Origin of the sequence: Terrabacter sp. NPDC000476 (genome assembly GCF_040300125.1) — a bacterium.
GTDB lineage: Bacteria > Actinomycetota > Actinomycetes > Actinomycetales > Dermatophilaceae > Terrabacter.
The window spans coordinates 282679-398021 of record NZ_JBEPDF010000004.1 but is presented as its reverse complement, the minus strand read 5'-3'; the positions used below and the strand labels follow the sequence as shown (position 1 = coordinate 398021).

The 115343-nt window shown below is 73.0% G+C and carries 93 protein-coding genes and 1 riboswitch (2 of these 94 only partly in view); of the genes, 27 read left to right on the top strand and 66 right to left on the bottom strand.

The features are described 5' to 3' along the window. The 3 genes from ABT295_RS20675 to ABT295_RS20665 form a co-directional block, all read right to left on the bottom strand. A protein-coding gene (locus ABT295_RS20675; RefSeq protein WP_352396285.1) for a hypothetical protein crosses the window boundary here: on the bottom strand, window positions 1-906 show its 5' portion. The gene continues 132 nt to the left of window position 1, outside the view; only the first 906 of its 1038 coding nucleotides appear in the window; it begins with the start codon at window positions 904-906; its stop codon lies beyond the left edge, outside the window. 461 nt (window positions 907-1367) lie between these two features. After that, the gene (locus ABT295_RS20670) at window positions 1368-2369 is read right to left on the bottom strand and encodes an NADP-dependent oxidoreductase (protein WP_352396284.1); all 1002 of its coding nucleotides are present in this window, start codon (window positions 2367-2369) and stop codon (window positions 1368-1370) included. A 101-nt stretch (window positions 2370-2470) separates the two neighbouring features. Beyond that, window positions 2471-2899 (bottom strand): organic hydroperoxide resistance protein, encoded by a 429-nt coding sequence (locus ABT295_RS20665; protein WP_352396283.1) that lies wholly within the window; start codon window positions 2897-2899, stop codon window positions 2471-2473. A gap of 80 nt (window positions 2900-2979) precedes the next feature. Between ABT295_RS20665 and ABT295_RS20660 the strand changes: the two genes are divergently transcribed. After that, on the top strand, window positions 2980-3438 hold the full coding sequence (locus ABT295_RS20660) for a MarR family winged helix-turn-helix transcriptional regulator (RefSeq protein WP_352396282.1): 459 nt from the start codon (window positions 2980-2982) through the stop codon (window positions 3436-3438). Window positions 3439-3450: 12 nt separating this feature from the next. Here the strand turns inward: ABT295_RS20660 and ABT295_RS20655 are convergent, their stop codons facing one another. The 3 genes from ABT295_RS20655 to priA are packed head-to-tail and all read right to left on the bottom strand — an operon-like array spanning window position 3451 to window position 6439. Beyond that, window positions 3451-4869, bottom strand: coding sequence for a DUF445 domain-containing protein (locus ABT295_RS20655; protein ID WP_352396281.1), 1419 nt, complete (start codon window positions 4867-4869; stop codon window positions 3451-3453). Window positions 4870-4892: 23 nt separating this feature from the next. Next, entirely contained in the window at window positions 4893-5699 is an 807-nt protein-coding gene (locus ABT295_RS20650) for an SseB family protein (protein ID WP_352396280.1), read from the bottom strand. Next, window positions 5696-6439, bottom strand: a complete 744-nt coding sequence (priA, locus tag ABT295_RS20645) for a bifunctional 1-(5-phosphoribosyl)-5-((5-phosphoribosylamino)methylideneamino)imidazole-4-carboxamide isomerase/phosphoribosylanthranilate isomerase PriA (protein WP_352396279.1) — start codon at window positions 6437-6439, stop codon at window positions 5696-5698. The genes ABT295_RS20650 and priA overlap by 4 nt, the downstream gene beginning before the upstream one ends. 173 nt (window positions 6440-6612) lie before the next feature. Between priA and ABT295_RS20640 the strand changes: the two genes are divergently transcribed. After that, window positions 6613-7512, top strand: a complete 900-nt coding sequence (locus ABT295_RS20640) for a homocysteine S-methyltransferase family protein (protein ID WP_352396278.1) — start codon at window positions 6613-6615, stop codon at window positions 7510-7512. 48 nt (window positions 7513-7560) lie between these two features. Here the strand turns inward: ABT295_RS20640 and hisH are convergent, their stop codons facing one another. Genes hisH through hisD form a run of 4 tightly spaced genes read right to left on the bottom strand, consistent with a single transcriptional unit; the run spans window position 7561 to window position 11336 of the window. Then, window positions 7561-8199 (bottom strand): imidazole glycerol phosphate synthase subunit HisH, encoded by a 639-nt coding sequence (gene hisH, locus ABT295_RS20635; protein ID WP_352396277.1) that lies wholly within the window; start codon window positions 8197-8199, stop codon window positions 7561-7563. A 16-nt stretch (window positions 8200-8215) separates the two neighbouring features. Further along, on the bottom strand, window positions 8216-8815 hold the full coding sequence (hisB, locus tag ABT295_RS20630; protein WP_352396276.1) for an imidazoleglycerol-phosphate dehydratase HisB: 600 nt from the start codon (window positions 8813-8815) through the stop codon (window positions 8216-8218). Continuing rightward, the gene (locus tag ABT295_RS20625; RefSeq protein WP_352396275.1) at window positions 8812-9972 is read right to left on the bottom strand and encodes a histidinol-phosphate transaminase; all 1161 of its coding nucleotides are present in this window, start codon (window positions 9970-9972) and stop codon (window positions 8812-8814) included. The genes hisB and ABT295_RS20625 overlap by 4 nt, the downstream gene beginning before the upstream one ends. Then, the gene (hisD, locus tag ABT295_RS20620; RefSeq protein ID WP_352396274.1) at window positions 9969-11336 is read right to left on the bottom strand and encodes a histidinol dehydrogenase; all 1368 of its coding nucleotides are present in this window, start codon (window positions 11334-11336) and stop codon (window positions 9969-9971) included. Before hisD ends, ABT295_RS20625 begins: the two co-directional genes overlap by 4 nt. 207 nt (window positions 11337-11543) lie before the next feature. Between hisD and ABT295_RS20615 the strand changes: the two genes are divergently transcribed. Next, window positions 11544-12806, top strand: a complete 1263-nt coding sequence (locus ABT295_RS20615) for an endonuclease (RefSeq protein WP_352396273.1) — start codon at window positions 11544-11546, stop codon at window positions 12804-12806. Window positions 12807-12837: 31 nt separating this feature from the next. On the opposite strand, the gene ABT295_RS20610 is transcribed toward ABT295_RS20615, so the two are convergent. The 8 genes from ABT295_RS20610 to ABT295_RS20575 all read right to left on the bottom strand — a co-directional run bounded on the left by ABT295_RS20610 (window position 12838) and on the right by ABT295_RS20575 (window position 26469). Beyond that, the gene (locus tag ABT295_RS20610) at window positions 12838-14937 is read right to left on the bottom strand and encodes a S9 family peptidase (RefSeq protein WP_352396272.1); all 2100 of its coding nucleotides are present in this window, start codon (window positions 14935-14937) and stop codon (window positions 12838-12840) included. Between the two features lie 103 nt (window positions 14938-15040). Then, window positions 15041-18469 carry an ExeM/NucH family extracellular endonuclease gene (locus tag ABT295_RS20605; protein ID WP_352396271.1) on the bottom strand — a complete coding sequence of 1143 codons (3429 nt, stop codon included), beginning with the start codon at window positions 18467-18469 and terminating at the stop codon, window positions 15041-15043. Between the two features lie 134 nt (window positions 18470-18603). Further along, complete coding sequence (locus ABT295_RS20600) at window positions 18604-19548, bottom strand: pseudouridine synthase (protein ID WP_352396270.1); 945 nt, start codon at window positions 19546-19548, stop codon at window positions 18604-18606. A 1-nt stretch (window position 19549) separates the two neighbouring features. Continuing rightward, window positions 19550-20668, bottom strand: coding sequence for a winged helix DNA-binding domain-containing protein (locus ABT295_RS20595; protein ID WP_352396269.1), 1119 nt, complete (start codon window positions 20666-20668; stop codon window positions 19550-19552). Continuing rightward, a complete protein-coding gene (dnaE, locus tag ABT295_RS20590) occupies window positions 20668-24264 on the bottom strand; it encodes a DNA polymerase III subunit alpha (protein ID WP_352396268.1) in 3597 nt (1198 codons plus the stop codon). The genes ABT295_RS20595 and dnaE overlap by 1 nt, the downstream gene beginning before the upstream one ends. Window positions 24265-24408: 144 nt before the next feature. Further along, window positions 24409-25341: an RluA family pseudouridine synthase gene (locus ABT295_RS20585; RefSeq protein ID WP_352396267.1), complete on the bottom strand. Its 933-nt coding sequence runs from the start codon at window positions 25339-25341 to the stop codon at window positions 24409-24411. Further along, window positions 25334-25939, bottom strand: coding sequence for a signal peptidase II (gene lspA, locus ABT295_RS20580; RefSeq protein ID WP_352396266.1), 606 nt, complete (start codon window positions 25937-25939; stop codon window positions 25334-25336). Before lspA ends, ABT295_RS20585 begins: the two co-directional genes overlap by 8 nt. A gap of 44 nt (window positions 25940-25983) precedes the next feature. Then, entirely contained in the window at window positions 25984-26469 is a 486-nt protein-coding gene (locus ABT295_RS20575) for a TraR/DksA family transcriptional regulator (RefSeq protein WP_352396265.1), read from the bottom strand. Between ABT295_RS20575 and ABT295_RS20570 the strand changes: the two genes are divergently transcribed. Further along, window positions 26453-27076: a hypothetical protein gene (locus ABT295_RS20570; protein WP_352396264.1), complete on the top strand. Its 624-nt coding sequence runs from the start codon at window positions 26453-26455 to the stop codon at window positions 27074-27076. The two genes, ABT295_RS20575 and ABT295_RS20570, sit on opposite strands and share 17 nt — an antisense overlap. A gap of 150 nt (window positions 27077-27226) precedes the next feature. Here the strand turns inward: ABT295_RS20570 and ABT295_RS20565 are convergent, their stop codons facing one another. The 18 genes from ABT295_RS20565 to mraZ all read right to left on the bottom strand — a co-directional run bounded on the left by ABT295_RS20565 (window position 27227) and on the right by mraZ (window position 47609). Then, window positions 27227-28549 (bottom strand): DivIVA domain-containing protein, encoded by a 1323-nt coding sequence (locus ABT295_RS20565; protein ID WP_352396263.1) that lies wholly within the window; start codon window positions 28547-28549, stop codon window positions 27227-27229. 144 nt (window positions 28550-28693) lie between these two features. Next, a complete protein-coding gene (locus ABT295_RS20560) occupies window positions 28694-28978 on the bottom strand; it encodes a YggT family protein (RefSeq protein ID WP_352396262.1) in 285 nt (94 codons plus the stop codon). Window positions 28979-29095: 117 nt separating this feature from the next. Next, on the bottom strand, window positions 29096-29578 hold the full coding sequence (locus ABT295_RS20555) for a cell division protein SepF (RefSeq protein ID WP_352396261.1): 483 nt from the start codon (window positions 29576-29578) through the stop codon (window positions 29096-29098). Window positions 29579-29618: 40 nt separating this feature from the next. Continuing rightward, window positions 29619-30314, bottom strand: coding sequence for a YggS family pyridoxal phosphate-dependent enzyme (locus ABT295_RS20550; protein ID WP_352396312.1), 696 nt, complete (start codon window positions 30312-30314; stop codon window positions 29619-29621). A gap of 89 nt (window positions 30315-30403) precedes the next feature. Beyond that, the gene (pgeF, locus tag ABT295_RS20545) at window positions 30404-31144 is read right to left on the bottom strand and encodes a peptidoglycan editing factor PgeF (RefSeq protein WP_352396260.1); all 741 of its coding nucleotides are present in this window, start codon (window positions 31142-31144) and stop codon (window positions 30404-30406) included. An 80-nt stretch (window positions 31145-31224) separates the two neighbouring features. Further along, window positions 31225-32508, bottom strand: a complete 1284-nt coding sequence (gene ftsZ / locus ABT295_RS20540; RefSeq protein WP_352396259.1) for a cell division protein FtsZ — start codon at window positions 32506-32508, stop codon at window positions 31225-31227. A 327-nt stretch (window positions 32509-32835) separates the two neighbouring features. Beyond that, window positions 32836-33612, bottom strand: a complete 777-nt coding sequence (locus ABT295_RS20535; protein WP_352396258.1) for a cell division protein FtsQ/DivIB — start codon at window positions 33610-33612, stop codon at window positions 32836-32838. Further along, the gene (gene murC / locus ABT295_RS20530; RefSeq protein WP_352396257.1) at window positions 33609-35084 is read right to left on the bottom strand and encodes a UDP-N-acetylmuramate--L-alanine ligase; all 1476 of its coding nucleotides are present in this window, start codon (window positions 35082-35084) and stop codon (window positions 33609-33611) included. Before murC ends, ABT295_RS20535 begins: the two co-directional genes overlap by 4 nt. Next, window positions 35081-36196 (bottom strand): undecaprenyldiphospho-muramoylpentapeptide beta-N-acetylglucosaminyltransferase, encoded by a 1116-nt coding sequence (murG, locus tag ABT295_RS20525; RefSeq protein ID WP_352396256.1) that lies wholly within the window; start codon window positions 36194-36196, stop codon window positions 35081-35083. Before murG ends, murC begins: the two co-directional genes overlap by 4 nt. Further along, window positions 36193-37464, bottom strand: a complete 1272-nt coding sequence (gene ftsW, locus ABT295_RS20520) for a putative lipid II flippase FtsW (RefSeq protein WP_352396255.1) — start codon at window positions 37462-37464, stop codon at window positions 36193-36195. Before ftsW ends, murG begins: the two co-directional genes overlap by 4 nt. A 30-nt stretch (window positions 37465-37494) precedes the next feature. After that, window positions 37495-38985 carry a UDP-N-acetylmuramoyl-L-alanine--D-glutamate ligase gene (murD, locus tag ABT295_RS20515; RefSeq protein WP_352396254.1) on the bottom strand — a complete coding sequence of 497 codons (1491 nt, stop codon included), beginning with the start codon at window positions 38983-38985 and terminating at the stop codon, window positions 37495-37497. After that, window positions 38982-40067 (bottom strand): phospho-N-acetylmuramoyl-pentapeptide-transferase, encoded by a 1086-nt coding sequence (gene mraY / locus ABT295_RS20510; RefSeq protein WP_352396253.1) that lies wholly within the window; start codon window positions 40065-40067, stop codon window positions 38982-38984. The genes murD and mraY overlap by 4 nt, the downstream gene beginning before the upstream one ends. Beyond that, a complete protein-coding gene (locus ABT295_RS20505) occupies window positions 40064-41503 on the bottom strand; it encodes a UDP-N-acetylmuramoyl-tripeptide--D-alanyl-D-alanine ligase (protein ID WP_352396252.1) in 1440 nt (479 codons plus the stop codon). The genes mraY and ABT295_RS20505 overlap by 4 nt, the downstream gene beginning before the upstream one ends. After that, window positions 41500-43098, bottom strand: coding sequence for a UDP-N-acetylmuramoyl-L-alanyl-D-glutamate--2,6-diaminopimelate ligase (locus tag ABT295_RS20500; RefSeq protein ID WP_352396251.1), 1599 nt, complete (start codon window positions 43096-43098; stop codon window positions 41500-41502). The genes ABT295_RS20505 and ABT295_RS20500 overlap by 4 nt, the downstream gene beginning before the upstream one ends. Window positions 43099-43145: 47 nt before the next feature. Further along, the gene (locus ABT295_RS20495) at window positions 43146-45407 is read right to left on the bottom strand and encodes a peptidoglycan D,D-transpeptidase FtsI family protein (RefSeq protein ID WP_352396250.1); all 2262 of its coding nucleotides are present in this window, start codon (window positions 45405-45407) and stop codon (window positions 43146-43148) included. 4 nt (window positions 45408-45411) lie between these two features. Further along, window positions 45412-45999 (bottom strand): cell division protein FtsL, encoded by a 588-nt coding sequence (gene ftsL / locus ABT295_RS20490; protein WP_352396249.1) that lies wholly within the window; start codon window positions 45997-45999, stop codon window positions 45412-45414. Further along, window positions 45996-47003 (bottom strand): 16S rRNA (cytosine(1402)-N(4))-methyltransferase RsmH, encoded by a 1008-nt coding sequence (gene rsmH / locus ABT295_RS20485; protein WP_352396248.1) that lies wholly within the window; start codon window positions 47001-47003, stop codon window positions 45996-45998. Before rsmH ends, ftsL begins: the two co-directional genes overlap by 4 nt. 174 nt (window positions 47004-47177) lie before the next feature. Continuing rightward, window positions 47178-47609, bottom strand: a complete 432-nt coding sequence (mraZ, locus tag ABT295_RS20480) for a division/cell wall cluster transcriptional repressor MraZ (RefSeq protein ID WP_345508557.1) — start codon at window positions 47607-47609, stop codon at window positions 47178-47180. A 452-nt stretch (window positions 47610-48061) separates the two neighbouring features. On the opposite strand from mraZ, the gene ABT295_RS20475 reads away from it, so the two are divergent. Genes ABT295_RS20475 through ABT295_RS20465 form a run of 3 tightly spaced genes read left to right on the top strand, consistent with a single transcriptional unit; the run spans window position 48062 to window position 52623 of the window. Then, entirely contained in the window at window positions 48062-49060 is a 999-nt protein-coding gene (locus ABT295_RS20475) for an AAA family ATPase (protein WP_352396247.1), read from the top strand. A 12-nt stretch (window positions 49061-49072) separates the two neighbouring features. Next, complete coding sequence (locus tag ABT295_RS20470) at window positions 49073-50317, top strand: DUF58 domain-containing protein (protein WP_352396246.1); 1245 nt, start codon at window positions 49073-49075, stop codon at window positions 50315-50317. Then, window positions 50314-52623 carry a transglutaminase TgpA family protein gene (locus ABT295_RS20465; protein WP_352396245.1) on the top strand — a complete coding sequence of 770 codons (2310 nt, stop codon included), beginning with the start codon at window positions 50314-50316 and terminating at the stop codon, window positions 52621-52623. The genes ABT295_RS20470 and ABT295_RS20465 overlap by 4 nt, the downstream gene beginning before the upstream one ends. Window positions 52624-52629: 6 nt before the next feature. Here the strand turns inward: ABT295_RS20465 and ABT295_RS20460 are convergent, their stop codons facing one another. The 4 genes from ABT295_RS20460 to ABT295_RS20445 are packed head-to-tail and all read right to left on the bottom strand — an operon-like array spanning window position 52630 to window position 56975. Then, complete coding sequence (locus tag ABT295_RS20460; protein WP_352396244.1) at window positions 52630-53970, bottom strand: NAD-dependent succinate-semialdehyde dehydrogenase; 1341 nt, start codon at window positions 53968-53970, stop codon at window positions 52630-52632. 16 nt (window positions 53971-53986) lie between these two features. Continuing rightward, window positions 53987-54385, bottom strand: coding sequence for a YybH family protein (locus ABT295_RS20455; protein ID WP_352396243.1), 399 nt, complete (start codon window positions 54383-54385; stop codon window positions 53987-53989). Further along, entirely contained in the window at window positions 54382-55383 is a 1002-nt protein-coding gene (gene speB, locus ABT295_RS20450; protein WP_352396242.1) for an agmatinase, read from the bottom strand. The genes ABT295_RS20455 and speB overlap by 4 nt, the downstream gene beginning before the upstream one ends. A gap of 20 nt (window positions 55384-55403) precedes the next feature. After that, window positions 55404-56975, bottom strand: a complete 1572-nt coding sequence (locus tag ABT295_RS20445) for a purine-cytosine permease family protein (RefSeq protein ID WP_352396241.1) — start codon at window positions 56973-56975, stop codon at window positions 55404-55406. Window positions 56976-57064: 89 nt separating this feature from the next. On the opposite strand from ABT295_RS20445, the gene ABT295_RS20440 reads away from it, so the two are divergent. After that, window positions 57065-57748, top strand: a complete 684-nt coding sequence (locus ABT295_RS20440; protein WP_352396240.1) for a cyclase family protein — start codon at window positions 57065-57067, stop codon at window positions 57746-57748. 43 nt (window positions 57749-57791) lie between these two features. Continuing rightward, window positions 57792-58379 carry a helix-turn-helix domain-containing protein gene (locus tag ABT295_RS20435; protein ID WP_352396239.1) on the top strand — a complete coding sequence of 196 codons (588 nt, stop codon included), beginning with the start codon at window positions 57792-57794 and terminating at the stop codon, window positions 58377-58379. A 103-nt stretch (window positions 58380-58482) separates the two neighbouring features. Here the strand turns inward: ABT295_RS20435 and ABT295_RS20430 are convergent, their stop codons facing one another. The 6 genes from ABT295_RS20430 to ABT295_RS20405 form a co-directional block, all read right to left on the bottom strand. After that, a complete protein-coding gene (locus tag ABT295_RS20430) occupies window positions 58483-60111 on the bottom strand; it encodes an RNA polymerase sigma factor (RefSeq protein ID WP_502991238.1) in 1629 nt (542 codons plus the stop codon). Window positions 60112-60479: 368 nt separating this feature from the next. Then, complete coding sequence (locus ABT295_RS20425) at window positions 60480-60878, bottom strand: universal stress protein (protein WP_352396238.1); 399 nt, start codon at window positions 60876-60878, stop codon at window positions 60480-60482. A gap of 98 nt (window positions 60879-60976) precedes the next feature. Beyond that, window positions 60977-62242: a homoserine O-acetyltransferase MetX gene (gene metX / locus ABT295_RS20420; RefSeq protein ID WP_352396237.1), complete on the bottom strand. Its 1266-nt coding sequence runs from the start codon at window positions 62240-62242 to the stop codon at window positions 60977-60979. A 16-nt stretch (window positions 62243-62258) separates the two neighbouring features. Further along, window positions 62259-62374: riboswitch (SAM riboswitch) on the bottom strand. Window positions 62375-62452: 78 nt separating this feature from the next. Beyond that, the gene (locus ABT295_RS20415) at window positions 62453-64009 is read right to left on the bottom strand and encodes a DUF4192 family protein (protein WP_352396236.1); all 1557 of its coding nucleotides are present in this window, start codon (window positions 64007-64009) and stop codon (window positions 62453-62455) included. 89 nt (window positions 64010-64098) lie between these two features. Continuing rightward, the gene (locus tag ABT295_RS20410) at window positions 64099-64605 is read right to left on the bottom strand and encodes a DUF1232 domain-containing protein (protein ID WP_352396235.1); all 507 of its coding nucleotides are present in this window, start codon (window positions 64603-64605) and stop codon (window positions 64099-64101) included. A gap of 10 nt (window positions 64606-64615) precedes the next feature. Further along, window positions 64616-65284: an EcsC family protein gene (locus ABT295_RS20405; protein ID WP_352396234.1), complete on the bottom strand. Its 669-nt coding sequence runs from the start codon at window positions 65282-65284 to the stop codon at window positions 64616-64618. Between the two features lie 170 nt (window positions 65285-65454). Between ABT295_RS20405 and ABT295_RS20400 the strand changes: the two genes are divergently transcribed. Both ABT295_RS20400 and ABT295_RS20395 read left to right on the top strand, forming a co-directional pair. Next, window positions 65455-66618 carry a MalY/PatB family protein gene (locus tag ABT295_RS20400; protein ID WP_352396233.1) on the top strand — a complete coding sequence of 388 codons (1164 nt, stop codon included), beginning with the start codon at window positions 65455-65457 and terminating at the stop codon, window positions 66616-66618. Continuing rightward, the gene (locus ABT295_RS20395) at window positions 66611-68362 is read left to right on the top strand and encodes a DNA polymerase (protein ID WP_352396232.1); all 1752 of its coding nucleotides are present in this window, start codon (window positions 66611-66613) and stop codon (window positions 68360-68362) included. The genes ABT295_RS20400 and ABT295_RS20395 overlap by 8 nt, the downstream gene beginning before the upstream one ends. Before the next feature lie 137 nt (window positions 68363-68499). On the opposite strand, the gene ABT295_RS20390 is transcribed toward ABT295_RS20395, so the two are convergent. After that, window positions 68500-69426 carry a PAC2 family protein gene (locus tag ABT295_RS20390; protein ID WP_352396231.1) on the bottom strand — a complete coding sequence of 309 codons (927 nt, stop codon included), beginning with the start codon at window positions 69424-69426 and terminating at the stop codon, window positions 68500-68502. A gap of 110 nt (window positions 69427-69536) precedes the next feature. Continuing rightward, window positions 69537-73553, bottom strand: coding sequence for an ATP-dependent RNA helicase HrpA (gene hrpA / locus ABT295_RS20385; RefSeq protein ID WP_352396230.1), 4017 nt, complete (start codon window positions 73551-73553; stop codon window positions 69537-69539). 159 nt (window positions 73554-73712) lie between these two features. On the opposite strand from hrpA, the gene ABT295_RS20380 reads away from it, so the two are divergent. The 3 genes from ABT295_RS20380 to ABT295_RS20370 all read left to right on the top strand — a co-directional run bounded on the left by ABT295_RS20380 (window position 73713) and on the right by ABT295_RS20370 (window position 79808). Beyond that, window positions 73713-74609, top strand: coding sequence for a hypothetical protein (locus ABT295_RS20380; protein WP_352396229.1), 897 nt, complete (start codon window positions 73713-73715; stop codon window positions 74607-74609). 65 nt (window positions 74610-74674) lie between these two features. After that, window positions 74675-75688 (top strand): hypothetical protein, encoded by a 1014-nt coding sequence (locus tag ABT295_RS20375; RefSeq protein ID WP_352396228.1) that lies wholly within the window; start codon window positions 74675-74677, stop codon window positions 75686-75688. Window positions 75689-75797: 109 nt separating this feature from the next. After that, the gene (locus ABT295_RS20370; RefSeq protein ID WP_352396227.1) at window positions 75798-79808 is read left to right on the top strand and encodes a hypothetical protein; all 4011 of its coding nucleotides are present in this window, start codon (window positions 75798-75800) and stop codon (window positions 79806-79808) included. A 90-nt stretch (window positions 79809-79898) separates the two neighbouring features. On the opposite strand, the gene ABT295_RS20365 is transcribed toward ABT295_RS20370, so the two are convergent. From ABT295_RS20365 to ABT295_RS20355, 3 genes are all read right to left on the bottom strand, one after another. Beyond that, a complete protein-coding gene (locus ABT295_RS20365) occupies window positions 79899-81143 on the bottom strand; it encodes a lipid II:glycine glycyltransferase FemX (protein WP_352396226.1) in 1245 nt (414 codons plus the stop codon). 113 nt (window positions 81144-81256) lie between these two features. Next, window positions 81257-81703 (bottom strand): hypothetical protein, encoded by a 447-nt coding sequence (locus tag ABT295_RS20360; protein WP_352396225.1) that lies wholly within the window; start codon window positions 81701-81703, stop codon window positions 81257-81259. After that, window positions 81696-82058 carry a hypothetical protein gene (locus ABT295_RS20355; protein ID WP_352396224.1) on the bottom strand — a complete coding sequence of 121 codons (363 nt, stop codon included), beginning with the start codon at window positions 82056-82058 and terminating at the stop codon, window positions 81696-81698. Before ABT295_RS20355 ends, ABT295_RS20360 begins: the two co-directional genes overlap by 8 nt. A gap of 155 nt (window positions 82059-82213) precedes the next feature. Here ABT295_RS20355 and ABT295_RS20350 point away from each other — a divergent pair, with 155 nt between their 5' ends. Beyond that, the gene (locus tag ABT295_RS20350) at window positions 82214-83653 is read left to right on the top strand and encodes an ADP-ribosylglycohydrolase family protein (protein ID WP_352396310.1); all 1440 of its coding nucleotides are present in this window, start codon (window positions 82214-82216) and stop codon (window positions 83651-83653) included. Window positions 83654-83694: 41 nt separating this feature from the next. Beyond that, window positions 83695-84150, top strand: a complete 456-nt coding sequence (locus ABT295_RS20345) for a hypothetical protein (protein ID WP_352396223.1) — start codon at window positions 83695-83697, stop codon at window positions 84148-84150. Window positions 84151-84189: 39 nt separating this feature from the next. Here ABT295_RS20345 and ABT295_RS20340 read toward each other — a convergent pair whose 3' ends face one another. Next, entirely contained in the window at window positions 84190-87531 is a 3342-nt protein-coding gene (locus ABT295_RS20340; protein ID WP_352396222.1) for a TM0106 family RecB-like putative nuclease, read from the bottom strand. Window positions 87532-88017: 486 nt separating this feature from the next. On the opposite strand from ABT295_RS20340, the gene ABT295_RS20335 reads away from it, so the two are divergent. Beyond that, on the top strand, window positions 88018-91866 hold the full coding sequence (locus ABT295_RS20335) for a S8 family serine peptidase (RefSeq protein ID WP_352396221.1): 3849 nt from the start codon (window positions 88018-88020) through the stop codon (window positions 91864-91866). Window positions 91867-92063: 197 nt separating this feature from the next. Here ABT295_RS20335 and ABT295_RS20330 read toward each other — a convergent pair whose 3' ends face one another. Continuing rightward, window positions 92064-92651, bottom strand: coding sequence for a DoxX family protein (locus ABT295_RS20330; RefSeq protein ID WP_352396220.1), 588 nt, complete (start codon window positions 92649-92651; stop codon window positions 92064-92066). A 234-nt stretch (window positions 92652-92885) separates the two neighbouring features. On the opposite strand from ABT295_RS20330, the gene ABT295_RS21200 reads away from it, so the two are divergent. Together ABT295_RS21200 and ABT295_RS20320 are read left to right on the top strand one after the other, a co-directional pair. Beyond that, window positions 92886-93530 (top strand): DUF6318 family protein, encoded by a 645-nt coding sequence (locus ABT295_RS21200; protein WP_502991237.1) that lies wholly within the window; start codon window positions 92886-92888, stop codon window positions 93528-93530. 446 nt (window positions 93531-93976) lie between these two features. Further along, the gene (locus ABT295_RS20320) at window positions 93977-94429 is read left to right on the top strand and encodes a hypothetical protein (protein ID WP_352396218.1); all 453 of its coding nucleotides are present in this window, start codon (window positions 93977-93979) and stop codon (window positions 94427-94429) included. A 22-nt stretch (window positions 94430-94451) separates the two neighbouring features. Here the strand turns inward: ABT295_RS20320 and ABT295_RS20315 are convergent, their stop codons facing one another. Both ABT295_RS20315 and ABT295_RS20310 read right to left on the bottom strand, forming a co-directional pair. Continuing rightward, window positions 94452-94601, bottom strand: a complete 150-nt coding sequence (locus ABT295_RS20315) for a hypothetical protein (RefSeq protein ID WP_352396217.1) — start codon at window positions 94599-94601, stop codon at window positions 94452-94454. Between the two features lie 201 nt (window positions 94602-94802). Beyond that, on the bottom strand, window positions 94803-95234 hold the full coding sequence (locus tag ABT295_RS20310) for a hypothetical protein (protein ID WP_352396216.1): 432 nt from the start codon (window positions 95232-95234) through the stop codon (window positions 94803-94805). A gap of 127 nt (window positions 95235-95361) precedes the next feature. Here ABT295_RS20310 and ABT295_RS20305 point away from each other — a divergent pair, with 127 nt between their 5' ends. The 3 genes from ABT295_RS20305 (at window position 95362) to ABT295_RS20295 (ending at window position 99688) form a co-directional block, all read left to right on the top strand. Beyond that, window positions 95362-96768: an amidase gene (locus ABT295_RS20305; RefSeq protein WP_352396215.1), complete on the top strand. Its 1407-nt coding sequence runs from the start codon at window positions 95362-95364 to the stop codon at window positions 96766-96768. Between the two features lie 140 nt (window positions 96769-96908). After that, window positions 96909-99341: a Tex family protein gene (locus ABT295_RS20300; protein WP_352396309.1), complete on the top strand. Its 2433-nt coding sequence runs from the start codon at window positions 96909-96911 to the stop codon at window positions 99339-99341. Next, on the top strand, window positions 99338-99688 hold the full coding sequence (locus ABT295_RS20295) for an HIT domain-containing protein (protein ID WP_352396214.1): 351 nt from the start codon (window positions 99338-99340) through the stop codon (window positions 99686-99688). The genes ABT295_RS20300 and ABT295_RS20295 overlap by 4 nt, the downstream gene beginning before the upstream one ends. Before the next feature lie 26 nt (window positions 99689-99714). Here the strand turns inward: ABT295_RS20295 and ABT295_RS20290 are convergent, their stop codons facing one another. After that, on the bottom strand, window positions 99715-100101 hold the full coding sequence (locus ABT295_RS20290; protein ID WP_352396213.1) for a VOC family protein: 387 nt from the start codon (window positions 100099-100101) through the stop codon (window positions 99715-99717). A gap of 136 nt (window positions 100102-100237) precedes the next feature. Here ABT295_RS20290 and ABT295_RS20285 point away from each other — a divergent pair, with 136 nt between their 5' ends. Beyond that, entirely contained in the window at window positions 100238-100684 is a 447-nt protein-coding gene (locus tag ABT295_RS20285; RefSeq protein ID WP_352396212.1) for an SRPBCC family protein, read from the top strand. A 48-nt stretch (window positions 100685-100732) separates the two neighbouring features. Here the strand turns inward: ABT295_RS20285 and ABT295_RS20280 are convergent, their stop codons facing one another. Further along, the gene (locus tag ABT295_RS20280) at window positions 100733-101656 is read right to left on the bottom strand and encodes a universal stress protein (RefSeq protein ID WP_352396211.1); all 924 of its coding nucleotides are present in this window, start codon (window positions 101654-101656) and stop codon (window positions 100733-100735) included. Between the two features lie 145 nt (window positions 101657-101801). Next, a complete protein-coding gene (locus ABT295_RS20275) occupies window positions 101802-102260 on the bottom strand; it encodes a ChaB family protein (RefSeq protein WP_352396210.1) in 459 nt (152 codons plus the stop codon). A 259-nt stretch (window positions 102261-102519) separates the two neighbouring features. Between ABT295_RS20275 and ABT295_RS20270 the strand changes: the two genes are divergently transcribed. Next, the gene (locus ABT295_RS20270) at window positions 102520-103923 is read left to right on the top strand and encodes an MFS transporter (protein WP_352396209.1); all 1404 of its coding nucleotides are present in this window, start codon (window positions 102520-102522) and stop codon (window positions 103921-103923) included. Continuing rightward, complete coding sequence (locus ABT295_RS20265; protein ID WP_352396208.1) at window positions 103920-104363, top strand: universal stress protein; 444 nt, start codon at window positions 103920-103922, stop codon at window positions 104361-104363. The genes ABT295_RS20270 and ABT295_RS20265 overlap by 4 nt, the downstream gene beginning before the upstream one ends. Before the next feature lie 40 nt (window positions 104364-104403). Here ABT295_RS20265 and ABT295_RS20260 read toward each other — a convergent pair whose 3' ends face one another. After that, the gene (locus ABT295_RS20260) at window positions 104404-105312 is read right to left on the bottom strand and encodes a universal stress protein (RefSeq protein ID WP_352396207.1); all 909 of its coding nucleotides are present in this window, start codon (window positions 105310-105312) and stop codon (window positions 104404-104406) included. A 205-nt stretch (window positions 105313-105517) separates the two neighbouring features. Here ABT295_RS20260 and ABT295_RS20255 point away from each other — a divergent pair, with 205 nt between their 5' ends. Then, window positions 105518-107452, top strand: a complete 1935-nt coding sequence (locus ABT295_RS20255; protein WP_352396206.1) for an HNH endonuclease signature motif containing protein — start codon at window positions 105518-105520, stop codon at window positions 107450-107452. Window positions 107453-107479: 27 nt separating this feature from the next. On the opposite strand, the gene ABT295_RS20250 is transcribed toward ABT295_RS20255, so the two are convergent. The 3 genes from ABT295_RS20250 to ABT295_RS20240 all read right to left on the bottom strand — a co-directional run bounded on the left by ABT295_RS20250 (window position 107480) and on the right by ABT295_RS20240 (window position 111110). After that, a complete protein-coding gene (locus tag ABT295_RS20250) occupies window positions 107480-108019 on the bottom strand; it encodes a hypothetical protein (protein WP_352396205.1) in 540 nt (179 codons plus the stop codon). Between the two features lie 55 nt (window positions 108020-108074). Next, entirely contained in the window at window positions 108075-109829 is a 1755-nt protein-coding gene (locus ABT295_RS20245) for an FG-GAP-like repeat-containing protein (protein ID WP_352396204.1), read from the bottom strand. Window positions 109830-110099: 270 nt separating this feature from the next. Next, window positions 110100-111110, bottom strand: a complete 1011-nt coding sequence (locus tag ABT295_RS20240; protein ID WP_352396203.1) for an aldo/keto reductase family protein — start codon at window positions 111108-111110, stop codon at window positions 110100-110102. Between the two features lie 211 nt (window positions 111111-111321). Between ABT295_RS20240 and ABT295_RS20235 the strand changes: the two genes are divergently transcribed. Continuing rightward, the gene (locus tag ABT295_RS20235) at window positions 111322-111729 is read left to right on the top strand and encodes a transferase (protein ID WP_352396202.1); all 408 of its coding nucleotides are present in this window, start codon (window positions 111322-111324) and stop codon (window positions 111727-111729) included. 287 nt (window positions 111730-112016) lie between these two features. Here ABT295_RS20235 and ABT295_RS20230 read toward each other — a convergent pair whose 3' ends face one another. From ABT295_RS20230 to ABT295_RS20215, 4 genes are all read right to left on the bottom strand, one after another. Further along, window positions 112017-113444, bottom strand: coding sequence for an NAD-dependent malic enzyme (locus tag ABT295_RS20230; RefSeq protein WP_352396201.1), 1428 nt, complete (start codon window positions 113442-113444; stop codon window positions 112017-112019). A 232-nt stretch (window positions 113445-113676) separates the two neighbouring features. After that, window positions 113677-114492 carry a sulfite exporter TauE/SafE family protein gene (locus tag ABT295_RS20225; RefSeq protein WP_352396200.1) on the bottom strand — a complete coding sequence of 272 codons (816 nt, stop codon included), beginning with the start codon at window positions 114490-114492 and terminating at the stop codon, window positions 113677-113679. A 48-nt stretch (window positions 114493-114540) separates the two neighbouring features. Beyond that, the gene (locus ABT295_RS20220) at window positions 114541-114708 is read right to left on the bottom strand and encodes a DUF8730 family Cys-rich protein (RefSeq protein WP_352396199.1); all 168 of its coding nucleotides are present in this window, start codon (window positions 114706-114708) and stop codon (window positions 114541-114543) included. A 91-nt stretch (window positions 114709-114799) separates the two neighbouring features. Beyond that, window positions 114800-115343 carry the final stretch of a rhodanese-like domain-containing protein gene (locus ABT295_RS20215; protein WP_352396198.1) on the bottom strand. It continues 878 nt past the right edge of the window, so 544 of the gene's 1422 nt are visible here — the last part of the coding sequence; its start codon lies off the right edge, out of view; it ends in the stop codon at window positions 114800-114802.

Below are 115343 nucleotides of genomic sequence, written 5' to 3'. Positions count from 1 at the left end.
GCCGACGGCGCGGTTGCCGCCGTTGAACACGGCGCCCTGGGTCATGTAGTTGCGGTAGTAGCCGGGGTCGGTCGTGCTGAACGAGATGTCGTTCTTGTCGCAGTCGGCGAAGGTGCCGCCGGCCGAGACGCCGTAGGCGCTGACGCCGATGTTGTAGCTGCCCTTGCAGTTGCCCGTGAAGTCCTGCTGGGGAGCCTGGTCGATGCGGTCGACCGCGTTGGCCCGGGTGGCGTCCGTGGAGTGCACCGAGATGTAGAGGCCGGTCACGGAGTAGTTGAGGCCCCCGATCTCGTAGGGCTGGCCGAGCCCGGTGCGGCGCATGGCGACGTAGTCGTACTTGCTCGACCCGTCACCACCGGTCAGCTTGCGCTTGAGCCACTTCGACTCCATGAAGCCGGCGCCGCTGATCTTGATGACGTAGGTGCCGGACGTCAGCGTCGTCCAGCTCGCCATGCCCTGGCCCTGGCGGGCGGAGGCCGTCGTCGACGTGTCCTCCGACACGACGTCGGCCACGACCTTGCCCCCCTCCGTGCGGACGGAGACCGACGAGACGTCGAGCCCCTTCGGCACGGCCATCGACACCCCGTCGGACAGCACGAACGACTCCGTGTCGCCGTCGAGGTAGGTCTGGCCGTTGCCCGCGGCGCGGCGGGCGAGCTCCTGGCGCAGGGCCTTGAGGTCGGCCTTCTCGCGGGCCCCGGCCCGGGCCTGCTTCGCCCCGAGACGGGCCTTGGCGATCGTCGACGCACCGACCTCGAGCGAGATCGCGGCACCACCTCGCGTCGCGGACGCCTTGACCGGCGACGTGGCCTGCGGTGTCGCCGCCGGCGCGGCGTGCGCCGCGGGGCTGAGTGCCAGCACCAGCCCGGCCGCGACCGCGGCCCCTCCCAACAACCTTCGCTTCATTCCCTGTTTCCCTTCATCGTAGGGTCCCGGGCACTGTCGTCCCGAGCACGAGGGGACGCCGAAGGCCTGCACCACGGATGGCGAGTTCGCCACTGCCGCAAGATGCCTCGTCGGGCATGGAATCGGCCCGGGGTGGTCGTCGCGTCGCGAGGAGCTCGGCCTGCAGCGGACGCGCAGGGGCGGGGAGCCGGTCGCTCGACGCCGGGCGCGCGCTCGGCGCCACCCCGCTCGACCGGTCGCTCAGCCGCACCACGTCACCCCTGACCCAGGCCCCTGTTCCTGCGCGAAGACTAGCCACCCCCGGGCGTGCTGCAGGGGGAAACGGCGCAACCCTCTCGCGGCCCCGGCCGACGCCCCCGGTCGGAGTCCTGCCCCACCGACGACGAAGGCCTGCGCCGCGGAGGTCGTCCGTGGCGCAGGCCTTCTCGGTGCGCACCCGCAGGGCGGGCGCGGTCTCGTCGTCAGAGGCGCACGAGCATCTTGCCGACGTTCTCGCCGCGGAGGACGCCGAGGAAGGCGTCGACCGCGTGGTCGATGCCGTCGACGAACGTCTCGCGCGAGGCGAGGGAGCCGTCGGCGATCCAGCCGGCCGCCCGCTCGGCGTACTCGCCGGAGAGGTCCCAGTGGTCGCCCACGAGGAAGCCGGTGATCGTGCCCCGGGTCTGGATGAGGCGGGCGAGGTTGCGCGGGCCCGGGGCCGCCTCGGTGTTGTTGTAGACCGAGATGGCGCCGCAGATCGCGATGCGACCGCCCTGGCGCAGCGAGCCGATGGCCGCCTCGAGGTGGTCACCGCCGACGTTGTCGAAGTAGACGTCGATGCCGTCCGGGGCCGCCTCGCGCAGCAGGTCGGAGACGCGACCCTCCTTGTAGTTGAACGCGGCGTCGAAGCCGAGGTCGTCGAGCAGGTGGCGGACCTTCTCGTCCGAGCCCGCGCTGCCGATGACACGGCTCGCGCCGAGCGCCTTGGCGACCTGGCCGACGACGCTGCCGACGGCCCCCGCGGCGCCGGAGACGAAGACGACGTCGCCCTTCTTCAGCCCCGCGACGCGCGTCAGTCCGGCGTAGGCGGTCAGGCCGGTCATGCCGAGCACGCCGAGGTAGGCGGAGGCCGGGGCGACCGCGGTGTCGACGACCCGCACGGCGGAACCGTCGACGACGGCCTCCTCGCGCCAGCCGAGACCGTGGAGCACGTGGTCGCCCACGGCCACGGCGTCCGAGCGCGACTCGGTCACGACACCGACCGCGCCGCCGTGCATGGCCTCGCCCAGCGCATACGGCTCGGCGTAGGACTTGGCGTCGCTCATGCGGCCGCGCATGTAGGGGTCGACCGACATGACCTCGTTGCGCACGCGCACCTGGCCCTCCTCGAGGGGGACGGGAGCGGTCTCGACGAGCTCGAAGTCGTCGTGGGTGGGCCAGCCGACGGGGCGGCTCTTGAGCTGGACTTCACGGGCGGCGGTCATGGGGTCTCCTTCGGTGACGGGCCACGCAGGGACGGGCGCTCGTCGGTGTGGGGGTGGTCGGTGGGATGAGCGATGGAGGGCGCGACGGTGCGCGCGGGCACTCAGTCGACGTGGATCTCGACCGGGATGTTGCCGCGCGTCGCGTTCGAGTAGGGGCACACCTGGTGCGCGGTGTCGACGAGCTCACGACCGAGCTGGGCGTCGATGCCCTCGGGCAGCTCGACGTGGAGGACGACGGCCAGGCCGAAGCCCGTCGTCGACGAGCCGGAGAGGCTGACGTCCGCGGTCACCGCCACGTCGAAGTCCGCGACCCGGCGCTGGCGCGCGACCACGCCGAGGGCGCTCGCGAAGCACGCGGCGTAGCCGGCGGCGAAGAGCTGCTCGGGGTTCGTGCCCTCGCCGCTCCCACCGAGCTCGCGCGGCGGGGCCAGGGTCACGTCGAGGCGGCCGTCGGAGGTGACGGCGCGGCCCTCGCGGCCCGAGGCGGTGGCCGACGCGACGTACGAGGCGGTCTGGGTGGCGCTGCTCATGTGGTTCTCCTCAGGTTCCTTGCGAGCGATCTTCATTGCGACCAATTATGTTGTGCGCAATTTGATAGTACGCTTGAGTCATGAGCCCGTCCAATCCCGCAGCCGCCCCGAGCCCGCTCAGCCTCGAGCAGCAGATCTGCTACGCGATGCACACGACCGTGCGCGCGTTCGACGGCGTCTACCGCGAGCTGCTGGCCGAGCACGGCCTGTCCTACCCGCAGTACATCGCGCTCATGGCCGTCGCCGAGCACGGTCCGCTCACCGTCAGCCGTCTCGGCGAGCTGATGCGTCTCGACTCCGGCACCCTCTCGCCCCTGCTCAAGCGGATGGAGGCCGCCGGCCTCGTCGGACGGGCCCGCGACCCCGAGGACGAGCGGCGCGTGCTCGTCTCGGCCACGACGGCCGGGCGCGACCGCATCGAGGCCCTGCGCGACCTGCCGCTGCAGATCGCCGCGCGCAGCGGCCTCTCGCGCTCGGAGATGCTCGCGCTGCACGACACGCTCCGCACCGTCACCGAGCGGCTCGACGCCCGTTCCTGACCCGACCGCCGCTCAGGTGGGCAGCACGACCGAGACGGCGTGGATGAGCATGCCGATGAGGCCGCCGACCAGGGTGCCGTTGATCCGGATGAACTGGAGGTCGCGGCCGACCTGCAGCTCGACGCGCTCGGCGGTCTCCTTGCCGTCCCAGCGGTCGACGGTGTCGCCGATGATCCGGGTCAGCTCGGTGCCGTAGCGGTCGACGGCGTAGACCGTCGCGTCGCAGATGCGGGCGTCGATCCGGTCGCGCAGCTCGGCGTCGGCGAGCAGCCGGTCGGCGAGCGCCGTCACCTCCTTGACGGCGCGGGCGCGCACCGGGCCGGACTCGTCCTCGAGGGCGGCGACGACGACCGCGCGCAGCGAGACCCACAGCGACATGGCCGTGTCGGCGACCTGCGGGTGCGCGAGCACCCGCTCCTTGAGCCGCTCCGCCTTGGCCTGCGTGACGGGGTCGTGCTGGAGGTCGTCGGCGAGGTCGATGAGCAGCTTGTCGAGGGCGACGCGCACGTCGTGGCGCGAGTCGCCGCGGATGTCGGCCAGCCACTTGAGCGCCTCGACGTGGATCTTGCGTGCGACGAGGTCGTTGACCGCGGTCGGCACCCAGGACGGCGCCCGCTGGGTGATGAGCGACTCGAAGAGGTCCTCGTTGTCGACGAGCCAGCCGCGCACCTCGTCGAGGGCGAGGTCGACGAGGCCCACGTGCGCCTCGTCGCGCACGACCTGGTCGAGCAGGCCGCCGAGCAGCGAGCTGACCGGCTCCTGCGAGAGTCGGGGCAGCACCGCCTGCTCGATGACCGCGCGCACGTCGTCGTCGGGGATGCGGTGCAGGGCGTGCACGGTGACGGTGGCGACCTCGTCGACGAGCCGCTTGGCGTGGCCGGGGGCGAGCGCCCACTCGGCGGCCCGCCGGGTCGGCTCGGCGTCGAGCACCCGCTCGCGGATGATGTCCTCGCGCATGAAGTTCTCGCCGACGAACTCCTCGAGGCTCTTGCCGATCATCTCCTTCTTGCGCGGGATGAGGGCGGTGTGCGGGATCGGCAGCCCGAGCGGGTGGCGGAAGAGCGCGGTCACGGCGAACCAGTCGGCGCAGGCACCCACCATCGAGGCCTCGGCCCCGGCGTTGACGAAACCGAGCAGACCGTCGTCGTGGCCGCGCGTCAGGACGTAGACGATGGCCGCGAGCACGAGCAGGCCCGTCGCGACGAGCCGCATCCGGCGCAGGTCGCTCCGGCGCTGGGCGTCGAGGGTCGGGTCACCGATGAAGCCGAGCGGGCCACCGCCGCCCCGCCGGCCCGCCCGCGCGCTGCCGGGGGCGGCAGCGGAGTCGGCGGCGACGGGGGGGCCGCCTTCTGGCCCGCCCGTGCCCGGCCCGGACGGACCCGTGGGGGGCTCGGGGTCGCGCTCCCGGGTCGCCTGGGGTGTGGGGTCCACGTGCGCCACCTCCGCGGGTGTGCTCAGCGCGCCGCTTCCAGCGCGAACGTCAGGGCATCGATCCTCGCACGGGTCTCCCCGTCGGTCGCGATGCGCTCGCCGATCCGGGTGGCGAGCGCGCCCACGTGGTCGGCGTCGAGACCGGGGCGCAGGCCCAGCACGACCCGCAGCACGCCGGCTCCGGCGGGCTCCCCCGCCTCGAGCCGGTGGCCCGTGACGTCCGGCTCGGACCGGACGGCGGTCTCCACGGCCGCAGCGACGTGTGCGTCGAGGTGGCTCGGCGTCCAGTCCCGCTCCTGCGCGAGCGCCCACAGCATGCTCGGCCGCAGCACGGCGGCGTGCGGCGAGGCCACGTCGACGACGAGCACCTGGCACTCCTCGCTGATCGCGGCCTGCGCCGCGGCGGCCGCGCGCACCGGCACGGGCCGGGCGCCGGGGTCCCAGTCGGCGAGCGCGGCGAGCGAGGTGAAGACCGGCAGGGCCCGTGAGCCGTCCGGCCCGGTCAGCGTCACGGCCGCCATGTCGCTGCGGGTGTCGACGGCGTGCGCGCCGGAGTCGTCGACCTCGGCCGCCACCGCGACGACGGGTACGAGCCAGCGGGCCCGGGCGACGGCGGCGAGCAGGTGCGTCTCGGCGTCCGGCCCCGGTGTCGCGCCGGCCGACGCGAGGGCGGCGAGCAGGGCCGGGTCGGCCTCACCCGTGTCGCCCGAGAAGCCGTGCGACGGGATCGACTTGCCCTCCCAGGCCTGCCCCGCCGAGTCCGCAGGGCGACCGTGGTCGTCGTGGTGCCCGTGGTCGTGGTCGCCCGGGCGGTGCGAGGCCCCGCTCACGAGGTCGGACGGCCGGCGACGTCGAGCGCCTCGGGCAGGGTGAACGCGCCGCGGTAGAGGGCCGAGCCGACGATGGCGCCCTCGACGCCCTCGCCGACGAGCCCCCGGATCGTCGCGATGTCCTCGAGGTTCGACACCCCGCCGCTCGCCACGACCGGGCGGTCGGTGCGGGCGCACACGTCGCGGAGGAGCTCGACGTTGGCGCCCTGGAGCATGCCGTCCTTGTTGACGTCGGTGACGACGTAGCGCGCGCAGCCCTCGGCGTCGAGGCGCGCGAGCGTCTCCCACAGGTCGCCGCCCTCGCGGGTCCAGCCGCGGGCGGCGAGGGTCGTGCCGCGCACGTCGAGGCCGATGGCGACGCGGTCGCCGTGCGCCGCGATGATCGAGGCGGTCCACTCGGGGTCCTCGAGGGCCGCGGTGCCGATGTTGACGCGCCGGCAGCCGGTGGCGAGCGCCGCCTCGAGCGAGTCGGTGTCGCGGATGCCGCCGGAGAGCTCGACCTGCAGGTCGAGGCGCCCGACGATGGAGGAGATGAGCTCGCGGTTGCTGCCGCGCCCGAAGGCGGCGTCGAGGTCGACGAGGTGGATCCACTCCGCGCCCTGCTCCTGCCACCGCAGCGCCGCCTCCCACGGGTCCCCGAACTCGCCGCCGCTCCCGGCGACGCCCTGGACGAGCTGGACGGCGCGGCCCCCCGCGATGTCGACGGCGGGCAACAGCTCCAGGCGCGGCTGGTCGGTCATGACGAACGGGCTCCTCTTGGGGTGGACGGTGACGCCACCCGAGTATGCCGTGTCGCGCGGATCCGCCGATCAGACGTATCGCGCGGGCGGGTCTGCTACACCGGTAGGAGTCCGACCCGACTCGCCGACGGGAGCCCGACGTGAACCCCCTGCCCCAGCAGTCCGGTCGCCCCATGGTGACCGACGGAGGCCTCGAGACCGACCTCATCTTCAACCACGGCGTCGACCTGCCCGAGTTCGCCGCCTACCCCCTGCTCGCCGACGCCACCGGTCGCGCGCTGCTCACGGCCTACTACGACGCGTACGCGCGGATCGCCGACCGGGCGGGGGCCGGCCTGCTCCTCGAGGCCCCGACGTGGCGGGCCAACCCCGACTGGGGCGCCCGCCTCGGCCACTCGGCCGACGACCTGAGGCGGGCGAACGCCGACGCCGTCGGCCTGCTGCGCTCCCTCTCGAGCCGGTACGCCGCCGAGCTGGGGCTGCCCGATGTCGTCGTGAGCGGCATGGTCGGGCCCCGTGGCGACGGCTACGCGAGCGCCGGTGCGCCCTCGCCCGACGAGGCGGCCGCCTACCACGACGCCCAGGTCGCGGCGTTCGCCGAGGCCGGCGCCGACCTCGTCGCCGCCTACACGCTGACGACGCCCGGGGAGGCGGTCGGCGTGGTGCGCGCGGCCCGCGAGCACGGCATCCCCGTGGCCGTCTCCTTCACCGTCGAGGTCGACGGCCGTCTCCCCGACGGCACGAGCCTGGCCGCCGCCGTCGAGCAGGTCGACGCCCAGGCCGCGCCCGACCACTACCTCGTCAACTGCGCCCACCCCGAGCACGTGCTCGAGGGGCTGCCGGGGCCCGGCGAGGACGCCGACTGGCGCAGCCGGGTGCTCGGCGTGCGCTACAACGCCTCGACGCGCAGCCACGCCGAGCTCGACCAGGCCGACGACCTCGACGCCGGCGACCTCGACCGGATCGCCGACGGGCACACCCGCGTGGCGTCCCGGCTGCCGGGCCTCACGGTCGTCGGTGGCTGCTGCGGCACCGACGCGTCGCACGTGGCGCGCCTCTGGGGCGTCGGCTGACCCACGGCCGACGCACGTGGCTGACGCCCCACGTCCCCGGGCGATGCGTCAGAGGCTGCGGACCCAGTTCTGGAGCAGGTGCAGCCCGGCCTCGCCGGACTTCTCCGGGTGGAACTGCGTGGCGGCGAGCGGGCCGTTCTCGACCGCGGCGACGAAGCGGGCGCCGTGATCCGCCCACGTGACGCGGGGCGCGACCCGCTCGAAGGCCCCGGTCGCCTCGAGCGTCCAGTCCTGCACGGCATACGAGTGCACGAAGTAGAAGCGCTCGTGCTCGACCCCGGCGAAGAGCGTCGAGCCGGACGGCACCTCGACCTCCGACCACCCCATGTGCGGCACGACGCTGGCCGGGAGGCGCTCGACGGTGCCGGGCCACTCGGCGAGCCCCTCGAGCGGCGCGTCGGAGGGCTCGGCGGAGCCGTCGAAGAGCACCTGCATGCCGACGCACACGCCGAGCACGGCCCGCCCGCCGCTGATCCGACGGCCGATGATGCGGGGGCCGTGCGCGGCAGCGAGACCGGCCATGCAGGCGTGGAAGTTGCCGACGCCGGGCACGAAGAGCCCGTCGCACTCGAGCGCGCGGTGCGGGTCGGCGGTCAGGGTGACCTGCGCCCCCACGCGCTCGAGGGCGCGCACGGCGGAGCGGACGTTGCCGCTGCCGTAGTCGAGGACGACGACGTCGGCGCTCACCGGGGGCCCACCATCGTCAGAGCGCCCCCTTGGCGCTGGGGATGCCGACCACCCGCGCGTCCGGGGCGATCGCGGAGCGGAGCGCCCGCGCGACGGCCTTGAACTGGGCCTCGACGATGTGGTGCGGGTCGCGGCCCGCGAGCACGCGCACGTGCAGGCAGAGCCCGGCGTTGTAGGCGAAGGACTCGAGGACGTGGCGCGTCATGGAGCCGGTGAAGTGGCCGCCGATGAGGGCGTACTGCTGCCCCTCCGGCTCCCCCTCGTGCACGACGTAGGGACGGCCGGCCACGTCGACGACCGCGTGGCACAGGGCCTCGTCGAGCGGCACGGTCGCGTCGCCGAAGCGCGAGATGCCGCTCTTGTCGCCGAGCGCCTCGCGCAGGGCCTGGCCGAGCACGATCGCGGTGTCCTCGACGGTGTGGTGCACGTCGACGTCGACGTCGCCCGTGGCCCGCACCGTGAGGTCGACGAGCGAGTGCTTGGCGAGCGAGGTGAGCATGTGGTCGTAGAACGGGACGCCCGTCGAGACGTCGGCGGCGCCGCTGCCGTCGAGGTCGAGCCAGAGCTCGACGGACGACTCCGACGTCGCGCGGGTGATCTTCGCGGTGCGGCTCATGCGACGGTCTCCTGCTGGTGGGTGGTGGCCAGGTGGGTGGGGGCGATCGCGGCCATGGCCTCGAGGAAGGCGGTCGTCTCCTCGGGGTCGCCGGCGGTGACGCGCAGGTGGTGGGCGATGCCGACGTCGCGCACGAGCACGCCGCGGTCGAGCAGCGCCTGCCACGTCGCCTTCTCGTCCGCGAGCCCACCGAAGAGCACGAAGTTGCTGTCGCTCGCCACCGGTGTGGCGCCGAGGGCCGCCAGCCGCTCGACGATCCGGTCGCGCTGGGCCTTGATGACCTCGACCGTGCCGAGCATCAGCTCGGCGTGCTCGAGGGCGACGCGCGCGATCGTCTGGGTCGGCGTGCTCAGGTGGTAGGGCAGCCGCACGAGGCGCAGCGCGTCGACGACCTCCGGTGCGGCGACGAGGTAGCCCAGGCGCCCACCTGCGAACGCGAACGCCTTGCTCATCGTCCGCGTCACGACGAGGCGAGGATTGTCGGCGACCAGCGTCAGCGCGGATCGCGTTCCCGCGCGGGCGAACTCGGCATACGCCTCGTCGACGACGACGATCGCGTCGGGCGCGGCCTCGAGCACCGCCGCGATGACCTCGAAGGGCAGCGCGGTGCCCGTCGGGTTGTTCGGCGAGCAGAGGAAGACGACGGACGGGTGGTGCGTGCGGGCCTGCTCGGCTGCGGCCTCGGCCGTGAGGTCGAAGGCGCCGGGGCGCCCCGCCCCGCGCAGGCCGTCGACCCACGTCGCGCCCAGCGTCTCGCTGATGATCGGGTGCATCGAGTAGCTCGGCGTGAAGCCGAGCGCCACGCGCCCTGGGCCGCCGAACGCCTGCACGACGTGCGAGAGCACCTCGTTCGAGCCGTTGCCCGCCCACACCTGCTCGGGCGTGACCGGCACGCCCGAGTGGCGCACGACGTATGCCGTCAGGGCCGCGCGCAGGTCGGCGAAGTCGCGGTCGGGGTAGCGGTTGAGCGACGCGACGTCGTCCGCGAGGGCCTCGAGGATCGCGTCGACGACGACCTGCGGCACGGGGTAGCTGTTCTCGTTCGTGTTGAGGCGCACCGGGACGTCGAGCTGCGGGGCGCCGTATGCCGTGCGCCCGCGCAGGTCGGGACGCAGCAGCCGCTGCACCTCGGCCGCGGCTCCCGCCGGCTCGGTCACTGCGGCACCTCGTCGCCGAACCGCGCGGTCACGGCCTCGCCGTGGGCCGGGAGGTCCTCCGACTGGGCGAGCGTGACGACGTGCCGGGCGATCTCGCGCAGGGCGGCCTCGTCGTACTCCACGACGTGGATGCCCCGGAGGAACGACTGCACCGACAGCCCGCTCGAGTGGCTGGCGCAGCCGGCGGTCGGCAGCACGTGGTTCGAGCCCGCCGCGTAGTCGCCGAGGCTGACCGGTGCGTGCGGACCGACGAACACCGCGCCCGCGTTGCGCACCCGCGCCGCCACGGCGGCCGCGTCGGAGGTCTGGATCTCGAGGTGCTCGGCGGCATACGCGTTGACGACCGCGAGACCGGCCTCCACGTCGTCGACGAGCACGACGCGCGACTGGGTGCCCTCGAGCGCCTCGGTGACGCGGGCCGAGTGCTTCGTCGCCGCGACCCGTCGGGCGAGCGCCTCGCGCGTGCGCTCGGCGAGCTCCTCGCTGTCGGTGACGAGGACCGACGCGGCGAGCGGGTCGTGCTCGGCCTGGCTGACGAGGTCGGCCGCCACGTGCTCGGGGTCGGCCGTGCCGTCGGCGAGGATCGCGATCTCGGTCGGGCCGGCCTCGGCGTCGATGCCGATGAGGCCCTTGAGGAGGCGCTTGGCCGCGACGACCCAGATGTTGCCGGGGCCGGTGACGAGCGAGACGGGGTCGCAGACGACCCGCGCGCCATCGACGACGCCGTGCGCGGCGTCGTCGTCGACGAAGCCGTGCGCGAACATCGCGACGGCCTGGGCGCCGCCGACGGCATACACCTCGTCGACGCCGAGCAGCTCGCAGGCCGCGAGGATCGTCGGGTTCGGGTAGCCGGCGAACTCGCCGGTGTTCTCGCGCTGCGGGGGCGAGGCGACCGCGAGCGAGCCGACCTCGGCGAGCTGGGCGGGAACGACGTTCATGATGACGCTGCTGGGGTAGACGGCGAGGCCGCCGGGGACGTAGAGACCGACGCGGTCGACCGCGACCCAGCGCTCGGTGACGACGCCACCGGGCACGACCTCGGTGCGCGTGTCGGTGCGCCGCTGGTCGGCGTGCACGACGCGGGCCCGGCGGATCGACTCCTCGAGGGCGGCGCGCAGGTCGGGGTCGAGGCGCTCGAGCGCCGAGCGCAGCACGGCGCGCGGGACCCGCAGGTGGGTGGGTCGCACGCCGTCGAAGCGCTCCCCCAGGTCGCGCAGCGCCGCGGCACCGCGATGTTCGACGTCCTCGCAGATCGGCCGCACCTGCTCGAGGGCAGCCGTGACGTCGAACTCGGCTCGGGGCAGTTCCCGGCGCAGGAAGCGCACGTCGAGCGTGCGGCCGCGCAGGTCGAGGGAGGACATCATGGGTCACCAGTCTAGGAGGCGCGCTGCCATGCTCCGACCCGGTCCCAGAGTGCGGAGCCGGGCGGGACCGCACCTGCCGAATCCTGACCTGCCCTGACGAAGGGCTGACCCGCGGCTGACCCGGTGGCGGGTCTCGCTCGGCCACGCTCGTGACGCCGCCCACCCGGGTGGCCCGAACCCCCTCCCTCCACCCCGCAGGAGCCCTCCGTGCCCGTCGTCATCTCCCGGCGCCGCCTGGCCGCCGTCGTCACCGGCATCGCCGTCGCCCTCGTCCCACCGAGCCTCGCCCTCTCCGCGGCCGCGGGCGCACCGGCCGCCACGCTGCCGGTGCCCGCAGCGGCCCCGGCCGCCCTGACCTCGGCGGCCGCCACCCCGCTGACCGTCGCCCAGGCCGTGGCCGCGCAGACGGGGGCGAGCGCCACGGTGCGCGGCTACGTCGTGGGTCAGCCCACCGCGACCTCGACGGTCGTGCGCTCGAACTTCCCCAGCGACTACGCCCTGGCCGTCGCCGACTCCGCCGCCGAGACCTCCACGAGCCGGATGCTCTACGTTCAGGTCCCGGCTGCGTCACGCTCGGCGTGGGGCCTGCAGACCAACCCCTCGCTCCTCGGCCGTCAGATCGACGTCACGGGCGCGCTCTCGGCGTACTTCTCGCACCCGGGCATGACCTCGACGTCGGCCTTCGCGTTCAGCGGCACGGCCACGAGCACCCCGCCCCCGACGACGAGCACCACCAGCACGACCAGCCCCGCACCGACCGGCACCTCGGGCCCGTACGACTCGACGTACTACGCGTCGGCGATGGGCAAGACGGGCACGGCCCTGCACACCGAGCTGCACCGGATCGTCTCGAGCGGCGTGACGACCCTGACCTACGACCAGGTGTGGACCGCGCTCAAGGACACCGACCAGGACCCGGCGAACGCGAACAACGTCGTCGAGATCTACTCCGGCCGCTCGATCGCCAAGTCCGACAACGGCGGCGGCGTCGACCAGTGGAACCGCGAGCACGTGTGGGCCAAGAGCCACGGCGACTTCGGCACGGTCAACGGGCCCGGCACCGACGTGCATCACCTGCGCCCCGAGGACGTCACGGTCAACAGCACCCGCGGCAACCTCGACTTCGACAACGGCGGCTCGGCCGTCGCCCAGTGCACCGGGTGCCTCAGCGACGCCGACTCCTTCCAGCCGCGCGACGCCGTCAAGGGTGACGTCGCCCGGATGATCTTCTACATGGCCGTGCGCTGGGACGGCGGCGACGGCTTCGCCGACCTCGAGCCGAACAACCAGGTCGGGAACGGCTCGGCGCCGGCCATCGGCAAGATCTCGGTGCTCAAGCAGTGGAACCTCCAGGACCCGCCGGACGCCTTCGAGAAGCGCCGCAACCAGGTCATCTTCGACACCTGGCAGCACAACCGGAACCCGTTCGTCGACCACCCGGAGTGGGTCACCGCGATCTACGGCTCCTGAGGCGTCCCACACCGACCGGGGACGGCTGTGCTCACGACGTCTGGTCGATGAGCACGGCCGTCTCCCAGGCCCATTCGCGCCACAGGTCGTAGCGGCCGGAGCGGCCGCCGTGGCCGGCGGCGAGCTCGGTGCGGAAGAGGATCTGGGCGGGGTCGACGACCTCGAGGTCGGCGTGGCGCAGCGCAGCCACCCACTTGGCCGGCTCGGTCACGTAGACGCGCGTGTCGTCGAGGCCGGCCGTCACGAGCAGGCTCGGGTGGCGCGACGGCACGACGTTCTCGTAGGGCGAGTACGACTTCATCAGGGCGTAGGCCGTGGGGTCCTCGAGCGGGTTGCCCCACTCCTCCCACTCCACGACGGTGAGCGGCAGGCTCGGGTCGAGCACGGTCGTCAGGGCGTCGACGAAGGGCACCTGCGCGTGCACGAAGCGGAACCGCTCCGGCGCGAGGTTCACCACGGCGCCCATCAGCAGACCTCCGGCTGAACCGCCCTCTGCCGCAAGCCGATCGGGAGCGACGATCCCAGCCTCGACGAGGTGGTCGGCGCAGGCCACGAAGTCGGTGAACGTGTTGGGCTTCGACTCGAGCTTGCCGTCGTCGTACCACGAACGGCCCATCTCCGAGCCGCCGCGCACGTGGGCGATGGCGAACACCCAGCCGCGGTCGAGGAGCGAGAGGCGCACCACGGAGAACCACGGGTCGCTCGAGATGCCGTAGGCACCGTAGGCGTTGAGCAGGCCGGGCGCCGTGCCGTCGTCGACGTGGTCGTCACGGTGCACGACGGAGACGGGGATGCGCGTGCCGTCGGGCGCGGTGGCCCACTCGCGACGCTGGCGGTACCGCCCGAGGTCGACGCCGCCACGGACGTGCTGGCGCTTGAGCAGCGTGAAGGTGCGGGCGCGCACGTCGTAGTCCTCGACGGTGCGCGGCGTGACGAGCGACTCGTGCACGACCTGGAGGGTCGGCGTCGCCGCCTCGGGGTTGACGCCGACGTGTAGCGTGCCGATCGGCTCACCGACGGCGATGTCGTGCGCCTCCCCCAGTCCGTTCGGGGCCTCCGGGTCGCGCAGCACGACGCGCACCCCGGTGCCGCCCTCGCGCCGCAGCGACACGGCGATGAAGTCGTCGAATCCCTCGGCGCCCGTGACGTACTCGTCCTCCGTGGTGACGTCGAGCGGCACCCAGTCGTCGGCCGAGGTGCTCGTCACCGGGGCCGTCGCCAGCTCGAAGTTGACGCGGTTCGCGTTGTGCGTGACGAGCAGCTGGTCGCCGAACGGCTCGATGTCGTACTCGACGCCCTGTCGGCGCGGTGCGACGACCCGCGGCGTGCCGAGCGGGTCGGCGGCGTCGAGGAGGCGGAACTCGCTCGTCGTCTTGGAGCCGACGGCGATGATGACGAGGCGGTCGTCGCGGGAGCTGCCGACGCCGACGAAGAACCGCTCGTCGGTCTCCTCGTGCACGAGCACGTCGGCCTCGCCCGGCGTGCCCACCTCGTGGCGCCACACCTGGTGCGGGCGCCAGGCGTCGTCGACGCGGGTGTAGAAGAGGTGCCGCGCGTCGAGCGACCACGCCAGCGACCCGCCGGTCTGCCGGACGACGTCGTCGAGCACGAGGCCGTCGTCGATCCGGCGCACGCGCACGTCGTAGCGTTCGTCGCCGACGACGTCGACGGCATACGCGATGAGGTCGCCGGAGGGCGACACCTCGCTCGCACCGACGGCGAAGAACTCGTGGTCGCGGCCCTCGGCGTTCTGGTCGAGCAGCACCTGCTCCCCCGCCGGCGGGCGCCCGGCGTCGAGGGTGGGGCGGGTCGGGTGCTCGGCGACGAGCACCCGGGCCTCCACGGCGTACTGCTCCCCCTCGACGGTGCGCGAGTAGTACCACCAGCGGTCGTGGCGCACCGGCACGGAGAGGTCCGTCTCCTCGATGCGCGACCGGAACTCCTCGAAGACCTGCTCGGCGAGCGGGCGCAGGTGCTCGGTGCGCTCGGTGGCGTGGGCGTTCTCGGCGAGGAGCAGCGAGCGCAGCTCCTCGGAGTCGCGGTCGGCCATCCACGCGTACGGGTCCTCGAAGCGGTCGCCGTGGTGGACGCGGACGACGGGGTCACGGCGGGCGGCGTGCGGGTGCTGCATCCGCGCAGTCTAGGTCGGGACGCGACGACGGCCCGGAGCAGGTGCTCCGGGCCGTCGCTCGGGTGGCCGTCTGGTGGCCGTCAGGTGGCCGAGGGTCGCGGTGTCAGCGACCCACGGTCACGGCACCGGTGACCGGCCGGCTGCCCGAGTCGTGCACGACCGTCCCGGCCGCGTCGGTGACGACGATCCGGAAGGTGTCCACGCGCCCGCGGTCGGTCACGGTGACGGCGGCCCGGTAGCCGGACCGGCCGTTGACCGTGACGGGCCCGCTCGTGCGCGCCGTGTCACCCGAGACGACGAGCCAGTCGTACGCCGCGGACGCCACGACGAAGCGGGGCCCGGACGCGGTGTAGGCGAGCACGCCGGCGGGAGTGGCCCCGGTGCGGCCGTAGCCGGCTGCGAGGACGAACGCGCCGCTGCCCGTGCGGCCCGGGTCGGCCGGGAAGGCGCCCGCCGACAGCGTCACGGTGCCCGCGCCGGCGGCGACGCCGGCCGCCCGGTCGTAGACGACGACGGTCGTCGTGCCGGAGTCCGCGTGACCCCACTGGTCGGTGACGGTGACGGTGACGGTGTAGACGCCGGCCGCGCGGTAGACGTGGCTGCCGCTGACGGCCTGGCCCTCGACCGTGGCGGCGCTCGACTCCCCGTCGCCCCAGGCGATGCTCGCCGTGTGGGTGTCGAGCGGATCGGCGTCCGAGAACGTCGAGCCGACCGTCACGGGCGCACCCACCGACGTGGCGGTGGCCGGGCCGGTGACCGCCCCGACGACCGGCGCCGCGTTGGCCAGGTCGAGTCCGACGACGACCGGGTCGTGGTCGGAGATGCGGAACTCGTCGGGCGCGTAGAGGCTCGAGACCTGTGCGGCCGTCTTGAACTCGGTGTTGTAGTCGAGGATCGACGGCTCGTCGGCGTTGACGTGCCAGTCACCGACCCCCGTCACCTGACGGGCGATCGATGCCGAGCCGAGCGCGTGGTCGAGGTAGCCCCACTGCCCGTCGAAGGCGTACGAGTACGCCTCGCGACCGTTGCGCGCCTCGATGAGGTTGGCGTAGCCGGCCTGCTCGAGCGTCGTGATCGGGTCCTCCTTGGCGTAGGAGTTCATGTCGCCGAGGATGAGGACGTCGGGGTCGCCGGTGCCCGTCGGGTCACCCGCGAGCCAGCCGGCCAGCAGCTGCGCCGACCGGACGCGGACCGCGGTGCAGTTGCCCTGGCCGTCACCGGCGTCCGGCACGCTGCACGCGCTGCCCTTGCTCTTCAGGTGGTTCGCGACGGCGACGAAGGTGCCGCCGGTCGTGGTGTCGCGGAACGCCTGTGCGAGTGACGGGCGGTTGCGCGGCTCGGGGTCGCCACCGGTGACGAACTCGGTCGTGTTGAGCGCGGCGGTCGTGCCGACGGGCTCGACCGCGGCCGGCTTGTAGAGCATCCCGACCTTGATCGCGTCGTTGCCGAGGGCATCGTTCTGGCCGGTGCGCGCGTCGGCGTCGACGAACGCCCACGTGCCGGCCCCGTCCGCGTCGTTGAGCCGGTCGACGAGGAACTGCTCCGCGCTGTCGGCGCCGTAGCCGTCGTTCTCCATCTCCATGAAGGCCACGACGTCGGCGCCGGTGCCCGAGACCGCGGCGACGGTCTTGCGCCACTGCCGGTCGAACTCGGCGGCCGTGTTCGCCCCGCGACAGTCCATGACCGCGCCGGTGAGCCCGCCCCGGCAGTTGTTGCCGGTCGTGTCGAGCGTCGTGAAGAAGTTGAGCAGGTTCATCCCGACGACGCGGGTGGTGCCACCGACGGCCGGGGGGCCCGACGGGCGCGGGTTGGTCGGCTCGAAGTCCACCGTGGCAGCAGGCGTGACGGGACGGATGCGGTAGGCGTTGCCGCTCGCCGCGTTGCCGGCCCACGTGTAGGTGAGCACCCCCGTGAGGCCGGTGACGGTGTCACCGCCGCGGAGGGTGTTCTCCGCGGTGAGGGGCCGACCGCCGCGCCCGAAGACGATCGGGTCGACGTTCTGGGCCTGGGTGGTGTCGTCGAGGATGACCTTGCGCAGGTTGTTCGCGGCCTGCAGGGCCTTCGCCTCGGCGCCGGGGGCGACGACGTTGGTCGGCTGCTCGAGGCGGCCGCCCTGCGCGAGCGTGACCTGGCCGAAGCGGCCGAGCTGGAAGTGCTCGGTCACCGACATCTGCTGCGGGAGGGTGACGAGCATGCCCTCGTAGCGCTCGAGGCCGGTGCTGCTCGCGACGGGGAAGCGCACCTCGGTCGGGGTGACCGTGCCGGTGCCGCACACCGTGACCGAACCGGCGCTGACCTGGGTCTGGCCCTGGTTCTCACCGGCGGTGCCGGTCACCGTGACGAGGTCGCCGACCTCGACGGCGTCCGCGTTGCTGCCCTCGAAGACGAAGATCGCGTCGGAGGTGGTCGGGTCGCCGTCACCCGTCGGGTCCTGCAGGTAGAAGCCGCGCAGCGCCGGTGAGGCACCCTCGTAGTCGCCGACGACGACGCCGCGGGTCGTGACCGTGCCGGTGACGGCGGCCGTGTCGCCGCTGCCCTGGATCGCGGGGATCCGCGTCGTCGTGGTCTCGCAGGGACCGACGCTCGGCACCGTGAAGCGGATCGTGGTGTCGGCCTCGGGCGAGTCCGGCGGGTCGACGTCGTCCGTGTCGGTCACGGCGGACGCCGTGACGGTCAGGGCGCACGAGTCGCCGCGGGCGAAGTCGGCCGACGGGTCGAGCGTGAAGGTCGTCGGACCGCCGCTCACGGCCAGGGACTTCGTGCCGGAGACCGAGCAGGTCAGGGAGAAGGCGCCGGCGCCGGCCACCACGGGCTCGGAGAAGGTCACCGTCGGGCTGGCGTCAGGAACCACGGTCGTCGCGCCGTCGGCGGGCACCGAGGACACCAGCGCCGGGGCGGCGTCGGTGACGGGACCGCCGTCGGTCGTGTGGCTGCCGAGCCCGTCGAAGGTGTCGGCCGGGTAGGAGTCCCACTCGGTGGCCGGGTCGAAGGCGTCGGTGCTCACCCGGTCGCTGACGGTGATCGACGCCTTGCGCCGCAGCGTGTGGTTGGCCGTCGTGACGGGCGAGGTGCCCCACTCCGTGCCGGGGTCGACCCCGACCTGACCGATGGAGTCGACGACGGCGGAACCCTTGCGCAGCTCGATCGCGTCGTCGCCGTTGAAGGTGAGCGAGCCGCTCAGCTGGTCGGCTGCCAGGATGGCGGGGTCGTTCGCGGTGTTGTTGTTGCCGACGACGAAGACGTCGCCCGGCGCCACGGTGCCCAGAAGGGCGATCGACGAGCTCGACGAGCCACCGTTGACCGACGTGAACAGGCTGTAGGCGCCCGTGAGCGTCACCGGTGCCGACGTCGGGTTGTAGATCTCGATGGCCTTGTTGTTGCCCGTGGCCGGTTCGACGTACTCGCTGATGAACAGCTCGGTCGGGGTCGCCGCCGAGGCCGGGGCGGCCAGGGCGACGGGGGTGAGGCCGACGGCGAGCGCTGCGGTGGTGACCGCTGCGACCCGACGTGCGGCAGGACGAGATTGACGCATGGATTTCCTCCCTGGGACCAGCTCCTCAGCGCGGTCTGCGGGTCACCCTAGACGGGGCCGCGGCGTCTCGCGCGTCGAGACGACCACCGCCGGCTGAACGGGCGGTGACATCGAGTCGCCCGGCCCGGCGCACCTCAGAGGGCCGGCCAGGCGCCCGTCCACCGGGCGAGCCGGCGTCGACTGACGAACCGGCGCGGCGTGCCGTCGACGGGGTCGTCGAAGGCCAGCACGGCCGCGAGCAGCTGCAGCGGCCGGGTGAAGTCGTCGAGCGGGACGTCGCGCTCCTCGGGGTAGAGCGGGTCGTCGGCGATGGGCACGCCGAGGCCCTCGAGCTGGCAGCGCAGCTGGTGGGTGCGACCGGTGCGCGGGGTCAGCCGGTAGAGCCCGAGCTGCTGCGGTCCGGTGGCGAGCAGCTCGACGAGCGTCTCGGCGTTGGGCTCGGCGCCCTCGACCTCGTGGGCCTGGTGGGTGCCGTGCTCCTTGACGAGGTGGGTGCGCCGCACGAGCGGCAGCTCGAGGCCCGCGCGCACCGGGGCCACGGCGAGGTACTCCTTGGTCGCCAGCCCCTCGGCGAAGACGCGCTGGTACGCCCCGCGCCACCGCTGCTCGGTCGTGAACATCAGCACCCCGGCCGTGGGCCGGTCGAGCCGGTGCGCGGGTGCCAGCCGGTCGAGGCCCGTGAGCACCCGGGTGCGCGCGAGGGCGCTCTGCACGACGTGCCGGCCCCGGGGCATGGAGGCCATGTCGTGCGGCTTGTCGACGACGACGATGCGCTCGTCGCGGTACAGCACGACGGGCTCCTCCGGGTGCGCGACCTCGTCGGGCAGGTCGCGGTGCGCCCACACCGCCGCCTGCGGCACGAACGGGGCGTCGGCGGGCACGGGCGAGCCTGCGGCGTCGACGAACTCGCCCGCCTCGAGCATCCGGTCGACGTCGTCGGCGGTGAGTCCCGGCGTCAGCCGCTCGACGAGGTGGTCGCGCAGCGACGCCCACGCTCCGGCCTGCGGCATCCGGAACCGCTGGGCGTCGACCCCGTGGCGGGGCGGCAGCGGTGACGGCGGGATCGGTCCGCGCGCCACGTCAGGGGGTCCCCACGGCGCTGTCGACACGGACGACCTCGGTGTCGGTGCCGAGGAACCTGCCGTGGTCGGCCGCCGCGACCTCGACCTCACGCCACCGTCGGGCCGACAGCCCGGCGAAGGGCGCCACCTCGAGGATCACGCGGTCGCGCCGGGACACGCGTCGCCACGTGCCGGCCACCTCGCCGTCGAATACGAGGGTGGGCTTGAAGACCATGTTGCGACCGGGCACGACCGCGGCGAAGTGCTCCGGCGGCAGCGAGACGTCACGGGACTTGAAGCCGAGCAGGAGCTCGTCCCACTGCGGCAGCAGGTGGACGCCGCCGGGGCCGTCGGGCACCTCCCGGGCGTCGGCGTGCGTCAGCCACGTCTGCCCGTCGAGCTCCTCGCGCACCAGCCGGTCGCCGACGAGCGCCAGCGCCTCACGCGTCAGCCCGAGCGGCTTGAGGAGCCACCCGGCGAGGTCCTTCTCGGTGACCGGGCCGTGGCTGCGCACGTAACGCTCGGCCACCGTGGCCAGGCCCTCCTCGCGGGAGACCTTGCGCGAGTAGGGAACCCACGAGTCGATGAGGACGAAGCTGGGCTGCTTGCCGATGAGCGGGCCCTGGCAGATGAGGCCGCTCATGCAGTGGTGGCCGATGAGGTGGTAGTTGCGCTGGCCGGTCGGGTCGATGCCGTGCTCGACGAGCAGGGCGGCGACGTCGGGCCGGCTCACCGGGGTGCGCAGGTGCTCCTCGAAGAGCATGCCGGAGAGCTCGACGTCGGCCTCGGTGAGCCCGAGCTGGGCAAAGCGCGTGGCGAGGGTCGTGCTGCGCGGCGCGGCGAGCAGCTCGCACATCCAGCGGGCGTCCTCCGCGGGCACCCAGTGGATCGTGCCGCGCATCGGCCAGGTGCGCACGACCTCGCGGTCGCGCACGGACTGCTCCACCTGCTCGAGGGTGAGGCCCGAGCGCACGCCGAGGGACCACGCGCCGCTGCCGTAGTCCTGCGCCTGCAGCGCGCCGAGCTCGCGGGCCACGGCCCCGGCCGACACCGGTGCGTCCGGCACCCCGAGCCGCGGGTGCAGCCCGAGGGCGGCCATCCGCGCCCGGCGCAGGCGCCGACGGTCGGCCGGGAGCATCAGCTGAGGCAGGCGGGGCCGAGGAGGGCCTTGAGGTCGCCGAAGAGCGCCGACGTCGCGTTGACCCGGAGCGAGTCGTCGAGCGACATGAGCACCGAGCGGCCCGGCTGGGTCAGCTTGACCTGCACCTCCGTCGCGCCCGGGTGCTCCCCGAGCACCCGCTTGAGGCTCTCGGCCACGGCGGGGGTCGCCCGCCCGAGCGGCATGGTCAGCACGACCGGGCCGCGCGGACCCTCCTTGATGTCGGGGATCGTCAGCTCCTGGGCGAAGATCGAGATCGAGTCGTCGCGCGCGCTGACCCGGCCCTTGACGGCGCACACGGTGTCCTGGGCGAGCATCGTCGAGTACGACATGTAGGCCGACGGGAAGAACAGGCACTCGACGGCGCCGTCGAGGTCCTCCACCGTGGCGATGGCCCAGAGGTCGCCCTTCTTCGTCCGCTTGAGCTGCAGGCTCGTGATGAGTCCCGCGACCGTGACGGGCGTGCCGTCCGGCTTCGGGTCGTCGCCCATCAGCGCGGCGATCGAGGTGTCGGCGTGCGTGGCGAGGATGTGCTCGATGCCGAAGAGCGGGTGGTCGCTGACGTAGAGGCCGAGCATCTCGCGCTCGAAGGAGAGCAGGCTCGCCTTGTCCCACTCCAGCGTCGGCACGGGCGGCAGGCCGTCGAAGGCGCCCGCGCCCTGCTGGCCGTCGCCGCCGTCGGCGTCGTCGCCGAAGCTGCCGAAGAGGCTGTCCTGGCCGATCGCCTCCTGCTTCTTGACCTCGATGAGGGCGTCGATGTAGCGCTCGTGCACCTCGACCATGCCGCGGCGCGCCTCGCCGAGGGAGTCGAACGCCCCACCCTTGATGAGCGACTCGATGGTCCGCTTGTTGCAGACGACGGCCGGCACCTTGGAGAGGAAGTCCTTGAACGAGGCGAAGGCGCCCTTCTCCTCGCGGGCCTTGATGATGGCCTGCACCACGGGCAGGCCGACGTTGCGGATGGCGGCGAGGCCGAAGCGGATGTCGGTGCCGACGGCGGCGAAGTTGGCGATCGACTCGTTGACGTCGGGCGGCAGCACCTTGATGCCCATGTGCCGGCACTCGTTGAGGTAGAGCGCCGACTTGTCCTTGTCGTCGCGCACGCTCGTCAGCAGCGCCGCCATGTACTCGGCGGGGTAGTTGGCCTTGAGGTAGGCCGTCCAGTACGACACGAGGCCGTATGCCGCGGTGTGCGCCTTGTTGAACGCGTAGTCCGAGAACGGCACGAGCACGCCCCAGAGGGCGGCGATCGAGCCCTCGTTGAAGCCCTGCGACTTCATGCCCTCCGAGAAGGGGACGTACTCGGCGTCGAGCACCTCCTTCTTCTTCTTGCCCATGGCGCGGCGCAGCAGGTCGGCGTTGCCGAGCGTGTAGCCGGCGAGCTTCTGGGCGATCTCCATGACCTGCTCCTGGTAGATGACCAGGCCGTAGGTCATCCCGAGGATCGGGTCGAGGGCGTCGATCATCTCCTGCTGGAGCTTGCCCTTCAGCTGCGGGTCGAGCGGGATGAGCTCCTGCTTGCCGTTCTTGCGCAGCGCGAAGTTGGTGTGCGCGTTGACGCCCATCGGGCCCGGGCGGTAGAGCGCGAGGGCGGCCGAGATGTCCTCGAAGTTGTCGGGCTGCATGAGCCGCAGCAGCGCCCGCATGCCGCCACCGTCGAGCTGGAAGACGCCGAGGGTGTCGCCGCGCCCCAGCAGGGCGTACGTGGCCGGGTCGCTCATGTCCTTCGACAGGGCGTCGAGGTCGATGTCCTCGTCGCGGTTGAGCTTGATGTTCTCGATGGCGTCGTCGAGGATCGTGAGGTTGCGCAGCCCGAGGAAGTCCATCTTGACGAGGCCGAGCGACTCGCAGCTCGGGTAGTCGAACTGCGTGATGATCTGGCCGTCCTGCAGGCGGCGCATGATCGGGATGACGTCGACGAGCGGCTCGCTGCTCATGATGACGCCGGCCGCGTGCACGCCCCACTGGCGCTTCAGGCCCTCGAGGCCGAGGGCGGTCGCGACGACCTCCTGGGCCTGCGGGTCCTCGTCGTGGACCGCACGGAAGTCGACCGCCTCGTTGTAGCGCTTCGACTCGGGCTTGAAGACGTCGGCGAGCGGCATGCCCTTGCCCATGACGTCGGGCGGCATCGCCTTGGTCAGCTTCTCACCCATGGCGAACGGGTGGCCGAGCACGCGGCTCGCGTCCTTGAGGGCCTGCTTGGCCTTGATCGTGCCGTAGGTGACGATCTGGGCGACGCGCTCCTCGCCGTACTTCTCCGTGACGTAGCGGATCACCTCGCCGCGGCGGCGCTCGTCGAAGTCGACGTCGAAGTCGGGCATCGACATGCGCTCGGGGTTGAGGAAGCGCTCGAAGATGAGGCCGTGCGGCACCGGGTCGAGGTCGGTGATGCCCATCGCGTAGGCGCACATCGAGCCGGCACCCGAGCCACGGCCCGGGCCGACGCGGATGCCGTTGCGCTTGGCCCAGTTGATGAAGTCGGCGACGACGAGGAAGTAGCCCGGGTAGCCCTTGGAGACGATGACGTCCTCCTCGAAGGCCGCCTGCTTGCGGGCGTAGTCGGGCACCCCCTCGGGGAAGCGCCGCTGGAGCCCGGTCTCGACCTCCTTGATGAACCACGACGTCTCGTTCTCCCCCTCGGGGCAGGGGAACCGCGGCATGTAGCGGCCCTCCCCCTCGGTGAAGGAGACCTCACAGCGCTCGGCGACGAGCAGCGTGTTGTCGCACGCCTCCGGCAGCTCGCGCCAGAGGTGGCGCATCTCCTGCGCGGACTTGAGGTAGAAGTCGTCGGCGTCGAACTTGAACCGGTTGGGGTCCATCAGGGTCGAGCCGGACTGCACGCAGAGCAGCGCCGCGTGCGCCTTGGCGTCCTCGGCGCGCGTGTAGTGCAGGTCGTTCGTCGCCAGGAGCGGCAGCTTGAGGTCTCGTGCGAGGCGGATGAGGTCCTTCTGGGTGCGCCGCTCGATGTCGAGGCCGTGGTCCATCAGCTCGACGTAGACGTTCTCGTTGCCGAAGATGTCGCGCAGCTCGCCGGCCACCTCGCGGGCCTCGTCGTACATCCCGAAGCGCAGCTTGGTCTGGATCTCGCTCGACGGGCAGCCGGTCGTGACGATGAGGCCCTTGCCGTAGGTGCCGAGCAGGTCGCGGTCGATGCGGGGCCACTTCGTGTACACCTGGTCGAGCGAGGCGATCGAGCTCATCCGGAAGAGGTTGTGCATCCCCTCGTTGTTCTCGGCGAGCATCGTCATGTGCGTGTACGCGCCGCTGCCGGACACGTCGTCGCGGCCGCCGTCGCCCCAGCTGACCTTGGTGCGGTCGGTGCGGTGGGTGCCGGGCGTGATGTACGCCTCCACGCCGATGATCGGCTTGACCCCGGTGCCCTGGGCCTTCTTCCAGAACTCGTAGGCACCGAAGACGTAGCCGTGGTCGGTGGTCGCGAGCGCCGGCATCCCCATCCGCGCCGCCTCGCTGAAGAGGTCGCCGATGCGCGCCGCGCCGTCGAGCATGGAGTACTCCGTGTGCACGTGGAGGTGCACGAAGTTCGGGTCGTTGCGCGGGGCGGTGGAGGTCGACATCGTGGACGAGTCTAAGCCTCGCCGGCGACACCTCCGCGCGTGTCGCGGCCGGTGTCGGGGGGCCCGGTCCCCCGACGGTCCCGTCGCGGGCCCCGACGGTCCCCGGCGCCGCGGCCGGGGCCGTCGTCGGCCTGCGCGGTGGGGTCAGAGGGTCCCGACGATGTCGAGCGCCCGCTGGAGGTCCTCCGGGTAGGAGCTCTCGAAGTGCACGTACTCCCCCGACCCCGGGTGCTCGAAGCCCAGACCGACGGCGTGCAGCCACTGCCGGTCCAGCTTGAGCCTGGCCGCGAGCTTGGGGTCGGCGCCGTACGTGATGTCGCCGCAGCACGGGTGGTGCAGGGCCGCGAAGTGCACCCGGATCTGGTGGGTGCGCCCGGTCTCGAGGTGGATGTCGAGCAGGCTCGCGTAGCGGAACGCCTCGATGACCTCGTAGTGCGTGACCGACGGCTTGCCGCTCTTCATGACCGCGAACTTGTAGTCGTGGCCGGGGTGGCGGCCGATCGGTGCGTCGACGGTGCCGACGACCGGGTCCGGCAGGCCCTGCACGAGGGCGTGGTACGTCTTGTCCACGGTGCGGCTGCGGAAGGCCTGCTTGAGGCGGGAGTACGCGTACTCGCTCTTCGCGACGACCATGAGGCCCGACGTGCCGACGTCGAGCCGGCTGACGATGCCCTGGCGCTCCGGGGCGCCGGAGGTGGAGATGCGGTAGCCGGCGGCGGCGAGCCCCGACACGACGTCCGGGCCGACCCAGCCGACACTCGGGTGCGCGGCGACGCCCACGGGCTTGTCGACGACGACGATGTCGTCGTCGTCGTGCACGATCGTCATGCCGGGGACCGGCTGGGCGATGACGGCGAGGCTCGGGCTCTCGTCGGCGCGCGGCAGCGACACCTCGAGCATCGCGCCGGCGTTGAGCCGCTCGGACTTGCCGACCGACTTGCCGTCGAGCACGACGTGCCCGTCGGCGGCGAGGTCGGCGGCCTTGGTGCGCGAGACACCGAACAGGCGGGCCACGCCGGCGTCGACGCGCTCGCCCTCGAGGCCGTCGGGGACGAGGACGGTGCGGACGTCAGGCATCCTCGGCCCCCTTCCCGTCGCGGCGACCGTCGACGCCGACGCCGCGGAGCGAGAGCAGGACGATGAGTGCGGCCGCGGAGACGATCCAGATGTCGGCGACGTTGCCGATGAAGACCTGGTAGTCGATGAAGTCGACGACGTGGCCCTGCCCGCCGCCCGGCGGCCGGACGAAGCGGTCGGTGAGGTTGCCGACGGCGGCGCCGAGGAGCAGCCCGAGGGCGATGGCCCAGGCCGTCGACCCGAGCTGGCGCGCGACGACGACGATGGCGACGAGGACGGCCAGCGCGATGCCGGTCATGACCCACGTGTTGCCGGCGCCGAGCGAGAGGGCCGCGCCCGGGTTGCCGATGAGCTTGAACCGGATGAGGTCCCCGATGAAGGGGCGGGGGGCGCCGTCCGCGAGGACGTCGAGGGCGACCTGCTTGGTCAGCTGGTCGCTCAGGTAGGCGAGCACCGCGACGACGGCGAGCAGCCCGAAGAGCCGCCGACGCCGCTGCGGGGTCGTGCGGCTCCGGTCGGCGCTGCTCGGGCTCTCGGTCACGCTGCCGTCGATCGGGGTGTCAGGGGAGGTGTCGATGGGGGTGTCGGTGGTGGACACGCCGTCGACGCCCGCTGGGGGCGTCGACGCGGCGTGAGTGGGCTTCAGTGGCGGTCCTGCTTGGCTTGGCATGTCATGCACAGGGTCGCACGAGGACGGGCCTGCAGTCGAAGTTTGCCGATCGGGTTGCCGCAGTTCTCACAGATGCCGTAGGTGCCGGCCTCGAGCTGCTCGAGGGCGTGCTCGGCCTGGCGCAGGCTCGCGCGGGCGTTGGCGGCGACGGAGATCTCGTGCTCGCGCTCGGCCGTCTTGGCGCCGGCGTCGGCCTGGTCGTCACCCGCCCCGTCGCCGGAGGCGCGCAGGAGGTCGTCGAGCTCGTCCTCGGCGAGCTTGAGCTCGACGCGGTGCTGCTCGATCTCCTCGAGCAGGACCCCGCGCACCTCGCGGATCTCCTCCTCGTTCCAGGGGCTTTCGTCGTCCTTGACCCTCAGCTGCTCCGCGATCTTGCGGGCGCTCGTCTTCGTGGCGGTCGGGCGCGCGGTCGACTTCTTCGCCGTGCTGCGCGGACCTGCGGTGGAGCTCGTCGTCACTGCTGCCTTCTTCGTGGGTCGTGCCGTCGTGGTCTGTGCGGCGGTCTTCGCCGTCGTCTTCGCCGCAGCCTTGGTCGCGGTCCTTGCCGGGGCCTTGGTGGCAGCCTTGGCCGGCGTCTTCGTCGCGGTCTTCGTCGCGGTCTTCGTCGCAGCCTTGGCTGGGGCCTTCGTCGCGGCTTTCGTCGCGGCCTTCGCTGCGGCCTTCGCCGGGGCCTTCGTCGGGGCCTTCGTCGGGGCCTTCGTCGGGGCCTTCCTCGGGGCCTTCGTCGCGGCTTTCGTCGCGGTCTTCGCCGGGGCCTTCGCCGCGGTCTTCGTCGCAGCCTTCGCCGGGGCCTTCGCCGCAGCCTTGGTCGCAGCCTTCGCCGTCGTCTTCGCCGGGGCCTTCGTCGCAGCCTTCGCCGTCGTCCTGGTGGCAGACTTCGCCGCACTCTTCGCCGCGCTCTTCGCGGGGGCCTGGGCCGTCGTCCGGGTCGCGGTCCTCGTGGCCGCCGCTGTCGCCGTCCCGGCCGAGCGCGCGCCGGAGCGCTTCGTCGCGGCCGCAGCCGTCTTCTTCGCCGCCATCGGACCCTCCGTCGCTCAAGCCGTCGACGCTGACAAGTGGGGCTGACAATAAGCCCCGAGCCGCCCTTCCACAAACGCGAAACGCACACCGGGACGAAGGTCACGAGAACGTGTCACGCCACCGCCTCCCCCAGCACGCGCGACGGCCGCCCGGGGATCTCTCCCGGACGGCCGTCCCGTGGTCGTGCTCGGACTCTCAGCCCTGGTCACCCTCGCCCGCAGCGGCGTGCGCCGGGTCCTGGACGCTCGTGTCGAGGTCGTGCAGCTGGCCCTCGATGTAGGACTTGAGGTTGGCGCGGTAGTTCTTCTCGAAGCCGCGCAGCTCCTCGATCTTCCGGTCGAGCAGGCTCTTGCTCTTGTCGAGGTCCTCGAGCACCGCGGCCTTCTTCTGCTGGGCCTCGGCGACCATGCCGGTCGCGCGCTCGCGGGCCTCGGTCAGCATCTCGTCGCGCTTGGCGGACGCCTCGGCGAGCATCTGGTCACGCTGCGAGGTGGCCTCGGCGATCATCTGGTCGCGCTGGGCGTTGGCCTCGGCGATCATCTGGTCACGCTCGGCGACCGCGGCCGCCGACAGCTGCTCGGCCTGCGCGCTCGCCTCGTCGTGGCGGGCCTGGCCGGTGCTCAGCAGCTCGTCGTGACGGGCCTGTGCCGCGTCGATGAGCTCGCGGTGACGGGCCTCGGCCTCGGCGACGAGCTCGTCGCGGCGGGCCTCGCCCGCGGCCACGTGCTCGTCGTGCAGCCGCTGCGCGAGCGCGATGACGCCGGCGGCGTCCATCTGTCCCGCGGGCGCGGCAGCGGGCTGCTGCTCGGCCGCGGCGGCCTGCTGTGCGGGCTGCTGCCCGGACTGCTCGTCGGACGACGTGCGGTCGGACTCCTTGGCGGACTGCTCGGCCAGGGCATGGTGCTTCGCAGCCTCGTCGCGGGCCCGCTCCGCCTCGGCCGTCGCGGCCTCGGCGTCGGCCTGCGCCTTGGCGGCGGCCTCCTGCGCGGCCTGCGCCTCCTGCTGCGCCTTCTGCAGCTGCGCCTCGGCGTCGGCGACCTTCGAGCTCAGCTCGTTGAGCTTGGCCTGCGCGTCGTCGAGGGCCTGCGAGTCGACGGCGGACTTCGCGGCCACCTCGGCGCGCTCGGCGTCGGCCTTGGCGCGCTCGATGCGCTCCTGGGCCGCACGCTCGGCGTTCTCGGCGTCGGCCTTCGCCTTGGCGGCGCGGTCGGCGGCGGCCTTGAGGGCACGCTCGGCGTCCTGGATCTTGGCCGTGAGACCGCCGAGCTTCGCGTCGTCGCCCGGCCGGCCGACCGCCGGCATCGCGGCCGTGGCGCCCTCGCCGCGCACCGCCGTCTGGTTCTTGCTCGCACGGCAGTCGTTGAGCTGCTTGAGGTAGTCGTCGCGCTGCTCGATGAGCGAGCGCATCTCCGCCACGATCTCGTCGAGGAAGTCGTCGACGTCGCGCTCCTCGTAGCCACGACGGAACTGCGTGGTCTGGAAGTGCTTGTTGAGCACCTGTTCAGGCGTAAGCGCCATGTGTCACCTCATACGGACGTAGTGGGTCGGGCCCAACGCTATCGGGCGTTGCGGTCACGCCACAAAGGCGCACCACCTCGACACCGGTCCTATCATCCCTGGCCCCCGGGTTCGACCCGAGAGGTCACCGGGAGACGGCCCGGGTCAGAAGTAGTTCGGCACGTTGAGCGCGAGCGAGGTCAGCAGCATCAGCACGAGGAAGCTGAGGTCGAGACGCACCCCGCCGAGGTTCGGCGACGGGATGACCTTGCGCAGGGCCCGCAGCGGGGGGTCGGTGACCGTGTAGATCGCCTCGGCGAGCACGAGCACGACACCGGTCGGGTGCCACGAGCGCGCCAGCACCTGCACCCAGTCGATGACGAAGCGACCGATGAGGGCGATGAAGAAGGTGAAGACGACCACGCCGTAGATCGTCCAGAACGCGTCCATGTCGGTCAGTGTCCCTGATGGCCGGGCACGAACGGGAACCGGGGTCACGATCGAGGCTCGACCGTGACCCCGCGCCGTGCGTGCGGTCGAGGAGCCCGGCGACCGGGCCCTCGGTGGTCAGCTCTGGTTGAAGAAGCCGCGGGCGGCCGCGGCCGGGGCCTCGGGCTCGTCGGCGGAGATCTCCACGTGGGCCGGCGAGAGCAGGAACACCTTGGAGGTGACGCGCTCGATCGTGCCGTGCAGGCCGAACACGAGGCCTGCGGCGAAGTCGACGAGACGCTTGGCGTCGGCGTCGTCCATGTCGCTGAGGTTCATGATGACCGGCACCTGGTCGCGGAACCACTCGCCGATGTTCTTGGCCTCGTTGTACGTCCGCGGGTGGATCGTCGTGATCCGGTTGAGCGAGCCGACCTCGATGTCGCGCACGACGGCGGCGACGGGCCGCTTGGTGGGCAGCGGGGTCACGGCAGCGGTGTGCCCGGACTCGTCGTCGAAGCGCTCGGACTCGTCGTAGGCGTCGTAGTCGTCGTAACGGTCATGACGCTGGTCCTCCTCGCTCAGTCCGAGGTACACCATCGTCTTGCGCAGTGCCCCTGCCATGGCCAACTCCCAAACGTGTTGATTGTGTTCGCGAGCGACGTTACAGAAGGGACGGGCGGGAGCCGAGGATTGCCGTGCCGACACGCAGGTGTGTCGCCCCGTGGCGCAGCGCGGCCTCGAGGTCGCCGCTCATGCCGGCCGACACCCAGCCCGCGCCGGGGTGCCGAGCCCGTATGCCGTCGGCGACCTCCCGCAGCCGCGCGAAGGCCGCGTCGGGGTCGGCGCCGAGCGGTGCCACGGCCATGACGCCCCGGAGGGTGAGCAGCCGCGCGCCGGCCACGGCGTCGGCGAGGTCGTCCACCTGCTCGGCCGTCACCCCGCCGCGCGAGGTGTCGCCGTCGAGGCTGACCTGCAGCAGCACCTCGAGGCGCCGGTCGGCCTGGTGCGCACCCTTGTCGAGGGCCCGCACGAGCTTGACCCGGTCGACCGACTGCACGACGTCGGCGTAGGCAGCGACGTGGGACGCCTTGTTCGTCTGCAGCTGGCCGATGAAGTGGAGGGTCAGCGCGTCTGCCCCGGTCCCGCCGAGCGCCCGGCGCACCTCGGCGAACTTCTCCCCCGCCTCCTGGTCGCGGTTCTCGCCGAAGTCGCGCACGCCGAGCTCGTGGAGCGCCAGCACGTCGGCGGCCGGGAAGTACTTCGTGACGACGACGAGGGTGACCTCGCCGGGGTCGCGACCGGCCAGCTCGCAGCCCCGCGCGATGCGGTCGCGCACGGCCGACAACGCGGCCCGCAGCTGCTCCGCCCGGTCTCCCCCGCGCTCGTCCGCGCGCTCGTCCGCACGGTCGTCCGCACGGTCGTCCGCACGGTCGTTCCGGGGGCCGGTCACGCTGCCACCTCCCGGCGCACGACGACGCCGGCGAAGCGGCCCGTGCGGCCGTCGCGGCGGTAGGAGTAGAGGTCGTCGCTCTCGCGGGTGCAGCCCGCCACCCACTCGATGCCGGCGCCGGCGGCCACGAGCTGCTCGACGACACCGGCCGCGACGTCGATGGCGGGCGTGCCGGTCCAGGAGCGGGCGGCCGCGGCGGGCGCGACGGCGCCGGCTGCGGCGCTCATGGCGGCCGGCACCTCGTAGCACCGGCCGCACACCGACGGCCCGACCGTGGCGGACACGGTCCGCGCCCCGAGCTCGCGCATCGCGGCGACGGCGGCGGGCACGACGCCCGCCAGCAGGCCCGGCCGGCCCGCGTGCACCGCGCCGACCACGCCGGCGTCGCGGTCGTGCAGCAGCACCGGGACGCAGTCGGCCACGAGCACCGCGAGGGCCAGGCCCGGCCGGCGCGTGACGATCGCATCCGCCGCCGGCGGCTCCCCGGCCCAGGGGCCGGTCACCTCGACGACCTCCGCACCGTGCTCCTGGTCCATGAAGAGCAGTCGCTCGCGGGTCACGCCGAGCTCACCCGCCAGCGCCTTGCGGTTGCCCTCGACGGCACCGGCGTCGTCGCCGACGTGACCGCCGAGGTTGAGGCCGGCATACGGCCCGCGACCGAGGGCGGCGGACCGTCCGGTGAAGCCGAGCTCGACGGGTGACGGGCCCGCCGGGGAGGTGGAGCGCCAGTAGAACACGACCCACAATCTACGGCGAACGGTCCCGGACGCACGCGCCGCCCCTGCCCGGGTGGGCAGGGGCGGCGCGTGCGTGTCTCCTACTTGAGGAAGTCGGGGACGTCGAGGTCGTCGCCCTCGTCGAAGGTCACCTGGCGCGGCGGTTGAGCGGCCGGGGGCTGCTGCGGCTGCTGGCCCTGCTGCTGCGGCTGGGCCGCCTGGGCCTGCTGCTGCGCCGGCTGCTGCGTCGGCAGCTGCTGCGGCACCTGCTGACCGGCCGGGGCCTGCTGCTGGGCGTGGCCGTTCGACTGCTGCTGGGCCTGCTGCGGGGCCTGCTGCTGGGCCGGAGCGGCCGGGCGCTGCTGCGCCTGCTGCGCCTGCTGCGCCCTGCCGCTGACGGTGCCGAGACCGCGGTCGTCGTGGCGCTGGCTCGGGCCGCCCCCGTCGAAGCCGGCGGCGATGACGGTGACGCGCACCTCGTCGCCGAGGGCGTCGTCGATGACCGCACCGAAGATGATGTTCGCCTCGGGGTGCGCGGCCTCCTGCACGAGGCGCGCGGCCTCGTTGATCTCGAAGAGGCCGAGGTCCGAGCCGCCCTGCACCGAGAGCAGCACGCCGTGCGCTCCGTCGATCGAGGCTTCGAGCAGCGGGCTGCTGATGGCGAGCTCGGCGGCCTGCACCGCGCGGTCCTCGCCGCGGGCCGAGCCGATGCCCATCAGGGCCGAGCCGGCACCCTGCATGACCGACTTGACGTCGGCGAAGTCGAGGTTGATGAGGCCGGGCGTCGTGATGAGGTCGGTGATGCCCTGCACGCCCGAGAGGAGCACCTGGTCGGCCGAGCGGAACGCGTCCATCATCGAGACGTTGCGGTCGCTGATCGAGAGCAGCCGGTCGTTCGGGATGACGATCAGGGTGTCGACCTCCTCGCGGAGGCTGCCGATGCCCGACTCGGCCTGGTTGGCGCGGCGCCGACCCTCGAAGGTGAAGGGCCGCGTCACGACGCCGATGGTCAGGGCGCCGAGCTGGCGGGCGATGCGCGCGACGACGGGCGCGCCGCCCGTGCCGGTGCCGCCGCCCTCGCCGGCCGTGACGAAGACCATGTCGGCCCCCTTGAGGACCTCCTCGATCTCCTCGGCGTGGTCCTCCGCCGCCTTCTTGCCGACCTCGGGGTCGGCGCCCGCGCCGAGCCCGCGCGTCAGCTCGCGGCCGACGTCGAGCTTGACGTCCGCGTCGCTCATGAGCAGCGCCTGGGCGTCGGTGTTGATGGCGATGAACTCGACGCCCTTGAGGCCGACCTCGATCATGCGGTTGATGGCATTCACGCCGCCGCCGCCGATGCCGACGACCTTGATGACGGCCAAGTAGTTCTGCGGTGCTGCTGCCACGAGTGTGGGCCTTCCTGACTGGTGGTGCCGGTGCTGCCGAGGTTCGGCGGGGACGAGCGGGCTGGTGGGTTCCGGCCGGTGGCCGGGAGGGCGGTTCGCGCCGCGACCGAAAGCCTCAACCTTAAACGTCCACATAAAGGTTACAGTTTGGTCACGAACCGGTGCCCCGACGGTATGACGTGGCGCAGGGGCGATCAACCCAAGACGCGGCGTGTCGCCACCCCGGTCGAGCGATTTCGCGGGAGCACGCCCCAGCAGCCTCTCCTGCACCACCGGCCACGCGCGCCCGCACCACTGTCCCATGCCGCGGGACCTCACCGTGACGCGTCAGCGGGTGACCGGCGAGGTGGGCACGCTGACGTCGATCGTCGAGCCGGGCTCGGACAGCAGCAGGCGGACGAGGTCGGCCTTGCGCGGACCGTCCCCCGCACCGCCCCAGACGACGGTCTTGCGCTTGTCCCCCTTCGCCCTGACGGTGAAGGAGACCTGGTCGGCCGTCGACACCGACACGTCGGCGACGTCGTCGCGCAACGCCGGCTCGAGCGATCCGAGGGCCGACAGCGCGGCCGCGACCCCGGCACCGGTGACCTGCCCGGCCCCCGAGCTGACGAGGGGCACGCCGGCCGGGGCGGCCGCGACGGTGCGGAACGCGAAGCCGTCCCGATCCACGACGTCAACCTGACCTCGAGGGTTTCGCACCGCGAGGACGGCCACCCGTGGCGTCAGCTCGATGACGACGGTGTCGGGCAGGCTGCGGGTCACGGTGACCGAGTGCCACGCCTTGTCGGCCACGAGGCGGGCCAGCACCTCCTCGGTGTCCACCCGCAGCAGCGGACCGCCGAGCGGCACCTGGGCGACCGAGCGCACCTGGGCCACCGACGCCGCCGGCACCCCACGCACCTCGACGACGCTGACGGTCAGCACGCTGCTGAACCAGCCCAGCCAGGCCAGCAGGCCGGCGAGCAGCAGGACGCCGACGAGCACCCAGGCGAGCAGCCGTGAGCGACGGCGCACCGCCGCCGCCCGGCGCTCGAAGCGCGCGCGCGAGGAGGCGAGCCCGGTGCCGGCCACGCGGCGCCGGGTCGTGCCGCGGTCGATCGTCACGCGGCCCCACCCCCGAGCAGGCGCAGGACCTCGGGGCCGATCATGGTCACGTCACCGGCGCCGACCGTGAGGACGAGGTCGCCGGGGCGGGCGAGCCCGGCCACGACGGGGGCGACCTCCGACCACGAGGGGACGTAGCGCACGTCGACCTCGGGTCGGGCGGCGAGCACGGCGTCGGCGACGAGGCGCCCGGAGACCCCGGGCTCGGGGTCCTCGCGGGCGGCGTAGACGTCCATGACGACCACGACGTCGGCGGGCGAGAGCCCAGCGCCCAGCTCGGTGGCGAAGTCGCGGGTGCGGCTGTAGAGGTGCGGCTGGAAGACGACGACGAGCCGCCCGGTGGCGCCGACGAGGTCCTTCGCCGTGCCGACGACGGCCGCCACCTTGCCCGCGTTGTGGGCGTAGTCGTCGACGACGACGACGCCCCCGGCCTCCCCCTTGGGCTCGAAGCGCCGGCGCGTGCCGGTGAAGGACGCGAGGCCGGCCAGCACCCCCTCGGGGGCCTGGCCCAGCCCGTGCACGGCGGCCACGTACGCGGCGGCCGCGTTGAGGGCGTTGTGCCGACCGGGCACGCCCAGCACCATCCGGTGCGTGCGCCCGCCGTCCACCAGCCCGACCGACGCGGTGACGCCGTCCTGCTGGTGGTCGCTCAGCACGACGTCGGCGCCGGGGTCGAAGCCGTAGGTCAGGACCGTCCGACCGGCGGCCCGCGCCCGCTCGGCGAGGCCGACGGCGCCGGCGTCGTCGGCGCACGTGACGAGCAGCCCGTCCGGCCGGATCGTGCGCACGAAGGCGTCGTACGCCGCCTCCACAACCTTGAAGCTCGAGTAGAAGTCGAGGTGGTCGGGCTGCACGTTCGTCACGATCGCGACCTCGGGGGCGTAGACGACGAACGAGCCGTCGCTCTCGTCGGCCTCGACGACGAAGATCTCGTCGGCGCCGTCGTGGGCGTTCGTGCCGTGCTTGGCCAGCTCCCCGCCCACCGCGAACGAGGGGTCGAGGCCACAGCCCTGCAGCGCCACGGTGAGCATCGAGGTCGTCGTCGTCTTGCCGTTCGCGCCGGCCACGGCCACGGGCCGTCGGCCCTGCATCAGCGCGGCCAGCCCCTGCGCCCGGTGCAGCACCGGGACGCCGCGCCTGCGGGCTGCGACGAGCTCGACGTTGTCGTCACGGATCGAGCTGCTCATGACGACGGCGTCGGCGCGCTCCTGGTGCCCCTCGTGGAAGCCCACCCAGACGCCGGCCCCCTCGCTCTCGAGCGCCTTGAGGACGGGCACGTCCTTGGCGTCGCTACCGGTGACGCGGATGCCACGCGCGAGCATGATGCGGGCCACGCCCGACATGCCCGCGCCGCCGATGGCGAGGAAGTGCACCCGGCCGAGGTCGGCGACGTCGGGCACCGGTGCCGTGAAGTCGAAGCGGGCCGCGGCGAAGGGGTGCTCCACGGTCGGGGTGCGGTCGTGCCCGGTCACGAGCGTCCCCGCCCGTGCGCGGCGGCCGCGTCGACGAGGTCGGCGAGCAGCTCGTCGGCCGCGGGCTCTCCGAGGGCCCGGGCGGCGGCGGCCATCGCGGCGAGCCTCGGCGCGTCGGTCGCGAGCCGCACCAGCTCGGCGTCGACCCACTCCGGCGTCAGGGCGGCGTCGTCGACGACGAGCCCTCCCCCGGCGGCCACGACGTCGGCCACGTTGAGCCGCTGCTCGCCGTTGCCGATCGGCAGCGGGACGTAGACGGCCGGCAGACCGACCGCCGTCAGCTCGCACACCGTGTTGGCACCGGCGCGGGCGACGACGAGGTCGGCGGCGGCGTACGCGAGCTCCATGCGGTCGAGGTACGGGACGACGACGTAGGGGGCGCCGCCCTGCGGCACCTCGTCGGCGAACTCCTTGCCGAGGCCCGTCACGTGCAGCACCTGGATGCCGGCGCCGCTCAGCTGCGCCACGCGGGCGGCGAACGCCTCGTTGAGCCGCTGGGCGCCGAGCGAGCCGCCGGTCACGAGCACGGTCGGCAGACCGTCGCGCAGACCGAGCTGCGTCAGCGCCTCGGGGCGCGTCGCGGCGCGGTCGAGGGTGGCCACGGCGCGCCGCAGCGGCATGCCGACGCGCTGGGCGCCGCGCAGCGAGGTGCTGGCGAAGGTCGTCGCGACGGCCTGCGCCCAACGGGCGCCGAGGCGGTTGGCCAGGCCCGGTCGGGCGTTCTGCTCGTGGATGACGACGGGCACGCGGCGTCGACGGGCGGCGAGGTAGGCCGGCGTGCTGACGTAGCCGCCGAAGCCCACGACGACGTCCGCGCCCGTCTCGTCGATCGCGGCGCCGGCCGCGTCGACCGCCGCCTTGAGCCGTCGCGGGAGGCGGAGCAGGTCGGCGCTCGGGCGACGCGGCAGCGGCACCTTCGGGACGACGCGCAGCTCGAGGCCGTGGGCGGGCACGAGGCGCGCCTCGAGGCCCTCCTGCGTGCCGAGGGCCGTCACCCGCAGGTCGGGGTGGCGACGGCGCAGCGCGTCGGCGAGGGAGAGGAGCGGCGACACGTGGCCGGCACTGCCTCCTCCGGCGAGCAGGACGGAGGTGGGTGCGGACAGGACGATCACCGGCTTCTGCGAGGGTGCGGGGCGGAGCGGACGCGGGAGGGCAGCACGGCCAGCGACCGACGGATCATGCTCGGGCGCGCATCGAGCAGGGCCTTGCAGCCCGGTTCGTGGCGCGCGAACGACAGCAGGATGCCGAGGGCCACGAGGGTCGTGACGAGCGAGGACCCGCCGGCGGAGACGAGCGGGAGCGGCACGCCGATGACCGGGAACAGCCCGATGACCGCGCCGATGTTGATGATGGCCTGGCCGAGCAGCCACGCCATGATGCCGGCGCCCGCGATGCGGACGAAGCGGTCCTGGGTGCGGCTGACGAGGCGGAAGCAGGCCCAGGCGAGCACGCCGAAGAGGAGCAGGACCATGAGGGTGCCGGGCAGGCCCAGCTCCTCGCCGATGATGGCGAAGATGAAGTCGTTGTGGGCCTCGGAGAGCCACTCCCACTTCTCCTTCGAGGCGCCGAGGCCGACGCCCCACCAGCCGCCGTCGGCGAGGGCGTAGAGGCCGTGCACGGACTGGCCGCACCAGCCGTCGGGGTCGGCGTTGCACGCCGGGTTGAGCCAGTTCGAGATGCGGCTCGTGCGGTTGCTGCTGCCCGTCACCATGAGCGCCACGCCGACCGCGGCGAGCGCCCCGCCCATGGCGAAGATCTTCATGGGGGCACCGGCGACGAGCAGCACGGCCGCCACGATGACGAGCACGACGATGGCGGTGCCGAGGTCGTGGCCGGCGAGGATGAGACCGAGCACGACGGTGCTGATCGGCACGAGGTAGGGCAGCACGACGTGCAGCAGGTGGGCGACGTGGGCCGACTTGTTGGCGAAGATGACCGCCCCGACGAGCACGAGGCCGACCTTGGCGAACTCCGCCGGCTGGAACTGCAGCGGCCCGATGGCGAGCCAGTTCCGGTTGCCGTTGACGCTGCGGCCGAACGGGATGACGGCGGCGAGCAGCAGCACCGACACGACGATGGTCGGGAACGCGAGCCGCTTCCACCAGCGCACGTCGAGCCGGCTCGCCACGAGCGCCGCGGCCCCGCCGACGACGGCGAAGGCCAGCTGGCGCACGAACACGGCGTAGGAGGCCTCGTCGGCGATGAGCGCCTCGACGCTCGAGGCGGAGAAGACCATGACGAGCCCGAAGACGACGAGCGTGCAGGTCGTGCCGAGGATGAGGTAGTAGGTCGTGAGCGGCGACTCGAGCCTGCCGATGACGGGCAGCGCCCGCCCCTCGGTGGCGGTGGTCGCCGACCCGCCAGCAGTGGTCGTGCTCACTCCTGCCTCACTCCTGCCTCACTCCAACCCTCACTCCAGGCCTCCGTGTGCCTCCTGGTGCCGCCGGACCGCCTCCTCGAAGGCGTCGCCCCGGGCCCCGTAGCCCTCGAACATGTCCATCGACGCGGCCGCCGGCGCGAGGAGCACGACGTCGCCCGGCTGGGCGAGGCCTGCCGCCTCCCGGACGACGCGGTCCATGACCCCAGTGTCGGTCTCGGAGAGGTCGACGACCGGGACATCCGGGGCGTGTCGGGAAAGGGCCTGCGCGATCTGGTCGCGGTCGGCGCCGAGCAGCACGACGCCCCGCAGGCGCGAGGCCATCTCCTCGACGAGCCCGTCGACGTCGGCGCCCTTGAGCAGCCCGCCCGCGATCCAGACGACCGAGTCGAACGAGCGGATGGCGGCCGCCGCCGCGTGCGGGTTCGTCGCCTTGGAGTCGTTGACGAAGCGCACGCCGCGCACCGTGGCGATCTCGGCCACCCGGTGCCGGTCGGGGCGGAAGGCCCGCAGGCCGTCGCGGACGGCGATCGGGCCGACGCCGTAGGCGCGTGCCAGGGCGGCGGCCGCGAGGGCGTTCGCGACGTAGTGCGGGGCCACCGAGGGCGCGTCGCCCCGCAGGTCCGCGATGGTGCACAGCTCGGCGGCGGACCGCTGCCGCTGCTCGATGAAGGCGCGGTCGCAGAGCACGTCCTCGACGACGCCGAGCATCGAGGGCGCCGGGATGCCGGTCGTGAAGCCGACCGCGCGGCACCCCTCGACGACGTCGGCCTCCATGACGAGCTGCTCGGTCTGGAGATCGCCGACGTTGTAGACGCACGCGAGGTGGGTGTTCTCGTAGATCTTGCCCTTGGCGCGCAGGTACTCCGCGTAGCTGCCGTGCCAGTCGATGTGGTCGGGCGCGACGTTGAGCACCGCCGACGCCACGGCCGAGATCGAGCGCTGCCAGTGCAGCTGGAAGCTCGAGAGCTCGACGGCGAGCACGTCGTAGGTCTCCGGGTGCAGCACGGCCTCGAGCAGCGGGGTGCCGATGTTGCCGGCGGCGGTGGCCCGCAGGCCGGCGTGCTGCAGGATCGACGCGAGCATCTGCACGGTCGTCGTCTTGCCGTTCGTGCCCGTGACCGTGAGCCACGGCGCCGCACCCTCGCGGGCCCGCATGCGCCACGCGAGCTCGACCTCGCCCCACACCGGGATGCCGGCGGTGGCCGCCGCGAGCATGAGCGGGTCGTGCGGGGGCACGCCGGGCGAGGTGACGACGAGCTGCGTGCCCGCGGGCGGCTCGACGAGGTGCTCGGGACCGAGACGCACGTCGACCCCGAGGATGTCGAGGATCGTGGCCCGCTCGGTGATGGCCGGCGTGGCGTCGCGCGACACGGCGACGACGCGCGCACCGCGCTCCGAGAGCGCGTCGGCGGCGGCGAAGCCGGAGACGCCGAGGCCGACGACGAGCACCGACAGGCCCGACCAGTCGGCGTCGCGGTGGGTCAGCCCCTCGCGGGGCTCGTAGGCGGGGTCCCAGGTCATTGCGAACCCACCACCCACTCGGCGTAGAACACGCCGAGTCCGAAGGCGACGAAGAGCCCGGCGATGATCCAGAAGCGGACCACGACGGTCACCTCGTTCCACCCCACCATCTCGAAGTGGTGGTGGAGCGGTGCCATCCGCAGCACCCGTTTACCGGTGGTCTTGAACGAGGCGACCTGCGCGACGACCGAGAGCGTCTCGAGGACGAACATGCCACCGAGGATGACGAGCAGCAGCTCGGTGTGCGTCGTGATCGCGAGACCGGCGAGGGCGCCGCCGAGGGCGAGCGAGCCGGTGTCGCCCATGAAGATCTTCGCGGGCGTCGCGTTCCACCAGAGGAAGCCGAAGCACGCCCCCATCCCGGCGGCCGCGACGAGCGCGAGGTCGTGCGAGTCGCGCACCTCGTAGCACTTGATCCCCGGGTTGGTCTGGCAGTTCTGGTTGTACGTCCAGATGCTGATGAGCACGTAGGCGCCGAAGACCATCGTCGAGACACCGGTCGCCAGACCGTCGAGGCCGTCGGTGAGGTTCACCCCGTTGGAGGCGCCGGCGATCATGACGTTGGCGAAGATGACGAAGAGGATGACGCCGACGACGGTGCTGCCGCCGAGGGCCAGGCTGATGTTCGTGTCGCGCACGAAGGAGACGAGCAGCGAGGCCGGCGTGCGGTACTGCTCGTTGGGGAACTGCAGCGCGAGCCCCGCGAAGACGATGCCGACGAGCGCCTGGCCGAGCAGCTTCTGCTTCGAGCGCAGCCCGAGGCTGCGCTGCTTGCTGATCTTGATGAAGTCGTCGAGGAAGCCGACGAAGCCGAGGCCGGCCGCCAGGAAGAGCACGAGCAGCCCGCTCGCGGTCGGCGGGTTGAGCGTGAAGAGGTGGGAGAAGAAGTAGGCCCCGAGCATCGCCGCGATGATGACCGCGCCGCCCATCGTCGGCGTGCCGCGCTTCGTGTGGTGCGAGGTGGGGCCGTCGTCGCGGATGAACTGGCCGTAGCCGCGCTTGACGAGGAACTTGATGAACAGCGGCGTGCCGAAGAGCGAGATGAGCAGCGAGATCGAGGCCGCGAGCAGGACGCCCTTCACCGCGCCACCACCGCTCCGTCGGCGCCGACCGCATCCGGAGCATCGGGCGCACCGGCCACATCGGGCGCACCGGACGCGTCGGCGAGCCGGTCACCGAGCCAGCGCAGCCCGCTGTCGCGGCTCGACTTGAGCAGCACGACGTCACCGCGGTGCAGGCGTGCCGTGAGCAGCTCGTGGGCCGCGTCGGTGTCGGGCACCCACTCGGCGCCCGCGGCGGCCTCGGCGAGCGGGCGGGCGCCCTCGCCGACGGCCACGACGTGGTCGAAGCCCAGGCGGACGGCATACGCCCCCACGCCCGCGTGCTCCGCGTCGCTGTCGGCCCCGAGCTCGAGCATGCCGCCGAGCACGGCCCAGCGCTCCCCCGCGACCTCCATCGCGGCCACCGCGTCGAGCGCGGCCCGCATCGAGTCGGGGTTGGCGTTGTAGGCGTCGTTGACGACGACCACGCCGTCGGGACGGTCGGTGATCTCCATCCGCCAGCGGCTCACGGCCTCGGCGGCCCCGAGCCCGGCGACGACCTGGTCGAGCGAGAGCCCGAGCTCCAGCGCGGCCGCCGCGACGGCGAGCGAGTTGCCGACGTGGTGGGCCCCGCTCTGGCGCAACGAGATCCGCGCCGTCCCCTGTGGGCAGACGAGGGTGTATGCCGGCCGGCCACGCGCGTCGAGGCGCACGTCCTCGGCGCGCACGTCCGCCTCCGGCGCGAGGCCCACGAGCTGCACGCGTGAGACGAGGCCGTCGGCCATCGCGGCCACGACGGGGTCGTCGGCGTTGAGGATCGACAGGCCCCCGGCCGGAACTGCCCGCGGCAGCTCCGACTTGGCGAGGGCGATGTTCTCGCGGGAGCCGAACTCGCCGACGTGCGCGGTGCCGACGTTGAGCACGATCGCGACCTGGGGCGGGGCGATGTGCGTCAGGTAGTCGATGTGGCCGATCCCGCGGGCCCCCATCTCCGCGACGAGGAAGCGCGTCGTGGGCGTGACCCGGCAGACGGTGAGCGGCACGCCGATCTCGCCGTTGAGGGAGTTGACCGGGGCGACCGTCTCGGCCACGGAGGAGAGCACCGAGGCGAGGAGGTCCTTGACGCTCGTCTTGCCCGACGAGCCGGTGATGCCGACGACGCGCAGCTCGGGCGCCTCGTCGACGACGCCACGCGCGACCCGGCCGAAGGCGGTCTGCACGTCGTCGACGACGACGCACGGCAGCTCGTCGACGACCCGCGACGTGAGGGCGGCCACCGCACCGGCGGCCGCCGCGGCGGCGGCGAAGTCGTGGCCGTCGGCGCTCTCGCCGACGCGGGCGACGTAGAGGCTGCCGGGCCCGCACTCGCGCGAGTCGGTGCTGACGACGCCGTCGACGACGACCGCCTCGGGCGCGTCGGCGCCGTGCACCTCCCCGCCGGTCAGCTCGGCCACCCGGGCCAGCGTCAGGGCGATCACGGTGCCACCCCGGCCCCGGTGACGGCTGCGAGGGCGGCGCGCACGGCGTCGCGGTCGTCGAACGGATGCTTCACTCCGTGGATCTCCTGACCCTTCTCGTGTCCCTTGCCGAGCACCACGACGGTGTCGACCGGGCTCCCAGCGCCCGCACCGAGCACGGCGAGGGCGACGGCTTCGGCGATGGCGCTCGGTCGCGCGCCCCCGTCGATGATCTCGGTGGCGACGGCCGACCCGGCCGCGACGGCCTCGCGGGCACCCGCGACGACGGCCGCGCGGATGGCGGCCGGGTCCTCGGAGCGCGGGTTGTCGTCCGTCACGACGACGACGTCGGCCCGCCGCGCGGCGGCCGCGCCCATGCCGGGCCGCTTGCCCCGGTCGCGGTCGCCGCCGGCGCCGAGCACGGCGATGAGCCGGCCCGCCGTCGAGGGGCGCAGCGCCGCGAGGGCGGCGTCGACGGCGTCCGGGGTGTGCGCGAAGTCGACGACGCAGCGCGGTCCGTCGGGCCCGCCCGGGGCCACCACCTCCATGCGACCCGGCACGGCCGGCGGCACGGCCATGGCCGCCTCCACCTCGTGCGGGCCGAGTCCGAAGCGCAGCAGGGCGAGGGCAGCGAGGGCCGTGTTGGCGACGTTGAAGTGGCCGGGAAGGTGCGAGACGAGCGTCAGGGCGGCGCCGGTGGCGGGCTCGCGCAGCGTGAAGGCGCCCGCCTCGGCGTCCTCTGCGTCCTCGACGACCCAGTCGGCGGTCGGCGCCGCAGCACCTCCCGCGAGGCCGGTCGCGAGCGTCGTCGTCGGCACGGTGGCCTCGGCCGCCAGGCGCAGGCCCCAGTCGTCGTCCACGCAGACGACCGCCGCGCGCGAGCGCTCCGGGGTGAAGAGCGAGGCCTTCGCGGCGAAGTAGTCGCCCATGGAGGCGTGGAAGTCGAGGTGGTCCTGGCTGAGGTTGGTGAAGAGCGCGACGTCGTAGACCACCCCGTCGACGCGGTGCAGCTCGAGCGCGTGGCTCGAGACCTCCATGACGCAGGCGTCGACGCCGCGCTCGCGCATCACGGCGAGCAGGGCGTGCAGGTCGGTCGCCTCGGGCGTCGTGCGCTCCGACTCGACGGTGTCGTCGCCGATTCGCGTCTCGACCGTGCCGATGAGGCCGGTGCGCCGGCCGTGGGCGCGCAGGGCCGACTCGACGAGGTAGGCGGTCGTCGTCTTGCCGTTCGTGCCCGTGATGCCGACCGTGGTCAGGTGCTCCGCGGGGTGCCCGTAGACCTCGGCCGCGACGGCGCCGAGCACGGCGCGGGGGTCGTCCACAACGACGACGGGCACCTCGGACGCCCCGGAAGGCACGGAGGGCGAGGTCGGTCCGGACGGCCCGGTGCCGTCCAGCAGGGCCTGCCCGTCCGCATCCGTGAGCACGGCCACCGCCCCGGCCGCCACCGCCTGGTCGGCGAAGCGCGCGCCGTGGGCGTTGAAGCCGGGCAGGGCGGCATACAGGTCACCGGGGAGCACGGCGCGGCTGTCGAGCGTCACGCCGGTGACGACGACGTCGGGGCCGCCGACGGGCGTCCCGGCCCCGATCCGGGTCGTCAGGTCGCGAAGGAGCACGCCCGACGGAGCGGGACGAATGGGGGAAGGTGACACGTCATCCCAACTTACAGGCCATCCCGCTTCGCCCGCGCATTGCTGATCACCGCGGGGTCGTCGGACGACAGGGGCTTCTCGGCCCAGACGTGGTAGTCCAGGGTCGACTTCGTGCTGGGCGGCGCACCCGTGCGCTCGAGCAGGTAGGTCATGACCTGGTTGAACACGGGACCGGCGAGCGCGCCACCGAACATGCCGGCGCTCGGCTTCTGGATGAAGACGGCGACGACGTACTTCGGCGCCTCGGCCGGCGCGAAGCCGATGAACGAGGCGGTGAAGCCGTTGTAGCGGCCGAGCTTCTCGTCGTAGCGGTCGGCGGTGCCGGTCTTGCCGGCCACGCGGTAGCCCTTGATGCGGGCGGCGCTGGCCGTGCCGTTCTCGCCCGTCACCTCCTCGAGCATCCGCGAGAGCTTGACGGCCGTGTCGGTCTTGATGACGCGGCTCGGCGTCGTCGGGGCGGTCGGGATGAGCGTGCCGCTCTCGTTGACGGTGCCCTCGATGAGCGAGGGCGGCACCCGCACGCCCTTGTTGGCGACCGTCTGGAAGACGCCGGCCTGCTGGATGGCCGTGACGGCGTACCCCTGCCCGAAGAGGATCGTGTATCGGCGGGTCGAGACCCAGTCCTTGGCCCCCGCGAGCAGGCCCGCGGACTCGCCGGGGAAGCCGACGGGCGTCTTCGTGCCGATGCCGAACTTGCGGTAGTACGCCTCCATGATCGCCGGCGACACACGCTCGCCGATGAGCATGGTGCCCATGTTCGAGGACTTGGCGAGCACGCCGGTCGCCGTCATGTTCTCGACGCCGTGCGGCTCGTTGTCCTTGAACGACGTGCCGGCCCGCGGCAGCCGTGACGGCACGATGACGCCCGTGTCGGGCGTGATGACACCCTGCTCGAGCGCGGCGGCCATCGTCATGAGCTTGCCCGTCGAACCGGGCTCGAAAGCGTCGTTGAAGGCGTAGTTGCCGAGGGCGGAGGACTTCGCGTCGGCGAGGTCGTTGGGGTCGAAGGTCGGGTAGCTCGCGGCCGCTCGCACCTTGCCGGTGGCGACCTCGAGGACGACGGCGGTGCCCGACTCGGCGCCGACGGCGGTGACCTGCTTGGCGAGGGCGTTCTGGGCGTACCACTGCAGGTCGGCGTCGATGGTCAGCTTGACGTCGCGGCCGTTGACGACGGGCTTGTCCTCGCGCTGGGAGCCCGGGATGACGTAGCCGTCACGGGCGCGCTGCGCGACGCTGACGCCGGGCGTGCCGGCGAGCGTCTTGTCGAGCATCTGCTCGATGCCTCCCGCGCCGGTCTGGTCGTCGGGGCGCACGAACCCGACGAGCTGGCCGAGGGCCATCGAGGTCGGGTAGATCCGCCGCGCGGTGCGCTCCCCCGTGATGCCGGGCACGCCGAGGGCCCGGATCTCGCGGTAGACGGCCGGGTTGACCTCCTTCTTGATCACGACGTAGCGCGTGCCGGAGCGCGTGAAGAGCTTGGTGAGCGCCGAGCTGCTCATGCCCAGCAGCGGCGCGAGGTCGGCGGCGGCCCGCGTCACGCCCACCTTGCGGCGCACGCCGTCGACCTTGGCCGTGTACTCCGGGATGATCTTCGGGTCGGCGGCGATCGTGAAGCGCTCGACCGAGTCGGCGAGCACCTGCCCGTTCATGTCGAGGATCTGGCCGCGCATGGCCGGCGTCTGCGTGCGCACCGTTCGCTTGCTGAGGGCGGCCTCCTGCGTGGCCGAGGCGTCGAACGCCTGGATGCGCAGCAGCTGGCCGGCGAAGATCGTGAAGACGAAGAGGATCGCGACGAAGATGACCCGCGCGCGGCGACGCGGGTTGGCGCGCGACAGGCGCAGCGGCCGGGCCGGGCCCTGCGGGCCGCGGGGCCCGAACGGACCACGCGGGCCGCGGGGACCGCCGGGTCCGGTGGCGCGGGCGGGCCGCGACGGGCGCGCCGACGAGCGCACGGACGGGCGCGCGGCCGCACCACGGGCCGGGGCCGGTCCGCGACCACCGGTGCGGGGCGTGCCGGTGCGGGGCGCGCCGGTGCGGGGCGCGCCGGTGCGGGGCGCGCCGGTGCGGGGCGCGCCGGAGGAACGGGCCGCCGTGCCGCCTGCCTTGGGCGTGCCCTGCCGGGGCGCACCGGACCTCGGCGCACCGGACCTCGGCGCACCGGGCTGGGGGACGCCGGACGCCGTGGCAGCGCCTCCGGGCGTGCGGCGGGGGCTTCTCGTGGGCGCAGCGCCGCGACCGGACCGCCCTGGATCGGCGCCTCGGTTCTGCGTCACGAAATCACCTCGTCGTCTGCTGGGACGTACCGTCGCCCGTCGTGCCCAGTGTGGGCGCTGCGGCGTCCCCGGCCGTGGCACCCGGCGCCTTCGGCGTGGCGGCCTGCCCGGCGGCCTTCGTGGCGGAGGAGAGCACCTTCTTGGCCTCGTCCGCCACGGCCGGCGGCACCGGGCTCGTGACGATCGGGAACGCGTTGTCCTTCGTGGCCGGCTCGGGGTCGCCCGTGACCGTGCCCTTGGACAGGTCGATGTAGCCGCGCGCGTTCATCCGCACCATGCCGAGGTCGGTGGCGCTGCGGGCGAGCGCCCCGGTCGCCGAGGCGCGGTCGATCTGCTCCTGCAGGTTGCCGGCGGTGTCGCTGAGGCGCACCGACTCGCGCTGGAGGTCGCCCACGGCGAGCGAGCCCTGGGCGAGCGCGGTGTTGAGCAGGAGGAGGGCGATGAGGCCGGCCGTCAGCAGCGCGATGCACGTGGCGGCGAACACGCCGTTGCCGCTCTGCGCGATGCTCGTCGGGATGGCGCGCAGCGGCGTCGGCGCCGGGACCCGGCGAGGGGCGCGCAGCGGCCTTGCCGTGGCAGTCATCTGGCTCATCGGGTGGGTCCCTTCGTGGTCCTGCTGGCGGGGTGTGAGGTCGTGTCGCGCACGCGTTCGGCGACGCGTAGCCGGGCCGAGGCGGCCCGTGGGTTCGTGGTCACCTCGTCGTCGGGGGGCACCTCGGCCCCGCGCGTGACGAGGCGCAGGTATGCCGCGTGCTCCGGCAGCTCGACGGGCAGCCCGGGCGGGGTGCTCGAGGTCGCACCCTCGGCGAAGGCGCGCTTGGCGGCGCGGTCCTCGAGCGAGTGGTACGAGAGGACGGCGAGGCGACCACCCACGGCGAGCACGTCGATCGCCTCGGTGATGGCCCGCTGCCACACGGCGAGCTCGTCGTTGACCTCGATGCGCAGCGCCTGGAAGGTGCGCTTGGCCGGGTGGCCGCCCGAGCGCTGCGAGGCCATCGGGATCGCCCGGCGCAGGAGCTCGACGAGGCGGGCGGAGTCGGTGAACGGCTCCACCTCGCGCTCGCGCACGACGGCCGCCGCGATCTTGCGGGCGAACCGCTCCTCGCCGTACTCCCGCAGGATGCGCGTGAGGTCGGCGGCGGCATACGTGTTGAGCACGTCGGCCGCGGTCTGCCCGGTCGACTGGTCCATCCGCATGTCGAGGGGTGCGTCGACGCGGTAGGCGAAGCCGCGGTCGGCCTCGTCGAGCTGCAGCGAGCTGACCCCGAGGTCGAAGAGGATGCCGTCGACGGCGGGGCGGCCCAGGTCCGCCACGACGTCGCGGATCTCGTCGTAGACCGCGTGCACGGGGCGGAACCGGTCGCCGAACCGGGCGAGCCGCTCGCCGGCGAGCGCGAGGGCCTCCCGGTCGCGGTCGATGCCGACGACCGTGCACCCGGGGAAGCGGTCGAGCACGCCCTCGGCGTGCCCGCCCATGCCGAGCGTCGCGTCGACGTGGACCGCACCGGGCTTCTCCAGCGCCGGCGTCAGCAGCTCGAGGATCCGGTCGCGCATGACGGGGACGTGTCGCCCCTGCGCCGGTCCCCGGTCGGTCATGGTGCGTCCTTCGCGCTCGTGCTCTGCTGGTGGTCGTACTGCTGGTGGTGCTCGTGCTGCTGGTGGTTCGTGTCCTGCTGGTCCACCTGGGTGCTGGTCCCCATCCGCCACGTCCCCCGGCACGGGGGAAGTCGTTCCGGGAGCGGAGCGGCTGGAGGCCGGCGCCCAGGTGGGTCAGAAGAGGCCGGGGATGACCTCCTCGGCCGTGTCGGCGAAGCTCTGCTCGGTCTGCTCGAGATAGGCGTTCCAGACCGCGCTGTCCCAGACCTCGAGGCGCGAGCCGGCACCGATGACGGTCACCTCGCGGTCGAGGCCGGCGTACTGGCGCAGGTTCGCCGGGATGGTGAAGCGGCCCTGCTTGTCCGGGATCTCGTCGGAGGCCCCGGAGAGGAAGACGCGCATGTAGTCGCGCGCGGCCCGGCTCGTCGTCGGTGCCTGGCGCATCGACTCGGCGACCTTGACGAACTCGTCCATCGGGTAGATGAACAGGCTCCGCTCCTGGCCACGGGTGACGACGAGGCCGCCCGCCATGCGCTCGCGGTACTTGGCGGGCAGGAAGAGCCGCCCCTTCTCGTCGAGCCGAGGCGTGTGCGTGCCGAGAAACATGGCCCGCCACCTCCCCTTTGTCGACCCGTGGGTGCAGCCATTCCCTACCTTGTTGCACCACCGTACTCCACTTTGCTCCACCGTCAACGCTGTTTCGCCCGTTTTGTCGGAACTTTTTCATCGTTTTCGCAGGTCAGGACGGGTGGAGCGGAGTGGAGGGCCTACGGCCCTCCGGCCCGGGGACGAGGCACCCGGCATCCGTCGGCGGGGCGGGTCCACGCACGGGCCCCGGGGTTCGTGGCCCGCGCAGCGAACCGATCCGGCTCCCCGGACGTTGCGGTGGGGGAAAGTGGTGCGACCCGATCGGCAGCGGCGCCGAGGTCTCCATCCGGTCACGACCGTCGGGGGCCTACCGGCACGGCGGCTCTTTGGGAGAAGATCACCTGACGGGTCGCGCGACCCGCCCAGATCAAGGCTGCGCGACGACATGGGGACGACCTGCGGAGGACAGTGTGACGACGACGGAGACCGGTCTCGAGCCCACGACGGCACCGGGCACGGACGACCTCGATCTCATCCACGGCGTGGCGGACCGCCTCGTCGGGGCAATGACGAGCGTCATCGAGGGCAAGCCGGACGTCGTGCGCACGACCGTGACCGTCCTGTTCGCCGGTGGGCACCTGCTCATCGAGGACGTCCCCGGCGTCGGCAAGACGATGCTCGCCAAGACGCTCGCGCGCTCGATCGACGCCACCGTGCGCCGCATCCAGTTCACCCCCGACCTGCTGCCGAGCGACGTGACGGGGGTCGGCATCTTCAACCAGGACGCGCGTCGCTTCGAGTTCCGCCCCGGCGCGATCTTCGCCAACGTCGTCGTCGGCGACGAGATCAACCGCGCCTCGCCCAAGACCCAGTCGGCCCTGCTCGAGTCGATGGAGGAGCACCAGGTCACCGTCGACGGCACGACCTACCCGCTCCAGGCGCCGTTCATCGTCATGGCCACGCAGAACCCCATCGAGATGGAGGGCACCTACCCGCTGCCCGAGGCGCAGCGCGACCGCTTCATGGCGCGCATCTCGATGGGCTACCCCTCCCCCGCGGCCGAGCTCGACCTGCTCGCGACGCACGGCGCGGTCTCGCCGCTCGAGGGCCTCGGCGCCGTCACGGACGCCGACACCATCAACCGCGTCGTGCAGGCCGTCACGCGGGTGCACTCGAGCCCGGCCGTGCGGCAGTACATCGTCGACCTCGTCACGCGCACCCGCTCGACGAGCGCGCTGCGGCTCGGCGCGTCGCCCCGCGCGGCCCTGCACCTGCTGCGGGCCTCGCGCGCGCACGCGGCCCTCGAGGGGCGCGACCACGTGATCCCCGACGACGTGCAGACCCTCGCGGGACCGGTGCTCGCGCACCGCCTCATGCCCTCGAGCGAGACCCAGCTCGCCCGCCGCACCACCGCCGACGTCGTCACCGACCTGCTCCGCCAGGTGCCGGTGCCGTCCGCCGCCCGCTGAGGCACGGCCGTCGTGCGCGCGCTGCGCAGCGTCCTCACCACCCGGGGCCGGGCCTTCGTCGGCTCCGGCACCACCCTCGTGCTCGCCGGGATCATCTTCGGCTTCCCGGACCTGACGCGGGTCGGCGTGCTCCTCGTGGCCCTCCCGGTCATCAGCGCCGTGCTCGTGCGCACGCGCAGGACGCGGATGCGGATCGAGCGGCACACCCACCCCGAGCGGATCAGCGTGGGCCAGGACGCCCACGTCACGCTCTCCTTCGAGAACGTCTCGACGTCGACCACCCCGATCTTCCTCGCGGAGGAGCGGCTCGACTACGTGCTCGGCGACCGTCCGCGGTTCGTCGTCGGGCGCATCCCCCCGGGGCGCGTGCGCGCGATCGACTACGCCGTGCGCTCCCACCTGCGCGGACGCCACCACCTCGGACCGCTCGGCGTGCAGGTGCAGGACCCGTTCGGCCTCGCGAACCGCAACGCGGTGCTCGAGGGCACCGCCGACCTCGTCGTGCTCCCCGCCGTTCACCCGCTGTCGTCGAACCGACAGCCCAGCGCGGGGGTCGGCTCCGAGGGCGAGCAGGCCCACCTCATCGCGCTGCACGGCGAGGACGACGTCACGATCCGGGAGTACCGCGACGGCGACGACCTCCGGCGCATCCACTGGCCCGCCACCGCCCGCACCGGCGACCTCATGGTGCGCCAGGAGGACCGGCCCGCGCAGCGGCGCGCCGTCGTGCTGCTCGACCCGCGCCCGTCGGCGCACGGCGGTTCCGGTGCCGGCAGCTCCTTCGAGTGGGCGGTCACGGCCGCGGCCTCGATCGCCGTGCACCTCAGCTCCTCCGGGTATGCCGTGCACCTCGTCTGCGCCGAGACGGTCGAGACCTCGCGGGCGGCCGAGACGATGACCCCCGACGAGATCCTCGACGTGCTCGCCGTCGCCGGCACCCGCGACGACACCGGCGAGGACGAGATCCTCCGCGCCGGGCAGACGCTCGCCGCCGCGGGCGGCTTCCTCGTCACCATCGTCGGGCCGCACGACCGCGACGTCACCTCGCGCGTGGCCAGCCTGCGCCAGCCCGGCACGACCGGTCTCGCGCTGGTGCTCGACGCCCGCAGCTTCGGCACGAGCGACGCCGAGGAGGTCGAGCCGCACGTCGACGCCCTGCGCCTCTCCGGCTGGCGGGCCGTCGCCGTGCACCGCGACGACGAGGTGGCCCGGGCCTGGGCCGTGCTGACCGCCGCGACCGTGGGAGGCAGCCGATGACCCGGCGCCGTTGGCGGATCACCCTGCTCGCCGCGCTCGCCACCCTGGCCGCGGTCTACCCGATCACGAGCCTCTTCTCCGACGCGTCGTGGCTCGGCGAGGCCGTGCTCGTCATCGCCCTCGTGGCCGGGCTCGGGCTCGTGGCGCGTGGACTCACCCGCTCGCGCCTGCTCGTCGTGCTCCTCCAAGTGCTCGTCACGGCATACGTCGTGCTCGTGCGCTTCACCGGCGACTCGTTCGTGCTCCTCGTGCCCACGCCGTCGACGCTCGAGGCGGCGAACTCCCTCGGGCTGCAGGCCCTCGAGACGGTGCAGCGCTACTCGGCGCCGGCGCCGCTCAACGAGGGCATCGCCTTCTGCCTCACCGTCGCGGTCGGGCTGGTCGCGATCAGCGTCGACGCCACGGCCGCCACGTGGCGCAGCCCGGCGGCGGCCGGCCTGCCCCTGCTGACCGCCTACCTCATCACGGCGGCGAACGGCTACGCCGCGCTCGAGCTGCGCTACTTCCTCGTGCCCGTCGCGCTCTGGCTCGTCATGCTCCACACGACGGCCCGGGCCCAGTTCGGCCGCTGGGGCACGGCCAGCGCGTCCGAGGACAGCGAGATCGACGAGGCGGCGCACGACCGCGACGCGCTGCGTTCGTTCACCGCCGGGGCGCTCAAGCTCGGCGCGGTCGGCGTCGTCGTGGCGGTCCTCGTGCCCACGGTCATCCCGCACTTCCCGCCGCGCTACCTCACCGAGGGCCTCGGCCGCACGACCGGCGGTGGCGGGGAGGGCACGGTGGGCTTCAACGACACCCTCGACCTCTCCCGGAGCCTCAACGACCAGGACCAGACGCCCGTGCTCAGCTACACGACGACGGCGTTCACCCGCTCGCCGCTCCGGGTGCTCGCCACGTCCTACTACTCCCGCGGGCAGTGGCTCGTCGCCGGGTCCGGAAGCGGGTCGGGCGACCCGGCCCCGCTGCCGCCGCCCGAGCGCCGGCGCGAGTACGAGATCACGGTGTCGGACAACACGCTCGCGGCCCCGCGGATCGCGGCGCCCTACCCCGTCGTCAAGGTGGCGATGGAGGGCACGCCGTGGTCGATCGACCCCGTCACCCGCGACGTGCGCGTCGGTCGGGCCGTCAGCGACTACCGCATCACGTACGCCGACGTGGCGCCCTCGCCGCCGGAGCTGCGCGAGTCGGGCGCGCCCGACTCCCCCGACATCACCGACGACGACCTCTCCATCCCCGACCGCTCGCGCGAGCTCATCGACAGCTGGTCCGCGGAGGTCACCCGGGGCGAGGACAACCCGCTCGACAAGGCCATCGCGATCCAGGACCACCTGCGCGGCAGCGACTACACGTACTCCCTCGACCTCGGCGAGCCGCTCCGCGACTCCGAGGGCCGCCTGCTCGAGCCGATCCAGAACTTCTACCAGACCCGCCGCGGCTACTGCGTGCAGTTCGCGACCGCGATGATCATGCTGGCGCGCGCCCAGGGCATCCCGGCCCGGATGGCCATCGGCTTCCTCCCGGGCGACCTCGACGGCGAGCGCTACGTCGTGCGGGCGAGCGACGCGCACGCGTGGCCCGAGCTCTACTTCCAGGGTTACGGCTGGCTCCGCTTCGAGCCGACGCCCGGCGTGCGCGCCGGCACCCCGCCGCCGTATGCCGTGCTCGGCTCCGACGCGGGGGCCACCGGTGGTGGCCGCTCGGTCGACGACACCGAGACGGGTGGCACCGCCTCGGCGAGCGCGTCGACCTCGGCGACCCCCACGGCCGTGGCCGTGCCGCAGCAGCCGACGCTGCTCGACTCCGTGGGGTCGGTCTTCACGGTGCGCCACGTCGTCACCGCGCTCACCCTGCTCGTGCTCCTGCTCGCGGTCTTCGTCATGCCGATCACCGCGTGGCTGCTGCGGGTGCGGCGACGGCGGGCGGCCGTGAGCCAGCGCGACCTCATCGAGGCCGAGTGGCTCGACCTCACCTCGCACCTCGGCGACCTCGGCCTGCAGGCCCCCGACGGGGTGACGCTTCGCCAGCTGCGCGACCGCTACGTCGGCGACGGCCACCTCGACGAGGAGAACGCCTCCGCCATGCGCCGGGTGACGGCGACCCTGGAGAAGGCCCGGTACGACCGGCCCGAGCGCACCTCGCCGCAGGAGGCGATCCGCCTCCACCACGACATCCGCTCGATCCGGCGCCAGGTCGGGCGCACCCGGGCCTGGCAGACCCGGGTGCGCTCGTTCCTCTGGCCGGCGGCCGGCGTCAGCTTCTGGCGCGGGCTGCCGGACCGGATCCCCCGGCCCGGCCGCCGCCGCTGACCGGGCTCAGCGCACGGTCCGCACGAGCTTGCGGTTGACGAACTCCTCGATGCCGAAGCGGCCGAGCTCGCGGCCGAAGCCGGAGCGCTTGACCCCGCCGAAGGGCAGCTCGACGCCCTCGGCGCCGACACCGTTGACGAAGACCATGCCGGCCTCGATCTGGTCCGCCACCCGGCGCGCCTGGTCGGGGTCGGTGGTGAACACGTACGAGCCGAGGCCGTAGGGGGTGTCGTTGGCGATGCGCACCGCCTCGGCCTCGTCGGCGGCCTCGAAGACCATCGCGACCGGGCCGAAGAGCTCCTCGCGGTAGGTCTCCTGGTCCGGGCGCACGCCGGTGAGGACACCGGGCGGGTACCACGCGCCCTGCCGCTCCCCACTCGTCGCGAGGGAAGCCCCGTCGGCGACGGCCTGCGCCACCTGGCCCTCGAGCCGCTCGGCCGCCGCGACGGACGACAGCGGCGCCGGAGGCGTCTGGAGGATCTTCTCGGTGAAGCGCGCCACGAAGTCGTCGTGCAGCCGGCGGTCGACGATGAAGCGCTTGCCGGCGTTGCAGGCCTGACCGGTGTTGTCGAGGCGTGCCGCGACGGCGGCGTCGACCGTCGCGTCGAGGTCGTCGGTGCTGAGGACGATGAACGGGTCCGAGCCGCCGAGCTCGAGCACGACCTTCTTGAGGTGCCGCCCGGCGATCTCGGCGACGGCCGCCCCGGCCCGCTCCGACCCGGTGAGCGAGACGCCCTGCACGCGCGGGTCGGCGATGACGTCCGCCACCTGCTCGTTCGTCGCGTAGACGTTGACGTACGCCCCGGCGGGGAAGCCGGCGTCGAGGAAGATCTGCTCCTGCGCCGCAGCCGACTCCGGGCACTGCGGGGCGTGCTTGAGCACGATCGTGTTGCCCGCGGCCAGGTTGGGTCCGGCGAAGCGGGCCACCTGGTAGAAGGGGAAGTTCCACGGCATGATGCCGAGGAGGACGCCGACCGGTCGCCGCTGGATGACGGCGGTGCCCTCGCCCTCGAGGACGTCCACCGGCTCGTCGGCGAGGAAGCGCTCGGCGTTCTCGGCGTAGTAGCCGTAGATGGCGGCGCTGAAGTCCACCTCGCCCAGCGCGTCCTCGAGCGGCTTGCCCATCTCCCGCACGATGATGTCGGCGAGCGCCTCGCGCCGCTCGGTGTGCAGCTGCGCGACGCGACCCAGCAGGGCCGCGCGCTCGGCGGTGCTCGCGCCCCGGGACCACTCGCGATACGTCGCGTGGGCGCGGGCGACGGCGTCGTCGACCTGCTCGTCGGTGAAGGTGGGGTACTCCTTGACCCGCTCGCCGGTGGCGGGGTTGACGACTGCGTACTCGCTCATCTGGGCTCCTCTGCTGTCAGGGGGTGGTCGGGGCGGGAGAGAGGTGCTCGTGCACGGCCACCCAGCGACCGTCGGGCCGGCGCCGGAAGACGATCGTCTCGCGCTCGTCGAGCGTCTCGTCGACCCCGCCCGCGCGGACGGCGGTCTCGACCCGGTGGGTGAAGACCGCCGTGTCGTCGCCCAGACCCTGCACGTGCTGGTCGGACGAACGACACGAGATGACATGGAAGCCCTCGCTCTCCCAGGACGTCCACAGGTCACGGTACGCCAGCCGCGAACGCAGGGGGGTGCCGTGGGTGTGGAAGAGGAACGTCGCCTCCGGGGCGAAGGCGTCGAAGTACGCCTCCGTGTCGTGCCGTCCGAAGGCCGCCACGAGCGCTCGCGCCGCCTCGAGCACGTCCCCCTCCAGGCTCACGGGTGCACCTCCGGCGCCGGGTCGGTGCGGGGGCTCATCGCCGACAGCATCTCGTAGGCGACGTGCGAGGCCGCGATGCCGGTCACCTCGGCGTGGTCGTAGACCGGTGCGACCTCGACGAGGTCGGCCCCCACGAGGTTGAGCTCGGAGAACCCGCGCAGCACCGCGAGCAGCTCGCGGCTCGTCAGCCCGCCGGCCTCCGGCGTGCCGGTGCCCGGCGCGAACGCGGGGTCGAGGACGTCGATGTCGACCGAGAGGTAGACCGGCCGGTCGCCGACGCGGTCCCTGATCCGCTCGACGACGCCCCGCACCCCGAGGTCGTCCATCTCGACGCTCGGCACGACCTGGAAGCCGAGGTCTCGGTCGTCGACGAGGTCCTGGCGCGAGTAGAGCGGTCCCCTCGTGCCGACGTGCAGGCAGCCGCTGCGGTCGACGAGCCCCTCCTCCGAGGCCCGGCGGAACGGGGTGCCGTGGGTGTATGCCGCGCCGAAGTAGGTGTCCCACGTGTCGAGGTGCGCGTCGAAGTGGACGACCGCCACCGGCCCGTGCTTGGCGGCGACCGCCCGCAGCAGGGGCAGGGCGATGGTGTGGTCGCCGCCGATGGTGACGAGCCGACCGGCACGCTCGAGCAGGTCCCGCGCGCCGGCCTCGACCTGGGCGATCGCCGCCTCGATGTCGAAGGAGTTCACGGGGATGTCGCCGGCGTCCACGACCTGCTGGCTCGCGAACGGCTCGACGTCGGCTGCCGGGTTGTAGGGCCGGAGCAGTCGCGAGGACTCACGCACGTGGGCCGGACCGAACCGGGCTCCGGGACGGTACGAGACGCCCGAGTCGAACGGCACCCCGACGACCGCCACGTCGACGTCGGAGACCTCGTCGATGCGGGGCAGCCGCGCGAAGGTCGCCGGACCGGCGAAGCGTGGGACGACGGTCGCGTCGACCTGCCCCACGCGTCCGCCGGTGGCGATCCGGGGCAGGTCGGATGCATCGGTCCGCACGCGCGGTGCTCCTTCGTCGCTCACGACCGCACCGCCGTGGTGCGCTTGTCGGCACGGTGCCCCGACGCCCGGTGGTCGTCCTCGACCGGCGGCCTCGGGACGTCCGAGCTGGGCACGCCACGCGGGCCGTCGGGCCCGAACACGTAGCGCGGCTCGGGGAAGACGTGGAGGAGCACGACGTAGGCGACGGCCGCCACGCCGATGGCGACGACGAGGCTGAGGTCGATCCCGCCGGCGACGTCGCGGAACGGCCCCTGGATGAGCGGCGGGTAGTTGGCGAAGAGCAGGCCGAGGACCGCAGCGGGGATCCAGGCCGCCATGCCCCGCCAGTTCACGCCGGCGTCGAACCAGTAGGCACCACCGAGCCGACCCTGGTTGAACACCTGCAGGTCCGTCTCGCTGTAGTGGCCGCGTCGGACGACGTAGCCGATCGTCATGATGACCATCCAGGGGGTCGTGCAGATGACGATCGCCCCGATGAAGGCGTTGACGCTCGCGATGAGGTCGAACGCCAGCCGTCCGACGAGGATGAAGACGAAGGCGAGGGCGCCGATGACGAGCGAGGCCTGCACGCGTGACAGGCGCGGGAAGACCGACGAGAAGTCGAGGCCGGTGCCGTAGAGCGAGGTGATGCCCGTCGACAGGCCACCGAGGAAGGCCACGACGATGAGCAGCGCGGCGTACCAGGCGGGTGAGAGGTTGATGAGCGCCACGACGTAGTCGGCGTCGCCCGCCACGAGCGTGGCCGTGACCACACCGAAGAGGAACGGCACGAGCGTCATGAGCTGCGCGGCGAACGTGGCGCCGAGGAGGCGGCCCGGCGACGTGCGCCGGGGGATGTAGCGGGACCAGTCGCCGAGGAACGCACCGAACGAGATCGGGTTGCCCATGACGATGAGCGCCGAGAGCACGAACGTCGGCCAGAAGGAGCCGAGGGCGTACGCCTGCGGCCCGGGGTCGTAGCCGAGGTCGACCTGGCCGGTGTAGGCGAGCGCCCCGAGCAGGATGAGCGCGGTGTTGCCGAAGACGACGACCTTGTTGACGAGCAGCATGAAGGCGTAGCCGTAGACCACGACGACGATGACGATGCCACCGAGGACCGCGTAGACGACGCCCCGCAGCAGGTCCGAGTCCCCGATCCCGGTGAGGCGCACGAGCGCCCCGACGACGGCGTCCCCGCTGACCCACACGGAGATGGAGTAGAACGCGATCGCGGTCAGCAGCGAGAGGAACGAGCCGACGACGCGTCCGCGGACCCCGAAGTGCGCACCGGAGCTCACGGCGTTGTTCGTCCCCGTCAGCGGGCCGAACAGGCCCATCGGCATGAGGAACAACGACCCGACGACGACGCCGACGACGGTCGCCGCGACGGCCTGCCAGAGCGAGAGCCCGAGCAGCACCGGGAAGGTGCCGAGGATGATCGTGGCGAAGGTGTTGGCACCGCCGAACTGGATCCTGAAGAGGTCGAGCGGGCGCGAGTGGCGGTGCTCGGCCGGGATGGTGTCGATGCCGTGCTGCTCCACCTCGGTGGCGCGGGGGCGGACGGCGGGCGACGCGCCGCCGGGTGCGGGGTCGTGCTGCAGGTCGCTCATGAGGTCTTCCTCTCCCGAGGCGCGTCGGTGCGCCGTGAACGGGCTCGAGGCTAGCGATGATGTTGCATGAGATGCAATAGTTGTTGCCCATGAGGATCACTCGCATCGTCGACCTGTCGGTCCCCGTCGGGCCGGGCACCGTGGTCTACCCCGGGGACCCCGAGCCCCGCCTCGACCCGCACTCGACCATCGAGCGGGACGGTTTCAACCTGCTCTCCGTGACGATGGGCTCGCAGACCGGCACCCACGTCGACGCGCCCTACCACTTCGACGGGGCCACGCCGCGCATCGACGAGCTGCCCCTCGAGCGCTTCTTCGGTCCGGCGGTGGTCGTCGACGCCACCGACCTCGGTCCGCGCGGGCGCATCTCGTGGGAGCGGCACGTCGAGCCCGTCGCGGCGCGCCTGCGGCCGGGGACGATCGTCCTGCTGCGCACCGGCTGGTCCGCCCACTACGGCACCCCGGCCTACTTCGAGCACCCCTTCCTCGACGCCGACGCCGCGCGCCGCATCCTCGACACCGGGGTGCGGGCCCTCTGCATCGACGCCATCAACCTCGACGAGACCCCGGACGACGACCACCCCGGGGAGGGCTTCCCGGTGCACCACCTCGTCGCGCGGGCCGGCGGTGTCATCGGCGAGAACTTCCGCAACCTCGCGTCGGTCGACTGGCCCGACCCGGTGGTGTCGTGCTTCCCGATCGCGCTCGAGGCGGCCGACGGCGCCCCCGTGCGCGCGGTGGCGATGCAGCTCGAGCCCTCGGCGGAGAACTAGTCTGGGGCGCGATCCCCACCCGACCGAGCCCGAGAGGAGCGCGATGCGACCGCTACCCGTCTCGCCGAGCACCGAGGGCGCACGGCTCGGCGCCCGCCTGCGCGCGGCCCGCAAGGCCCACGGCTACACCCTCGAGCAGCTCGCGACCGCGGCCGGCCTGACCAAGGGCTTCCTCAGCCGGGTCGAGCGGGACGAGACCTCGCTCAGCGTCGCCTCGCTCGTCACGCTGTGCGAGGTGATCAGCATCAACCCGGGCTCGCTCTTCAGCGCGCCCGACGTCGAGCTCGTCCGCGGCGACTCCGCCCCGGCCATCAACCTCGGCGGCACCGGCGTCCGCGAACGCCTGATGACCCCTCGGGGCCAGCCTCGGGTGCAGGTCATCCACACGAGCGCCGAGCCCGGCGCCACCGGCGGACCGGAGCTCTACACGATCAACTGCGAGATCGAGATCGCCTACGTCCTCACGGGCACCATCGACGTCGTGTTCGCCGACCGGCGCGAGCGGCTCGCCGCCGGTGACGCACTCACCCTGCGCGGGACCGAGCCGCACACGTGGGAGAACCCCAGCGCGTCGCAGGGCGCGGAGATCGTCTGGGTGCTGACCCCGGCGCCGTGGAGCGGCAGCGCCTGAGGCGCCCCGAGCGGGGCCGGCCCGCACCGCCTCGCGCGGAGACGCCGCAGGTCAGGCGCCCGGTGGGCACCTGACCTGCGGCGATCCGTCTGCGGGCGCGACGTCAGTCGAGGTAGTCGCGCAGCACCTGGCTACGGCTCGGGTGACGCAGCTTGCTCATCGTCTTGCTCTCGATCTGGCGGATGCGCTCGCGCGTCACCCCGTAGACCTTGCCGATCTCGTCGAGGGTCTTCGGCTGGCCGTCGGTCAGGCCGAAGCGCATCGAGACGACGCCGGCCTCCCGCTCGGAGAGCGTGTCGAGCACCGAGTGCAGCTGCTCCTGCAGGAGCGTGAAGCTCACGGCGTCGGCCGGGACGACCGCCTCGGAGTCCTCGATGAGGTCACCGAACTCGCTGTCGCCGTCCTCGCCGAGCGGGGTGTGCAGCGAGATCGGCTCGCGGCCGTACTTCTGCACCTCGACGACCTTCTCGGGCGTCATGTCGAGCTCCTTGGCGAGCTCCTCCGGGGTGGGCTCGCGGCCCAGGTCCTGGAGCATCTGGCGCTGCACGCGGGCGAGCTTGTTGATGACCTCGACCATGTGCACCGGGATGCGGATGGTGCGTGCCTGGTCGGCCATGGCACGCGTGATGGCCTGGCGGATCCACCACGTCGCGTAGGTCGAGAACTTGTAGCCCTTGGTGTAGTCGAACTTCTCGACCGCACGGATCAGGCCGAGGTTGCCCTCCTGGATGAGGTCGAGGAAGAGCATGCCGCGACCCGTGTAGCGCTTGGCGAGCGAGACGACGAGACGCAGGTTGGCCTCGAGCAGGTGGTTCTTCGCCTTCTTGCCGTCCTGGGCGATCCACCACAGCTCGCGCTTCAGCTTCATCTCGATCTTGTCGCCCGAGTTGAGCTTCTCCTCGGCGAACAGGCCGGCCTCGATGCGCTTGGCGAGCTCGACCTCCTGCTCGGCATTGAGGAGGGCGACCTTGCCGATCTGCTTGAGGTAGTCCTTGACGGGGTCGGCGGTCGCGCCGGCCGTGACGACCTGCTGGGCCGGGGCGTCGTCCTCGTCGTCGTCGCGGATGACGAAGCCGGACTCCTCCGTCTCCTCGGTCTTGCCCGCGGCGGCCGGGCGGGCCTCGCCCTCCTCGGCGTCCTCGTCGACGTCCACCGGCTCGACGACGACCTCCTCGAGCTCGCCCTCGGGGGCGTCCTCGGGCTCGACGTCGCCGGGCTCGTCGGCACCGTCGGCACCGTCGGCACCGTCGACCGCCGCGGCGGCGCTCTTGGCCGTCTTCTTCGCCGCCGTCTTGGCGGCGGCGGCCTTCTTGGTGGCCGGCTTCGCGGCGGCCTTGGCGACACCGGCGTTCGTCGTCGCCTTCTTCACGGCAGCCCGCGCGGCGGGCTTCTCCGCGGCAGCGTCGTCGGCAGCTGCGGGCGCGGCCTTCTTCGCGGCGCTCTTCGTGGCTGCGGTCGTCGTCCGCGACGCGGCCTTCGTCGCCGCGGCGGTCGTCTTGCGTGCGGTGGCCACACTGCCTCCCTTGGTCCCTGTGCGGGTCTTCTTCGTGCTCGAGTGCGGAGCGTCGACGACGATCTCGATGTCGTGCGCCTCGAGCGTCGTGAGGACCGGCTTCATCTGCTTGAGGTCGAGGTCGGCCTCGGCCTGGGCCCGCGCGATCTCCGTGCCGGTGATGCTGCCGTCGGTGCTGCCCTTCACGAGGAGCTGCATGATCGCCTCGTGCTGGAACACCTTAGGCAGGGTCTTGGGGGTTCCAGCGGTTGTTGCCTTGGGCACGGATGCAGTCGCCTTTCGTCGCGGGTCTCGTCGGACGGTCGCCCGAGTCCGGGCATGCGACATCACAACGAGCGAGAATGGGGGGTGGTGCCGGCAGCGTGGTCTGTTGGAGTCGATCCCTGAATCGAGCTCTCGGTGCGCCTGGTGCGATCCGGTACACGGACATTATAAAACGCCGCACGGCCTCCGAGCGAACGGATGCCGAAACGCGCGCGGCGCGTCAGCACCGCAGACCCCCGGCCGCCTCCCCGTCGGACCCGGTGCGGTTGGGTGCGAGTGGGTACGCTCCGGGCCCGCGAGGCACGGCCCGGACCGTCGCCGGATCAGTCTCCCTTGACGGCGAGCACCGGGCAGCTCGCGTCGAGCAGGATGCGCTGCGCGTTCGAGCCGAGGATGAGCTTGCCGACGGGGCTGCGGCGGCGCAGGCCGATGACGATGAAGTCGGCCTTCTCCTCCTCGGCCACGCTGATGAGGTCCTCGGCGGGGTCGTTGCCGCGGACGAGCTGGCGCACCTCGTGCTCCAGGCCCTTCTCCTCCAGCAGCGTCTGCACGCGCGTCAGCTCGGTCTCGAACCGGTGGGCCTCGTTGGCGTCGAAGTCCTTGCCGCCCCGGTGGGAGCTGATCACGACGAGCTTGCTCCCGCGCAGGACGCATTCCTCCGCTGCTCTCTTGAGCGCCGCACGACCTTCTTTGGTGGCGACATAACCAACGACAATGGCCACTTTCCCGGACCTCCTTGGGACGGAAACACCCAGCTGGTCGAACCGTACCCGAAAACCCGGGCGTGGGAGGGGCGCCCGGCGACGGCCTCCGGACGGCCTCAGCCGCGCGAGAGCGCCTCGCGCAGGATGCGCCCGACCTGCTCCTCCTCGATGAGGAAGCCGTCGTGACCGAAGGCCGAGGTGATGTGCGCGCGGGTGGAACGCGGCAGCGCTGCGTGCAGCTGGTCGGAGAGCCGCGGGGGGTAGAGCCGGTCGGTGTCGACGGAGACGACCGTGCAGTCGGCGACGACGCGCGCGAGCGCCGCCTCGAGGCCGCCGCGGTCACGCCCGACGTCGTGGGAGTTCATCGCCTCGGTGAGCACGACGTAGGAGTTGGCGTCGAAGCGGCGCGAGAGCTTGCCCGCGTGGTGGTCGAGGTAGGACTCGACGGCGAAGCGACCGCGCTCCCCCGCCCGCAGGGGGTCCTCGCCGAGCTGCGGGCGGCGGCCGAAGCGGTCGTCGAGCTCGAGCTCGGTGCGGTAGGTGACGTGCGCGATGCGGCGGGCGAGGCCGAGCCCGGTGACCGGGCGGCGGTCGGTGTCGTAGTAGTCGCCGCCGGCGAAGTCGGGGTCGCTCCGGATCGCGAGCAGCTGGGGCTGGCACCAGGCGATCTGGTCGGCCGTGGCGTAGGGCGTCGACGCGAGCACGACGCACCGGTCGACGTCGTCGGGGTGCGTGACCGCCCACTCGAGGGCGCGCATGCCGCCCATCGACCCGCCGACCACGGCGGCCAGCCGGGCGATGCCGAGGCGGTCGAGCAGGGCGCGCTCGACCGCGACCTGGTCGCGCACGGTGACGTAGGGGAACCGGCTGCCCCACGGTCGGCCGTCCGGGGCCTCGCTCGCGGGACCCGTGCTGCCCTGGCACCCGCCGAGCACGTTCGCCGCGACGACGAACCACTCGTCCGGGTCGACCGGCTGACCCGCGCCGATGAGGGCGTTCCACCAGCCCGGCGAGGCGTGGCCGTCGCCGGCCTCACCGACCACGTGGCTGTCACCCGTCAGTGCGTGCTCGACGAGGATGACGTTGTCGCCGGCCTCGTTGAGCCGCCCCCACGTCTCGTAGGCGATGCGCACGTCGGGCAGCACGCCTCCGCGCTCGAGCTCGACCTCGCCGAGCTCGACGAAGTGGCGCCGCCCGACGGGGTCGCCGACGCGCCAGGCGCCGTCCTGGGCCGCCCCGGGCCCGTGGCCGACGGGCGACGGCGGCGCGAGCGGCACGGAAGACACGGCGGGAGCCGGGGCTGCGCCGTCGCCCGGCGCCCGGCCCGAGCGTGCGGCCGGCGTCGGGCGCCGGGTCGTGTGCTGCCGGTGGGTGACGGTCATCGGGGTTGCTCCTGCTCGCTCGCGCTTGCACGCATCCGGGGACGGGTGCGGCCGGGTCCTCACCCGGGGCACCCCACCGCGAGGGAGGGTTGCCGACCAGCGAGCCGGGGCTTGTCACTGGTACTCATGACCTGCCCACGATCCTACGGGAGCCAGGCCCGTTGGCCGAGGCTCCGGTCCACGTCGTGGACGCCGGGTCCCGCGGGCGCCTCACGTGCAGCGGTGCGGCCGCAGGCCGCGGTCGAGCGCGTCCCGCAGCAGACCGGCCAGCACGTGGCCGGGCTCCAGCTCGAGCGCGCGGTCGACCGCGACCCGGGCCCGGGCCCCGTCGCCGCACCACCACGCCACCGCGCCGACGAGGGACAGCAGCGGTGCCGCGTGGACGGCCGGCGTGAGCCGGCACACCTGCTCGAGCCGCGCCTGCACCACGTGGGGCAGCGTCGCCTCCTCCCACGCCTCCCAGTCGTCCCCGGCGAGGTCGTCGAGGAGGCCGAGGTCGTCGGGGTCGTCGGCGTCGGGGTCGTCGGCGTCGGGGTCAGCGGCGTCGTCCAGGTCGTCCAGGTCGTCCAGCTCGTCCAGCTCGTCGAGATCGCTGCACTCGTCGAGGTCGTCCAGCTCGCCGAGGTGAGCCAGGTCGTCGCCGTCACCCCCGTCGTCACGCCCGTCGTCACCCCCCGACTCGCCGGGCTCGTCGGCCACACCGGCGCCACCGGCGACTCCGGGACCGCCGGCACTGCCGTCCGCGCGCCGCGCCGGACCCGAGAGGTCGACGACGTCACCGAGCAGCCGGTCCTGCGGGGACGCCGCCCCGCGCAGGCGCAGGCCCGGTCCGAGGAACAGCTCGAGGGCCGGCGCGAGCACGTCCGGCGGTGGCCCGAAGACGCTCGAGCCCGGGCAGAGCCAGGCGATGACCGCGTCGCGCACGAAGGCGTCGCGCAGGGGCCCCACGAGCGCCGGCAGCCAGTGCTCGATGCCGTAGCCGACGATGTCGCCCCGCAGCACGCCACCCCACGCCACGAGCGCGTCGTCGACGAGGAACTCGAGGGGCGTGAGGTCGTCGTCCAGCACCCCGAACCGGCTTCCCTCCCGGACCGCACCGGCGGCCCGGACCGGCTCGGGCCCCCGACCGCTCCCCCGCGCGCCACCCGGCCTGCCGGACTTCGGCCGCCCGGGCCTCCCCGATCGCCCGGGCCTCCCGCGCCGCGACCACCCACCCGCGTTCGCGTAGCGGCGCTGCCAGTCCTCGACGGCCCGGCGCGCGAGGTCGTGCCGCGGGGCGTCGCGCGCGAGGGGCTCGACGAGCCGGGCGAGCTCGCTGCGGTCCGGGAGCACGGCGTGCCCCAGCGCGACGTAGCTCGCGACGGCCGGCACGTCGACGAGCTCGGGCACCGGCCACCCCTGCTCGGGGCACCGTGCGGAGTGCAGGTCCCACCACCGTCCGTCGCGGACGACGAGGCGCTCGCGCAGGCCCACGTCGTGGGCGTCCAGCCCGTCGGCCAGGGCGCCGAGCAACGGCAGCGCCTCGTCGCGGTCGTCCTCGAAGGCCACGAGCGCGACCGCGGTGGGAGCCTCGGCCAAGAGCGTCGGCAGCAGCCGCGCCGTCGCCAGGGGCGCCAGCTCCGGCCCGACGAGGTCGAGCCGGGCGACGAGGCCGAGCCGGGCCCCGCGGAAGCAGGCGACCACGACGCTCCGGATCGGCTGGAACCCGAGGTGGTAGGGAAGGATGGTCAGCAGCTCGGCCGGCCCGGCCAGGGAGATCTTGGGCATGCGACGAGCCTCGCCACGTCGTCGCCCCGGCGACAGACCCCGTCCCCCACCTGTGGACGACCGGGGGCCGGCCCGCGGGGGGTGTGGATTCAGCGCTCGAGGCGCCTGCGCACCGTCTCCATGGCGTAGTCGGTAGCAGCCCGGCGCATCCCCTCTGGAAGCCGTGCAAGCCCGGCGCCGCCGTGCGCCCACGGGCCACGGCCCACGTCGGGCGAGCCGGGGCCGGCCGGCGAAGCGGAGCCGCCGGGCGAGCCCGCCCACAGTCCCTGGCCGCGCTCCCACGCGAGGTAGCGGTCGGTCTCCTCGACGAAGGCCCGCACGGCCCACGCCACGACCACCGCGTCGTCGGCCGCGCCGACGACCGGCAGCACGGCCTCGGGCACGAGGTCGACGGGTGAGGCGACGTAGGCCACCGCAGCGGCGACGAGCCCGAGTCGCCGGAGGGTGGTGCCGGCATACGCCCCGCTGCGGGTGGCGCGCACGAGCCGGGGCACCGCCTGCACCCGTTCCGAGAGGGCGGGCGCGCCGGGCCGGCTGGACGCGCGCACGACGGACGCGACGGTCGCCGCGAGCTTGAGCCGCGAGGCGGTCTTCACGGCGACCCGGTCAGCGCTCGCTCGGCGCGAGGGGCGGGAACTCCTTCGCGGCCTGCCGCCCGATGCGGCTCAGCATGTAGACGTCGACGCCGGCCCCGATGACCCCACCGACGACCGGCACGGCGCGGCCGAGGCGCGAGAAGGCGCTCTGGCCGACGCGCCCCACGAGCCGGAACGCGACCGCCTTGTTGAGGACCATGAGCGCGGAAGCCGGCAGCCGGTCGGTCGCGAGCGACGAGAGCTTGCCGCCGGGGGTCTTGAGGCCGGCCTTCCTCAGCAGGTCGTCGCTGTCGGCGCCGACGAGCGTGAGCAGCACCGCGGAGCGCACCTCGGGCTTGTCGACGTCGTAGCCGCGCACCGCGGCGGTCGCTGCGGTGAGGCGCGTGGCGAGCAGGTAGAACTCGATCACGTTCGCGGGCAGCGAGACCGGCATGGTGAAGAACCCACCGAGGCCGGTCGCGAAGCCGCCGACGGCTCCGAGCTGGCGGTGGTCGCGTGCCAGCACGCGCAGGGCCTGCTCGTCGTCGCCCCGGGCGTGCTTGAGCGCGCCGGCTGCGACGGTGCGGGCCGAGTCGAACGGGCCCAGGCCGTCGATGCCGACGGCCATGAGGCGCTCGATGAAGCGGGTCGCCGCGGCGTTGAGCCCGCCCTCGGGCTGCCCTGCGCCCCGCGTCGTCACGTCCGCGTTCCTGCCCTTGCCTGCCATGTCCACTCCAGAAGCTCGATCGAAGACGTCGCCCTGCACCTACCCGGCCCGTGCGGCCGTCGGACGCCACCGTATGCCGGGGCGTGACCCGCCGCGCGCACCGCCCCGGGCGCGCGGTCGGTCGCGTCTCGTAGGGTCGCCCCATGCCCCCGACCGAGCCCCCTGGACGCATCCTCGACGTGCCGCTGGCCGAGCTGCACCGCGACCGCACGTCGGTGAAGTGGCGGGTGCACGGCGACGGCGTCATCCCGATGTGGATCGCGGAGATGGACTGCTCCCCCTGCCCCGCCGTCGTCGAGGCCGTCACGGCGGCCGTGACCCGGGGCGACACCGGCTACGCGATGACGCAGGAGTATGCCGACGCCTTCGCCGGCTTCGCCGCGGACGAGTGGGACTGGACGTTCGACGCCGCGGCGACGACACGCGTGGCCGACGTGCTCACGGGCGTCACCCACCTGCTGCGACTCCTCACCGACGCCGGGGGTCCCGTCGTCGTGAGCCCGCCGGTCTACAACGCCTTCTACGAGGTGATCGAGGCGAGCGACCGGACGGTCGTCGAGGCGCCGCTCGGCGCAGACCTCCGCCTCGACCTCGACGTCCTCGCCGACACCTTCGCCCGCGTCACGCACGGAGGGGTGCGGGCGGCATACCTGCTCGCGAACCCGCACAACCCGACGGGCACGGTGCACACCCCGGCCGAGCTGCAGGCGCTGGCTGCGCTCGCCGACGAGCACGGCGTGCGCGTCGTCGCCGACGAGATCCACGGCGCGCTCGTCATGCCGACGAGCACGTTCACGCCCTACCTGACGGTCCCCGGCACCGAGCGGGGCGTCGCGGTCACGTCGGCCTCCAAGGCGTGGAACCTCGCGGGGCTCAAGGCCGCGATCATCGTCCCGGGCGCCGACGCCGTCGACGACGTGCGCCGGCTGCACGAGTTCGTGACCTTCGGGGCCAGCCAGCTCGGGGTCATCGCCCAGACCGCCGCCTTCCGCGACGGGCGCGCCTGGCTCCACCGCCTCGTCGGCGAGCTCGACGAGAACCGCACGCTGCTCGCCGAGCTCGTGGCCGCTCACCTGCCGGCCGCGCGGCTCGTCGTGCCCGAGGCGACCTACCTCGCATGGGTCGACCTCCGCGGGCTGGGGCTCGGGCCCGACCCGGCCGGCGAGCTCACCCGCCGCGCCGGCGTGGCGCTCTCCGCCGGCCCGATCTTCGGCGCGGGCGGCAACGGCTTCGCGCGGCTCAACTTCGCCACGTCACCCGAGATCCTCCGGACCGCGATCGAACGCATCGCGAGATCCCTTGAGTGACAAGACCGCCGGGCCGCCGTTCGTCGCGCTCGTGGTCGGACCCGCGGGGGCGTATGCCGTCGGTGCCGACGTCGACGAGGCGTGGCCGCTCGCCGACGTCGTGCGGCGTCTCGTCGACACGAGCGAGCGGCTCCAGCCGCGCTGGGTCGTCTGGTCGGCGGCCTCGACGTTGCGCGACGTCGTCGCGGCGCGGGTGCCCGTCTCACGCACCTGGGACCTCGCCGAGGCCCACCGCATCGTGCACGGCGGCTGGTGGGCGACGCCGGGTCACGTCGTCGCCGGGTGCCGCGGCCTCGACGAGGCGGCGGTGCCGGCGCCCCGGACCCCTCGCCTGCACGGCTTCGACGGCGACCTCTTCGACGTCGCCGCCGGCGACGACGCGGCGCTGCTCACCCCAGAGGGGCACCTGCGCGCCGACGCCCTCGCCTGGGCGACCGACGACGACCGCCTCCGCCGACTGGCCGTGCTCGCGCTCGAGTGCCGCGACGCGCAGGGCGCCGCGCTCGACCGCCTCGGTGGCGCGCACGTCGCCCGGCTCGAGCGCACCGTCTGGTCGGAGTCCGCCGCCGCGGTGCTGTGCCTCGAGCTCGAGCGCGACGGGCTGCCGGTCGACCGGCCCGCCGCCGAGGACCTCATCAGCGGGTCGGCGGGCCCGCGCCCGAGCGACGAGGCCGACGCGGCCCGCATCCGCGGCGAGCGCGACGCTGCCGTGCTGCGGCACGCCCCGGGGCGCGAGCGGACCGACCTGCGCAACCCGGGTCAGGTGCGCGAGCTGCTGCAGTCGGTCGGCGTCGACGTGCCGAACACCCGGGCCTGGGTGCTCGAGCCCTACCGGCACACCCACCCGCTCGTCGACGCCCTCCTCGGCTGGCGCAAGGACGAGCGCATCGCGACGACGTACGGCTACCGGTGGCTCGACGAGCACGTCGGGCCCGACGACCGGCTGCGCGGCGCCTGGACGGCCTGCGACGGGGCGGCCGGCCGGATGACCGCCCAGAACGGCCTCCACAACCTCCCCACTCCCCTGCGCCCCGCCGTTTGCGCGGCCGCCGGGCACGTCTTCGTGCGCGCCGACCTCGGGCAGATCGAGCCGCGCGTGCTCGCCGTCGTGAGCGGCGACCGGGCCTTCACGGAGGCCACGCGCGCCGACGACCTCTACGCACCCGTGGCGGCCAAGCTCGGGGCCGACCGGCCGCGAGCCAAGGTCGCGGTGCTCGCCGCGATGTACGGCCAGCGGTCCGGCGCGGCCGGCGAGGCCCTCAAGGACCTCGAGCGGGCCTACCCCGTGGCCATGGGCCTGCTCGACCGGGCGTACGCCGACGGCGTGGCCCGCCGCCCGGTGCGCACCTGGGGCGGGCGGCTCATCCGTTTCGGCGGGGTGCCGGCCGCGGCCCTCGAGCCCGGCGCGCCCGAGCCGTCCGGCAGCGCCGAGTTCTCGGCCACCGGCGCCGACGGCGCGCGGGGTCGCTACGCGCGCAACGCGATCATCCAGGGGTCGGCCGCCGAGCTGTTCAAGGCCTGGGCCGCGACGGTGCGCCACGCGGTGCGCCCCCTCGGCGGCCAGATCGTGCTCTGCCTGCACGACGAGCTGCTCGTGCACGTGCCGGAGGAGGCCGCCGCCCAGGCAGCCGCGGCGGTGGAGCACAGCCTGACGGCCGCCGCCCGCACGTGGGCGGGGACGGCCGAGGTGCGCTTCGTGGCCGACACGTCGGTCATCCGCCGCTGGAGCGAGGCCAAGCCCTGACCTCCTCGGCCCCTCAACCGTCGAGAGGCCAGTTTTCGCGAGTCCCGGCATGTCGAGAGGCCAGTGTTCACGGGGGCGCACCCGCACACACTGGCCTCTCGATGTCGGCGAGGCCACGAACTCTGGCCTCTCGACGGTTAGTGCTCGTCGTCGTCGGTGACGTCCTTGAGGAAGGCCTCGAACTCAGCGCCGATCTCGTCGGCGGTCGGCAGGTCCGAGAGGTCGGTGGCGAGCAGGCTGCGCTGCTTGCGGCCCTCGAGGAAGGTGTCGTACTGCTGCTCGAGAGCCCGCACCACGGCGGTGATCTCGTCGGACTCCTCCATCTGGCGGGCGATCTCGGCGCGGTTGAGACCGGCCGTCGCGGCGAGGTCGCGCAGGTCGAGGTCGAGCCCGGTGGCGGCGCGCACCCGCTCGAGGCCGATCACGGCGGCGTCGGCGAACTCGCTCTGACCGAGGTAGTGCGGCACGTGCACGGCGAAGCCGATGGCGTCGCGGCCGGCCTCGCCGAGCCGCAGCTCGAGCAGCGAGGAGAAGCTCGCGGGCACCTGCACCGTGCCGAAGGCCGGCTCGTTGCCGGAGACGAGGCTCGGGTTCGTGCCGTGGGCCGTGACGCCGAGGGGGCGGGTGTGCGGCACGGCCATCGGGATGCCGTGCACGCTGACGGTCAGGTCGACGCCGAAGGCCTTGACGAGGGTCGTCGTCGCCTCGACCATCCGGTTCCACTGGTAGTCGGGTTCGGGCCCGACGAGGAGCAGGAAGGGCACACCCTCCTGGTCGACGACGCGGTGGAGCAGCAGGCTCGGGTCGTCGTAGCTGCTCCAGTGGTCGCGGTCGAAGACCATGACGGGGCGCCGGCCGCGGTAGTCGAGCAGCTGGTCGACGTCGAAGGAGGCGATGACGCGCGACTCGTGGGTCGCGAGGAGGTGGTCGGCCATGAGTCGCTGGGTGTGGCCGGCGTCGATGAATCCGCCGAGGGCGACGACGAGCACCGATGCCTGCAGCTCCTGGAGCTGGCTGGGTGAGGTGTCGCTCTCGAACTGGAAGAGCTCGGTCGGGTCCTGCACGGGTCTGGCCTTTCGTTCGCCGGGGTCGAAGGGTGCAACGCCCCGTCCCTGCCCATGATTCCCCACCGGGGGCATCCCTGCGGGGACCCTGAGGGGGGACGCCGATCGGTTCAGGTGCCGACCTTCGTGATCGCCTTGAGGACGCGCTGCGGCGACACGCTGTACGCCGTGCCGATCGTCTGCGCGAAGAGCGAGACCCGCAGCTCCTCGATCATCCAGCCGATGTCGACGACCTCGGCCGAACCGCGCTGTGCGGGACGCAGCGTGTCGAGCAGGTCCGCGTAGCGCCCCTCGACGAGGTCGACCTGCTCGAGCGCCTGCGCGTCGCGCGCGAGGTTCGCCGGCGCCTTCTCGAGGCGGTGCGCGACGGCGCGCAGGTAGCGGTCGAGGTCGGGCAGGCGCTTCAGGCCGGTGTCGGCGACGAAACCGGGGCGCACGAGCTCGCGCAGCTGGGCGCGCACGTCGGCCAGCAGGGGCCGGACGGCGGGGCTGCTCGACCGGTCGAGCTCGGCGAGCCGGTTCGTCAGGTCGAGGTGCTTGGCGAGGATCGGCTCGACGAGCCCGACGACCTGCACGACCCGCGCCGTCGTGTGCGTGCGCACCGCCGACAGGGCCCACTCGAAGTCCTCACGGCTGCGCACGGCGTGGTCCGCACCCGGGCCCCGGCCGGTCACCGCGTCGTCGCGGATGGCGTCGACGGCTGCGGCGAGGCAGTCGTCGAGCAGGGCCGGCACGCTGCCGTGCGGGTTGTGGCCGAGCGCGAGCTTCTGCGCGTTCGTGAGGCGCGCGAGGATCTGCTTCCACGGCGGCGTGATGCCGAGCAGGAGCAGGCGACGCACCCCGAGACGGTGCTCGGCGTCGGCCTCGGACCGCGTCGGCAGCACCCGGAGGTCGACCGACGAGCCGGCGTCGACGAGGGCGGGGAAGCCGTGGATGCCCTGGGCCCCCTCGAACGTCTCGGGCACCCCTGCGTCGGGAAAGGCCGTGAGCCCGCGGCGCTCGATGCCCGATCCGGCGCGGCTCACCTGCCGCCGCAGCTGCGGGGTGGCGGCGTCGCGCACCGCCTCGAGGTCCTTGCCCACCGCGACGGCGCGCCCGTCCAGACCGTCGACGGAGAAGGTGATCGCGAGGTGCGGCGGCACGCGCTCGACGTCGAAGTCGGCCGCGGTGACGGCCGTCCCGGCGCGGCGGCGCAGCACCGTCGCGAGCTCCGGCAGGAGCGGTCCCGACCTCGGGTCGAGCTCGGGCAGCACCGCCCGCGCGTGGTCGGGAGCCGGGACGAGCAGACGCCGGATGCCCTTGGGGAGGCTGCGGATCAGGGCCGTGACGAGCTCCTCGCGGAAGCCCGGCACCTGCCAGTCGAAGCCGTCGGGCGTCACCTGGTTGAGGCGCTCGACGGGGATGTGCACGGTGACGCCGTCCTGGGCCGAGCCGGGCTCGAACTGGTACGTCACGTCGAGCACGTTCTCGCCCTGCGTCCACGTCGTCGGGTGGTCCTCGTCGGCGATGCTGCCGGCGCTCTCGCGCAGGAGCAGCTCCTCGGTGAACGTCAGCAGGTCGGGCGTCTGCCGGCGCGCCTTCTTCCACCACGAGTCGAAGTGCCGCCCTGACACGACGTCGGCCGGAATCCGCTTGTCGTAGAACGCGATCAAGGTGCTGTCGTCGACGACGATGTCGCGCCGGCGGGTGCGCGCCTCGAGCTCCGAGAGGCGCTCGACGAGCGCGGCGTTCTCCGTGCGGAAGGCGTGCTCCGTCTGCCAGTCCCCCTCGACGAGCGCGTGCCGCACGAAGAGGTCGCGGGCAAGCTCCGGGTCGACCTTGCCGAGCCCGACGACGCGACCGACGACGAGCGGCACGCCGTAGAGGGTGACGCGCTCCGTCGCGACGGCCGACCCCCGCTTGCCCGACCACCGCGGCTCGGAGTACTGCCGTTTGACGAGGTGGTCACCGAGCTGCTCGGCCCACACGGGGTCGATGCGCGCGTTGACGCGGGCCCAGAGCCGGCTCGTCTCGACGAGCTCCTCGGCCATGACGAACTGCGGCTGCTTGCGGAACAGCGCCGACCCGGGACTGATGCCGAAGCGCGTGCCGCGGGCGCCGGCATACTCACGCTTCTGCTCGTCGCGCACGCCGACGTGCGAGAGCAGCCCGGCGAGCAGCGACTGGTGGATCGCGTCGGCGTCGATCTCCCCCTCGCCGACCTGCACGGTGCCACGGCTCACGTCGAGGCCCGCCTGCTTGGCCGCCTGCCGCACCTGGCTGTGGAGGTCCTGCCATTCGCGGATGCGCAGGTAGTGGAGGAACTCGTTCTTGCAGAGCCGCCGGAAGGCGCTGCTGCTCAGCTCCCGCTGCTGCTCCTTGAGGTAGGCCCAGAGGTTCAGCCAGGGGACGAAATCGCTTGTCTCATCGGCGAATCGCTTGTGCGAGGCGTTGGCGAGCTCCTGCTTCTCCTGTGGCCGCTCGCGAGGATCCTGGATCGAGAGCGCCGACACGATGACGAGCACCTCGCGCAGCACGCCGCGCTTGTCGGCCTCGATGACCATGCGCGCGTGCCGCGGGTCGATCGGCAGCGTGGCGATGGTGCGGCCGTATGCCGTGAGGCGGCGTCCCGGACGTCGCCGCCCGCGGGCGGGCGCGCCCTCGGCGTCCTCGGGCGCGAAGGCCTGCAGCTCCTCGAGCAGCCGGACGCCGTCGGTGATCTGGCGGCTGTCGGGCGGGTCGACGAACGGGAAGCGCGCGATGTCGCCGAGGCCGAGGCTCGTCATCTGGAGGATGACGGAGGCGAGGTTGGTCCGGAGGATCTCGGGGTCGGTGAACTCGGGGCGGCTGTCGAAGTCGTCCTCGGAGTAGAGCCGGATCGCGATGCCGTCGGCCACGCGGCCGCAGCGGCCGGAGCGCTGGTTCGCCGAGGCCTGGCTCACCGGCTCGATCGGCAGGCGCTGCACCTTGGTGCGCTGGCTGTAGCGGCTGATGCGCGCCGTGCCGGTGTCGATGACGTAGCGGATGCCGGGCACGGTCAGCGACGTCTCGGCGACGTTGGTGGCCAACACGATCCGCCGACCGGTGTGCGAGGAGAAGACGCGGTGCTGCTCGGCCGCCGACAGCCGGCCGTAGAGCGGCACGACCTCGGTGACCGGCAGCTTCATCCCGTTGAGCGCGTCGGCCGCGTCGCGGATCTCGCGCTCCCCCGAGAAGAAGACGAGGATGTCGCTGCTCGTGCCGGAGTGCCGCTCGGTCCACAGCTCCTCGACCGCCTCGCAGACCCCCTGCACCATGTCGCGCTCCTCCGCGTCGGGGCGGTCGGGGTCGACGAGCGGGCGGTAGCGGATCTCGACGGGGAAGGTGCGACCCGACACCTCGATGATCGGCGCCGGCTCGCCGGTGGCCGAGTCGGCGAAGTGCTCGGCGAAGCGCTGCGGGTCGATCGTCGCCGACGTGATGACGACCTTGAGGTCGGGCCGGCGCGGCAGCAGCTGCTTGAGGTAGCCGAGGATGAAGTCGATGTTGAGGCTGCGCTCGTGGGCCTCGTCGATGATGATCGTGTCGTAGCGGCGCAGCTCGCGGTCGCGCTGCATCTCCGCGAGCAGGATGCCGTCGGTCATCACCTTGACGAGCGTGTCGCGGCTGCTCTGGTCGGTGAAGCGCACCTGGTAGCCGACAGTCGTGCCGAGCTCGACGGCGAGCTCCTCCGAGAGCCGTTCGGCCACGGCCCGGGCCGCGATGCGGCGTGGCTGCGTGTGGCCGATGACCCCGTCGACGCCGCGACCCAGCTCGAGGCAGATCTTGGGGATCTGCGTCGTCTTGCCCGAGCCCGTCTCGCCGGCGATGACGACGACCTGGTGGTCGCGGATCGCGGCGGCGATGTCGTCACGGCGCTCGACGACCGGCAGGTGCTCCGGATACGTGATCTCCGGCATCGCCGCGGCACGGGCGGCCCGTCGCGCCGCAGCGCGGGCGTCGCGCTCACGGCCGCCGGGGCCGGTGGCCGCTGCCGTGCCCGGCGCTCGCTGCTCGGCCCGCTGCTCGGCGGGCTGCTCGGACGGGCCGGGACGGCGACGTCCGCGGCCCCGGGAGGGGCGGCGGGAGGACCGCGAGCGCGCGGGGGCGTTCGCGGACTCGTCGGGCATGCTGGACAGGATAGGCGGGCCGACCCGGCGGCTCCGAACGGATATCCGCCGCCCGGTCGGGGTGGGTCCGGAACGCGACGCCGGATCCGGTGGTCTGAGGTTCGACGGCGCGGGTCGGAGAGGACCTACGGTGGTCCCACGCGTCGAGGGGAGCACGCCGTGTCGGACGACGACTCGAGGACGGTCCGGACCAGGAGGTCGGGCCCGTCGGGCAGGCAGGGCAGGCAGGGCAGCCCGCCCAGCCCGCGCGTCCCGCGCACCCTGTCGACCGGCGCGGCTCGTCCGGCCCTGCCGGACCCCCAGCACGACCGGCACGTCTCCTTCCCCGACGACCAGCCCGACGAGGCGCCCGGCCGCCCGCACCCGGCCGCCGCGACCCTGCCGGCCGAGGCGTGGGCGCCCCGGACCACCCCCTCCCGACCTCGCGGGACGTCGGTCGCGCGGCCCGGGCCACCGCCACCACCCACGCCCGTCCCCAGGCCCCGGCGGCGGCTGCCGGGATGGGTCGCCGTCCTGCTCGTGCCGCCCCTCCTGCTCGGCATCGCCAACAACGGCGACGGGCCCGTCGAGACCTGCGACGTCTCCGTCACCGGGGAGCTGCCGGGGGTCGGCGAGTGCGACCCCACCTTCGGCGACAGCGGTTCCGGCAACGACGGTCTCGGCGGCGACGGCGCGCCCGTCGGTGCGCCCGGCGTCTGGGTCGAGGACTCGACCGACACGGTCGCTCCACTCCTGCGCGGCCGTCCCAAGGCCGCCCCGGTTCCGGCGTCGGCGACGGCGCTGAAGGTCGAGATCGTGACCGCCCTCCGATCGGGGTCGGCCTCTGAGGTCTACGCGCAGGTCGACACCTCGGCAGACGGGTTCGCCGCCGACAGCCGGGAGACCACAGGCGCGTCCGCGTTCGAGGTGCACCTGGACCCGCGTCCCCGTGACCTGAGCATCACGGCTGCGCTGCCTCCGGGGAACGGCACCGTGCAGTGTCGGGTCTACGCGGGCGAGACCCTCGTGGCCGTCAGCACGTCGGACACCGAGGCCACGTGCACGCCCGCCCTGTGAGCCCGCGCCGGCTGCCACCGGCCCCCCACTAGATTGGGCCGTCGACACCGAGAACGAGGGGACCCGTGTCAGAGCACCCACCGCAGCAACCCGACCCGACGCGCGACACGACGGGCGAGGCCGCCGAGCCGGCCGAGCCGGCCGAGGCCGCCGGGCCCGCCGCGGGCGATCCACGGGACGCACCCGCGCCGGAGGACGTGCCGACGCCCGGGGACGGACCGGCGTACGACGCGACGTTCGGGCTCGAGGCAGCACCCGAGCCGAGCTGGGTGCCGCAGCGGGCCGACGACGCGCCGGCCACGGCGCAGCACGCTCCCGGCGCCCCGGGCAACCCGGAGGTGCCGAGGATGCCGGAGGGCACCTCGACTCCCGTCGGGCCGGCCGCGGGAGCTTCCCAGGGGAGGGCCCGGACCATCACCCTGCCGCGACCGGCAGCCCGGCTGCTCGGTGGCCGGCTGCGCGCGTGGCACGTCGTCGCCGTCGTCGTCGGCCTGCTCGTGCCCCTCGGCCTCTGGGCCGCGGTCGACGGCGCCGACGACCTCGACCCGCTGACGTCGCCGGCCCGGGTCGGTCCCCGTCGCCCCGCGGTCACCCGCACCCTCCCCACCCCGCAGGTCCCCACTGTGACGCGCCCGACGGCGTCGACCGCACCCACCGCGCCGGTGGCGCCCACGGGCGCCGTCCCGACCCGGGGAGCGATGACGGCGCCGCCGCTCGTGACCGTCCCCACGGTGCCGGTCACTCCCGTGCCCACGAACGCCGGGACGATCCGCTTCGAGGCGCAGGCGGAGGGCGGCACCCGCGTCGAGGTCTCCCTCTCGGACGCCACGCACCAGCGGCACGACTTCGCCGAGCAACCGGCGCCGCTCGCGTTCGACGTCCCGGTCCCGGCGGCGGTCACGAGCAAGGACTACTTCAGCCTGCGGGTCCGCGCTGCCGGTGCCGGTGGCACGACCTCCGCGGACCGTCCCACCGTCGTGTGCCGGGTGCTCGTCGACGGCGTGCTCGTCACCTCGCAGCAGGGCCGGGGGTATGCGACGTGCTACCTCAGCCCGTACTACGACCTCCGGCGCCGCTGACCGGCATACCTCCTGTCGTGAGCTTTGTGCCGATTTCACCGTTTCTGCACCCACGCTCGCGCCGGCCCCTAGTCTGACGCCGGAGTCATCCGGGACAACAGGGGGAAGCATGCCGTCGACGACGTCACGTCGCCGTGTGGGGTTGTGGGTCAGGGCCGTGCTCGCGGCCGTCATCGTCGTGGGTCTGGTGCCGCCGTCGGCCGGGACCGCGGTCGCCGCGCCAGCGGCCACGCGCGGGCTGACGCCGAGCAGCGGCGCCGCGAGCTCGGCGACCCCTGTGCTCGGCTGGCAGGCCGCCGTCGGGGCGAAGCGCTACGACGTCGAGCTGTCCGCCACGTCGGACTTCAGCAGCATCCTCTTCGCGAGGTCGACGACGAACACGCGCCTCGTGCCGACCGTCATGCTGCCGGACGGCACCGTCTTCTGGCGGGTGCGCACCGTCGACGCCTCGGGCATCGGCGCGTGGGCCACGTCCGCGCTCGCGGTCCGCTCGACGTTGCCGCCGACGCCGAAGGGGCCGGCCGACGGCTCGTCGCTGGCCCAGCCCGCCGACCCCCCGCTGCTGTCGTGGACCGCCGTGCCCGGCGCGACGAGCTACCTGGTCGACGTCGACGTCGACACCGACTTCGTCGGGGCCTCGACCTACACGACGAAGACGACCTCCGTCGTGGTGCCGGATGCCAAGGCCGACGGCCGCTACTACTGGCGCGTGCGCGCCCAGCTCGCCAACGGCCGGTACACCGCGCACTCCGTCGTGTGGGGCTACTCGATCGGCCCGCTCTCCCAGGTGACACCGAGCTACCCGGCCGACGGCGCCGCCGTCGAGGACGTCGTGCTGGCTTGGAACCCCGTCGCGGGCGCCAAGACCTACGAGCTGCAGGTCAGCACCGACCAGGACTTCAACACCCTGCTCGACAACAAGGTCAACCTCAAGGGCACGCGCTACTCCCCGCCCACGACGTACCTCAACGACCAGTACTACTGGCGCGTGCGCGCGCGCAACGCCCAGGGCGAGACCTTCGACTGGCAGCAGGTGGAGCAGAAGCGCCTCGTCCAGCGCAGCTGGCTCGACCGACCGACGCTGCAGCACCCGCCGAGCACGCTGAGCCCGACGACCGGCGACGACCTGTACTTCCAGTGGTCGCCCGTGCAGCACGCGGCGCGCTACCAGCTCGACCTCGGCCGAGACCCGAACTTCTCGCCCCTGTCGTTCACGACCTGCGAGATGGCCGGCACGACGTACACGCCGGTGCACCTGCTCGACCGCAAGAACTGTGCCCCGGTCCAGGGCGGCGTCTACTACTGGCGCGTGCGCGCCATCGACGGCCCGGCCGACGTGCAGGGCATCTACTCCGCCACGGGCACCTTCATCTACTCGACGGGAGCCGTGACCCAGACGAGCCCGGCCGACGGGGCGAGCGTCAGCGTCCCGACGCTGCGGTGGCAGGCCGCTCGCGACGTCGAGAAGTACCGCGTGATCCTCACCAGCGCCACGGGCAAGGTCGTCGCCGACATCCGGACCTACGCGCTCAGCTGGACCCCCGACAAGGCGCTCACCGCCGCCGACGGCCCCTTCGGCTGGACGGTCCAGTCGATCACCGCCGACGGCCGTGAGTCTCCCCGCTACGCGCCGCGGCGCTTCGCGCTCGTCGAGGCCGCGCCGCCCGTCGGCGCCGAGGGGCTCACGCCGATCGGCGACGGCTCGGCGACCACGCGGTTCCCCGGGCTCGCGTGGCAGCCCGTGTCCGGCGCCGCGTACTACCGCGTGCACATCGGCATCAAGGGCAGCGGCTTCTACTTCCAGGACGATTTCGCCCCGATCCTGTCGACGGAGTACGCCTACCCGGCTGCGACCGACACGTCGCTCGCGATGCTGACGCCCGACGTCTACGAGTGGCAGGTCGAGGCGTTCTCGGCCGGCAACGTCATTATCGCGCGGAGCAGGACGACGGGCTCCTTCACCATCAGCCCGCTCACTGCGGTGACCGGCCGTCGGTTGGCCATCGACGGCACGAGCCTCGACGACGGCAAGGCCTGCACGGCCTCCCTCACGGCTCCGGCCACCAGCCCGAGCCTGTGCACGGACGTGCCGACGACGCCCGTGCTCGACTGGGACTCGGTGCCGGAGGCGTCCTACTACATGGTCTACGTCGCCCGGGACCGCGAGCTGACCAACCTCGTCTACGCCGAGCCGCGGGTCCCCAGGGTCACCGGCAGCCGGTGGACCCCCAACGTCTACAACAAGCCGATGGCGCTGCCGGACAGCCAGGCCGGGCAGGCGTACTACTGGTACATCCGGCCCTGCAAGGCGAACAACGTCTGTGCGCCCGACCCGGTGTCGACGCTCGCCGCAGCGACGAACGCCTTCAGCAAGACCTCGCCCCCGGTGAGCCTGACGTCGCCGGCGGCCGGGGCGGCCGTCGCCAACCAGATCACCTTCTCCTGGCAGGACTACCTCACGACGAACGCCGCGAGCACGTATGCCGCGACCGGTGAGCGCAGCACGCAGACGGCGATGAGCTACCGCATCCAGGTCTCGCAGACGCGCAGCTTCGCCACACTCGTCGACGACAAGGTCGTCGACCAGGCCACCTACACTGCGTTTGACCGCACCTACCCCGAGGGCCCGCTCTACTGGCGGGTGCAGGCCATCGACGCGGCCGGCAACGGGCTCACGTGGTCGGTCGGCGACCAGCCCGGCCAGGCCGGGCGGGAGTTCCGCAAGCTGAGCCCGGCCCCCGTGCTGCGCTCCCCCGTGGGCAACGCCGTGACCGGAGGGCTGTCGCCGTTCGTCTGGACGCCGGCCGACTTCGCCGGCAGCTACGTGCTCGAGGTCTACCGCAACGACGACACGAACTGGTCGCCCGTCAACCGGGTCGCCTCCGTGACGGGTCGGCAGGTGGCCTACGCGCACGGCCTGCCGCTTCCCGCGAGCAGCTCGGCCTACGTGTGGCGCGTCGCGCGGCTCGACGCGGACAACCGTCCCGGACAGTGGTCGACGCCCGGCCGCTTCTTCTCCACGGGCGCCGTTCCGACGCAGACCTCCCCGGCCCTCGGCGCGTCCATGAGCCAGTCGAGCCCGTACTTCTCGTGGACCGCCGTGCCGGGTGGGGTCACCTACCGCTTCGAGCGTCGCGCCCCGGGCACGACCGCCCTCTCGGAGAACGTCACGACGAGCGCGCAGGCCTGGGCCCCGACGGCAGCCCTGCCGATGGGGTCGTGGGAGTGGCGCGTCGTCGCCGTCGACGCGAACCGCGCCGACCTCGGTGCGAGCACCTGGCGCCCCTTCACCGCGGTGGGCACGCTCACGCTCACGCCCTCGCCGCTGATCGGCGGCACCGCGAGGGTGGGCTCGCGCCTGACCGCGACCCCCGGGACGTGGACCCCGGCCCCGGTCACGCTCGCCTACCAGTGGTACCGCTCGGGCGTCGCCATCAGCGGCGCGCGGTCGGCGACCTACACCCTCACCGCGAGCGACCTCTCCAAGAAGGTCAAGGTCCGGGTCGTCGGGTCGAAGGTCGGCTACGCGTCCGTCACCCGCTACTCCGCGGAGACGGCGACGGTCGCGAGCGGCCTCCTGACGCCGTCACCGACGCCGAAGGTCACGGGGACGCTCCGGGTCGGCAGCCGCCTCACGGCGACCGCCGGCACGTGGGGCCCGGCCCCGGTCTCCCTCTCCTACCAGTGGTTCCGTTCGGGCGTCGCCGTGAGCGGCGCCACGACGTCCAGCTACCTGCTGGGCACGGCCGACCTCGGCAAGACCGTGCGCGTCGCGGTGACCGGCCGTCGCATCGCGTTCGCCACGCTGACGCGCACGTCGGCGAGCACGGCTGCCGTCGCCGGCCGCGCCTTCACGGCGAGCCCGGTACCCCTGGTGTCTGGGACGGCCCGCGTGGGGCGCACGCTCACCGCGAGCGCCGGCACGTGGGGGCCTTCGCCGGTCACCCTCTCCTACCAGTGGTACCGCTCGGGCGTCGCGGTGAGCGGCGCCACGGCCCGCAGCTACGTCCTCAAGAGTGCCGACGCCGGCCGCACGTTCACGGTGCGGGTCACCGGCCGCAAGACGGGGTATGCCACCACGACCAGGGCGTCGGCCGCGACGAGGTCGGTCGTGCGCTGAGCCGCTGAACCAGAACGGCCCGCGCCACGAGGCGCGGGCCGTTCTGCGTCACACGTCCCCGGCGTCGTCCGGTGCGCGGGCCGTTCTGCGTCACACGTCCCTGGCGTCGTCCGATGCGCGGGCAGCCTTGCGGCGCTTGTTGATCGCTATCCGTGCGGCCATCGCCTTCTCGAACGCGAGGTGCCAGAAACGGCTGAGCACGAGCTCGCGCTCGCCCACCATCTCGACGACGTCGGCCCCCGCGCCGAGCTTGAAGAGGAGCAGACCCGTCAGCGGGCTGGTGGCCCCGAGCGAGGTGTTGAAGCCGCGGAAGTCGTACGCCTCGCACCCGGCCGCCGCGGCGTCGCGCATCGCCTGCCACTGCAGGGCGTTCGACGCCCGGGCGTCGCGGTTGCGCTCGGTCGAGCCGCCGTAGAGGTAGGAGAAGGTGCGCCCGAAGCGGATCATCAGCGCCGAGGCGAGCACGTCGCCGTCGACGTGGGCCTCGTAGAAGCGCGCCGACACCGGGCCGTCGTCGTCGGAGGCGAAGGAGCGCGCCATGACGTCGAAGTAGGCCTTGGGCCGGGGCAGGAAGTTGTCGCGCCGGGCCGACTCGACGTAGAGGTCGTGGAAGGTGTCGAGTCCCTCGGGACCGACGGCCCGCACCTGAACGCCGGCCTTCTCGGCCTTCTTGACGTTGCGTCGCCACTGCTGGTTCATGCCCTTGAGCAGCTCGGCGTCCGTGCGGCCCCGCAGGTCGACGACGCACAGCAGGCGCGGCTGGCCGACGGCCACGCCGTCGGCCCCGAGCGGCAGCCAGCCGTTGCGGTCGAGCCAGGCCTCGAGCCGCCGGGCGGACGGGTTGTCGACGGCGGCCGGCAGGCTGGTGAAGCTGAGCAGGCCGCTGTCGGTGACCTGCTTCTTGACGGGCTCCCGGTCCCACACGCGCGAGACGACCGGGTAGCCGAGCCGCAGCGCGAACGCCTTCGCGTCCTTGGCCCACGCGACGAGGGGGTCGAGCCAGCGCGTGGGGTCCTCGGCCACGAGGTCCCAGGGCAGCCCGGGCCCCTCGGGCAGGTAGGCGTACGAGCGGGACAGGCGCGGGATCGTGCGGGAGAGCACGAGCCCGGCCCCGACGCGTCGGCCCGTGGCGTCGAACCAGCCGAGGTGGGTGCGGCGCCACCCCTGCTTGGCGCGGCCCCAGGCCGGCGTCTGCAGGAAGCTGCCACCGACCTCGAGGAGCGTCTCGACGGCCTCGTCGGGCGTGATCTCGCGCACGGTGAGCGGCCACGTGGGAGGCCCGGTGACGGGGGCCGACGTCGAGAGCGGCGCCGTGACGGGGGTCTGCTCGGTCATGGGCGCCACCCTAGCGGCGCGGGGTTCACTCCTCCGACGCCACCCGCGCGCCGTCGCCCGTGTCGGTGCCCGTGCCGGTGCTCGTGCCGGTGCTCGCGCCCGGGACCCCGCCGTCAGGCGTCGGCAGCGGCGGTCGCGCGTGCGGTCCGGCGGATCCACCAGAGGCCGAGCACCGGCAGCAGGAGCGGGACGTAGCCGTAGCCCGAGCCGAAGTGCGACCACACCGTCTTGTCCGGGAAGGCGGACGGGACGGCATACGAGATCGCGCCGACGACGAGCACGCCGAGCAGCTCGACCCCCAGCGCACCCGTCGCGAGCCGCACCGAGGCGCGGTCGCCGCGGGCGAGGCCGACGGTCGCGACGAGGTAGATGACCGCGGCGAGCGCCGAGAGCACGTAGGAGGCGGGGGCCCGGTCGAAGTACTCGCTGATCTGCAGGATCGAGCGACCGGTCGCCGCGAGGGCGAGCAGGCCGTAGACGGCCACGAGGAGCCGGCCGAAGCCGTGCCCGGTGTGCGGTCGGGCGGGCGGGGTCGTGGGGCTCTGCGTCGACTCAGACATTGAGGGTCCAGACCTGCTGGAGGCGGGCGACGAGGATGGCCACGACGAGGGCGCCGCCGAGCACGACCGCCATGGCCCACTGCGTCTTCTCCTTGATCGCGATGACGACGGCCACCGGCACGACGACGAGCACGGTGAAGAGGTAGGCGATGAAGGTGGCCCGCTCCGCGCCGTCGGCGATGGCCGACGAGCGGGCCAGCCCGACGACGAGCTGGACGAGCAGGCCCAGCTCGAGCACACCGCCGACGATGATGAGCGGGTCGTCGACGAGGCGCCGACGCAGCAGGTGGTGGGCGGCCAGCAGGCCGAGCAGGCCGCACGCCACGAGGAGCACGACGGTCAGGGGTTGGAGCACCCGAGAAGCGTACGGCGTCGCCGCCGGTCGGACCGTCGCGGCCCGACGTCGGCGCTGCCGGTAGTTTCGTGCCGGTGCCCACCAGCGCCGCGACCCACCCGGGTCCCCAGCCCTGCTCCCAGCCCCGCGCGCAGCCTCGAGGAGTTCCCGTGCCGATGCGTCCCCTCGCCGTCGACCGTGCCGCCGGAGTGCTGCTCGGTGAGGCGTGCGGCGACGCGCTGGGCGTGCCCTACGAGATGGCCGCTCCCCCGGTGGGCGAGGCGGTCATGAAGGGCGGCGGCCTCGGGCCCTACGAGCCCGGCGAGTGGAGCGACGACACCCAGATGACGCTCTGCGTGGCCCAGGTGGCCGCTCGCGGCATCGACCTCAGCTCGTCGGACGGGCTCGACGCCGTCGCCGAGGCCTTCACCGCGTGGCTCGACGGCGGGGCCACCGACGTGGGCATCCAGACCAAGGCCGTGCTCACCGAGGCGAAGGGCCTCTCGGGACGCCCGCACGAGCGGCTGACGCGCGCGAGCGAGGCGCTGCACGCCCGCACCGGGCTCACCGCGGGCAACGGGGCCCTGATGCGCACCTCGATCGTCGGTGTCTCCGCGCTCGACGACCGGGCGGCGACGGCGCGCGCCGCGCGGGCCATCGCGGAGCTCACCCACACCGACCCGCTCGCCGGCGACTCGGCCGTGCTGTGGTCGGAGGCCGTTCGCGTGGCCGTGACCGAGGGACGCCTCGACCTCGCCGCCGGCCTCGACCTCGTGAGCGCCGCGCACGCCGGCCGGTGGGGCGACTGGATCGAGGCGGCGACCGGCGCCGAGCCGGGCAGCTTCGGCGACAACGGCTACACCGTGACGGCGCTCCAGGACGCGTGGGCCGCCATCACGACGACCGACCGCGGCGACGGGTCCGCCATGCACCTCCAGCGCGGGCTGCAGGCTGCCGTGCGGGCCGGTCACGACACCGACACCGTGGCCGCGATCGCCGGCTCGCTCCTCGGCGCACGCTACGGGGCGTCGGCGGTGCCCACCCAGTGGCGTCGGATGGTGCACGGCTGGCCGGGCCTGCGGGCCCACGACCTCGTCGAGCTCGCCGTGTCGACCTCGGTGAACGGCCGCCGCCCCGGAGAGTGGCCGTCGGTGGCCTCCATGGGCGACCCGGCGATCCCGGCGCTCGGGGTGCCGCACCCCATCGACCCCGACATCGTGCTCGGCACCATCACCGACCTCGCCCGCGCCGACGAGCTCGACGTCCAGGCGATCGTGTCGCTGTGCGCCCTCGGGCTCGAGGACATCCCGGCGTCCGGGATGACGGCTCGCGACCACATCGAGTTCTGGATCAACGACGAGGAGCAGGAGGCCGCCAACCCGCACCTCGACTTCGTGCTCGACGACGCCTCCTCCGCGCTGCGCCAGTTCCGCGCCGAGGGCAAGCGGGTGCTCGTCCACTGCCGTCACGGCATCCAGCGCACGCCTGCCGTCGCGCTCCGGTATGCCGTCGACCTCGGTGTCGCCCCCGAGCTCGCGGAGCGCTCGATCCGGGAGGCCCTGCCCGGCATACTCGGTGAGGGACGCCTCTGGCACGTCGCCGCCCACGGGGCCTGACTGCCGGACGGGTCCACTGCTCCCGCGCTAGGTTCTGGGACATGAGCGAGCTGGACCACCGGCGCCTCGGCGTCGACCTCTACAACGCGACGTGGGAGCTGCTCGACCGAGCCGCACGCACCCCGGACGACGACGACCTCATGGTGGCGACGGCCCACGCCTCCGCCTACCACTGGAGCCAGGCGCCCGGCGTCCGCCCGTCGAACGTCGGCCGCGGTCACTGGCTGTGCTCGCGCGTGCACGCGACCCTCGGCCAGGCCGACACGGCCGCCCACCACGCGGCGCGCTACGTCGCGATCGCCCGCGCGGGTGACGTGGACGACTGGGACCTCGCCGCCGCGCTGGAGGCCTCGGCCCGCGCCGCCGCCGTGGGCGGTGACCTCGACGCGGCGGAACGTCTCGAGGCCGAGGCGCGCGAGGCCCTGAGGTCGGTCGCCGACGCCGAGGACCGCGCGGTCGTCGAGGCCGACCTCGCCACCCTCCCGCGCCGCCACTGACGCCGATCCCCCACCAGCCAGCGGCGGTCACGGCCGGCCTCAGACGACCTTGGCCTCGTCGACGTAGCGGCACAGGGCGTTGACGGCTCGCAGCTCCTCGGGCGTGTGCACCTCGGCGTCGGTGAGCAGCGGGCTCCCGACGAGGACGGCGAGCGCCCTCGCCCTCGAGATCGCGACGTTGAGCCGGTGCACGTCGTAGAGGAAGGAGACGCCCCGGGGCGCAAGCGCCGCGGTCGTGCTGGCCAGCGAGTAGATCACGACGGCCCCCTGCTGCCCCTGGAACTTGTCGACCGTGCCGACGCGGGCCCCCTCGGGCAGGGCCTGGGCGAGCGTGGCGACGTGGGCGTTGTAGGGGGCGACGACGAGCACGTCCGAGAGCTCGAGCGGGCGGGTCCCCCCGTCGGCGGTGGTCCACGTGCCGCGCAGCAGGTCGGCCACGAGGTCGGCGACGACGGCGGCCTCCTGCCGGCTCGACTGCTCGCACAGCTCCTCGTGCACGACCGGCACCCAGCGCAGCCCGTCACCCGCGAGCGCGCCGGGCGCCTCGACGCCGAGGCGCTCGCGCCCGGGAGCTGACGCCAGCCGACCCTCGTAGGCCAGCTCCGAGACGAACGCGGTGAGGCTGGGGTGCATCCGGTGAGTCTGGTCGAGGAAGACACCGCGGTCGGCCGGGATGACGTCGTGCACCCCGTCGGCACCGGTGCGCAGGTGGTCGAGCGCCGAGACGCCGGAGCCGTAGGGGTGCACGGCCTTCGTGGGCTGGGTCAGCTGCTGCGGGTCGCCGAGCAGCACGAGCGAGCGGGCCGCGGGCGCGACCGCGACAGCGTTGGCGAGCGAGAACTGGCCGGCCTCGTCGACGACGAGCACGTCGACGGCGTCGACCATGTCGTCGCGCGACCACAGCCAGGCGGTGCCACCGGCGAGGCGCACCTCACCCGAGGCCAGGCGGGCGGCCAGCTCGTCGTTGCTCGTCGTGTGCTCGACGAGGGACGGCCGCACGGGCGGCGCGTCGGGGTCGGCGTTCGTGCCGTCCTTGTGCAACGCCGGCCGGCCCACCTCCTCGAGGAGGTTGAGCACGACCGCGTGCGACTGCGCCGTGACGCCGACGCGGAGGCCGGCGTCGAGCAGCTCGCGGATGAGCGCCGAGCCGGCGTAGGTCTTGCCGGTGCCGGGAGGGCCCTGCACGGCGAGCACCTCGCCCTGCAGTCCCAGCCCGACGCGGACGACGACGTCCTTGGGCTCCTCGCCCGGGCGGGCGGCGAGCACCTCGGGCGTCGGCACCCTGCGGCGCACGAGTCGCAGGGCCAGGTTCTCCCCACCGGCCAGCGCCAGCTCGCCGGTGCGCGCGATGCTCTCCCGCAGCACGCGGTCCATGACGGGCCCCGGCCCGCCGAGGCCGCGCGGCCGGGGCGCGAGCAGCGACTTCTTCATGGACAGCTCCACCCATCCCTCGACGGGATCGAGGTCGACGACCCTGCCGACCGTGGCGTGGGTGTCGACGTCCGGCACGTAGGAGCCGAGCGAGACCTTGCAGTCCTGCGGCGGGAAGGGGTAGCGCCACACCTTCGAGAGCTTGACGACGCGCATCTCCTCAGGCTCGCCGAGGTCGCCGATCGCGGTGCCGTCCTCGACGAGCTCGGCGGTCTCGAGCTCCTTGTAGCGGAAGAAGTCCCACCACTCGGGCCGCTTCTCGCGGCGGTGCCAGCCGACCAGTCCGGCGAGCAGATCGTCACCGGCGGCGACGAGGCGCTCGGTCAGCTCGATCTCGGCGCGCTCGTCGTCGCCGATCTCGCGCAACGGCTCGGGCACCGGGCGCGTCAGCGCATGACCGGCAGCCGCCAGGTCGGAGCGGCGCGCCTCGAGCCACTCGTGCAACGCCAGCGTCGACCGGACGTCCTCCTCGTTGTAGGTGCGGATCTCGTCGAGGATGCGCTGCTCGGCCGACCCGTCCTGGCGGCCGGCGAGCCACCGCTCGTACTCGACGACGGACGAGAGCCCGTCGGCCACACCACCGCCGTCGGCGGATCGCGTGTGGCCCCAGTAGAACTCCTCGAGCTTCTTGATGGAGTACGACCCCTTGCTGATGCGCAGGCCCTGCCGCACGACCGCGTAGAGGTCGACGAAGACCTCGTGGCGCAGCAGCTGGTCGAGCTCGGCCTCGCGGGTCGCGTGCTGGCCGACGAGACGCTTGAGCGCGGTCGTCTCGTAGGGGGCGTAGTGGTAGACGTGCATGCCGGGGAACCGGCGCCAACGGTCGGTGAGCCAGTCGAGCAGCCCGGTCGTCAGCCGGCCCTCGGCGGCGAAGTCGTGCGCCCAGAACTCGACGAACTCCCCCTGCCTCGTCCAGATACCTGCGAGGTACTCACGGCCCGCCCCACCCTCGGCCCACGGGTCACCCTCGAAGTCGAGGTAGACGTCGCCCTCGTCGGGCTCGGGCAGCATCTGCAGCCCGCGCGCCGGCTCGGGGTCGAGCAGCTCGAACTGTGCGCGGCCGCTCTCGCGTTCGGCCAGCTGCAGGCGGGCCTGCTGGTGCAGGCGACGTCGGGTGGCCGTCGACAGGGCGGGCGCGAGGTCGTCCTCGCCGGCCTCGGCGAGCGAGCGCAGGGTGGGGATGCCGAGCTCGACGAGCGCCGCGCGGTGGTCGGAGCGCATGCCGGCCACCTGGATGAGGTCGTCCCGCTCGAGCCATTCCTGGGCGCAGCGCTCCTTCCACCGGCACTGGCCGCAGTGCTGCACGCGCGCCGACTCGGTGGGACGCGGGCGGGCGATGGCGTCGAGCAGCTCCTCCCGGCGTCGCCGGGCGTAGGGCGCCACGTCGACGAGGCGCCACGGGTGGGTCTCGGTGTCACCGGTGACGACGGTCAGCCACTGCGGGGGCACGCCCTGCAACGTCTCGAGCCGGGCGGCATACGTCGCCATCTGCAGCAGCGCGGGAACCTTGAGCCGGCGCGCCAGCTTGGTGTCGGCGATGTCGTAGCGCCACGGGCCGAGGTCGCTGCGCTCACCGTCCGGGAGGTCGACCCTCACGAGGAAGTCGGCGAGGCCGACCCAGTGCCCGTCGAAGAAGGTCGCCTGGTAGACGACGTCGACGCCCCGGCGCATCGCGTCGACGGTGGCCGCCTCGGCCGCGGCGCCGCGCAGGCCCAGGGCTGCCACGTCCTCGACGACACGCCCCTCGGCCCGCAGGCGCTCGAGGTAGGCGTGCTCGTGCTCGAGCCCCTTGGCGAAGACGAGGTTGAGCGAGTCGTCGGTGCCGCTCGCGCGCACGCCCGCCCGCCCGCCCTCGAGCGCCTCGAGGTCGAGGGTCGTGATGTGCGCGCAGGCGACGTGCTTGGTCAGGTCCGTGGGGCTGAGGACGAGGTGACCGTCGATGCGCTGCATGCGAGCGAGTATGCCGTCCGCCACCGACAGGGCCCGGACGTCCACACGCGGGCCCGGGGGGCCACGCGCGGCCCGGAGGCCCGGCGTGACAGCACCCCCGGCACGGTCCGCGCACGGCGCCGCGACCTCCGCTGCGACCCGTTCGGCGCCGATCCCGGCTCCCAGCGGAATTTCAGGAACGTTTCGAGGTGTCGCTGTCCCTGTTCGCGGATATGTTGCGCGAGGCGCGGCAAGCAGTCTCGGGGGCAGGGGCCCTCACGTGATCAACCGGGGGCGACAACCCGGCTCACGATCGGCGCTGCGCAAGGAGGATGTGTGTCGAACAATTCTCGAGGCTCGCGGCGCGGACGTCGCAGCCTGGTTGGATCGGTGGGAGCGGGCGCCGTCACGGCACTCGTGGCCGCCACGCTCGGGGCCCCGGCAGCGACCGCGGCGTCGAATCCCAGTCCCACCCCCAGCCCCACGGGGCATCGTTCCAACGCCACGGTGCCCGACTCCGTCCGGGGCGCCGGCTCGTTCGGGGCCGGCACGCAACGCACGCCCGGTGACAAGGTCGACGCCGGGCTGCGCTCGGCCAAGGGCCCGGTCTCGGTCATGATCGAGCTCGACGCCGCGCCCGCCGCCCGCACCTTCGGGTCGGCCCGGGCGAGGGGCACGTCGGCCGCCACGACGGCGGCCAAGGACCAGACGAAGGCGATCAAGCGGGCCCAGACGAGCATCGAGTCGCGCTTCGGCGCGTCGGCGACCCGGGCGCGCACGCTCTACAAGGTGCACGCGGTCTACTCCGGCATCGCGGTCCAGACCGACGCGAGCCGGCTCAAGGCACTCGCGGCGATCCCCGGCGTCAAGGCGATCCACCGCCTCACGCCCAAGTCCCTCACGAACTCCTCCTCGGTGCCCCTCATCGGCGCTCCCAAGGTCTGGGCCGCCAAGGGCAACACGGGCAAGGGAGTTCGCGTCGGCGTCATCGACACCGGCATCGACTACACCCACGCCGACTTCGGCGGCCCGGGCACGGTCCAGGCCTTCCAGGCGGCGTCGGCCTCCAACGCCTTCACGCCGACCGCCAAGGTGGTCGGCGGCTACGACTTCGTCGGCGACGACTACAACGCCGACCCGACGTCCGACACGTACAACCCCGTCCTCAGCCCGGATGCCAACCCCATCGACTGCGACGGCCACGGCTCCCACGTCGCGGGCACGACGGCGGGCTACGGCGTCGCCGCCGACGGCACGACGTGGCGCGGCGGCTACACCGCGCCCATCGCGCCGTCGAAGCTCGACATCGGCCCCGGCGTCGCACCCGAGGCCTCGCTCTACGCCCTCAAGGTGTTCGGCTGCGAGGGCTCGACCGACGCCGTCGGCCGGGCGCTCGACTGGGCGGCCGACCCGAACGGTGACGGTGACGTCTCCGACCACCTCGACGTCGTCAACATGTCGCTCGGCAGCTCCTACGGCTCGCCCGAGGACCCCGACTCCGTCGCGTCGAACAACCTCGCCGCGCTCGGCACCGTCGTCGTGGCCTCGATCGGCAACTCCGGCGACGTCTACGAGGTCGGTGGCTCGCCCGGCAACGCCCCGCGCGTGCTCGGGGTCGCGGCGTCCGACGACGGCAACGACGTCGTCGACGGCCTGAAGGTCGACTCCCCCGCCGGCATCGAGCCGGCGAACACCGTCGACGGCAAGCGCGACAACGTCTTCGCCGCGCTCAAGTCGGTCGCCTACGACTGGACGACCAAGCCGGGCGTCACGAACGTGCCGGTCTCGGCGGTGGGCAACTGGGCCGCCGCCCCGAGCGACACGAACAACACCGACGGCTGCGCCCCGTACTCGACGGCGGACGCACAGAAGGTGGCCGGCACGGTCGTCCTGCAGATGTGGACCGAGGGCGCCGACCGTCGCTGCGGCTCGGCCGCCCGCGCCGGGCTCGCCAAGGCAGCCGGCGCGATCGGCGTCATCTACGGCAGCGACACCAACTCCTTCTCGGCCGGCGTCACGGGCGACAAGGACATCCCGGCGATGATCACGATCGCCCAGGCCACGACCGCGATCAAGGCGCAGCTCGACGCGTCGACGCCGGTCCGGGTGACGATGACCAACGCGCTGCGCAACAGCGTGTCGATCGTCAACGCCGCCGCCATCGACCAGCTCGCCGACTTCTCGTCGCGCGGCATCGGTGTCTCCGGCAACGTCAAGCCCGACGTCGCCGCGCCCGGCGTGACGACCTTCTCGGTCGCCGTCGGCACGGGCAACGAGGGGATCTCCGAGAGCGGCACGTCGATGGCGTCGCCGCACGTCGCGGGAGAGGCCGCGCTCGTACGCGGCGCGCACCGCTCGTGGAGCGTCGAGGAGGTCAAGGCCGCGATCATGAACACCGCGACCCAGGACGTCTACGTCGGCCCCAACCACACGGGCGCCGTCTTCGGCCCCGAGCGGGTCGGTGCGGGCCGGGTCGTCGCCGACGCGGCGGTGGACACCTCCACCCTCGCGTACGTCACGAACGACCCCGGCGCCGTCAGCGTCTCGTTCGGCCCGGTCGCCGTCACCTCGGCGACGCAGATCGTGAGCAAGACCGTCCGTGTCGTCAACAAGCGCCCCGTCGGCACGGCCGCGTACACGATCGCCTACAAGGCCGCGCACCCGACGCCGGGTGCGACCTACACCTTCAGCCCGAGCCAGATCTCGCTCGCGCCCGGTGCCTCGGCCGACGTCACGGTGACCGCACGGTTCACCCGCTCGGCCCTGCGCGCGGTGCAGGACCCGACCACCGTCGCCGACCCGCTCGAGGCCGGCCTGCAGCGCAACTACCGCGCCGACGCGAGCGGCCGCATGGTGCTCACGCCGGTGAACAACACCTCGGGCGGCGCGCTGCGCGTGCCCGTCTGGTCTGCTCCCCGGGCCGCCTCCTCGATGTCGTCGTCGTCCTCGACGGTGAGGGTCAGCGGCGGCGCGGTCAAGACGGGTCAGCTGACGCTGGCCGGCCAGGGTCTCGACCAGGGCACCGGCAACGAGGCCTACGCCTCGACGGTGTCGACCTTCCAGCTGCAGGCCCAGAGCGGGCGGCTGCCCTCCTGCTCGTCGACCCTCGTCGTCGGGTGCACGTCGACCCGCGACGACCGTGGGGCCGACCTGCGCTACGTCGGGGCGGCCTCGGACGCCCCCGACGCCGGCAGCCTCGAGGACGCGACGCTGAGCTTCGGCATCAGCACGCACGGCTCGTGGCGCACGCCCGCGTCGTCGACGGAGTTCGACGTCTTCCTCGACACGAACGGCGACGGCACCGCAGACGCGGTCGTCTACAACACCCGCGCCAGCACCGGCACCGACGACTTCGACTACTTCCTGTCGGAGCTGCTCGACCTGCGCCCCGGCAAGGTGGGCAAGCTGATCGACGACCAGCTCGTCAACGGCGTCGACGGGTCGCTGGACACGAACGCGTTCAACAGCGACTCGCTCGCGCTCCCGGTCTCGGTCGGTGCCCTCATGGACGCCGGCCTCGTCTCGGGCGCCTCGCCGAAGGTGCGCTACTGGGTGCAGTCGTTCTCCCAGTCCGGCCAGGTCGACGCCGTCGGCTCGGACAAGGCGCCCCTCACGGTGAGCCTCGCCTCGGCGGGCCTCTCGGCCTTCGGTGACTTCGGCACCCAGCTGAACACCGACCTGCCGGGCGAGAAGCTGATGGTCCGTCGTGACGACGCGGCCATGGCGAGCGACAAGCCCCTCGGCCTGCTGCTCATCCACCACCTCAACACGGACCTGCGCCGTGCCGAGGTCGTGCGGGTCAAGGCGATCTCGACGACGACGCTGACGGCCAGCCCGTCGACCTTCACCTACGGTGGCCGCACGACGCTCACCGCCACCGTGAGCCCCTCGAACGCCACGGGCACCGTGACGTTCTTCCACGCGGGCAAGAAGCTCGGCACGGCGACGGTCACGGCCGGCAAGGCGTCCCTCGGGGTGCGCAGCCTGCCGCGCGGGGTCACGTCGTTCACGGCCACGTACGGCGGGGACCTCTCGACGCTGGGCAGCACCTCGCCCGCCGTCACGGTCACCGTCAAGGGCCTGACCAGCGCGACCACGCTCAGCTCGAGCAGCGTCGACTACAGGTACGGCGGTCGTCCGACGCTGACCGCCAAGGTCGCGCCCACCGCCACCCGGGGCACCGTCACCTTCCGTGACGGCTCCAAGGTGATCGGCACGGCGACCGTCGTCTCGGGCCGGGCGGTGCTCAAGGCGCCCGTCCTCGCCCGCGGCACGCACTCGGTCAAGGCGACGTACAACGGTTCGACGTCGTACGCGCCCTCCGTGTCGCGCGTCGTCGCCCTCAAGGTGCGCTGAGCCACCGGCCAGCGCCCCACGCCGTATGCCGTCCGTCCCCTCGGGGGCGGGCGGCATACGTCTGTCCGGAGCCGGGCGGCACAGGCCCGTCGGGCGGGGACACGAGGGAGGCGGTCCTCGGAGGAGGACCGCCTCGGCGCTCGGGCCCGGGGGCCCGTGCCGGTGACCGTGACGGTGGTCGCGGTCACCGCCCCGGCTCACCGCAGGATGCCGTTACCGACATGACGGCCCCACCACTTGCCGAGTCCCCAGGTGTCCCCGGAGAGGGTCGCGGCCACCACCGCGATGCCGAATGCCTCGATCCAGTGGCTGTCGATGAGCGGGTTCGTGTACGCGCCGGTCGTGCCGAGGGGGAACTCGGCGAGGTACATCAGCGCGAGGAGCAGCGCGGCCGACCACGCCGCGAGCTTGAGGCCGGCGCCGGCGAGGAGGGCGACACCGATGCCGAGCAGGCCTGCCATGAAGAGCCAGTCGGCCCACGGGCCGGCGATGTTCTTGAAGAAGCTGGCGAACGGGCCTTCAGCGCCCTTCATGAAGCCCTGGGCGGGCGTGCCGCCGTGGATCCATGCCCTGGCCGACGGGGTCATGTAGCCCAGGCCGAACATCTTGTCGATGAAGGGCCAGAGGAAGGTGAAGCCGAGCACAATGCGCAGACCGGCGAGCAGACGCCGGGCGACGGCAGAGCGGACGACCTCCTCCTGGAAGGTGACGACACCCTTGGTGGGGTCGTGAGCGGTGGCTTGCGCGGTGCCTTGCGCGTGCGTGTCGCGGGGAATGGTGCCCATGGAACTCAACTCCAGAACTCGACTTGTGTTCCGGCAGCTATCTCTGTCGGTACTACAAAGTGTAGTAGTAGGTTCTCGACAGGTTCCAGACAATGTCATGTGATGTGGGAGACAGGCGAAACCGGGCGAAACCGGTTGCGACACAGGAAGTTGTGGACGAAGCCTGCGGCGCTGACTCGTTTTGCGGCACGATCGTGTGACGTCGCCGTTGTGTCATGAGCGCAGGGGAAGCCGATGACCGCAGTCACTCCGCACCGAGCCCGCCAGGTTCGCACTGCCGTCGGGCTAGGGCTCGTCGCGGTGGTCGCGTTGACGGGCTGCACCGGCGGAGGCGCGACCCCGCCTGCGTCCTCGACGACCGCACCGCCGACGACGTCGGGGACCGGCTCGTCCGGCACGACGAGCACGCCTGCCCCACCGTCGACCAGCACCACTCCGGCCACGAAGCCGAGCGCAGACCCAGTCATGGCTCGGATCCCGGCGGCAGCCCGCCAGAATTCAATAGGCGGCGCTGCCGCGTTCGGCCGCTTCTACTTCGAGCAGTTGAGCCGCGCTTTCCAGCAAGGTTCTCCAAGCTCCTTGGATGGTCTATTCGCCCCGTCGTGTCAGATATGCGTATCGCTAAGTGAGTCTGCGGCACAGCTGGAACGCGCGGGGCAACATCATGCGGGCACCACCCTGCGAGTCACCTTTTCTTCGGCCACAGTCTTCAACTCCAAGTCCCGTCAAGTGCTCGTGCGGCTCGAACAGTTCTCGGTTCCTGTCGTCGACAAGACAGGAAAAAAGGTCGACACCACGAAGGCAGGCTCTGGTGCCTTCGTAGCGGTCTTGAGCTTCGATAAACACTGGGTCGTTCAAGATTTGGGCCGTCCAGCATGAAAATTTCGCGTTTGCTCGGGACCACCTTGTCCGTGATCGCTTCGTCGCTGGTCGTACCGACCGTCGCCAATGCTTGTAGCGGCAAGGACGTCGTGGGTTGCGAGACTAATCAGTACTACGCGGCTGTCGGCTTACTGAGCCGTGAGCAGGTACTAGCGCTTCCTAAGTTTCCAGGCGACCACGGCGGCACGATAATCGGCAGCGGGAAACCCACGCGTGTCTATGAGTACCGCACACTGGCTGACTGCGACGAAGCCGTCCCTGGCACTCCGAATGAGGACGTCCTTTGCAGTCGTGCCTTGAAATCTTGCCCGCCGGACACGGTGGGACCACTGGCAAGGATCTGGCGTCAGACTCTGGTTGGGCCTCGGGTCGTTGAGCCCTGGAGCAGTAGCGGGCTCACATGCCACACAGAAGTGGCTCCGGGGGCGCGACCGACGTTGACGATGGCCGACCTCAAGGCGCAGTTCATGCGCACGCCATGGGCCAAGCCACGGGTCACGAGCCAGCCGGCCGGCAACACGACTCTCGTCAACCTCCCGACGTTCTACGCCGTGCGCTGGGCCGCCCAAGGCTTCGAGCCGGGTGAGGTGGACCGCTCGGTCCTGCGCGGCATCCCGGTGCAGATCCGTCCGAAGCTCATCGGCTTCACCTACGTCTTCGGCGACGGCTCCACCCTCGGACCGACGTCGTCGCGCGGCGGCGTCTACCCCGACGGCGACATCACCCACGTCTACCGGTCGCCGGGAGCCCGTTCGGTCCGGGTCGACACCACGTTCGGTGCGGACTTCAGCCTCGACGGGCGCAGCTGGGACGAGATCCCCTCCACCGTCACGGTGCCCGGCCCGACCACCACCGTGACCGTGCGGGAGGCCCGAAGCGTGCTCGTCAACCACTGATCGCATCCACGCCCGACGCCGGCTAGCCCTTGTCGTCGGCCTCGGGCCCCAGCAGGGCGTCCTCGTCCTGCGCGTCAAGGTCCCACCGCTCCGCGACGCCGTCCGGCCCGGTGGAGGCGCTGGCCTCACCGCCGAACTCCGACGCCTGGGCCACCTCCCCTGAGGACTCCACGTCCGGCGCCTCGGCGCCGGACGCCTCGTCCGGCTCACTCGGTTCCCCATGCACGTCGGTCACCACTGCCTCCCGTCATCCCATCGCCCGGTGGCACCACCGCCGGCCCCCTGGACGCTACTCCCGACAGGCCTCCCCCGCCGGTCCAGCCCCTCTCGATCATTCGTCTCCTCCCGCCGCCCAGCCTCCCCTCCCCCCCGCTCAGGCTGCCGCCGAGGGGGCGTGCAGCGGCAGCACCCTCACGCCCTGCGGCGTCGCGACCGCCATGCCGCGCAGCGTGCACCCGGCCGCCCGACAGGCCGCCCCCACCTCGGCCCGCAGCCGTCCGTCACCCGCCGAGACCCCGGGATCGCCGGCCCGGGCGACGACCACGACGACATCGAGCACCCCGTGACCAGCCGCCTCGGCCAGCACCTGCCGCACCTCCTCGTCCGGCCGGGCCCCCGGTCCTCCACGACCTGCCGGTAGGCAGACCGGCTGGAGCAGCCGGCCGTTCGGGTGGCACAGCAGCAGGTAGATCGCGCCGGTCTCCCGGGATGGCTCGGTCGCGATGAGGTCGACGACTCCCTCGAACACCTCGGGGTCGGTGATGGGTCTTTGGGCCCAGCCACTGGGCAGCTCGTCGAAGCGCATGCAAGGAGCATGCCCGCGACCGGTGACAGTCGTGCCGACGCGCCCTCCGGGTTAGCGTGGATCCGGGTCCCCAGCCGCCCGCGACCCGCTGGCGAGCTCGCGACCCACCATCGACGAAGGAGAGCGCATGCCGCACGGCGACACCCGCCCCGCGGCCCTGAGCGCGACCGAGCTGTTGACGGCATACGCGGTCGGGACGATGTCGCCCGTCGAGGTGCTCGACGACGTACGGGCCGTCGTCGAGGCGCGCGAGCCCACCCTCAACGCGTTCTGGGTGCATGACCTCGACGCCGCGCGTCAGGCAGCCCGCGCGAGCGAGCAGCGCTGGCGTGACCACCGGCCGCGCGGCCCGCTCGACGGCGTGCCCGTCACCGTCAAGGAGAACCTCGGCCGCGCCGGCGTACCGATGCCTGCCGGCAACGCGGGCGTCACACCGACCGTTCCCCGGCGCAGCAGCCCCGCCGTCGAACGCCTCGACGAGGCCGGCGCCGTGCTGCTCGGCTCAACCGTCATGCCCGACTGGGGCATGCTCAGCTCCGGCGTCTCGAGCCTGCACGGCATCACGCGCTCCCCGTGGGACCCGTCGTTGACGACAGGCGGGTCGAGCTCCGGCGCGGGCGCCGCCGCCGCGGCCGGCTACGGCCCGCTGCACGTGGGCACCGACATCGGCGGATCGATCCGCCTCCCCGGCACCTGGCTCGGCCTGACGACCCTCAAGCCGAGCGCAGGGCGGGTGCCCCTCGACATGCCCTACCTCGGCCGCGCCGCCGGCCCCCTGACGCGCTCGGCCGCCGACGCCGCGCTCCTGCTCTCGGTCCTCAGCCGCCCGGACGCCCGCGACTGGACGAGCCTTGCGCCGCAACGCCTCTCGGCCACCGTGACCGACCTCGACCCGACGAGTCTACGCGTCGGACTCCTCCTCGACGCGGGCTGCGGCTCCCCCGTCGAGCCGGCCGTTCGCGAGGCCGTCGAGCGCGCTGCGGAGGTCTTTGCCTCGGCCGGTGCCGTGGTCGAGCCCCTCGCGCCGTTCATGCAGCCCGGCTGGCTGGCCGATCTCGACCGGTTCTGGCGGGTCCGCTCCCTCGTCGACCTCGACGCGCTGGACGACGCTGCGCGGTCCCGCGTGCTGCCCTTCGTGCGCCGTTGGGTCGAGGCGGCGTGCGCGGTCGACGGCCGCACCGTGATGCGCGACTACGCGAGCACGATGGCCATCCAGCAGGCCACCGTCGCCGCCACCGCCCCCTACGACCTCGTCCTCTCACCCGTCGCGCCGATGAGCGCCTTCCCCGCGGAGTGGCCGATGCCCTGGGGCGACGGCGACGCAGCGATGTCGCACATCGGTTTCACCGCGCCCTTCAACCTGTCGGGACAGCCCGCCGGCACCACCAACGCCGGCTTCACCCCCGACGGGCGCACCATCGGCGTGCAGATCGCGGGGCGTCGCTTCGACGACGAGGGCGTGCTGCGGGCGCTCCACTGGTTCGAGCGGCACCGGTCCACCGACCTCACGCCCCGGTGGCCCATCCACTCCTGAGCCACCGGGGCCGTATGCCGCCCGCCCCCCACCCGCCGTCGCGGTGGGCTCCGTGCCCACCCCGGTCGCCTCCGACAGCCCCCACAGGGCAGAATGCAGGACCCCGGGTGTCGTCGGACTAGGAGATCAACCGCGTGACCATGCAGGCGAGCAGGCCCTCGATCGAACGACGCATCGCCGAGGAGCTCGGCGTCCGCGACGGCCAGGTGAGTGCCGCCGTGGGGCTGCTCGACGGCGGCTCCACGGTGCCGTTCGTCGCGCGCTACCGCAAGGAGGTCACCGGCGGTCTCGACGACACCCAGCTGCGCACGCTCGAGGAGCGCCTCGGCTACCTGCGCGAGCTCGAGGAGCGGCGCACCGCGGTGCTTGCCAGCATCGAGGAGCAGGGCAAGCTCGACGACGCCCTCCGGGCACAGGTGCTCGCCGCCGAGACCAAGGCCCGCCTCGAGGACATCTACCTGCCGTTCAAGCCCAAGCGCCGCACCAAGGCGCAGATCGCGCGGGAAGCTGGCCTCGAGCCGCTCGCCGAGCTGCTGCTCGCCTCGCCCGAGACCGAGCCGGCCAGCGCAGCAAGCGGATTCGTCGACGCCGACCGCGAGGTCGCCGACGCCGCCGCTGCACTCGACGGCGCGCGGGCCATCCTCGTCGAGCGCTTTGCCGAGGACGCCGACCTCATCGGCGACCTGCGCGAGCGCGTCTGGAAGCAGGGACACCTCGCCTCGCGCGTGCGCGCCGGCAAGGAGGACGAGGGCGCCAAGTTCTCCGACTACTTCGAGTTCGACGAGCCGCTCTCCAAGCTGCCGTCGCACCGCATCCTCGCGCTCTTCCGCGGCGAGAAGGAGGAAGTGCTCGCGCTCGAGATCTCCCCCGACGACCCGAGCGCCGAGAAGCAGCCGGGCCCCACGGCATACGAGCGGGCCATCGCGCACCGCTTCGGGGTCGAGAACCAGGGCCGGCCCGCGGACCAGTGGCTCGCCGACACGGTGCGCTGGGCCTGGCGCACCAAGATCCTCGTCCACCTCGGCATCGACGCGCGGATGCAGCTGCGCCGTGCCGCCGAGGAGGAGGCCGTCCGCGTCTTCGCCGCGAACCTGCGCGACCTGCTGCTCGCGGCGCCCGCCGGCGCGCGCGCGACGATGGGCCTCGACCCGGGCTTCCGCACCGGCGTCAAGGTCGCGGTCGTCGACGGCACCGGGCGGGTCGTGGCCACGGAGGTCATCTACCCGCACGTGCCGCAGAACCAGTGGGACCGCTCCCTCGCGACCCTCGCCCGGCTGGCCGCCGAGCACTCGGTGGAGCTGATCGCGATCGGCAACGGCACCGCGTCCCGCGAGACCGACCGCCTCGCGGCAGACCTCATCAAGGCCCACCCGGAGCTCAGGCTGACGTCCGCCGTCGTCTCGGAGGCCGGCGCCTCGGTCTACTCCGCCTCGGCGTTCGCGTCGCAGGAGCTGCCCGACATGGACGTCTCGCTGCGTGGCGCCGTCTCCATCGCCCGGCGCCTGCAGGACCCGCTCGCCGAGCTCGTCAAGATCGACCCGAAGTCGATCGGGGTCGGGCAGTACCAGCACGACCTCTCGCAGGTCGCCCTGTCGCGCTCCCTCGACGCCGTCGTCGAGGACTGCGTCAACGCGGTCGGGGTCGACGTCAACACGGCGTCCGCGCCGCTGCTCACCCGCGTCTCCGGCATCACGCACGGGCTCGCCGAGAGCATCGTCACCCACCGTGACACGGCCGGCCCGTTCCGCTCCCGCTCCGCCCTCAAGGACGTGCCGCGGCTCGGACCCAAGGCCTTCGAGCAGGCGGCCGGCTTCCTCCGGATCCCCGGTGGCGACGACCCGCTCGACGCCTCGGCCGTGCACCCCGAGGCCTACCCGGTCGTGCGCCGGATGCTCGAGTCGACCGGGCAGAAGCTGACGTCGTTGATCGGCAACTCCGCTGCGCTGCAGACGATCCGGCCTGCCGACTTCGTCGACGACACCTTCGGCCTGCCGACGGTGACCGACATCATCAGCGAGCTCGACAAGCCGGGTCGCGACCCGCGACCCACGTTCAAGACGGCCACCTTCAAGGAGGGGGTCGAGGAGATCAAGCACCTCAAGCCGGGGATGACGCTCGAGGGGGTCGTCACCAACGTCGCCGCCTTCGGCGCCTTCATCGACGTCGGCGTGCACCAGGACGGGCTCGCGCACGTCTCGGCGCTCTCGAGGAACTTCGTCCGCGACCCGCGCGAGGTGGTCAAGCCGGGCGACGTCGTCACGGTCAAGGTGCTCGACGTCGACGTGCCGCGCAAGCGCATCTCCCTCACGCTCCGCCTCGACGACGAGGTGCCCACCCCCGGCGCGACCGGCGCACGCGACGCCGGTGACGCACGACCGGGCCAGTCCCGCGGCCGCCAGGGGCGCCCCGGCGGAGGCCAGGGTCGTCCGGGGGGTTCGGGACAAGGTCGTGGCTCCGGGCAGGGTTCCGGGCATGGTCCCGGCTCGGGGCAGGGCTCCCGCCCGCGTCGCGACGACGCCCCGGCCACCGGCTCCATCGCCGACGCCCTGCGGCGCGCCGGCTACCAGGGATGACGGCCGGGGCGCCCTACTCGGGCGACGACTTCTACTGCGACGTGGCACTGCCTCACCCGAAGGCACTCGACGTCGTCGAGGAGACGGGGACCGTGCTCGCGTTCCACCACACGCGGCCCTTCTGGCCGGTGCACGTCGTCGTCGTGCCCAAGCGCCACCTCGGGTCGCTGACGACGGTGACCGCGGACGACGAGTCAGACGTGCGCGACCTGCTCGCCGTCGTGCAGCGTGTGGCGCGCGGGGTCGAGGCCGAGCACGGCGCGGCCGCCGTGCTGACGAACCTCGGCCGCTACCAGGACTCCAAGCACCTGCACGTCCACGTCAGCAGCGGCGACCCGCTGCGCTGAGGGCACGGGCAGGGGCCGACGACCCCTCAGCCGTCGGCGTCGGGCCCGGCCCGGTGGTAGACGGCCTCGACGTTGTTGCCGTCGGGGTCACGGACGAAGGCGCCGTAGTAGCCGGGGTGGTACTCCGGCCACAGCCGCGGCTCGTGCAGCGACTCGGCCCCGTGCTCGAGGGCGGTGGCGTGGAAGGCCCGGACCGCATCGACGCTGGCCGCCGCGAAGGCGCAGTGCATCTCGCGGTTCGGCTCCTCCCCCTGCCAGGCGCTGATCCAGAACTCGGGGTGCCCCTCCGGCCCGTAGCCGATGGCCACTCCGACGTCCATCTGCCGGGTGTAGCCGAGCACCCCGAGCACGGCGTCGTAGAAGCGGGCGCTCGCCTGCAGGTCGGAGCAGTTGATGCCGTAGTGGTCGATCATCTTCCGAGGCTAGGGCCCGGAGGGACCGTGCGGATCGGATCCCGCCGGACCATTGTCATCGGGCGCAGTCTTTGGTCGACTGTCTGTGGTGGGTCCGGCCCATCAGGGGGCCCGCCCACGCGAACCGGAGGTGCCCATGAGCTCCACGCAGAGCAGGTCAACCGAGTCGAACCCCGACAGCGCCGAGGAGAGCGACCTCGACGGGTCTCCCGCGGGCGTGCACTCGACCGTCACGGTCGAGGCACCCGTCGAGAAGGTGTGGCAGCACCTCATCAGCGCCCACGGCACGGAGGCCCTGCTCGGGCCCGGCGTCACCCTGGGCAACAAGGGCGAGTCGTGGCACAGCGCCGACGGTCCGCACGGGGTGGTGCGCAGCTACCACCCGATGGAGCAGATCCGTGTGTCGTGGCACCCGCACGAGGACGGCCCCCTCAGCATCGTCGACCTGCAGCTGAGACCCGACGGCTCGAAGACCCGCGTCGACCTCTACCACGAGGGCGAGGGCATCGCCGAGGACGGCGCCGGCGACAAGGCCCGCTGGGACGACGCCCTCGGCCGGTTCAGCTCAGCCCTCGGGAGCTGAACCGGGGTCGGAGGCACCCGGTCTGACCGGAGAGCGCATGATGCCGCGTCAGCGGACGACCATGACCGGGCAGGTCGCGTCGTGGATGACGCGGTGGCTCACCGAACCGAGCAGCATGCCGGTGAATCCGCCGTGCCCGCGCGAGCCGACGACGAGCAGGCCTGCGCCTGCACTCAGTTCGGCCACCGCGTGGCCCGCGTCTCCGTAGAGCACCTCGGTCGTGACGACGACCTTGGGGTGCTGCGCACGCACGCGGCTCGCGGCGCGGGTCACCGACTGTTCGGCGTGGTCGCGCAACGCGTGTGTCTCCTCGGTGCCGCCCTTGGCGGTCTCGGCGTAGGTCCACGCCTCCATCGACCTCGGGTGGGCGACGCGGACGACGTGCAGCACGGCGCCCTCACGCTCGGCGACCTCGGCGGCGGCGCCGACGGCGCGCAGCGCGGCATCGGAGTCGTCGATGCCGACGACGACGTCGTGGTCACGTCCGGGACGCGGCGGCGCCGGCACGTCGTCCGGAGCCTCGCCCTCGGGTCCGCGCACGACGACGACGGGGCAGTGCGCGTGGGCGGCGACGGCATACGACGTCGAGCCGAGCAGCCCGGAGCGGATGCGTCCGCGACCCCGGCTCCCGACGACGACGAGGTCGGCGTCGCGCGACGCGTCGACGAGCTGCACGGCCGGGCTGCCCAGCCAGTACTGCGTCTCGATCTGCGAGGCGTCCAGCGATGCGCCGGCGCGCTCGGCACCTTCGTCGACGAGCGACTTGGCGGCGTTCTCGAGCGACGGCTCGAGCTGCGAGACGTCCATGGCGGGAAAGGCGGGGACGGTGGCCAGGTTGACGCTGTGCATCAGCGTCAGGCGCCGCCCCTGCTGCCGTGCCGTCTCGGCGGCCCATTCGACCGCGAGCTGGGATCCTGCCGAACCGTCGTACCCGACGACGATGCCGTGGGTGGTTCGTGCCTGGCCGTTCATGGTGAGCACCTCTTCCGTGGATCGCGCCGGACTCGCTCCGGACACCTCCATCGTCTCGCCGGGCACCCCCCTCGGCGGGGCAGTGTGACCACTCAGACAGGGCCGCCACGCCCGACGAGGTATGCCGGGAGGCGGGCTCGCGGGCCTAGGCGTCGGCCTCGCGTGCGGCAGCAGTGGCACGGTTGTTCGCGCGCTGGATCGCCTCCACCAGCTCGTCCTTGGACATCTGCGAGCGGCCTTTGACATCAAGCCGTTTCGCGATGTCGTAGAGATGCTGCTTCGTGGCGTTCGCGTCGACCCCACCGGCAGAGTCGCCGTCGTCACGGTGCGCCCGGGCCTCGGCGCCACGGCGTTCCGCCTGGGCGTCGCTCGGGCCCTTCTCCGCCTTCTCCTCCCAGTGGTCGCCGACCTTCTCGAAGGAGTGCTTGAGCGAGGCGAACGCGGTGCGATGGGCGCGCTCTCCCTCGCCGTACTGCTCGACGGCCGCGTCGTGCGTCGCGAGCCACGTCTCCTGGGCCTTGCGCGGCGACCGCTCGAGGGTCGACGGCATGTCGGCCGAGCCCTTCCGTTGCGCGGACGTGCTCGATCGCTTCTTCGTGGGCATCGCGGTCCTCCTCGTCGGGGTCGGTACCCGTCACGTACCCCGGCCGCGGCGCCCTCGCGCGCGAACGGCATACGGGATCGGCTGCGGTCGGGGACCCGTGTTCACCGACAGGGGTGACGGGGTACGGAGGCCGACGGTGAGGACGTGGCGCCGCACGACCTGACCCGACGGTTCACCACACCGAATCGAAGGAGATGGGATGAGCGAGGCTGTCGCACAACGGACGGACGGGGCCATTCGAAGTCTGGTGCCCGCCCGGATGGACCGCTTGCCGTGGACGAAGTTCCACTGGTCGGTCGTCCTCGGACTGGGGGTGTCGTGGATCCTCGACGGCCTCGAGATCCAGATCGTGTCGGAGTCGGGCTTCCAGAAGGCGCTCGGCATGTCGGCGGCGCAGGTCGGGTTGACCGGCACCGTCTACCTCGTCGGCCAGGTCGTCGGCGCGCTGACCTTCGGGCGGCTCACCGACCGGTTGGGCCGCAAGCGGCTCTTCATCATGACGCTGGTCATCTACCTCGTCGGCTCGGGCCTCGCCGGCCTCTCGCCCAACATGTGGTTCCTCTGGGTCTTCCGGTTCATCGCCGGCATGGGCATCGGTGGTGAGTACACCGCGATCAACTCCGCGATCGACGAGCTGATCCCGTCGCACTACCGCGGCCGCGTCGACATCGCGATCAACGGAACCTATTGGGGCGGAGCGTTCTTCGGCGCCCTGGCGAACCTCTACCTGCTCAACCCCGACAACGTCGCCGAGAACATCGGCTGGCGCATCGCGTTCTTCATCGGGCCGGTGCTGGGCCTGTCGATCATCTGGCTGCGCCGGCACATCCCGGAGAGCCCGCGCTGGCTGCTGACGCACGGTCGCGCCGAGGAGGCCGAGCGCACGGTCGCCGAGATCGAGGAGCGCGTGCGCCGCGAGGGCGGCGAGGTCTCCGAGGTCGACGAGAGCAAGGCGATCCTCGTCAAGCCCGAGGAGCGCATGGGGCCGAAGGTGCTGTGGGACGTCTTCATCCGGCGCTACGGCCGCCGCACGGTGCTCGGCCTGACGATGATGGTGACGCAGTCGTTCCTCTACAACGCCATCTTCTTCACCTACGCGCTGGTGCTGACGAACTTCTACGGCATCGACAAGGCAGGCACGTCGCTCTACTTCCTGCCGTTCGCGGCCGGCAACCTGCTCGGACCGCTGCTGCTCGGTCACCTCTTCGACACCATCGGGCGCCGCAAGATGATCTTCAGCACGTACACGATCGCGGGCGTCGTGCTGCTCGTCTCCGCGTGGGCGTTCCACGCCGAGATGCTCAACGCGACGACGCACACGATCTTCTGGTGCGTGTCGTTCTTCTTCGCCTCGGCAGGCGCGTCCGCCGCCTACCTCACGGTCAGCGAGATCTTCCCCATCGAGGTGCGCGGTCAGGCGATCAGCTACTTCTTCGTCGTCGCCCAGTGCGCCGGCGCGATCGCCCCGGTGCTCTACGGCGCGCTCATCGGAGACGGCAAGGACCGGATGCCGCTCACCTGGGGCTACGTCGCCGGTGCCGTCATCATGATCATCGGTGGCGTCGTCGCGCTCGCCATCGGCATCGACGCCGAGCGCAAGTCGCTCGAGGACGTGGCCGACCCGTTGAGCAAGGTCACCGACGACGCGGAGGCGACGGCATGAACCTCGCCGCGGCCGCCCGGGAGTTCACCATCGTGGTCGGGGTCAGCCCGACGAGCGGCTCCCCCGGCGCACTGCGCTGGGCGGCCGACGAGGCTGCCGCTCGCGGCGGACGGGTCGTCGCCGTCCGGGCGTGGCGCCCGCACGCGCCCGAGACCGCGACCGGCGGACGGCTGCCGTCCGTCGTCGCGGACGAGCGCAGCCGGGACGCCGAGGAGAGCCGCCTGGCCGACGACGTCGCCCGGGTGCTCGGTCACGACCACCTCGTCGAGACCCGCGTCGTGGCCGGCAAGCGACGGTCGGTGCTCGTCGAGGAGAGCCGCTCGGCCGACCTCGTCGTCATCGACGCGGGCAGCGCCACCCAGCTGGGCGCCCGTTGGCTGGGCGGGCGTCTGGTGGGCGTCTCGCACTGTCCTGTCGTCGTCGTGCCGCCCCGGCGCTGACGACCCCCGACGCCTGCTGCCCGCACCACGTCCGTGGGGGTCAGTGCACGACCATGACCGGACAACAGGCGTCGTGGATGACCCGGTGGCTGACCGAGCCGAGCAGCATGCCGGTGAAGCCGCCGTGCCCGCGAGAGCCCATGACGACGAGCCCGGCCCGCACGTCGTCGGCGTACGCCGCGATCGTCTGTCCCGACGCGCCGTTCAGGACGTCGGTGCGCACATCGAGCCCGGGGTGGGCGGCCATCGTGGCGTCGGCCACCTCGCGGAGCGCGTCGCCGACGTGGCGGTGCATCGAGTCGATCATCTCCTCGCGCCCGAGCACCGAGTCGGTCTCGGGCCACACCTCCAGGCCACCGACGTTGTCGACCGCGACGATGCGCAACGTCGCCTCCGCGGCGGCCGCCACGGGGATGGCGATGTCGAGCGCTGTCTGCGCGTGCTTCGAGTCGTCGAAGGCGACGACGACGGGGTGCGAGGGACCGGCGTGGACGACCGAGTCACCCCGGACGACGACCGCGGGGCAGTGCGCGTGGGCGGTGACGGCATACGACGTCGAACCGAGCAGGCCGGACGAGATGCTGCCGTGGCCGCGCGATCCGGTGACGACGAGGTCGGCCTGGTCCGACTCGCCGACGAGCTCGGCGGCGGCGCTGCCGATGACGCTGAGCGGATGGATGTCCTTGCGGTCCAACCACTTTCCGGCGATCTCGACGGCCTCCGCGAGCACGCCACGCGACATCTGGTCGTAGGCGTTCGCCTGCACGCCGGGGTCGTATGCCCGGAAGGTCGGGGTCATCGTGAGCCCCACGCAGTGCAGCAGGGTCAGCTGCCGGTCATCCCGTCTGGCGGTCTCCGCGGCCCACTCGAGGGCGAGGCGAGCGCCCGGCGAGCCGTCGTAGCCGACGACGATCCCGTGGCTCATGGACTCGTTGCTGGCGGCACTCATGGCACTCCCCTTCCACTTCGGTCGGGGCCGCATGCTCCGGCCACCTCCATCGTCCCGCCTCGAGGAGTGGCCGGCGGCGAGGTGTGACGGCTCCGACACGTTCCGCAGCGACCCCGGGGGGCAAGGGCATGTGGACAACGCCTTCCCGACTGTTCGAACACCTGTTCTAATTGTGGTGAGGGAAAGGTCCAGGAAGGAGACGGGGATGAGCGCGGACGCCGTGCGGTCGGAGGGCTGGCACACCTCCGAGGACGCCTCGCGCCAGGGCGACGCCATCGTGGACCTCGCGGACCTCACCACGCTCTACGGGGCACGGGCCGACGCGCGCCGGCCGCTGCGGCAGCGGTCGTTGCCCCTGCTCGAACGAACCCTGCGCAAGGAGGTCGCCACGCGACTGCTGTCGCACGAGGTGCCCACCCTCGTCGGCGAGCTGCTCGAGGCCGTGTCTGACGACCTCTCCCCCGCGGTCCCCGGCGACGACGTCGATGCCGCCGAGGCCCTGGCCGATGCAGACCTGCGGGTCCTCGAGGCCGTCGAGAGGTGCAAGGCCGTCCTCGACGCCGTCGGCCTCGAGGCGCTGGCTCGGCTCCAGGCCGACATCGAGGCCGCCGAGGCAGCGCGGCTGACCTCCCTGGGCCGGCCGAAGCCGAAGGGCTGGATCGACCCGGACGAGCTGACCGTCATGGAGGTGTCCACGGCGACCGGGCTCGGCAGCCAGGAGGTGCACGCCCGGCTCGACCTGGCCACCGCCCGCACCCCCGGGGCGGCCGAGCTGCGGTCACGACTGCGCCAGGGAGGCGTCAGCCTCTATCGGGCCTGCACCATCCAGGCAGAGCTGCGGTCGCTCCCGGCCGAGTGCGGCCCGGCGATCGTGGAGGCCACGCTTCGCCTCAAGGACGGCGCGCCACCGTTACCGACGCTCTTCAGGCAGCGCCTCACCCGGGCGTGCGTGGCTGCCGACCGGGAGGCTGCGGAGCGGCGGCGGGCGGCGCGCCGACGCCGGGGCGCGCACGCGCAGATCGACCGGGACGGGCTCGGCACCCTGACGGTGATCAACGACGCCGAGAAGGTCGTCGCCGCGCTCGAACGGGCCGACGCCGTCGCCCGCGCCGCGCGAGCTGCCGGCGACCAGCGCGACCTCGACGCCATCCGGGCGGACGTCATCACCGACACCCTGATGTTTGGCTGGCCCGGCACGTGCGAGGGCAGCCCGTTCCATCCTGCCCACCCGGCAGACTGCGGCGCTTCCTGTCGGCCGGTCCCGAGCGCCAGCGCCAGCGGCGCCAACGGCAGGCCACCTGCGCCGACCAATCCGACCGAGCCGGACCAACCAACCCAGCCAGCCGAGCCCGCCGAACCAGCCGAACCAGCCGAGCCGGCGAGCACCGCGGATGCAACCACTACGGACGGCACCACGGAGCGGGTGGCACCTGGCGGCGTACCGGGCGAAGGCGTCGGCGACGGGCCGTCGCGGCACCTGCGTGGGCCGGAACGAGTCGCTGTCCCAGATGAACCCGCGGCGGAGGCACCCCTGCCCTGGTTCGCTCGTCTCGGCCGGAGACCGGCCGCGAGGGTCACGGTCATCGTGCCCGTCGACGCACTGCTGGGACTGACGACCGCCCCCGGCGAGCTGCCGGGGCACGGATGGGTGTCGGCAGACCTGGCCCGCCGGATCGCCCTCACCGACGATGCGGCTTGGCGGCGCCTGCTCGTGGACGACGCCACCGGGGCTGCGCTCGACCTCTCCACTGGGTCCTACCGCCCGACGGCGGCCATGCGCGCCGTCGTCGAGGCCGTCGACGGCACCTGTCGAGGTCCGGGATGCACCGTTCCGGCCGCGCGCTGCGACCTGGACCACGACGTGCCGTGGCCGCTCGGCCCGACCGCCGTCGGCAACCTCACCAGCAAGCACCGTGCCCACCACAACCTGCACACGCACGAGCACTGGGACGTAGGCCGCGACGGCGACACCGTCCGATGGCGCACTCAGGCGGGGCGCACCTACGTGACCAGCCCCCGCGACTGGCTCGAGGCGGTGCGCGACGCCGCGCTGCTGCCCCCGCAGGTCGTCGACCCGGATGACGCGGTGGAGCGGCGCCACACAGCCGGCACCCGCGACAGCGACCAGCCTCCCTTCTGACCGCGGCGCCCCCCGGCCCCCGGCCGCTCAGGAGACGGCCGTGAGCGGATCGGGCAGCCGGAAGATCCCGTCACCGGTGGCGACGTAGAAGCCGAGCAACGGCACGTCAAGGGCACGACAACGGTCGATCGCGTGCTGGTGCCAGAGCCGGTCGACGTCGTCGGCCACCATCCCCCGGGGGCGGCCCCGACCGAGCAGCACCGAGCCGGACCGCGCGACCACGAGCGGCAGCAACAGGTCGAGGAGGCGGTCGAAGTCCTCGAGCCCGACGAGGCGGCTCGGGTCCCGAGCCACCTCGTGGCGGTCACGACCGGCGTCGCGGGCCCGCTCCCGCGCATGGCCGGAGCTCCGGGCCCCGCTGCTGCGCAGTGGGATCGACCGGGGAGGCGGGTCGTCGTGGAGCAGGACGGGCTGCAGGCCACGGTGCTCCTCGTCGCACACCACGACGGCTGCGCAGCCGGTGGCCCGGTCGGTGTCGCGCATCAGGAGATCCATGACGTCGGCGGCGACCCGCCGGTCCGTCATGGGCAGCTCTCGGAACATGTCGGGCAGTCCGTGCAGGCTCATGCCCGCCATCGTGGACCTGCCGAAGGCCCACCCGTTCGAGTTGTCCCCAGCCCCTTCACCACATGCCGACGGTCTTGTTCGACTCCCAGCCGGTGGCGATGAGCACGTTGCCCGGCACGAGCCGGCCACGACCTGTCCCGCGGTACAGGTAGAGATTGCCGTCCGACCGGTGCGCGACGAGGTCGGCGGCGCCGTCCCTGTCGGTGTCCCCCGCCGACAGCACCTGGTCGAAGACCGTCCAGCCACGCGCGATGAGCACCCCGGAGCCGGATAGCGCGCCGCGCCCGTTGCCGGCATAGACGTAGACGCTGCCATCCGTCCGGCGACCGACGATGTCCGGCTTGCGGTCACCGGTGAAGTCTCCCGGCGAGAAGAGCATGTCGAAGGAGCGCCAGCCCCGCCCAATCTGCGTCCGCCCCGGGAGGAACCCTCCGACCCCGTCGCCACGGATGAGGAAGAGATCACCCGCCGGCGTGCGCGCGATGACGTCCGGCCGGCCGTCGCCGCTGAAGTCCCCGCCCCCGAAGACCCGGTCGTAGATCTGCCATCCAGAGGTGACCGGGAGACCGAGGCTGATCGCGCCGGCTCCACCGAGGCCACCCAGAGGATGCAACACCACGCGGCCCTGCGTCGACACCGACAGCAGGTCGTTCGTCCCGTCGTCGTTGAGGTCACCTGGCGACACGAGCGTTCGGAGCGAACCGAAGCGGCCACCGAGGTAGTAGATGTCCGCCGGACCATGCTTGCGGTTCGGCAGACCCACTCGGACGTGGCCCTCGGAGAACGGCATGATGAGGGCCGTCACGCCGCTGGCCCCGAGACCGGCGCGGTGCGCCGGTCCCGATCCGTCCGGACGGAAGATCCGGTGCACCGCGAGCAGACGGCGCCAGGTCGGGATGTCCACGACACCCGTCGGTGGCAGTGACCGGGCACGTTGCCAAGCGGTGAGGGCGGTCGTCGTGCTCGTCTCGAAGCGCCCGGTCACCGGCGCCCCGATGCCGGCCTGCACTGCCGCCACCACGGATCCGGTGTCACCTTCGCGCAGCTGCATCCCGGAGTTGGTCGCCAGGACGCGGACGAACCCGGGGTCGGTCGGCGCCCCCTCGAGGATGGCAAGGACCGCGCAGGACGCCGTGCTGGGCGTCGTGTACGGCGCGGCCCAGTTGAACCCCCGGAGCCGGCACGGGCCGCGGTCGACGCTCGCCACCGACCGCGTCCAGTAGGACGTGCGGCCCCAGGCGCCCTCCCACGAGAGATCCAGCTCGATGCGGTCGCGATGGCAGAGGTGGTCCATGTCCTCCGTCTGGACCCAGCCGGAGCACGAGGGATGGCCGATCGTCCAACCGTCAGCCGCACGGTACTGGCCCCAGACCTTGCCGTCCCACGAGATGCGCATGACGCCGAGGCGACGGGCATTGCCGGACGCGTTGCCTCGCGCGTCGGGCTGGCTGAGCCACGAGAACAATGCCTGCACCTGGGCGGCCTGCGCCGGGTCGTGGCGATGGAAGGTCAGCTCGACCGCGCGCCCCTCAGCGAGGTAGCTCTCCGGCTTCCACCCGGGAGCGCACGGCTCGCTCGTGTTGACCGCGACCCCGTAGGTCGACCCCAGCAGCTCGGCGAGCTTCGCCGTCCCCGGCTTGACGACCGGGTCGCACGAGGTCGGCGGCACGTAGGGAGCGATCGGCTCGATGCCCGCCGGTGCGCCCACCGGCTCCGGGGGCGTGGTCGTCGCGACCGCGGCGGTCGGCGGCGACGCCAGCGCGGCGGTGGGGAGGGCACTCACCCCCAGGACGAGGGCAGTCAGGGCCACGAGGGCGGTTCTGGATCGGTGGACGTGCACCATCGGCGTCATGCGGGCGGGCTCCTGCCGTCCGAACCATGCGGTATCGGATGAATGGGACAATAGAACCGCGACGCTACCGTGCTGCGAACGGACGCGTGGGGCTTCGCGCAGACCCGCGGCGCACCCAGGCGCTCAGACGCCCGGCACGCGCGAGCCCCGCCCCTCGCGATGAGGGACGGGGCTGCAGGCACGAGCGTCGTTCGGCGCCCGGTCGAGCACGTGACGACCTTTGTGGGGTCAGGCCACGCGCTGCTGCGGCGCGGTCTCCTTCGTCTTGCCCGGGTCCTTCTCGACGATGTCGCCGAGGACCTCGTCGATCTTCGTCATGAGCTCGGGCTCGAGCGTCACACCGGCAGCCTTGACGTTCTCGGCGACCTGCTCGGGTCGCGAGGCGCCGACGAGCGCCGCCGCGACGTTCGGGTTCTGCAGCACCCAGGCGACGGCCAGCTGCGCCATCGTCAGGCCGGCCTCGTCGGCGATCGGCTTGAGGTTCTGCACGCGCGTCAGCACGTCGTCGTTCATGAAGCGCTTGATCATGTCGGCGCCGCCCTTCTCGTCGGCGGCGCGCGAGCCCTCGGGCGGCTGCTGACCCGGCTGGTACTTCCCGGTCAGCACACCCTGCGCGATGGGGCTCCACACGATCTGGCTGACGCCGAGCTCCTCGCACGTCGGCACGACCTCGCCCTCGATGACCCGCCACAGCATGGAGTACTGCGGCTGGCTCGAGATGAGCTGGAAGCCGAGCTCCTTGGCGAGGGTGACGCCCTCGCGGATCTGGTCGGCCGTCCACTCGCTGACGCCGATGTAGAGCGCCTTGCCCTGGCGCACGACGTCCGCGAACGCCTGCATCGTCTCCTCGAGCGGCGTCTCCGTGTCGTAGCGGTGCGCCTGGTAGAGGTCGACGTAGTCGGTCTGCAGCCGCTCGAGCGAGCCGTTGATCGACTCCATGATGTGCTTGCGCGACAGGCCGGTGTCGTTCTTGCCGCCGGGCCCGGTGGGCCAGTAGACCTTCGTGAAGATCTCGAGGCTCTCGCGGCGCTCGCCCTTGAGGGCGTCGCCGAGCACGCTCTCGGCCTTGGTGTTGGCGTAGACGTCGGCGGTGTCGAAGGTGCTGATGCCGGCGTCGAGGGCGGCGCGCACGCACTGGGTCGCCACGTCGTTCTCCACCTGCGACCCGTGGGTCAGCCAGTTGCCGTAGGTGATCTCTGAGATCTTGAGCCCGCTGTTGCCGAGGTATCGGAAGTTCATGCCTCCCACCGTATGCCGCCAGCCGGCGTGCGCCAGAGGCGCCCCGAGGCGCATCGCGCCCCCTGTTCGAGGGCTGGAACTGGACGGTTGGCCGTTTCGTTGTCCGGGTACACCCACTGAAGCAAATGCGTCGGAATCTTCAAGGGTGCTTGAACGTTGGACGCACGTGACGGGCCGGACGGCTCGTCCCCCAGAGACCAGGAGGTGGATCGTGAGACGCAGGAAGTACGAGGAGTTCGAAGAGGACAACGGCACCATGTTGCGCTACGTCCGCCACGAGAACGGCGGCGGCTTCGTGGAGTCGCACGCCCACGTCGACGCATCGGCACACGTCGGCCCCTCCGCCTACGTCGACCGCGGCGCGGTCGTCGGGGCCGGAGCACGCATCAGCGCCGGCGCGTGGATCGACCGCGAGGCGGTCGTGCACGCGGGGGCCGTGGTGGGCACCGCCGCACACGTGGCAGCCCGTGCCGTCGTCGGCCGTGACGCCCGCATCGGCGCCCGCACCAAGATCGGCGCCGACACCCACGTCTGGGACGGCGCGCGCGTCGACACCGACGAGGTCGTGCCGCCCCACGCCGTCATCCGTGGCGGCACCAAGGGCGCCCGCGCCGCCTGACGGCGAGCAAGGCACCCCACGCCGACTCACCCGCCACCCGGCCGGCGACGCCTGCCGCCTGCTGCCGGGCTCATGCCGGGCTCATGCCGGGCTCATGCCGGGGCCGTCGCCAGCCCACGCACCGGTGCCTGGTAGCCAGGGGTGGGCTCGCCGCGCCGCCGACGGGTCGTGACGCGGGTCGACGCGGTCCCTGACAAGGGCCGGCAGGCTCGCACCCGTGCCCTCCCGACGTCGGCACGTGACCTCCTCGCACGCCACCTCCTCGCACGTCGCGGTGCGACCGCCCCTCAGCCCGGCGACCGCGCGCCGTCGGACGGCATCCGTCCCGACGTGACCGTCGCCGCCGCCTCGCGGACCGCGGCCGCGACGGCCGGCGCGACGTGCGGGTCGAAGACGCTCGGCACCACGTAGCTCGCGTTGAGCTCCTCCGGCTCGACGCAGTCCGCGATGGCCGACGCGGCCGCCACCATCATCGCGTCGGCGACGTCGGTGACCCCGGCATCGAGGAGCCCCCGGAAGAACCCCGGGAAGACGAGCACGTTGTTGATCTGGTTGGGGTGGTCCGACCGCCCCGTGGCCACGACGGCCGCGTGCACCGACGCGGCGATCGGGTCGACCTCGGGCACCGGGTTGGCCATCGCGAAGACGACCGCGCCCGGCGCCATGGTGGCGATGTCGTCACCCGTGAGCAGGTCCGGCGCCGAGACGCCGATGAAGACGTCGGCGCCGGCGAGCACCTCACGCAGCGACCCCGTCTCGTGGCGGGGGTTCGTGTGGTCGGCGATCCACTGCCGGAAGGGTTCCATCCCCTTGGCGCCCGAGTGCACCGCGCCCTCGCGCCCGCACCCGACGATGTCGCGGGCGCCCTGCGCGAGGAGCAGCCGGATGATGGCGTGCCCCGCCGCGCCCACGCCCGAGACGACGATGCGCACGTCGTCGAGGCTCTTGCCGACGACCCGCAGCGCGTTCGTCAGCGCTGCCAGCACGACGATCGCCGTCCCGTGCTGGTCGTCGTGGAAGACCGGGATGTCGAGCATCCCGCGCAACCTGGCCTCGATCTCGAAGCACCGCGGCGCGGAGATGTCCTCGAGGTTGATGCCGCCGTAGACCGGCGCCATCGCGCGCACGATCTCGACGATGGCGTCGGGGTCCTGCGTGTCGAGGCACACCGGCCAGGCATCCACACCCCCGAACTGCTTGAAGAGCGCCGCCTTGCCCTCCATGACCGGCAGCGCGGCGAGCGGACCGATGTTGCCGAGCCCCAGCACCGCCGAGCCGTCGGTGACGACGGCCACGGTGTTGCGCTTGATCGTGAGTCTCCGGGCGTCGTCCGGGTGCTCGGCGATCGCCAGGCAGATGCGAGCGACCCCCGGCGTGTACGCCCGGGAGAGGTCGTCGCGGTGCTTGAGCGGCACCTTGGGGTTGACCTCGAGCTTGCCGCCGAGGTGCAGCAGGAAGGTCTGGTCGCTCACCTTGCGCACGTCGGCGCCCGGGATCGCCGCGATGGCCGCGGTGATGAGGGCGGCGTGTCGCTCGTCCGTCGTGTCGCACGTGACGTCGACGACGAGCCGGTCGGTGCGGCTCTCGGCCACGTCGAGCGCCGTGAGCGCGCCGCCCGCGGACGCGACGGCCGTCGTCAGCGCCGCGGTGGAGTTGGAGGCGGCGGGCACCTCGACCCGGACGGTGATGGAGTATCCCGGACTCGGTGTGGCCATGGCGGTCCTCCTGCGCGTGCCTCGGTGCCCCGACACGGCCATCCTCCACCCGGAGCGGGCCCGGCACGATGACCGCCGCACCGTGCCAGGAGCGCCTGAGACGTCGCTGCGTGGACTCCAGCCGTATGCCGCCGAGCTGGGTCGGCGGCATACGGCGTGGCTCCTCCGCCTCCGTCGGCCACTGTCCCACGGAATGCCACGGAAATGTGCAAAACGGATATACCGGACCCTTCTAAACCGCCCCCGGCCCGGCGAGGCTGCGGACCGCGGTGTAGAGGGCGACGAGCACGAGCAACCCGGCGAAGGTGAGCGTGAGCCGTCGGGGGTCCACCCTCGACGCGACGCGACCACCGACCAGGCTCGCGGCCACGGCGGCCGCCGTGAACGTGGCGACGAGCGGCCAGTCCAGCCCGCTCGCCGGGTGCGTGACCCGGGCGGCCAGGGCCGTCGCACTGTTGACGGCGATGACGAGCAACGAGGTGCCGACGGCCGTCGGCATCGGGAACCCGAGGGCGAGCACGAGTGCCGGCACGAGCGCGAATCCCCCACCCACGCCGAAGAACCCGGTGAGCAGGCCCACGGCCGTGGCGGTCACGACGACCTTGGCCACGCGCGGGCAGGCACACCGGAGCGGGCGGAGCGTCAGCATCGGCTCGAGGGTCACGTCGAGCGACGACGCAGCGCCGCGGGAGCTCAGCGCACGCCGGATCATGAGGCTCGCGACGAGGAGCATGAGCGCCGCGAACGCGAGCAGCAGCACGGCGGGTGGGACGCTGCGCGAGAGGGCGGTGCCGGCATACGACCCCGCGGTGCCGAGCGCCCCGAAGAGCAGCCCCTGGGCGAATCGGACCCGCCCCGCGCGCGCGTGCGGGACCAGGGCGATGAGGGCGGTAGTGCCGACGATGACGAGCGAGCTCGTCGTCGCGTGGCGCGGGTCCTGGCCGAGCACGTAGACGAGGCCGGGGACGGTGAGGATCGAGCCACCGCCGCCGAGGGCCCCGAGGGCGAGGCCGACGAGCACTCCGAGGGGCACGGCCAGCAGGGGCACGGGTGGGGTCTCCTGGGGAGGTCGGGTCGGTCGGGGTGGACCGTCGGGTCAGCGCCCGAGCAGGCGGCCGAGGAAACCCCCGCCGCCGGTCTCGGCCTTGACGTGGCCGGCGCAGCGCTGCGCGGTGGGCACCGAGCGCATGACCTGGTCGACGTGCTGGCCGCAGCCGGCCCAGGTCGTCTTGCCGCAGGTCTTGCAGGTGGCGGGTCGGCACATGGTGGATCTCCTTCAGGGTCAAGGCCGCCGGTGATCGGCGACCCGGTTGGGTGTCGGGTGTCGGGGGTGGGCTGGTGGGTGGTGCGGTGGGTCAGGCAGCGCCGGCGAGCGACAGCCCGGACGCCGCGGCCCGTTCGGCGAAGCTGTCGTCGACCGCCACGACGTGGCGCCCATGGGCGGCGAGCACCGAGGCGGCGATGGACGCACGGTAGCCGCCGGCGCAGTGCACCCAGACCTCCCCCGCCGGCACCTCCGTCAGCCGCTGCAGGAGCTCGTGCAACGGCAGGTTGACGGCGTCGATGACGTGCCCGTCGTCGAACTCCGTCGCGCGACGCACGTCGAGCACGACGACCGGGCGGTGGTGGCGCACCTGCGCGAGGTCGGCGAAGGTCGCGCGCGGGAACGAGCCCAGCCGACCGTCGGTCCAGCCCTCCGGGCGACCGGTGGCCGCACCCTCGAGGTGGTCGATGCCGATGCGGACGAGCTCGCGCTGCGCCTCCGCGACCTGCTCGGCGCTGTCGCCGAGCAGCGTGAGCGGCGTGCCCCACGGGATGAGCCAGCCGAGGTAGGTCGCGAACTGGCCGTCGACCCCGAGGTTGAACGTGCCCGTGACGTGCCCGGCGGCGTATGCCGTC

Coding starts and splice junctions, on each gene's coding strand:
- ABT295_RS20670 (WP_352396284.1), bottom strand. CDS start 2,369: ATGACCGCCGCCCGTGAAGTCCAGCTCAAGAGCCGCCCCGTCGGCTGG.
- ABT295_RS20665 (WP_352396283.1), bottom strand. CDS start 2,899: ATGAGCAGCGCCACCCAGACCGCCTCGTACGTCGCGTCGGCCACCGCC.
- ABT295_RS20660 (WP_352396282.1), top strand. CDS start 2,980: ATGAGCCCGTCCAATCCCGCAGCCGCCCCGAGCCCGCTCAGCCTCGAG.
- priA (WP_352396279.1), bottom strand. CDS start 6,439: ATGACCGACCAGCCGCGCCTGGAGCTGTTGCCCGCCGTCGACATCGCG.
- ABT295_RS20640 (WP_352396278.1), top strand. CDS start 6,613: ATGGTGACCGACGGAGGCCTCGAGACCGACCTCATCTTCAACCACGGC.
- hisB (WP_352396276.1), bottom strand. CDS start 8,815: ATGAGCCGCACCGCGAAGATCACCCGCGCGACGTCGGAGTCGTCCGTC.
- hisD (WP_352396274.1), bottom strand. CDS start 11,336: ATGATGTCCTCCCTCGACCTGCGCGGCCGCACGCTCGACGTGCGCTTC.
- ABT295_RS20610 (WP_352396272.1), bottom strand. CDS start 14,937: ATGCAGCACCCGCACGCCGCCCGCCGTGACCCCGTCGTCCGCGTCCAC.
- ABT295_RS20605 (WP_352396271.1), bottom strand. CDS start 18,469: ATGCGTCAATCTCGTCCTGCCGCACGTCGGGTCGCAGCGGTCACCACC.
- ABT295_RS20595 (WP_352396269.1), bottom strand. CDS start 20,668: ATGCTCCCGGCCGACCGTCGGCGCCTGCGCCGGGCGCGGATGGCCGCC.
- dnaE (WP_352396268.1), bottom strand. CDS start 24,264: ATGTCGACCTCCACCGCCCCGCGCAACGACCCGAACTTCGTGCACCTC.
- ABT295_RS20585 (WP_352396267.1), bottom strand. CDS start 25,341: ATGCCTGACGTCCGCACCGTCCTCGTCCCCGACGGCCTCGAGGGCGAG.
- ABT295_RS20565 (WP_352396263.1), bottom strand. CDS start 28,549: ATGGCGCTTACGCCTGAACAGGTGCTCAACAAGCACTTCCAGACCACG.
- ABT295_RS20560 (WP_352396262.1), bottom strand. CDS start 28,978: ATGGACGCGTTCTGGACGATCTACGGCGTGGTCGTCTTCACCTTCTTC.
- ABT295_RS20555 (WP_352396261.1), bottom strand. CDS start 29,578: ATGGCAGGGGCACTGCGCAAGACGATGGTGTACCTCGGACTGAGCGAG.
- murD (WP_352396254.1), bottom strand. CDS start 38,985: ATGACCTGGGACCCCGCCTACGAGCCCCGCGAGGGGCTGACCCACCGC.
- ftsL (WP_352396249.1), bottom strand. CDS start 45,999: ATGAGCCAGATGACTGCCACGGCAAGGCCGCTGCGCGCCCCTCGCCGG.
- rsmH (WP_352396248.1), bottom strand. CDS start 47,003: ATGACCGACCGGGGACCGGCGCAGGGGCGACACGTCCCCGTCATGCGC.
- mraZ (WP_345508557.1), bottom strand. CDS start 47,609: ATGTTTCTCGGCACGCACACGCCTCGGCTCGACGAGAAGGGGCGGCTC.
- ABT295_RS20465 (WP_352396245.1), top strand. CDS start 50,314: ATGACCCGGCGCCGTTGGCGGATCACCCTGCTCGCCGCGCTCGCCACC.
- ABT295_RS20460 (WP_352396244.1), bottom strand. CDS start 53,970: ATGAGCGAGTACGCAGTCGTCAACCCCGCCACCGGCGAGCGGGTCAAG.
- ABT295_RS20445 (WP_352396241.1), bottom strand. CDS start 56,975: ATGAGCGACCTGCAGCACGACCCCGCACCCGGCGGCGCGTCGCCCGCC.
- ABT295_RS20440 (WP_352396240.1), top strand. CDS start 57,065: ATGAGGATCACTCGCATCGTCGACCTGTCGGTCCCCGTCGGGCCGGGC.
- ABT295_RS20435 (WP_352396239.1), top strand. CDS start 57,792: ATGCGACCGCTACCCGTCTCGCCGAGCACCGAGGGCGCACGGCTCGGC.
- metX (WP_352396237.1), bottom strand. CDS start 62,242: ATGACCGTCACCCACCGGCAGCACACGACCCGGCGCCCGACGCCGGCC.
- ABT295_RS20415 (WP_352396236.1), bottom strand. CDS start 64,009: ATGCCCAAGATCTCCCTGGCCGGGCCGGCCGAGCTGCTGACCATCCTT.
- ABT295_RS20400 (WP_352396233.1), top strand. CDS start 65,455: ATGCCCCCGACCGAGCCCCCTGGACGCATCCTCGACGTGCCGCTGGCC.
- hrpA (WP_352396230.1), bottom strand. CDS start 73,553: ATGCCCGACGAGTCCGCGAACGCCCCCGCGCGCTCGCGGTCCTCCCGC.
- ABT295_RS20370 (WP_352396227.1), top strand. CDS start 75,798: ATGCCGTCGACGACGTCACGTCGCCGTGTGGGGTTGTGGGTCAGGGCC.
- ABT295_RS20365 (WP_352396226.1), bottom strand. CDS start 81,143: ATGACCGAGCAGACCCCCGTCACGGCGCCGCTCTCGACGTCGGCCCCC.
- ABT295_RS20360 (WP_352396225.1), bottom strand. CDS start 81,703: ATGTCTGAGTCGACGCAGAGCCCCACGACCCCGCCCGCCCGACCGCAC.
- ABT295_RS20350 (WP_352396310.1), top strand. CDS start 82,214: ATGCGTCCCCTCGCCGTCGACCGTGCCGCCGGAGTGCTGCTCGGTGAG.
- ABT295_RS20345 (WP_352396223.1), top strand. CDS start 83,695: ATGAGCGAGCTGGACCACCGGCGCCTCGGCGTCGACCTCTACAACGCG.
- ABT295_RS20340 (WP_352396222.1), bottom strand. CDS start 87,531: ATGCAGCGCATCGACGGTCACCTCGTCCTCAGCCCCACGGACCTGACC.
- ABT295_RS20330 (WP_352396220.1), bottom strand. CDS start 92,651: ATGGGCACCATTCCCCGCGACACGCACGCGCAAGGCACCGCGCAAGCC.
- ABT295_RS21200 (WP_502991237.1), top strand. CDS start 92,886: ATGACCGCAGTCACTCCGCACCGAGCCCGCCAGGTTCGCACTGCCGTC.
- ABT295_RS20320 (WP_352396218.1), top strand. CDS start 93,977: ATGGCCGACCTCAAGGCGCAGTTCATGCGCACGCCATGGGCCAAGCCA.
- ABT295_RS20310 (WP_352396216.1), bottom strand. CDS start 95,234: ATGCGCTTCGACGAGCTGCCCAGTGGCTGGGCCCAAAGACCCATCACC.
- ABT295_RS20305 (WP_352396215.1), top strand. CDS start 95,362: ATGCCGCACGGCGACACCCGCCCCGCGGCCCTGAGCGCGACCGAGCTG.
- ABT295_RS20300 (WP_352396309.1), top strand. CDS start 96,909: ATGCAGGCGAGCAGGCCCTCGATCGAACGACGCATCGCCGAGGAGCTC.
- ABT295_RS20295 (WP_352396214.1), top strand. CDS start 99,338: ATGACGGCCGGGGCGCCCTACTCGGGCGACGACTTCTACTGCGACGTG.
- ABT295_RS20290 (WP_352396213.1), bottom strand. CDS start 100,101: ATGATCGACCACTACGGCATCAACTGCTCCGACCTGCAGGCGAGCGCC.
- ABT295_RS20285 (WP_352396212.1), top strand. CDS start 100,238: ATGAGCTCCACGCAGAGCAGGTCAACCGAGTCGAACCCCGACAGCGCC.
- ABT295_RS20280 (WP_352396211.1), bottom strand. CDS start 101,656: ATGAACGGCCAGGCACGAACCACCCACGGCATCGTCGTCGGGTACGAC.
- ABT295_RS20275 (WP_352396210.1), bottom strand. CDS start 102,260: ATGCCCACGAAGAAGCGATCGAGCACGTCCGCGCAACGGAAGGGCTCG.
- ABT295_RS20270 (WP_352396209.1), top strand. CDS start 102,520: ATGGACCGCTTGCCGTGGACGAAGTTCCACTGGTCGGTCGTCCTCGGA.
- ABT295_RS20265 (WP_352396208.1), top strand. CDS start 103,920: ATGAACCTCGCCGCGGCCGCCCGGGAGTTCACCATCGTGGTCGGGGTC.
- ABT295_RS20260 (WP_352396207.1), bottom strand. CDS start 105,312: ATGAGTGCCGCCAGCAACGAGTCCATGAGCCACGGGATCGTCGTCGGC.
- ABT295_RS20255 (WP_352396206.1), top strand. CDS start 105,518: ATGAGCGCGGACGCCGTGCGGTCGGAGGGCTGGCACACCTCCGAGGAC.
- ABT295_RS20250 (WP_352396205.1), bottom strand. CDS start 108,019: ATGAGCCTGCACGGACTGCCCGACATGTTCCGAGAGCTGCCCATGACG.
- ABT295_RS20240 (WP_352396203.1), bottom strand. CDS start 111,110: ATGAACTTCCGATACCTCGGCAACAGCGGGCTCAAGATCTCAGAGATC.
- ABT295_RS20230 (WP_352396201.1), bottom strand. CDS start 113,444: ATGGCCACACCGAGTCCGGGATACTCCATCACCGTCCGGGTCGAGGTG.
- ABT295_RS20220 (WP_352396199.1), bottom strand. CDS start 114,708: ATGTGCCGACCCGCCACCTGCAAGACCTGCGGCAAGACGACCTGGGCC.